Origin of the sequence: Streptomyces sp. NPDC048172 (genome assembly GCF_043202595.1) — a bacterium.
Taxonomy (GTDB): Bacteria; Actinomycetota; Actinomycetes; order Streptomycetales; family Streptomycetaceae; genus Streptomyces.
Map to the genome: position 1 here is coordinate 166,193 of NZ_JBIDAT010000007.1, position 112,496 is coordinate 278,688.

A 112,496-nucleotide genomic window follows, 5' to 3' on the forward strand; every position below is an offset into this window, starting at 1 on the left:
CGTCCTCAGCCCCCTGGAGAGCGTCAAGGACCCCAAGGAGCAGGACTACTTCTCGGTGATGCACCAGAACCTGACCGCTCTCCAGATCGCGCTGCGCGCGCAGTGAGGAAGGCCCCCATGGGTTCAGCCGGTTCCCCCCAGGACTCGGACCCCGCCATAACCCTGCGCGACGCGCACGCGGTGCTCGGCGCGCGTGAGGTGCTGCGCGGCGTCGACCTGACGGTGCGGCGCGGCGAGACCGTGGCGCTGCTCGGCGCCAACGGCTCGGGCAAGTCGACCACCATCCGGGCCGTGCTGGGCCAGGTGCCGCTGACGGACGGCACGCTGGAGCTGTTCGGCACGCCCTTCCGCCGCTTCCGCGACTGGAAGCGGCTCGGCTATGTGCCGCAGCGCTCGACGGCCGCCGCCGGCGTGCCCGCGACCGTGCGCGAGGTTGTCTCCTCCGGGCGGCTCGCGCGCCGTAAGCTCCGCCCGCTGGGCGCCGCCGACAAGGCCGCGGTCGAACGGGCGATGGAGCTGGTCGGCATGGCGGACCGCGCGAAGGACCCGGTCGACGCGCTCTCCGGCGGCCAGCACCAGCGCGTGCTGATCGCCCGCGCGCTGGCCGCCGAGCCCGAACTCCTGATCATGGACGAGCCGCTGGCGGGCGTGGACCTCGCGAGCCAGCAGGTGCTGGCGCGCACGCTGCGCGAGCAGGTCGGGAAGGGCAGCTCCGTCCTCCTCGTCCTGCACGAGCTGGGCCCGCTGGCGCCGCTGATCGACCGGGCCGTGGTGCTCAGGGACGGCAGGGTCGAACGCGTGGAGAACCCGGACCAGTTGCACGACCTGGCCTGCCACCCGCACGGCGACGAGCCCGCGGCGAGGGCCGAGACCGCGCCCAAGATCGAGACGGGGTCCCTCACATGACGGAGATGCTCGACTACGCGTTCATGCAGCGGGCGCTGCTCGCCGCGCTGCTGGTGGGCATCGCGGCCCCCGCCGTGGGGATCTACCTCGTCCAGCGCCGCCAGGCGATCATGGGCGACGGCATCGGCCATGTGGCGCTGACCGGCGTCGCGCTGGGCTTCCTGCTGAGCACCAACCCGGTGTGGATGGCCGTGCTCGTCTCCTCGCTGGGCGCGATCATCATGGAGCTGATCCGCTGGTACGGGAAGGCGCGCGGCGATCTCGCGCTCGCGATGCTCTTCTACGGGGGCATGGCGGGCGGCGTCATGATCATCAACCTCTCGCCGAACGGCTCGAACGCCAACCTGACCACGTACCTCTTCGGTTCGATCACGACCGTGGGCGACTCGGACATCGTCGCGATCGTCTGCCTCTCGGTCTTCGTGCTGGCGGTCTCGCTGGGCCTGCGGCGGCAGCTCTTCGCGATCTGCCAGGACGAGGAGTTCGCGCGGGTGACCGGGCTGCCGGTGCGGGTACTGAACCTGCTGCTCGCCGTGACGGCCGCGGTCACCGTGACCGTCGCGATGCGGGTGGTCGGACTGCTGCTGGTCAGCGCGCTGATGGTGATCCCGGTCGCCGCCGCGCAGCAGGCCACGCGCGGCTTCGCCGCGACGCTCGGCCTCTCGGTCGTCTTCGGGGTGCTGGTGACGCTGTCCGGCACCACGCTCTCGTACGAGGTCGACGTCCCGCCCGGCGCCAGCATCGTGGTGCTCGCCATCGCGCTGTTCGCCGTCGTGACGGCGCTGGCGACTCCATTGGCGCGGCGGAGGGCGAGGTCTGTCGCGAGGGGGGAGGAAGAGGGCACCCTGGAAGGCGGAGAGGGGACGGTTGGCGTGGAGGCCACCCGTCGCACCACCAGGGTGTAATGACCGCTCCGGGGGAGCGCCTGGCACAATGGCCCGACGCAGTGCGTGAGAACGCGACGCCCACGGAGCCGACGAACGAAGGAGCCAGCGCGTGACCACCGCAGGTCCCCCTGTACGCGGCCGGTCGACCCGGCAGCGCGCCGCCGTCTCGGCGGCTCTCGCCGAGGTCGAGGAGTTCCGCAGCGCGCAGGAACTGCACGACATGCTCAAGCACCGCGGCGACTCGGTCGGACTGACCACGGTCTACCGCACGCTTCAGTCCCTCGCCGACGCGGGCGAGGTCGACGTCCTGCGTACCGACGAGGGCGAGGCCGTCTACCGGCGCTGTCACAGCGACGATCACCACCATCACCTGGTGTGCCGCGTCTGCGGCAAGGCGGTCGAGGTCGAGGGCCCGGCGGTCGAGAAGTGGGCGGAGTCGATCGCTTCCGAGCACGGGTTCGTCGACGTGGGGCACACGATCGAGATCTTCGGCACGTGCGGAGAGTGCGCCGCCGCCGGAACCACCACCGGTACCCCCGCCGGAAAGTGACCGCGCGCCCCTGACGCACCCCCCTGCGCTCCGCGCCCCGGGTGCGTCAGGGCGCCCAGGGGCGCGTCAGAGAGTGCCGCGCTCCCCCTCTCCGGACTCTCCGGCTCCCCCGACTCCCCCGGCTTCCCCGCCCCTCTCCGCCATCAGTGCCTCGAAGCCGTCGAGGATCCGGGCCAGGCCGAACTCGAAGGTGGTGCCCTCCTCTTCGGTCTCGGCGCCGTCCTGGCCTCCCAACCCCCCACTCTCCAGCAGCTCCGTGATCGCCGGGAAGCGCTCGCGGTCCGTGAGCCTGTCCAGCAGCGTCCAGTACCTGCGTTCGACGTTCTCCCACGTCCCCCCGTCCTCCTCAGCCGCCAGCTTGATGTCCGTGCTGAGCGAGACCTGCTGGCGGACGTAGCCGCCGAGCAGCGTGAGGACGCCGAGCCGCTCCTCCGCCGAGAGGCCCGTACCGCGCAGATACGAGAGGGCCAGCTCCATCCACTCGACGCTGTGCGGTGACAGGGGCGGCGTGCTGATCGGGATGCGCATGACCCAGGGGTGCCGCTCGTAGGCGACGCGGATGCCGTGCGACCAGAACTCCAGCCCCGCGCGCCAGCCGTCCTCGACGGGCGGGCCCTGCGGGGGCGAGCCGATCGCCGCGTCCTCCATGAGGATCAGCAGGTCGTCCTTGCCCGCGACGTAGCGGTACAGCGCCATCGTCGAGACGCCGACACCCTTGGCGACGCGGCCCATCGAGACCGCGCCGAGCCCCTCCGCGTCCGCGACGGCGACCGCGGCCTCGACGATCCGCGGGACGTCCAGGCCGCGCGCCGGGCCCCGGGGCGTCCGCTCGCGCAGGCCCCAGGCCGTCTCGACCCCCGCCGGGAGCCCGGTCGCCCCCGCCTCCTCGTTCTTCGCCATCGCCGTCCTCCGCTCCGGATCCCTCTCGACATGTGTATAGCATACGCAGTAGCGTGTATGGCATACACGGTTTCGTGTACGGTCTACGCAGAAAGCACAGGCGACGAAGGGGGAAGAGGCCATGGACCCCACACCGGCGGGGAGTTGGGCCGTCGAGGCGCACGGCCTGGAGAAGAGTTACGGCGAGGTGCGGGTGCTCGCGGGGCTCGATCTGCGCGTGCGGCGCGGCAGCGTCTTCGCACTGCTCGGGCCGAACGGCGCGGGCAAGACCACGATCGTCCGCGTCCTCACCACGCTCACCCGCGCCGACGCGGGCCGGGCGCGGGTCGCGGGCCACGACGTGGTGGAGGAGCGCTCCCGCGTACGCCGCGCGATCAGCCTCACGGGGCAGTACGCGGCGCTGGACGAGGAGCAGACCGGCGAGGAGAACCTGCGGATGATGGGGCGGCTGCGCGGCCTCCCCCGCCGGGAGGCCGCCCGGCGCGCGGCGGAGCTGCTGGAGCGCTTCGCCCTGACCGAGGCGGGCGGGCGCCGCGTCTCCACGTACTCCGGCGGGATGCGCCGCCGTCTGGACATCGCGGCGGGGCTCACCAGCGACCCCGAGGTGGTCTTCCTGGACGAGCCGACGACGGGCCTCGACCCGCGCAGCCGCCGCACCATGTGGGAGGTCGTGGGCACGCTGGCACGGTCAGGGGTGACCGTCTTCCTCACCACGCAGTATCTGGAGGAGGCCGACCAGCTCGCCGACCGGGTCGCGCTGCTGGACCGGGGCCGGGTGATCGCCGAGGGCACGCCCGACGAGCTGAAGAAGCGGGTCGCGGCCCAGCGGCTGGACCTGACGATGACCGACCGGCACGCGTACGAGGCGATGGCGGCCCGGCTCGGCGGCACCGCCGTCCATCTCGCGCCCGAGGAGCTGCTGATCGGCATCGCGACCGACGGGAGCGCCCCGCACGTCCGCACCCTCCTCGACGAACTGGACCCCAGCCGGGTGGAGATCTCCCGCTTCGCCGTGCAGGGCGCCACCCTCGACGACGTCTTCCTGGAGCTGACCCATGAGTGACTACGCCGTGATGGCGGGCCGCAGCGTGCGGCTGAGCAGGCGCAACCTGGACGCGGTCATCACCTCGCTGGTGCTGCCCGTGCTGCTGATGCTCGTCTTCGTCTATTTCTTCGGCGGCGCGATCGAGACGAACACCGGGAAGTACGTGACGTACGTGGCGCCCGGCGTCCTCGTCCTCTGCGCGGGCTACGGGGCCTCGATGACGGCGACCAGTGTCACCAACGACATGACGACCGGCATCATCGACCGTTTCCGCTCCATGGACACCCGCGGCACGGCCGTACTGGCGGGCCATGTGGCCGCGAGCGCCGTGCGCAACGCGGTGGCGACCGCCGCCGTGCTCGCCGTCGCCTTCGCGATCGGCTTCCGTCCGCAGGCGGACGCGCTCGCCTGGCTCGCCGCGCTCGGCATCCTCCTCCTCTACATCGTCACGCTGACCTGGCTGGCGGCAGCGGCGGGCCTGCTGGCCAGGACCCCGGAGGCGGCGGGCGGCTTCACCTTCTTCGTGCTGTTCCTGCCCTACCCCAGCAGTGCGTTCGTGCCGATCGACACCATGCCGAGCTGGCTGCACGGCTTCGCCGAGAACCAGCCCGTCACGCCCGTCATCGAGTCGATGCGCGCGCTCCTGCTCGACCAGTCGGCGGGCGACAGCCCCTGGCAGGCGCTCGCCTGGTGCGTGGGGCTGCTGGTGGTCACCGTGCCGCTGTGCTCGGTGCTCTTCCGGAGGAGGACGCGCTAAGCCCCGGCCCATGCGTCCTCCAGCAGGGCGGGGAAGGACGCGGGCTCGCGGCCGGTCAGTCCGGCCAGCGTCGGGTCGGCGGCGGCGAACTCCCCGTCCCGCGCCGCCGCGAAGATGCTCAGCATCAGGTCGGCGACCGGGGCGGGGACGCCGCGCGCCAGGGACTGCTCGCGGAAGGCGTCGTCGGGGACGACGGTGCGGGTGAAGGGCCGCCCGGTGGCCCGGGCCGCGCTCTCGGCGACGGCGTCGAAGTCGAGCGCGGCCGGGCCGGTGAGCGGTGGGGTGGGCCCCTCGAAGCGGCCCTCGGCGGTGAGGATCGCCGCGGTGGCCTCGGCGAGGTCGTCGTGCCCGGTCCAGGCGACGGGGCCGTCGGCGGGGAGCGCGATGTCGCCGGAGCGGCGGGCGGGCTCCAGGAACCGCAGGGCACTGGCGGCATAGAACCCGTTGCGCAACGCGGTCCAGGGCAGACCGCTGGCGCGGAGCAGGTCCTCGGTCCTGGCGTGGTCGCGGCACGCCTGGAAGCGGGAGTCGTGGGCGGCGCCCGTCTGGCTGGTGTAGAGCACCCGGCCGACGTCCGCCTTCACGGCGGCGTCGATCGCGGTGCGGTGGCCGGTGACGCACTCCTCGCCGAGGCGGTCGAGGGAGACGAGGAGCACCTGCGCGGCGCCCTCGAACGCGTGCGCAAGCGAGGCAGGGTCGTCGAAGCTGCCCTGCCGGACGCGGACGCCGCGGTCGGCGAGGTCCTGGGCCCCTCGGGGGTCACGGACGCTGACGCCGACGCGGTCGGCGGGGACGCGCTCCAAGAGGCGCTCCACGACGCGACGGCCGAGCTTTCCGGTGGCTCCGGTCACGATGATCACAGTGCTCTCCCCACGGTACTCCCCCGTCGTTTCCAGTGGAATCATTTCCACGATAACACCGAAACTAACACTGGAATCAATATCGCGCTATCATCGATTCATGGCTACCCGTGAGACCACCGACAGCTCCCGCCGCCGCATCGTCGAATCGGCCGTCGAGCTGCTGGAGAGCGGCGGGCCCGACGCGGTGAGCACGCGCGCGGTCGCCGCGGCGGCCGGTGTGCAGCCACCGGCGATCTACCGCCACTTCGGCGACAAGGACGGCCTGCTGGAGGCCGTCGCCGAGCACGGCTACGCCCAGTTCCTGGAGGGCAAGCGCGCGCGGCTCGACCCCGCGCCGGAGGACCCGGTGGAGGAGCTGCGCCGCGGCTGGGACATGGTCGTGGACTTCGGCGTCTCGCGCCCCGAGCTGTTCGCGGTGATGAACGGGGCCACCGGCCGGGGCTCGGACTCGGCCCACCGCGCGGGCCTGGAGATCCTCCGCGGCCGGGTGCGCCGACTGGCGGCCGGGGGCTGGCTGCGGGTCGACGAGGAGCTGGCCGCCCAGATCATCCAGGCCACCGGTCAGGGCGCGGTCATCACCTGGCACTCCACCCCCGCGGAGCGCCACGATCCGGCGCTGCTGACCGTCCTGCGCGAGTCCATGATCGCCGCCGTCACCCGCGCCGAACCGGCGATCGCCGCCGAGGAGTCCGGCCCCGCCGCGGCGGCCCGCGCCCTGCGCGCCGCCCTCACCGCCGACGACGGCACCGATACCGCCACCGATACCGATGGCACCGACGCCGACGCCGACACCGACGTCCTGAGCGACGCCGAGCGGCACCTGCTGCGCGAGTGGCTCACCCGCCTGGCGACTCCGACATCCAGTGGCGGCGGCCCAGGCTGATCAGGCGGAGCTGGCGGCGGGCCGTACGGGCGACGTGCTCCTCGTCGGGGCCCTCGCCCTGGGCCGCCTCCAGGAAGGCGGAGGCCGTCATCACCATGTGGTCGACATAGGTCTCGCCGAGCATCCGCAGGTCGTCACGGGTCCAGCCGCGCGAGATCTCGTCCCGCTCCAGCACCCCCGCGACCTCCTCCGCGAAGCCGTCGAGCTGGGCCCCGATCGCCCGGCGCACGGGGGCCACGCCGCCGTGCCGCTCGCGGACGAGGAACCGTACGTGCTCGGGCTGGGCGCGGACATGGGCGGCGAGGGCGTCGACCGCGTGGTCGATCCGGTCGGCGTCCTCGCCGTACTGGGCCAGGCCCGCGCGGATCAGCTCGCGCAGCCCGTCGAGCGACTCCTCGACGAGCGCGACGCCGAGGTCGGCGACGTCGTGGAAGTGCCGGTAGAACGCCGTCGGAGAGACGCCGACTGCGCGCGCGATCTCGCGCAGGCCGAGGCTGCTGAGGCTCTGGTCCTCCAGCAGCGCGAGCCCCGCGTCCAGCAGGGCGCGGCGGGTCCTGGCCTTCTGCGCGGCGCGCTGCGAGGCCGCGGGCGGGGCTCCGGCGGGCGCTCCGACAGGTGTTCCGGAGGGCGCTCCAGTGGGCGTACTCATGCGACTCAGTTAACAGTTGTGCGCCGAAGCACGCAAGGGGTAGCCTCGACTCAGTGAACAGTTGTCATCACACTTGTTCACCGAGAAAGGAGAGGGGGCACCCATGCTCTTCCTTGTCGCCGCGTTCCTGCTGCTGGGCATCCTGGTCGGACCGCCCGCGCATCTGCCGCCGCCGGTCACCGCGACGGCGGGCGCGGCCATCGCCGCCTGGCTGCTCGTCTTCGCCGTCCGTGAACGCAACCGCCGTCACCGGCAGAGGAGCTGACGATGAGCACGCTCACGCACGACACCCGGCCCACCGGCCGTGCGGCGGCCGACGACATGGCCGTCGCGGCGTTCGTCATGGGGCTGGTGGGGCTGGTGGTCTTCAACCTGGTCCTCGGACCCTGCGCCCTGGTCCTCGGCGGGCTCGCGCTCGCCCGGCGCACCACCCGGCGCGGGCGCGCCGCGCTCGGGATGGCGCTGGGCGCCGCCGACCTCGTCGTCCTGGCCACGCTGGTCACCGCGAACGGGACCGTGGCCTGGAGCCTCGGCTGAACGCGAGAAGCTGAAGGCTCAAGCCTTCGCGGCGCCCTGCTCGTTGGGCTGGGCGCCGCCGAAGCGGCGGTCGCGCTGGGCGTACTCCAGGCAGGCCCGCCACAGGTCGCGGCGGTCGAAGTCCGGCCACAGCACGTCCTGGAAGACCATCTCGGCGTACGCGCTCTGCCAGATCAGGTAGTTGGAGGTGCGCTGCTCGCCGGAGGGGCGCAGGAAGAGGTCCACGTCCGGCATGTCGCGGTAGTACATGTACTTCGCGATGGTCTTCTCGTTCACCTTCGACGGGTCGAGCTTCCCCGCCTTCACGTCCTCCGCTATCACCTGCGCGGCGTCGGCGATCTCGGCACGGCCGCCGTAGTTCACGCAGAAGTACAGCGTCATCGCGTCGTTGTCCTTCGTCTGCTCCTGCGCGACCTGGAGCTCCTGGACGACGGACTTCCACAGCTTGGGCATCCGGCCGACCCAGCGGATACGGATGCCGAGCGCGTCCATCTCGTCACGGCGACGGCGGATCACGTCGCGGTTGAAGTTCATGAGGAAGCGCACCTCGTCCGGGGAGCGCTTCCAGTTCTCGGTGGAGAAGGCGTAGAGCGAGAGGTTCTTGACGCCCATCTCCAGGCACCCCTTGAGGACGTCCATGACGACGGCCTCCCCCACCTTGTGGCCCTCCGTGCGGGGCAGGCCGCGCTCCTTGGCCCACCGGCCGTTGCCGTCCATGACGACCGCCACGTGGCCGGGCACCAGCTCGCCGGGGATCTTCGGGGGGCGGGCGCCCGAAGGGTGCGGCTCGGGCTTGACGTACTCGCGCTGCTGCGACCAGGACAGCATTCCGCGGCGGGCCATCTCGCTTCTCATCTCCAGCGTGCTGTACGGGTGTGGGGAACCCGGCCGAGCCTAACCGTTCAGGCCCTGCCGGACGTACCTGAGTGAGCGCAGCCCGCGCTCCAGGTGCCAGTGCAGATAGGCCGAGACCAGCCCCGAGCCCTCACGGCAGTGCCGGGACTCCGCCGCGTCCGCCGTCGCCCAGTCCCCCGTCAGCAGCGCGCCCAGCAGCCGGAGCGCCTCCGGCGAGGGGACGACGCTGCCGGGGACGCGGCAGTCGGCACATATCACGCCGCCGGAGGCCACCGAGAAGAACCGGTTCGGGCCGGGCAGCCCGCACTTGGCGCAGTCGCCGAACGACGGGGCGTAACCGCCCATGGCGAGGGAGCGCAGCAGGAAGGCGTCCAGCACCAGGTTCGACCCGTGCTCGCCCGCGGCGAGGGTGCGCAGGCCGCCGACCAGCAGCAGATACTGCTGGACGTTCGGCTCGCCCTCGTGGTCCGTGAACCGCTCGGCGGTCTCCAGCATGGCCGTGCCCGCGGTGTAGCGGTCGTAGTCCGCGATGATGCCCTGGCCGTACGGCGCGATGGTCTCCGTCTGCGTGCAGAGCGGGAGGCCGCGGCCGATCAGCTCGCTGCCGCGCGCGAAGAACTGCACGTCGACATGGCTGAACGGCTCCAGCCGCGCCCCGAACTTCGACTTGGTGCGCCGCACGCCGCGCGCTACCGCGCGTACCCGACCGTGACCCCGTGTGAGCAACGTGATGATGCGGTCGGCTTCGCCCAGCTTCTGAGTGCGCAGCACGATGCCGTCGTCGCGGAACAGGGTCATGGGCTCATTCTCCCTTATTCCCGGGCCCGGCATCGGGGCCGCGCCCCTGACGGGGCTCCCTCACAGCGCCGTTCCCGGCGTCACCAGGCCCGATTCGTACGCCGCTATGACCAGTTGGGCCCTGTCCCGGACCGCGAGCTTGCCCATGATGCGGCTCACGTGGGTCTTGGCGGTGAGCGGGGAGAGGGTGAGGGACTCGGCGATCTCGGTGTTGTTCAGGCCGCGGGCCACGAGGGCGAGGACCTGGCACTCGCGGTCGGAGAGCATGTCGAGCGCCCCGGTGCCGCGCTCGCCGGGCTGCGGGGCCTCGGGGGAGCGCAGGACGCGGGCGATGAGCCGGGAGGTGGGGCCGGGCGAGAGGAGCGCGTCGCCCGCGGCGACCGTACGGATGCCCTCCAGCAGGTCGGCCGGTTTCGTGTCCTTGACCAGGAAGCCGGAGGCCCCGGCGCGCAGCGCCTCGACCACGTGCTCGTCGGTGTCGTACGTGGTGAGCACGAGGACCTTCACGCCGCTCAGCTCCTCGTCGGCGGCGATCAGGCGCGTGGCCTCGATGCCGTCGAGGTCGGGCATGCGGATGTCCATCACGACGAGGTCGGCGCGGGCCTCACGGACGAGCGCGTACGCCTCACGGCCGCTCGCGGCCTCCCCGACCACGGACATGCCGGGGGCCGAGGCGACGAGCATCGCGAACGCGGCGCGCACCAGGGTCTGGTCGTCGGCGAGGACGACACGGATCGGCGAGCCGGGCGGCCGGGCGGACGACGGCGGGACGGACGGCGGCAGGGCGGACGGCGGCGGTGTCATGCGGTGGCCTCTCGTCGGACTGCGGGGGCGAGCGGGAGATGGGCGGTCACCTGGAAGCCCGGGCCGTCGGACTCCGCCGGTCCGGCCTCCAAGGTGCCGCCCACGCTGCGGGCGCGCTCACGCATCCCGACGATGCCGAACCCGCCTTCCCCGGACGGCGTCTCCTGATCCTGACCTCGCGGTCCGCCCCCGTCGTCCCGTACGGAGACGCGCAGGCCGCCCTCGGCGGCCTCCACGACGGCCCGGATACGGACGGCGTCGCCCGCGTGCCGTACGGCGTTGGTGAACGCCTCCTGCACGATGCGGTACGCGGCGGCGCTCACCGCGGCGGGCGGCGAGGCGGCCGGGGCCGAGTCGTGGACGGTGAGTTCGACGTGCGCGCCCGCGCCCGTCGCGGCGCGGGCGAGGTCGGGCAGGCCGGAGAGGCCGGGCAGCGGGCCGTGGCCCTCCGCCTCGTCGGCGCGCAACACCTCCAGGGTGGTGCGCAGTTCGGCGCGCGCGTCGCGGCAGGTGTCGGAGATCCCGTCGAGGGCCTTGGCGACGGCCTCGCGGTCGAGCCGGTCGGGGTCGGCGACGAGGACGTGCGCGGCGACCGAGGTCTGCACGCCGATCAGGGTGATGCTGTGCGCGAGCAGGTCGTGCAGGTCGCGGGCGATGCGCAGCCGTTCCTGCGCTACGCGGCGCGCGGCCTCCTCCTCCCGGGTCCGCTCGGCGCGTTCGGCCCGTTCGACGATGGCGGCGACGTAGTTGCGGTGGATGCGCACGGACTCGCCCACGAGGACGCAGGCGACCAGCCAGCCGGAGACGCGCAGCATGTCGCCGATCGCCTTGACCTGGCCGGAGCTCAGCATGACGCAGACCTGGGCCCCGAGGATGAGGGCGATCCCGGCGAACGTACGCCGGGGCGGACCCGCCGCCGCGAAGCAGTAGAGCGCGAACAGGGAGGCGGGCACCACCCCGCTGTGCACGAAGTTCATGCCGTGGTACGGGAGGACGAGCCCGAGCATCGCGATCAGGCCCCACCCCGGGGCCCAGTGGCAGACGCCCACGAGCAGGGCGCTGGCGACGAGCAGCGACCAGCCGATCGGGTCGAGCGCACGCCCGTCGGCCGACGGCATGCTCGCCGCCACCGCCACCTGGACGGCCAGGATGCCGAGCGCGAGGAGGACTTGGCCCCGGGAGGGGCGCGCGAGACGCTCCCGGGGCCGGAACGTCCGGGCCAGGGCGGCGGCTAGGGGATCCTGTGACATCCGCACGCTCCCATCCTCGCTCAACAGTTCCCCTCGCAGTTCCCCTCCGGCCCGTCCTCGCTCAGCTTCCTCGCTCAGCTCTTCCCCGCTCCGGACTCCGTCCGGAACAGGCGCCCCGGCCACCACATCCACCGCTTCAGCAGCAGGCTGGCCGACGTCACGAGGTACGTGCGGACCAGGAAGGTGTCCAGGAGCACGCCGACCGCGATGACGAAGCCCATCTCGGCCATCATCACCATCGGCATCGAGGCGAGCACGCAGAACGTCGCCGCGAGCACGATGCCCGCCGAGGCGATCACCCCGCCCGTCGTCCGCAGCGCGGTCAGCGCGGCCTCCGGAACGGGCGCCCCGCGCAGGGACTCCTCGCGCATCCGATGCATCAGGAAGATCCCGTAGTCGACGCCGAGCGCGACGAGGAAGACGAACGTCAGCAGCGGTACGCCCGGATCGAGCCCCTCGAAGCCGAGCACGGGCCCGAAGACGAGCCCGCCGAGCCCCATCGCGGCGCCCCAGGACGCGACGACGGCGACGACGAGGATGAGCGGCGCCGTCAGGCTGCGCAGCAGCGCGATCAGGATGAGCAGCACGGCGCCGAGGACCAGCGGGATGACGGTACGGCGGTCGTCGGAGTTGGTCGCGGCGAGGTCGAGCTGTTCGGCGCTGGGGCCGCCGACGAGCGCCTCGGCCCCGTCGAGCGGGGCGAGTTCGGCGCGCAGCGCGCGGATCGTGTCCTTCTCCCCCGCCGACTCGGGCTTGTCGCGCGCGAAGACGCTCAGCTCGGTCCAGCCGCCGCCGCTGCGCCCGCGTTCGACGCGGGCGACGCCGTCGGTGGCGCGCGCGGTGCTCGCGGCACGGTCCGCCTCCGCCGTGCGCGCGAGCACGGTCACGGGCTGGCTGCTGCTCTCCGGGAAGGACTTCTCGACGGTCGTGAGCGCGGAGACCGACTCGGGGGTGCTGGTGAAGGTGTCCTCCTGCCGCAGGGTGCCGGGGAGCGCGGTCGTGCCGACGGCGAGCGCGCCGAGCAGCACGGCGCCGCTCAGCAGCACGGTGGCGGGACGGCGTCCGGCGGAGCTGCCCATGAAGGTGAACAGCGAGCGCCGCGCGGGCGGTTCGCTGCCGTACGCCGGGATCAGCGGCCAGAAGACGCGGCGCCCCAGCAGCACCAGCAGCGCGGGCAGCAGCGTCGTCATGGCCGCCAGCGCGCAGACGACGCCGACGGCGCCGACGGGACCGAGCGAGCTGCTGCTGTTGAGGTCGGCGGCGAGCAGGCACATCAGCCCGGCGGCGACCGTGCCCGAGGAGGCGAGGATGGCGGGCCCGCAGCCGCGCAGCGCGGCGCGCATGGCGTCGTACGGGCGTGCGTGGCGCCGGAGTTCCTCGCGGTAGCGGGCGACGAGCAGGAGCGCGTAGTCCGTTCCGGCGCCGAAGATCAGCACCGTCATCACGGAGGTGTTCATGGTGCTGACGTTCATGTCGAAGCCCTGCACGAGCCCGTAGACGACGGCCATCGCGACGAACGAGGAGACGCCGACGACCGCCAGCGGGACGAGCCACAGCACGGGGCTGCGGTAGGTCAGGATGAGCAGCACGGCGACGACGGCGGCCGTGCCCAGCATCAGCGTGCTGTCGGCCGACTCGAAGATCTCGTCCATGTCGGAGGCGAGGGCACCGGGCCCGCCGACCTCGACGCTCAGCCCTTGCTGCGCACCCTGCTGCGCCCCCTGGTGCGCCCCGTCGAGCCGTTCCCTGACGTCCCGTACGGCCTCACCCCTGGCGTCCTCGTCCAGTCCCGTGAGGGAGAGGGCCGTCAGCAGCGTCGTCCCGTCCTCGGCGGGGACGGTGCGCGGGGTGGCGGGGCCGCTGTGCGGGTAGGCGCCCGCGATCTCGCGGGCCTGCGTGGCCGCGAGCCGCTTGTCGGCGGCGGTGAGCCCGCCGTCGCGGTGGTGGACCAGCAGCAGATCGGTCGTGCCGCCGCCGGGCAGCTTGTCGACCAGCTCCTGGACGCGGGTCGAGTCGGCGCTGGCCGGGAGGTAGTCGGTGGGCTGGTCGCGGGTGACGTCCCCGAGCTTGCCGCTGAACGGCAGGGCGAGGGCGAGCGCGGCGATCCACAGTCCGATCACCGCCCAGGGCAGGAGTTTTCTACGGCTTTCCCGGCGTTTCTCCCCCGTGCGGGGCGGTGCGGCCCCGGGGGTCTCCGTGAGCACGGGCCCCATGCGCGTTCCCTTCTCCGTGGCGATGTCCGGTCGCCGACCAGCCTTCCGCCGGTACGGCGCCCGGTCCTCGCCCGCGGGAGCGAAGTCGGCGTTACGGCGCGGGACGGTACGAGGGCTGCGGTACTCCCCCGGGCGTAATCCCGGAGGAGACAGGAGAAGGGACCGGCGCCCGCGCTCAGTCCACGCCGCGGATGCGGCGGACCAGGACCGCGCCCGCGAGCCCGACCAGCGCGGCCGTCACGTACAGCACCGGGTAGCCGCCGAGGTGGGTGACGATGGGGGCGGCGAGGACGGGGGCCGCGACCTGGGGCAGGGAGTTGGCGATGTTGATGACGCCGAGGTCCTTGCCGCGGCTGGCGGCGGCGGGCAGCACGTCGGCCATCAGCGCGAAGTCGACGGAGGTGAAGACGCCGAAGCCGATGCCGAGCAGCGCGGCGGCGACGAGCACCCCGGTCCACGTCTGCCAGAACGCCATCATCCCGGTCGCGCCCGCCATCAGCACGCCCGCCCACAGCACGAAGGGCTTACGGCGTCCCACGCGGTCCGACCAGACGCCGCCGACCAGGACGGTCGCGAGCAGCAGCGCCGAGTAGAGCGCGGTCAGCAGCAGCACGCCGTTCTCGGGGTCCTCGGCGTGGAGGACGTCGCGCAGGAAGTAGAGCAGGTAGAGCAGCGCCAGGGAGTTGCCGAGGTTGACCAGGAAGCGGGTCAGCCAGGCCCAGCCGAAATCGGGGTTTGAACGGGGACTTATCCAGAAGCCCCGGGTGAATTCCCGCCATCCCAGGGGCGGCCGGAGCGCGGCGGGCAGCGGCGTGTCCTGCCGCAGCAGGACGTACGGCACGACGGCGAGCACCGTGAAGAGCGCGCAGGCCGCGTAGCCCATGGCGATGCCGCCCGCCGCCATGGCGAGCCCGGTGCCCAGGACGATGCCGAGGGTCTGGGAGACGCCGAGCCAGCCGCCGACCTCGCCGCGCTGCCCCGTCGGCACCCGGTCGGGCACGGCCGCGACGACCGCGGCGAACGTCGCGTTCAGCGCGAGCTGCACCAGACACCAGCCCAGCACCATCACGGCGACCCGGTCCGCCACGGCCAGCACGCCCAGTCCGGCGGCGCCCCCGAGGACGCCCGCGACGATCCAGGGGGTGCGCCGCCCGTAGCGGGAGACCGTACGGTCCGAGAGCGCGCCGAAGAGGGGGTTGGCGACGAGCGAGACGGCGGCGCCGACGCCGGTGACCCAGGCGAGGACGGACTCCTTGCTCCAGCCGTGCGGGGCGAGTTCGTCGGCCTGGAGGGCGAGCAGCACCTGGAGGGGCCCGTACCAGCCCACCCACACCGAGGCGTTGGCCAGGGAGAGCGCGGCCGTCCAGCGGGGCGCGACCCGGACGGTGGGCTCGGCGAGCGGGTCCGCCGCCGCGGCCTCGTCCCCCGCCTCGTCCCCCACGTGCCGGGGAACGGTCACCGCGCGCGCTGCGCGCGCAGGACGTCCCGCAGCCAGCGGTAGGAGTCCTTGGGCGTACGCTCCAGCGTCTCGTAGTCCACGTGGACGAGGCCGAAGCGCTGGCCGTTCCCCTCGGCCCACTCGAAGTTGTCCATCAGCGACCAGACGAAGTAGCCGCGGACGTCGGCACCCTCGTCCATCGCGGCGCGCAGCTCGCGCAGATGGCCGTCGAGGAAGTCGATGCGGCGCGCGTCCCCGGTCTTCTCGGGGTACGCGCAGCCGTTCTCGGTGATCATGACGGGCGGGAGCCGGTCGCCGTACCGCTCGCGGAAGAGGCGGAGCGTCTCGGAGAGCCCCTCGGGGACGACGGCCCAGTCGAAGCCGGTGCGCTCGCGCCCGGGTATCTCCCGTATCCCGAACGGCAGTTCGGCGGGCATGCCGATCCCGGCGAACTCCCCCGCCTGCCCCTCGGGGTCGGGGGCGCCGACCATGGTCGGCTGGTAGTAGTTGATCCCGTACCAGTCCAGCGGCTCGGCGATGATCTTGAGGTCGTCCTCGACGGGCCCCGGCAGCATCGCGGCGAGCCCCTCGTCGGGGTAGCGGCCCAGCAGCACGGGGTCGGCGAACATCCGGTTGGTGATCACGTCGTACAGCTCGGCGGCGCCCTTGTCCTCCTCGCTCCCCGAGCTGGGCCAGACGGGGCCGTGCGAGTTGGCGATGCCGATCGAACGGGCACCGCGCGCACGCAGCGCCTGGACGGCCAGGCCGTGGCCGAGGAGCTGGTGGTGGGCGACGGGCAGCGCGTCGAACAGGAGCCGCTTGCCGGGGGCGTGCTCGCCCAGCCCGTAGCCGAGGAGGGTGAGCTCGGCGGGCTCGTTGAGGGTGATCCAGTGGGCGACGCGGTCGCCGAGACGGGCCGCGACGGCGTCGGCGTACTCCGCGTACAGCCGCGCCGTGTCCCGCGCGAGCCAGCCGCCGCCCTCCTCCTCGACGGGGAGCGGGGTGTCCCAGTGGTAGAGCGTGACGACGGGCGCGATCCCGGCCTCGCCGAGGGCGTCGACGAGACGGTCGTAGAAGTCCAGCCCGGGGACGTTGAGTTCACCGCCCCCGGAGGGGAAGACGCGGGGCCAGGCAACCGAGAAACGGTACGCGTTCACCCCGAGGTCCCTCATCAGCGCGACGTCCTCACGCCAGCGGTGATAGTGCCCTGTGGCGGTACGCGCCGTCGTCCCGTCCTTGATCCGGCCCTGCTCGGCGGTGAACGCGTCCCAGGTCGCGGGCCCCCGCCCGTCCTCGTCGACGGCGCCCTCGATCTGGAAGGCAGAGGTGGAGACCCCCCAGACGAACCCCTCGGGAAACTCCGGCAACGTTGTCGGCCTCGTCATGAACGGGACTTCACCAGTGCGTTGAACGAGAGTCAATACCCGTGCGTAACCCCGCTTTTGCGGTGCTCCGGTGCCGGGGGCCGAGAAGGGGTTGCCCCTTGCGGTGCCATGCGGACTGCGGCTCACGCCGTGGCTTGGCGCGCAGTTCCCCGCGCCCCTTGAGGCCCCAGCGCGGAGCGCCCTTTCAGGGGCGCGGGGAACTGCGCGAGCGACCACAGCGAACGGGCAGTCCGCGACGCACGGCAGGGGCAGCCCCTGCCCGGCCCCGGAAAAAGCTCAAGGGGAGAAACGTCAGAAGGGCATGCGGGCCTCGGCCAGCAGCCGGTCGACGTCCTCGGCCCCGATCTCAAGGGCACGCCCAACAGCGGCGAGAACCTCGCGTTCAGCGGACTGGTACATGCCGTCCGCAAGAGCGATGCGCGCCCCCTGGAGGAGCAAGCTCTCACGGCCGGGCACGGCAAGGTGCGCGGCCAACGGCGTGAGCACCTCGTGGAGCTCGATCTCCATCGAGACCCGCCCCTCGGCGGAGAGCGCGGCGAGCAGCGTCGTCAGCTCCTCCTCGGTGCAGCCGGGGAATCCGGCACCCCGCACCGCGTCGACGGCGGCCTCGCGCGCGGAACGCGCGTCCGCGCCGCCGGCGACCAGCACCGCGAGCGCGACGCTGTGCACGGCGTCGCGGAGCATCGAGGACAGCCGGGTGGTGGTGGGGTGGTCGAGCGCGTCGGTCGTGAAGTGGCCCCGGCAGTCGACGCATTCGACGACGGGCGGTGCCGTGCCCCGGGGCATCAGGGGGACGCCGAGGAGGACGAAGCGCCGGTGGCCCGTACGGCGCCGGTAGCGGCGGTCGCCACCGCACTCCGCGCAGAAGAAGTCACCGTCGTCGACCGTGCGCCAGCTGGTGCGGACGCCCGCCAGACGGACACGGGCCGTACGTGCGTGCATGGCACCGCACCTCCATCACGATTCGGCAACGTCGCCGGGTGACGTGATGTTAACCACAGTTCGAGCGTGCCGTCAGCACTCCATACGCGCCGATCCCCACGAGCGCATGCCGAACCGGCGTCCCGCGCGCGGCCGTACGCCGTGCGGAACGCCCGGTGGACGCGGCAAAGGCCCGGGTCAGAGGCCCATGTCAGAGACCCGGGTCAGAGTCCGTGCCGCGCGGGGACGACGGTGGTCAGCCCGTCGTGCGGGTCCTCGAAGACATGTGCCTTCAGGCCGAAGCAGTCGTTCAGCAGTGCCGAGGTGACGACCTCGGCGGGGCTGCCCTCCGCGACCAGCCGCCCGTCCTTCAGCACCACGAGGTGGTCGCTGTAGCGGGCGGCGAGGCTGAGGTCGTGGAGGACCGTGACGATCGTCCGCCCGGTGTCGCGGCAGAGCGCGACGACGAGTTCGAGCACGTCGACGGCGTGCGCGAGGTCGAGGTGGGTGGTCGGCTCGTCCAGGAGCAGCACCTCCGTCTCCTGCGCGAGGGCCATGGCGACCCAGGCGCGCTGCCGCTGACCGCCCGAGAGTTCGTCGAGCGGGACGTGCTGGAGGTCCTCGACGCCGGTCGCGCGCATGGCGGAGGCGGCGATGCGGTCGTCCTCGGGGCTCCAGGCCCGGTACCAGGGCTGGTGCGGCTGCCGTCCGCGCGCGGCGAGTTCGCCGACGGTCATGCCCTCGGGCGCCGCCGGGCTCTGCGGCAGCATCGCGAGCCGCTGGGCGACCTCGCGGGGCCGGAGCGCGTCCAGGGGCCGTCCCTCCAGCGTCACCCGGCCCGCGGTCGGCGCCAGCAGGCGGCCCAGGACGCGCAGCAGGGTGGACTTGCCGCAGCCGTTGGCGCCGATGACGGTGGTGACCTTGCCGCGGGGGATCTCCAGCGACAGGTCCTCGATCACGGTCCGCTTCCCGTATCCCGCGCGGATGTGCTCGGCGCACAGAGGACTCACGGGGCTCGCGGGACTCGCAGGGCTCGCAGGGCTCGCAGGACTCACGGGGCTCGCGGGGCTCGTCGGCTCAGGCACTGGTTCTCCGCCGGTGGTGGTTCAACAGGAACAGGAGGTACGGGGCGCCGATGACGGCCGTCGGGATGCCGACGGGCAGTTCGGCGGGCAGCCACTGCGCGACGAGGTCGGCACCCAGCACCAGGAACGCGCCCGCGAGCCCGCCCGCCAGCGGGGGCGGCCCCGCCGTACGGAAGAGGCGCATCGCGGCCTGGGGCGCGACGAACGCCACGAACGCGATCGGGCCCGCGACCGCCGTGGCCCCCGCCACCAGCAGCACGGCGGTCAGCAGCGCCCACGCCTCGGTGCGCGCCGGGCGCGTGCCGAGCACGGGCGCGACGTCGCGGCCCAGCCGCAGCGCGCCCAGGTCGCGGGAGACGCGCAGGCAGGCCAGGATCCCGAGCAGCACGAGCGGCCCCATGAGCGCCACGTCCGGCATCCGTACGCCCGCGAGGGAGCCGGTGAGCCAGCGGGTGGCGACCTGGGCCTCCTCCAGTTCGGCCCGGGTCAGCAGCCAGGAGGTCCCGGCGAGCGCCAGCGCGTTGACGCTCAGCCCGACCAGGACCAGGCGCAGCCCGTCGAAGCCCGAGCGCCAGGAGAGCGCGAGGACGCAGCCGGTGGTGACGAGGCCGCCCAGCAGCGCGGCGGGCGCGAGCACCTCGGCGGCGGGCCCGTCCCCGACCCTGGAGGCCACCTCGGGCCGGGTCGCGAGCAGCACGGCGAAGAACCCGGCGCCCGAGGTGACGCCGAGGATGTCGGGGCTGGCGAGCGGATTGCGGGTGACGGACTGGGTGAGCCCGCCGGAGCAGCCGAGCGCGAAGCCGACGAGCACGGCCGCCAGGGTTCTGGAGAGCCGGTGGTCGATGACGACGAGGTTCTCGATCCGGGTGCCGCTCCCGGCGAGGGCCGCCAGGACGCGGTCCGCCGGCATCGCGAGGCTGCCGGTGAAGAGCCCGAGCGCGACCGCGCCGAGCAGCGCGGCGGTGAGGACGGCGGTGGCCGCCAACGCGCGGGGGCGGACGGCGAGTCCGACGGGCCCGAGCCGTATCCCGGCGGGAAGTCGCGTACGCGCGCTCACAGCGCCACCAGCTTCCTGCGCCGGGTGAGCGCGAGGAGGACGGGCGCTCCGACGACGGCCATGACGATGCCCGCCTGGAGTTCGCCGGGGCGGGCGCTGACGCGTCCCGCCGTGTCCGCGAGGAGCAGGACGACGGCGCCGCAGAGCCCGGCGAGCGGGACCAGCCAGCGCTGGTCGTGCCGGGCGAGGTAGCGGGCCGCGTGCGGGGCGACGAGCCCGAGGAAGGCGATGGGCCCGCACACGGCCGTCGCGGGCCCGGCGAGCAGGGTGATGGCGACGATGCCGGTGACGCGGCTGCGGCGTACGCGGGTGCCGAGCGAGGCGGCCACGTCGGCGCCCAGGCCGAGGGAGTTGAGCGAGAAGGCGTTGGCGAGCGCGAGCACGCAGCCGAGGGCGAGCAGCGGGACGACGAGCACGGCAAGCCCGTAGTCGCGGTCGGCGAGCGCGCCGACCTGCCAGAACCGCATGACGTCGAGCGTCCGCTTGTCGAGCAGCACCAGCGCGGTCGTCAGCGCGGTGAGCAGGGCGCTGAGCGCGGTCCCGGCGACGGCGAGCATGACGAGCGCGCCCCTGCTCAGCCCGCGCAGCCCGAACAGCGCGATGAGCGTGGCGACGGCTCCGGCGCCCAGCAGGGCGGCGGCGACGAGGGCGGTGTCGGACTCGACGCCGACGCCGTAGACGAGGCAGGCGACGGCGAAGGCCGCGCCCGCGTTGACCCCGAACAGGCCGGGGTCCGCGAGGGGGTTGCGGGTGTGGCCCTGCATCAGCGCGCCCGCCATGCCGAGCGCGAGGCCGACGGCGAGCCCGAGGAGCGTACGCGGCAGGCGCTGCGAGGTGATCACCGTCGCGTTGTCGGAGTCGACGTGCGCGAAGAGCGCGCCCCAGACCTCGCCGAACGGGATGGTGTTGCTGCCGAACGCGAGGCTGAGCAGCACCGCGAGCGCCAGCCCGGCCGTCAACAGCCCGGCGGCGAGGGGCGGTCGCAGCACCGGGGAAGCCCTTCTCGATCTCACGTAGGTTAGCCTAACCTAAGTCGTGATCGCATGGCACTCGCACCCCTTGCATCACCTGCATCACTTGGCACCACCTGAAGGAGACATCGTGAGGATCATCGGAGGTGGCGGAGGCGGCAGACGCACGGCGCTCGCCGCCGTCACAGCTGGCGCCCTGTTCGCCCTGGCGGGATGCGGCGGCTCGGACTCCGCCTCGGACTCCGGTTCGGGCTCCGGCTCCGGAGACGCCAAGTCCGGCGGCACGCGCACCGTGAAGGACACCCTGAACGGCACCGTGCAGGACGTACCGAAGAAGCCGAAGCGCGTCGTCGCGCTCTGGCGCACCGGCACCGAGCTGGCCGACATGGGCGTCCGCCCCGTGGCCGCCCTGGAGGGCGAATTCCTCAAGGAGGAGCTGGGCGGCAAGACCTTCGCGAAGGTGAAGAACGTGCCCACAGTCGGCACGTTCGAGGGCGTGGACGTCGAGAAGGTCATGGAGGCGAAGCCCGACCTGATCGTCGGGATGGACAACGGCGGCCTGAGCATCGACTACAAGGAGCTCCAGGACATCGCGCCCACCGTGATCTTCAAGATCAAGGAGCCGCCGGACGTCTGGAAGAACTACCCCAAGCTCGCCGACGTCCTCGGCAGGTCCACGGACTTCAACAAGCGGAACGCCGCGCTCGACAAGAGCCTCGCCGCCGTCGAACGCCGCTACGGCAAGAAGACGCGGGGCGCCAAGGCCGTCCACCTCAGCGCCTCGGCGGGCTCGACCTGGGTCTCCACCAAGAAGTCCCTCGCCTGGAAGCGCCTCGACGCGGCGGGCTTCGGCTACCTCGGCACCTACACCGACAAGCCCAAGCGCTACGTCGAGGAGCTGTCGAGCGAGAACATCCCCAAGCTCGCCGACGCCGACATGGTCTTCTACTCCGTCGACCTCTACGGGAAGACGACCCCCGACATGGACAAGGTCCTCGAATCGGAGTCGTTCAAACGGCTCCCGGCCGCGAAGGCGGGCAACGTCTTCCCCGTCACCGCCGGCACCATCTACACCTTCCCCGCGGGCGACCGCCAGGTCGAGGACCTCAAGAAGGCCGCGGAGAAGTACAAGCCCGCGGGAGGGAAGAGCTGATGGCCGGCCGCGAGAACAAGTCGTTCCCGATCGTCCTGCGCGAGCTGGAGGTCGCCGAGGCGTTCGACGTCACGCCCCTGATGCGCCGCGTCGTGCTCACCGGCGACCAGCTCGGCGCCTTCCGCAACAACGGCTACGAGATCGAACCGTTCCGCACCGAGAACGCCGACGACCACGTCAAGCTCGTCCTCCTCGACGGCGCCCCCGACGTGCCCGTCCCCGCCCAGAACGACGGCCACCTCGACTGGCACCCCGAGGCCCTCGGCCGCGCCCGCGACTACACCCCGCGCCGCTACGACCCCGAGGCCCGGCGCCTGGAGCTGGACTTCGTCCGGCACAGCGGCGGGCTCGCCGCCGACTGGGCCGAACGCGCCCTCCCCGGCGACCGGGTGCACGTCGCGGGTCCGCGCGGCACGACCGTCCTGCCGACGGACATCGACTGGTACTTCCTCGTCGGCGACGAGACCGCGCTGCCCGCCATCGCCCGCCGTATCGAGGAACTCCCGGCCGGGACCCCCGTGACGGCCGTCGTGACCGTCCCCTCCGCGTCCGAGGAACAGACCTTCGACCACGCCGCCGACCTCCACCTCACCTGGGTGCACCGCGACACCGCGGGCCCCGGCGCGCTCATGGCCGCGGTCGAGGCCGCACCGTGGCGCGACGGACAGGTGTACGCCTGGGCGGCGGGCGAGAGCGGGATGCTCCGCCCGCTGCGCCGCTGGCTCAAGCACGACAAGGAGGTCCCCGCCGGGCACACCGACATCGCGGGCTACTGGCGCGCCGGGCAGTCCCAGCGCGAGATGGGCCAGGCCCTGCACAAGCTGCGCCACCTCAGCGACCTGAGCGTCCCGTACGCGGTGCGCGCTGCGGTCTCCCTGGACCTCGCCGAACTGGTCACCGACGGACACACCACCGTCCCCGCGCTCGCCGCCGCCGCGGGCGCCGACCCCGGGGGCGTCCGCAGGCTGCTGCGCCTCCTGGCCCACGAGGAGCTGTTCGCCCTCGACGCCGACGACACCGTACGGGTGCTGCCCGCGGGCGCGATCCTCATGGAGGACCACGCCCACGAGCACCTCGACGAACGCGCGGGCCACGCGCGGCTGCACGGCGCCTGGCCGGGCCTGCTGCACGCCGTCCGCACGGGCGAGGCGGGCTTCCCGCACGCGCGCGGCCACACGTTCTGGGACGAGCTGGCGACGGACGAGCGCCTCGGCCGTACGTTCGACGCGGTGCTGGACCGCTGGGCTGCGCAGTGGACCCCGGCCGTCGTACGGCGGCTCGCGCTGAGCGACGAGCACGTCGTCGACGTGGGCGGCGGCACCGGCGCGTTCCTCGGGCGGCTCCTGGAGGCGTGCCCGGGCGTGCGGGGCACGCTCGTGGAATTGCCGACGACAGCGCGAACCGCTCAGGTTCAGTTCGCGGAACGCGGTGTCGCGGACCGGGTCCGCATCGCCTCGCAGAGCTTCTTCGAGGCGCTGCCGGACGACGGTGACGTCTATCTGCTGGCCCAGGTCCTGCACGACTGGCCCGACGCGGAGGCCACGGCGATCCTGCGGCGCGTCGCGGAGGCGGTGGGCGACCGCCGGGTCGTCCTGGTGGAACGGCTCGTCACGGCGGACCTCGACGACCACGAGGCGGCGTTCGACCTCCACATGTATGCCGTGTTCGGCAGCGGTGAGCGTACGAGGGAGGAGTACGCCTCCCTCGCCGCGTCCGCCGGTCTCCGGCTGGACCGCACGGTCCGCATCCGGGACGGCCTCCACATGCTGGAACTCCGCCGCGCCGCTGAGTAGGGGCTGCCCCTGCCCGTGCGTCGCAGGCTGCGGGTACGCGGTGGCTTGTCGCGCAGTTCCCCGCGCCCCTAGAGGTAAGGGGCGCTCCTCGGAGCGCCCCGTCAGGGGCGCGGGGAACTGCGCGAGCAACCACGACGCAGTCGCAGCCTGCGAAGGCGCCGGCAGGGGCAGCCCCTGATCAGCGCTAGCGCGAAGCGCGGTTCACGGCGGAGACGACCGCCTTCAGCGAGGCACGCGTCGTGTTGGGGTCGATCCCGATCCCCCACAGCACCTTGCCGTCGATCGCACACTCGATGTACGACGCGGCCTGCGCGGACGCGCCCTCGCTCATCGTGTGCTCCTGGTAGTCCAGGAGACGGGCGTCGATGCCGATGCCCTGCAGCGCGTGGAAGAACGCGGAGATCGGGCCGTTGCCCGAACCGGCCAGGGTGCGGGGCTCGCCGTCCACGTCGGCCTCGACGGTGAGCGTGTCGACGCCGTCCTTGTCCGTCGTCGTCTGGCCGTTCCGGACCTGGATGCGGCCCCAGGGGTTCTCCGGGTTGGGCAGGTACTCGTCCTGGAAGGCGGACCAGATGGCGGTCGGCGTGACCTCGCCGCCCTCGCTGTCCGTCTTCTCCTGGATGATCTTCGAGAACTCGACCTGCATCCGGCGCGGCAGGTCCAGGCTGTGCTCGCCCTTGAGGACGTAGGCGATGCCGCCCTTGCCGGACTGCGAGTTGACGCGGATGACGGCCTCGTACGAGCGGCCGACGTCCTTCGGGTCGATCGGCAGGTACGGAACGGCCCACTCGATCTCGTCCACGGTCTTCCCGGCCTCGGCCGCGCGGGCCTCCATCGCCTCGAAGCCCTTCTTGATGGCGTCCTGGTGGGAGCCGGAGAACGCCGTGTAGACCAGGTCGCCCGCGTAGGGGTGGCGGGGGTGGATCTCCATCTGGTTGCAGTACTCGGCGGTGCGGCGGATCTCGTCGATGTCCGAGAAGTCGATCTTCGGGTCGACGCCCTGGCTGAACAGGTTCATCCCCAGCGTGACCAGGTCCACGTTGCCCGTACGCTCGCCCTGGCCGAACAGGCAGCCCTCGACGCGGTCGGCGCCCGCCATCACGGCCAGCTCAGCGGCGGCCACGGCCGTGCCCCGGTCGTTGTGCGGGTGGACGGAGAGGCAGACGTGCTCGCGGCGCGACAGGTGGCGGCCCATCCACTCGAAGCGGTCGGCGTGGGTGGAGGGGGTCGAGCGCTCGACGGTGGCGGGCAGGTTCAGGATGATCTCCCGGCCCTCCTCCGGCTCCCACACGTCCATGACCGCCTCGCAGACCTCCAGGGCGAAGTCCAGCTCGGTGTCGGTGAAGATCTCCGGGCTGTACTGGTAGCCGAAGACGGTGCGGTCGTCGAGCAGCTTCTCCGCGTACTCCCGCACCAGCCGGGTGCCGTCCACGGCGATCTGCTTGACCTCGTCGCGGCTGCCCCGGAAGACGACCTCGCGGAAGACGGGCGCCGTCGCGTTGTACAGGTGGACGGTGGCGCGGTGGGCGCCGACCAGGGACTCGACGGTCCGCTCGATCAGCTCCTCGCGGGCCTGGGTCAGGACGGAGATCGTCACGTCCTCGGGGATCGCGCCCTCCTCGATGATCGAGCGCACGAAGTCGAAGTCGGTCTGGCCCGAGGAGGGGAAGCCGACCTCGATCTCCTTGAAGCCCATCCGCACCAGCAGGTCGAACATCTCGCGCTTGCGGGCGGGGGACATCGGGTCGATCAGCGCCTGGTTCCCGTCACGCAGATCGGTGGACAGCCACCGGGGTGCCTGGGTGATGCGCTTGCCGGGCCAGGTGCGGTCGGGGATGTCGACGGCCTCGTACCGCCCGTACTTGTGGATGGGCATGCCCGAGGGGCTCTGCCGTACGGAGGAGGCGGTGATGGGCGTGGCACGGCCGATGGAGGCATGGGACGTCATGATGCGTAGGGCTCCTGAGAGGTGGCGCGCGGTGGAACGCGCAGGGCTTCGAAGGGCCGACGGGGACAGCACCGCACTCCGCGGGGAGGGGGTCGGCCTTTCGGCTACAGACCCTCGCCGCGGCAGCTAAGAAGAAGCAGCCCGTAACGCATGGTCCGGCCAGCATAACCCTGCCCGTGCCGCACGCCAGTCCTGTATCACTATGCGATACGACGCATCGTCCGCCGGTCAGCACGCGGCCCGCCACGCCACACCTTCTTACGAATCATGGCAGCGGGCAGTGACATACCCATGACGTAGTGCCACATTGCGCGCTATGACCGCATACCGCGCACACGCCACCCACCCGGTTTTCTGCACGATCGTCCCGCCGCACGTGCTCGACCACGTCTCCCGGTCCGCCGACTCCGCCCTCGCGGACCCGGCACGCCGCACCCTGGAGCAGGACGCCGCCCAGCGCACCCGGCGCCGCATCACGACGGTGCGGATGGTGCACGCCACGCCGAGGGCGCTGGACGAGGCCGCCGAGAAGAAGCCGCAGCGGACGATCTACGACGTCAAGCACAGGGAGACCCTGCCCGGCAGGAAGGTCCGCGCCGAGGGCAGCAAGCCGGTCAAGGACGCCACGGTCAACCGCGCCTACGCGGGCCTGGGCGCCACCTTCGAGCTGTACCTGACCGTCTACAAGCGCTTCTCGATCGACGGCGTCGGCCTGCCGCTCGACGCCTCGGTCCACTACGGCGAGAACTACGGGAACGCCTTCTGGGACGGCGACCGCATGGTCTTCGGCGACGGGGACGGGGAGATCTTCCGCGACTTCACGCTGCCCGTCGACGTGATCGGCCACGAGCTCACGCACGGCGTCACGCAGTACACCGCCAACCTGGAGTACTTCGGCCAGTCCGGCGCGCTCAACGAGTCGCTGTCCGACGTCTTCGGCTCGCTCATCAAGCAGTACGGGCTCGGGCAGGACGCCGCGCAGGCCGACTGGCTGATCGGCGCCGGGCTCTTCACGGACCGCGTCGAGGGCGAGGCCCTGCGCTCGATGAAGGCGCCGGGGACGGCGTACGACGACGACGTGCTCGGCAAGGACCCGCAGCCCGCCACCATGGACGACTACGTCCACACGGGCCGCGACAACGGCGGAGTGCACATCAACTCCGGCATCCCCAACCACGCCTTCTACCAGCTCGCCACCGAGCTGGGCGGCCACGCCTGGGAGCGCGCGGGCCAGATCTGGTACGACACGCTCACCGGGGGCACCCTGAAGCCGGACTCGGACTTCGCCGCCTTCGCCCGCGCCACCCTCGACGCCGCCGCGTCCCGCTACGGCGAGAGCGGCGAGGAGACAGAGGCGGTACGCAAGTCCTGGTCCCAGGTGGGCGTGACGCCCACGGAGAAGGAGAGCTAAGGGGCGCGGGGAACTGCGCGACAAGCCACAGCGAACCGCGCGGCCTGCGACGGACGGAAAGGGGCACCCCGTCCCCAGCCCGGAGAAGAGGGCAACAGAGAGGATGCCTCGCATGAACATCACGGTCATTCGCACAGGCGGCTTCGGCGGGCTCACCCGCCGGGCCACTCTCGACACGGCGGGCCGCGCGGACGCCGCCGAGCTCGCCGCGCTGGCCCGCGACTCCCTGGTCCAGGGGCGGGGCCAGCGCCCGATGGGCGTGCCCGACGGCTTCCACTACGAGATCGTCGTGGACGGCAACACCGCCTACTGCGCCGATCCGCGGCTGACCGAGTCACAGTCGGCGCTGATCACCAAGGTGCTCAAGGAGGGTGATCAGGGCAGGTAGTACATGGGGTTCGGGAGCTTGACCTCGCGCTGGGCGTGGCCGCCCTTCAGATCGCTGTACTGGTCGCCGAAGTTGGCGAGGATGTCGTACCCCTGGGACTCGATGTGCGCACGGGTGCCCGACTTGTACTCGACGGTCGTGCAGTCGTCGCCGCACTCCAGGTACGGGGGCGGGTTCTTCTCGTCCTTCAGGTAGAAGTGCGACTTGTTGACGGGCACCTCGTAACCGGCCTTCTTGAGGTTCCGGACGCTCCAGTCGCGCTGGTACTCCTTGCGGCCCGTGAGGAAGAAGACCGTGATCCCCTCCTTGTGGGCCCAGTTGACCAGCTTCGTCATGCCGAAGACCGGGTCCATGTCGGTCGTCCGCAGGTACTCGTCCTGGGCCTTCGGGTCGAAGTCGTAGCCGATACGGCGCTCGAAGTTGTACGTGAGCAGGGTGGTGTCGTCGACGTCGAGGACGATCGCGGGCTTGCCGTGCGTCTTCGCGGACTTCCCCAGCCCCTTCTCCAGGTCGCGGCGCGCGTCCTTGGCGATGCCCCGGACCTGCTTGGCGTAGTTGCTCTTCGGCGAGGCGTAGTGCTCGCCGTCCTCGGTCTCGATGTCCCCGTAGTACGCCTCGATCTTCTCCTTGACCTGGTCGAGGTTGGGGATCTCCTTGTCGCTGCGGGGCACGGAGTGCTCGGCGGTGGCCTGGCCGATGCCGAAGAAGGCACTGCCGGCCACGGCGGCGACGGCGACGAGGGGGAGGGCGGTTCTCAGGGGGCGGCGCATGCGCGGCTCCTCGGTTGGCAGGGGCATGGCGGTCGCGGGGAACCTAACACCGGTGCCAACCCCCCATCTACGCGCGGAGATTCAACGTTCCGTAAAGGCCGACGGCGCCGGTAGCACCCTTGACCCGCACTCGTTCACCTCCATAACCTCCGTGCGTATACGTAAACGAGCGCTGAGAGCTGTGAGCCGGGAGCCGCCGCATGCGTACGTCCGCTACGTCTGCTACGTCCGCGAAGGACCTGACCATCACCGACGTACGGCTCACGCCCGTGCTCGTCGCCGACCCCCCGCTCCTCAACACCCAGGGCGTGCACCAGCCGTACACCCCGAGGCTGATCGTCGAGGTGGAGACGGCGGGCGGGCACACCGGCGTCGGGGAGACCTACGGCGACACCAAGTACCTGGAGCTGGCCCGCCCGTTCGCGGACGCCCTCCCCGGGCGCCGGGTCAGCGATCTGAACGGCCTCATGAAGCTGGCCGGTCAGGTCTCCGTGGACGCGGGGCGCGTCGAGACCGGGGTGGACGTCGGCGGGCTGCGGGGCGTGCAGACCGCGGAGAAGCTGCGGCTCTCCGTCGCCTCCGGCTTCGAGGTCGCCTGCCTGGACGCGCTCGGCAAGGCGACGGGGATGCCGGTGCACGCCCTGCTCGGCGGCAAGGTCCGCGACCGCGTGGACTTCAGCGCCTACCTCTTCTACCGCTGGGCGGAACACCCCGGCGGCGCGGGCGAGCCGGACGACTGGGAGGAGGCCACCGACCCGGCGGGCATCGTCCGGCAGGCGCGGCGCCTCGCGGACGAACACGGCTTCACCTCGTTCAAGCTCAAGGGCGGCGTCTACGAGCCGGAGCGCGAGGTCGAGGCGGTCCGCGCCCTCGCCGAGGCGTTCCCCGGCTGCCCGCTGCGGCTGGACCCCAACGGCGCCTGGTCGGTGCCGACCTCGCTCAAGGTCGCCGAGGCGCTGCGCGGCACGCTCCAGTACCTGGAGGACCCCGCGAGCGGCACCCCCGCGATGGCGGAGGTCGCCCGCGCCGCGGGGATCCCGCTCGCGACCAACATGTGCGTGACGACGTTCGGCGAGATACCGGAGGCCTTCTTCCAGGGGGCCGTCCAGGTCGTCCTCAGCGACCACCACTACTGGGGCGGCTTGCGCGCGACACGCGAACTGGCGGCCCTCTGCCGTACGTTCGGCGTCGGGCTGTCCATGCACTCCAACACCCACCTGGGCATCAGCCTGGCCGCGATGACGCACGTCGCGGCGACCGTCCCCAACCTCGACTACGCCTGCGACAGCCACTATCCCTGGCAGACCGAGGACGTCCTGACCACCCGCCTCACCTTCCACGACGGCCACGTCACGGTCTCCGACGCACCCGGCCTCGGCATCACCCTGGACCCCGACAGGCTCACGGTCCTGCACGAGCGCTGGCTGTCCGCCGAGTACGGTGCGATGCGGGACCGTGACGACGGGGCGGCGATGCGGGTCGCGGACCCGGACTGGGTCACGCCCCAGGTTCCACGCTGGTAAGAAGCCCTGCCCCTTGCGGCTCCGCCGCGTGGGCGCGCCCGGTTCAAGACTTCTGGGCTTGCCCCTCCAGGGGCGCGGGGAACTGCGCGCCAAGCCACGACGCACTCGCAGCCCGCGAACCACAGCCCGGGGCACCCCGAACCCGGCCCCGTTGCGCGGGGCACCCGGCGTGGGGGGGCTGCGCTTGCCAACCCTGCGCCTTGCGCAGACTTCCCAAGCACAGCGGAGGGAGAAGCGCAGATCCCCCAAGCTTCGCGGGAGGGAGGGGCAGACGTGCCCCGTTAGGGGCGCGGGGAACTGCGCGGCCAGCCACTTCGCAGCCGCAGCCCGCGAAGCACAGCGAGGGGCAGCCTCTGCCCGGCGGCCGAGCAGAGGGCAGTCGGAACAGCGGCCGTACCCGGATCAGTATCCGGCGTGCTCCAAGATGCGCCCGGCCACTGCTGGGGAGTCGACCAAGGGGTGGAGGGCGAGGGCCCGGAGGGCCGCTCGGTGGGAGCCGGAGAGGCCCGCTTCGACGGCGGCCAACTCGACCGCCTTGAGCTGGAGCATCAGGCCTAGCTCCGCCTCGCCCAGGGGCGCGACAGGGAGAGGGCGGGGCCCGGCCCCGTCGACGTCGCACACCGTCTCGACGATCGCGTCCGGCGCCAGCGAAGGGACCGTCGTCCCGTTGCGTACGTTCAGCACGAGCCGCGCCCGCTCCCCGCGGGCGATGGCCCGCATGAGGGCAAGGGCGACCTGGTCGTAGCCGCCGCCGTCGAGGTCGCAGGTGTCGCGCGACCAGCCCCCCGTGGCCTCACGGCTCTCCGCCATGTACGTCTCCTCGCGCTCCAGACGGGTGCGCTCCCACAGGGCGTACGCGTCCGAGGAACCGGCCGTCGCACGGGCGAAGAAGTCGCCCTGCTGCTGGTCGAGGAATTCCCCGCGCGTCGACTCCGCCGTACGGACCGCGGCAAGCGTCTCGCGCCGGAAGTAGTAGTAGTGCAGGTACTCGTTGGGCAGTTCGCCCAGCGCGCGCAGCCATTCGGCCCCGAAGAGCTTGCCCTCCTCAAAAGAGGTCAGCGCTTCCGTGTCGGCCAGGAGTCCCGGCAGCAGTTCGCGCCCCGTGGAGTCCCGCAGGGAGCGGAGCCAGCCCAGGTGGTTGAGGCCCGTGTAGTCGTACGACACGGTGTCCGGGTCGGCGCCCGCCGCGCGCGCGGCACGGCGCACCAGGCCGACCGGCGAGTCGCAGATGCCGATGACCCGCTCGCCCAGGACGCGGGCCATGGCCTCGGTCACCATCCCGGCGGGGTTCGTGAAGTTGATGACCCACGCGTCGGGGGCGAGCGCACGGACCCGTTCGGCGATACGGACGGCCACGGGGACCGTACGGAGCGCGTAGAGGACGCCGCCCGCGCCGACCGTCTCCTGGCCGAGCACGCCCTCGGAGAGCGGGATCCGCTCGTCCCGTACGCGTCCTGCCGTACCGCCCACGCGGATCGCGGAGAAGACGAAGTCCGTACCGCGCAGCGCGTCGTCCAGATCGTCGGCGATCCGTACGGTCGGCGCGTCCGGCACGCCCTCGGCCTGTGCGGACAGTACGGACGCGATCACGGCCAGCCGGTCACGGTCCGTGTCGTGCAGGACGAGTTCCGTGCAGCGCCCGGGAGTTCCGGCGCGGGCCTCGGCCAGCAGCGAGCGGTGGACCAGGGGAACGCGGAACCCGCCCCCGCCGAGAATCGTCAGCCTCATACGGCGGAACGTACCTCACGGGGAGACCGGATTCCCGAGGGGCTCGGGCCCACGACCGACTATGGTCGGCCGTACCGCTGGAGTGGCACCGACCTCGCGGCGACCTCGCGGTACGGCCCGCACCCCGACAGGGAGAGCACGTTGAGTACGCGCAAGACCCCCAGCTCAAGAGCCCCCCGCAAGCACCACGAGCAGCGGTTCGACCCGCTGGCGCAGCTCCGCGCGCCCGGTGACCCCCGGTGGGACGTCTACCTGACGGGCACGGTCTTCCTGGACATCATCTTCACCGGGCTCGACTCGGCCCCCGTGCGCGGCACGGAGTCCTGGGCCCGGGGCATGGGATCGAGCCCGGGCGGCATCGCGAACATGGCGACGGCCCTGGCCCGCCTCGGCCTGCACACCTCCCTCGCTGCGGCCTTCGGCGACGACATGTACGGCGACTACTGCCACGACGCGCTGGAGCACGGCGAGGGCATCGACCTGTCGCTCTCGCACACCGTGCCGGGCTGGCACTCCCCCGTCACCGTCTCGATGGCGTACGAGGGCGAGCGCACGATGATCTCCCACGGCCACGAGGCGCCCGCCAAGGACGCGGCGGCGTACGACCCGGAGGCCCCGGAGTGCCCGCCCGCCGCGCGCGCCTGCGTCTCCTCCCTCGTCCCGGGCCGCCCGCAGGAGTGGATCGCGGCGGCGGCCCGGCGCGGCAGCCGCATCTTCGCCGACGTGGGCTGGGACGAGACGGGCCGCTGGGACCTGTCCTCCCTCGCCGAGCTGGGCGACTGCGAGGCCTTCCTCCCGAACGCCGTCGAGGCCATGCGCTACACCGGCACCGACTGCCCCCGCTCCGCCGCGCACGTGCTCACCGAGTACGTGCCGCTGGCCGTCGTCACCATGGGCTCCGAGGGCGCCTACGCGGTCGACGGGCGTACGGGCGAGACCGCCGACGTCCCCGCGATCGCCGTCGAGGCGCTGGACACGACGGGCGCGGGCGACGTCTTCGTGGCGGGCTTCGTGACCGGCAGCCTCGCGGGCTGGCCGCTGGCCGACCGCCTCGCCTTCGCGGGCCTCACGGCCTCGCTCTCGGTCCAGGAGTTCGGCGGCTCGCTCTCGGCCCCGAGCTGGGCGGAGATCGCCGAGTGGTGGCACGGAGCGCGTGCCGCGCGCCCCACCGGTCCCGCCGGTACGGGCTCCCCGTACGCCTTCCTGGACACCCTCCTCACCGGCTGCGACCCGGCCCCGCCGCCCCGCCGCGCCGTCCCCACGCTGGGCTTCCGCGCGGGCTAGAACGTCAGGAGGGGCGACCATGTGGCTGCTGGTGCTGTGTCTGCTCACGGGCCCCGTCATCATCGCGGTCGGCATCCGCGAGGAGGCGCACCAGCGCCGCCTGCGGCGCGAGGGGGTCACCACCGAGGGCCGGGTGGTCCGCCACCGCGTCTCGCGCCACCAGGGGAGCAACAGCTACTTCGCGGTGGTCGGCTTCACCGACGCCCAGGGCATCCGGCACGAGTTCGAGGCGAAGGTGTCCGGGGTCGCGGGCCTGCCCGTGGGAGGACGCGCCCCGGTCCGCTACCTCCCCGGCGCCCCGAAGACGGCACGGATCGACGGCTCCCGGCAACGCCTCTGGGGCCTCGCGCTCCCCCTCCTCGTCGGCACCGCCTTCACGGCCGCCGGACTCTGGGGCGTCCTCACCGGCCTGCCCCGTTGAGTCCGCCCCACAGCTCGCCGGGCCCCGGCCGTACGCCCCGCCCGTAGACGAAGAGCAGCACGAGCAGTCCCCAGGCGCTCAGCGCGTACGGCTGTACGACCGACGGCAGGCCCAGCAGGGCGATCCCGGCGCCGCCCCCGCCGATCAGCAGGACGGCGAGGGCCAGCCGCACCAGCTCGTACGAGCGCACGGGCTCGACGTCCCTCAGCTCCTCCTCGTCCAGCAGCGCCCCCACCCGCCCGTCGGCGTACCGCTCGGCCACCGTGAGCAGCAGCTCCCCCAGCTCCCTGAGCGCGGCGTGCGGCTCGCTGTCGAGCCGGGCCTCCGCCCTGCGCAGTACGGCCACCACGCGCCCGGCGTGCCGCTTCAGCTCGGCCCTCCGGTGCGAGCGCATCGACACCGCGCCGCGTTTCCAGTGCGCCCGCGCCAGGGTCCGCGCCACGCCCTGCATCTGGTCGCCCACCTTGCGCCGCGCCTTCAAGTGCCGCTCGCCGCCCACGCGATGCGCCTCCGCGCACGCCTCCACCGCGCGGGCGAACACGAGCACGGGCAGGGCGCGGGACACCGGGTGGATGGACCTCGTGTCCATCGCCGGTACGCCGTAGAGCGTCAGCAGAGGAACGACGAGCATCCCGACGGCGATGAAGACGAGGGCGAAGGCCACCGCCAGCGACACGGCAAGCAGCACCAGCAGCACCGCGATCGCGAGGCCCCTGGGCAGCCGGTCGACGGCGTCGAGCAGCTGCTCCGTGGACGAGGGCGGCCCCTCGTCCGCGTTCTGCCGGTCGTCGAACGTCGACAGCGCCAGCTGGAGCAGGACCCCGAGCACGACCCACGCCTGGAACAGCAGGATCGTCCGCCCCCACTCGGCGCGGCGCCGGTGCCGGGCCCAGATCCGGAGCTGTACGCGCACGCGCCGGGGCACCGGCCGCGTGACCCCGAGCCGGATCAACGCCCCCTCGAACCGCTCTATCTCCCGATCCCCGTGCTTGGTGACCCGCACTCCCACGCGCCATCCGGTACGCCAGAACGTCAACGGCATAGCCGTGAGCATGTCACGACAGCCCACACCGTCTTCCCGGGTCCGTCCCGCTCGTCCACGCCCCAGCTCTCCGCGAGCGCGTCCACGAGAGCCAGCCCGTACCCGTCCTCGCCCCGTACGGGCAGCGCCGGATGGGTGTCCGAGACCTCGATCCGTACGCCCCCGCCGTCATCCTCTTGTGTCAGCACCACCTCGAAGTCCCGCCCCGGCACGTGCCCGTGCAGCACGGCGTTGGCGGCGAGTTCGGCCACGACGAGCGCGAGCTTCTCCGACAGCTCGCTGCCGAACGGCACTCCCCACTCGTCGAGCTGGCAGGCCGCCAGTCTGCGCGCGAGCCGTGCCCCGCGCCGGGTCGCGGAGAACCGCTGGACGAACACACGGACGGTGACGGGCTCATCGGCCCGTGGTGCTGACATGAGGCCAACCTTCGCGAGCGGACCTCCGCCTCTCCAGGCACAGCACCCATACAACTCACACTGGGTGGGTTGACTCTCTGGACTGGGTGAGTAACCACCCGTAACGATGGTCGCGTTGGGGAACGGCGCGAAAGGCAGACTCAATGGCGAGTGAACCCGAACTCTCGGACAGCCTCAAGACCTTCGGCGTGGTCCTCAAAGCACTCCGCGAAGAGGCGCACCTCACCCAGGAGGAGTTCGCCCCACGGGTGCGCTACTCCCCCGGCTACGTAGCCAAGATCGAACAGGGCAAGCGGTTCCCTCCGGGGGTTCTGCCGGAACGGGCGGCGCTGGTACTTGGCCCGCTGGCCGGAAAGGTCCTCCACGTCGCCCTTCGGAGCCTCACCCGGAAGGCGGGCCTGGCCTCGTGGTTCCACGAGTGGGCGACGATCGAGGAGGAGGCGGTCTCGCTCTACGCGTACGAGTGCCGGGTGATTCCTGGGCTGTTGCAGCCCGAGCCGTATATTCGGGCGATCTTCGAGAGGCGGCTGCCCCCCGTTTCGGACGAACAGATCCAACGTGAGGTCACAGCCCGGCTCGCGCGTCAGGAGCTTCTGGAACGACGCTCCGGGACAGCGTTCAGCTTCGTACTGGAGCAGTGCCTGCTGGAGCGCAACATGGGAGGCTCCGAGGTCACCCGTTGCGTGATCGACCACCTGTTGGAGGTCGGCAGTCGGAACCACGTCGAGATCCAGATCATGCCGCTGCGCAACGAGGATCACGCGGGCCACGACGGGCAGTTGTACCTCGCCGAGAGCCCGAACAACCAGTGGTTCGGCTACACCGAAGGGCATCGGTCGAGCTACCTGATCACGGACCCTAAAGACGTGAGCGTGCTGCAGCAGCGCTACGGAAGGCTGCGTTCCCAAGCACTGGACTGCCGGGCTACGGTGAGCCTGCTGGAACAGTTGCGAGGAGCGCTATGAGCACCAGTAGAGGGCTGTCCTGGTTCAAGAGCAGCTACAGCGGGAGCGAGGGCGACAACTGCGTCGAGGTCGCAGTCGCCCCCCGGGCCGTCCACGTGCGGGACTCGAAGGACAAGGGGATCAGCCCTCTCACGGCCTCCCCGGAGTCGTGGACGGCATTCATCGTGACCGTCCGGTCACGCACCGCACGCGGCCGGTAATTCCATGAGGGCTGTCGGTGCCCCGTCGTACTCTTGAGGTCCAGAGAAGGCTCGCGCGACGAGGGAGATGAGCTGGCCCCAGAGGCCGCCCATGGCACAGACAACCCAGAATCAGAACGGATCCGGGCGGGGAAACACCCCTGAGACGACCGCCCGCTTCACCGTTCCCGCCAAGCACCCGATGGTGACGGTGCTGGGCTCCGGTGACTCCCTGCTGCGCGTGATCGAGAGCGCGTTCCCGAAGGCGGACATCCATGTCCGGGGGAACGAGATCAGCGCCACTGGCGATGCCCGCGAAGTGGCGCTGGTCCAGCGCCTGTTCGACGAGATGATGCTCGTGCTGCGCACCGGCCAGCCGATGACGGAGGACGCGGTGGAGCGCTCCATCGCGATGCTCCGCGAGCAGGAGAACGGCACGGGCGCCCCGGAGACGCCCGCCGAGGTCCTCACGCAGAACATCCTGTCGAACCGTGGCCGCACGATCCGCCCCAAGACGCTCAACCAGAAGCGTTACGTGGACGCGATCGACAAGCACACGGTCGTCTTCGGCATCGGCCCGGCCGGCACCGGCAAGACGTATCTCGCCATGGCCAAGGCCGTGCAGGCGCTCCAGGCGAAGCAGGTCACGCGGATCATCCTGACGCGTCCGGCGGTGGAGGCGGGCGAGCGGCTCGGCTTCCTGCCCGGGACGCTCTACGAGAAGATCGACCCGTATCTGCGCCCGCTCTACGACGCGCTGCACGACATGCTGGACCCGGACTCGATCCCGAGGCTGATGGCCGCCGGGACGATCGAGGTGGCGCCCCTCGCATACATGAGGGGTCGCACCCTTAATGACGCGTTCATCATTCTCGACGAGGCGCAGAACACGAATCCCGAGCAGATGAAGATGTTCCTGACGCGGCTCGGCTTCGAGTCGAAGATCGTCGTGACGGGTGACGTCACTCAGGTGGATCTTCCCGGCGGGACGAAGAGCGGGCTGCGGCAGGTCAAGGAGATCCTTGAGGGGGTCGAGGACGTGCATTTCTCGCAGCTCGACAGCACGGATGTCGTCCGGCACAAGCTGGTCGGCCGTATCGTCGACGCGTACGACCGTTACGACAACGGCCACGATCACAGGAAGTAACCCACCCGCACCATGTCGATCGACGTCAACAACGAATCCGGCCGTACGGTCGACGAGGAGTCCCTCCTCGACATCGCCCGTTACGCGCTGGCACGGATGCGCATCCACCCGCTCTCGGAGCTGTCGGTGATCGTTGTCGACGCCGACACGATGGAGCGGCTGCACATCCAGTGGATGGACCTGCCGGGTCCCACCGACGTGATGTCCTTCCCGATGGACGAGCTCCGGCCGCCGTCGCGGGACGAGGAGGAGCCTCCGCAGGGCCTCCTCGGGGACATCGTGCTCTGCCCCGACGTGGCGGAGAAGCAGGGCGCCGAGGCGCCGACGCAGCACTCCATGGACGAGGAGATGCAGCTCCTCACCGTCCACGGGGTGCTGCACCTGCTGGGGTACGACCACGAGGAGCCCGCGGAGAAGGCCGAGATGTTCGGCCTCCAGGCCGCGATCGTCGACGGATGGCGCGCCGAGCGCGGCATGGAGGGGCCTTCCCCGGCCCCGACCACGACCTCGTGAGCGCGGCGTCATGAGCTCGGTGACCGCCCAGCTCGTCGCCTCGGGGGTGCTGCTCGTCGTCGTGGCGTGGCTCGCCGCCTGCGCGGAGGCGGGCCTCGCCCGGACGACGAGCTACCGCGCGGAGGAGGCCGTACGGCAGGGGCGGCGCGGCAGCGCCAAGCTGGCCGCCGTCGCGGCCGACCCGACGCGCTATCTGAACCTCGCGCTGCTGCTGCGCGTCGCCGCCGAGGTCGCGGCGGGGTCCCTGGTGACGTACGCGTGTCTGCGGGCGTTCAAGGAGAACTGGGAGGCGCTGACCGTCGCGATCGTCGTGATGGTCCTCGTCTCGTACGTCGCGATCGGCGTCTCGCCCCGCACCATCGGCCGCCAGCACCCGCTGAACACGGCGACGGCCGCGGCGTACGTCCTGGTGCCGCTGGCCCGCATCCTGGGCCCGGTCCCCCAGCTCCTGATCCTGCTGGGCAACGCGCTGACGCCCGGCAAGGGCTTCCGCAAGGGCCCGTTCGCGAGCGAGGCCGAGCTGCGCGCGATGGTGGACCTCGCCGAGCGCGAGTCGCTGATCGAGGCCGAGGAACGGAAGATGGTCCACTCCGTCTTCCAGCTCGGCGACCGTCTGGTGCGCGAGGTGATGGTGCCGCGCACGGACCTGATCACCATCGAGCGGTTCAAGACCATCCGCCAGGGCCTGACGCTGGCACTGCGCTCCGGCTTCTCCCGCATCCCGGTGGTGGGGGAGAACGAGGACGACGTCGTCGGCATCGTCTACCTCAAGGACCTGGCGCGGAAGGTCCACATCAACCGCGACACCGAGACCGAGCTCGTCTCGACCGCGATGCGCCCCGCGACCTTCGTCCCCGACACCAAGAACGCGGGCGACCTGCTGCGCGAGATGCAGCAGGACCGTATCCACGTCGCGGTCGTCATCGACGAGTACGGCGGCACGGCCGGGATCGTCACGATCGAGGACATCCTGGAGGAGATCGTCGGCGAGATCACCGACGAGTACGACCGCGAGCTGCCGCCCGTCGAGGACCTGGGCGAGGACCGCTACCGCGTCACGGCCCGCCTCGACATCGGCGACCTCGGCGAGCTGTACGGGCTGACGGGGCTGGACGACGAGGACGTCGAGACGGTCGGCGGCCTCCTCGCGAAGTCCCTGGGCCGGGTCCCCATCGCGGGCGCGGCGACGACGGTGGACGTGACCGAGGACCGCCTCGACCCCAGCCTGACCGCGCTGCGGCTGACCGCGGAGGCCCCGGCGGGGCGGCGGAACAGGATCGTGACGGTGCTCGTCGAGCCGGTGCGCTCCGAGCCCACGGACGACGAGGAGAGCTGAGGTGAGGGCCCCGTGACCCCGGACGAGTTGAAGGCGTACTGCCTCGGCCTGAACGGGGCGTGGGAGGACTTCCCCTTCCCCCGTAACGCGGAGCTGTGCACGTTCAAGGTGCAGGCCAAGATCTTCGCCTTCACCGCGCTCGACACCGACCCCCTGCGGGTCAGCCTGAAGTGCGAGCCCGAGCTCGCCGTCCAGCTGCGCGAGGCCCACGCGGCGATCGCCCCGGGCTGGCACCTGAACAAGCGCCACTGGAACACGGTCACCCTCGACGGCTCCCTCCCCGACGGGATGGTCCGCGATCTGATCGAGGATTCGTACGATTTGGTCGTCGCCGGGCTCCCGCGCGCGGAGCGGCTCCGTCTGGACCGTCCGTAGACCGACCGGCCCTCGTCGGCTCGCGGGCGTACGCCGGTGCTGGTGGGCTGGCGCCATGTCCCGCGCCCTTGCTCTCCGTACGCCCGCCGCCCTCGCCGTCCTCGCCCTCGCACTGACCGCCGGGTGCGGGGACGGGTCCTCGTCGTCCGGCGACTCCAGTTCGTCCAGCCCCTCGCCCTCTTCTTCCCCCTCTTCGAGCGCACTCAGCAAGACGGAGCTGAAGAAGGCGCTGCTCACCAAGGAGGACTTCCCGTCCGGCTGGTCCGCGACCGATCTGGGCGCGAGCGACAAGGCGGGCGGCCTCGGCGCGGACAACAAGGAGTGTCAGGGGCTGCTCGACACCCTCTCCGGGGACAAGGCGCACGCGGAGGCCGACCGGGACTTCCAGAAGTCGGACTCGGGCCCGTTCGTCTCGAACGGCGTCGCCTCTTATGAGAAGGGCGGCGCGAAGAAGGCCCTGCGCGACTTCAAGCGGCTCAGCTCGCGGTGCGAGGGCTTCACCTCGAAGGACGGCGGCGGCTCGGTGACGTTCACCGTCGCCCCCATGACACTGCCCGCCTTCGGCGACGAGAGCGGGGCCCTGCGCCTCACCGGCAAGGCCAAGGGCGGCCCCGCCGACGGGCTGAGCATCAGCATGGACCTCGCCCTGGCACGCGTCGGGCCGAGCACGACAGGTGTGGCCCACATGTCGGTGCTCGGCCCGGACAGCAAGATCACCCCAAAACTGATGCGGAAGTCTGTGGAGCGGCTGCGTGAAAGTGCCCCGTAAGGGGCGCGGGGAACTGCGCGACCGGCCAAGGAGCACCCGCGGCCCGCTACGAACGGGCAGGGGCACCCTCTGAACGGATGTTGTTCCGGCGCAGGGCGAAGAAGACCAGGACGCCGATGACCGTGACGGCGATGGCGTCGACGCCAAGCCCCAGTTTGATGCCGCTCAGAGCGGCATCAGCGGCGGGCGTACCGCCATCACGCAGCGCGCCGGACCAGCTGACCGAGAGCGCGCTCAGCAGCGGGATGCCGAGGGCCATGCCGAGCTGCATCGCGCTGGTGACCAGCGACGTCGCACGGCCCTGGTCCTCGTCGGCGAGACCGGAGGTGGCGGTCACGCCGTAGGTGACGACGGCCACCAGGTGCATGCCGCTGGCCAGCGAGAGGCCGACGACCACCAGCCACAGGCCGGAGTCCACGCCGATGCCCAGCAGCGTCGCCGTCAGCACGCCCTGGCCGACGAGGCCGAACGCGAGGGTGCGCGGGGCGCCGACACGGCGGGCGATACGGGGCGCGACGGCGCCGCCGACGATCGAGGCCACGCCCTGCACGCCGAAGACGAGCCCGGAGACGAGCGGCGAGACGCCGAGGGTGTCCTGAAGGTAGAGGGTGAGGAGGAAGACGGCGGCGGTCATCATCGAGACGCTGGCGAGCCCGCCCAGGTTGCCGAACGCGACGGTCGGGCGGCGCAGCATCCACAGCGGGAGCAGCGGCTCGGGGCTGCGGGCCTCGATCCGGATGAACAGGCCGAGCAGTACGAGGCCGCCGACCAGCGCCGTGAGGACGTCGGGGCGGGTGAAGCCCTCCTCGGCGGCGGTGGAGAGGGCGTAGACGACACCGAGGAGTCCGCCGGTGACGGTGAGGGCGCCGGGGATGTCGAGCCGGGCGCGCTCGCCCCGGCTCTCGGCGAGCATGCGCGGCGCGACGAGCAGCACGGCCGTGCCGCCGACGCCGAGCAGGCCCATGGTGGAGCGCCAGCCGAGGGTGTCGGTGAGGACGCCGCCGACGACCATGCCGACGGTGAAGCCGAGCGCCATCAGCGAGCCGTTGATGCTGAGCGCCTTGGTCCGCTTGGGGCCCTCGGCGAAGGAGGTGGTGATCAGCGCCATGCCGGTGGGTACGAGCGCGGCGGCGCCGAGTCCCTGGAGCGCGCGGCCGGTGAGGAAGAGCGCCGCGTTGGGCGCGAGCGCTGCCAGCACGGAGGCGGCCGTGAAGAGGGCCAGGCCGGTCAGGAACGTACGGCGGCGGCCGAGCTGGTCGCCGAGGCGGCCGAAGAGGAGCAGGAAGCTGCCGGTCGGGAGGGCGAAGGCGGTGACGGCCCACTGCAGCCCGGCCTCGCCGAGGCCCAGGTCGGGGCCGAGGACGGGAAGGGCGACGTTGAGGACGGAGAAGTCGAGGGCGACCAGGAACTGGGAGGCGCAGAGCACGACCAGGACCAGCTTCTCGCGGGCGCTGAAGCGCGCGGCCTCGGGCGCGGGCGCGGCGGGGGGTGACGGCGTGGCCTTAGCCGTGTCCACGGCGGTCTCGTAGGGGTCCCGGGGTGCGGTCTTGGTTGGCATGCGCAAGATCCTGCTGCGGCGGAACAGACCGTAGGGAGACGCTGTTTATGGTGGTGGTACGACCACCAGCCAGGGAGGGGACCGACAGGTGGCAGTCGGCGAGAGCACACCGCCCGCGAGGGCGACCAGCGAGAAGACGCGGCGCGGCGCGGAGCTGCGCGAGTTCCTGCGGTCGCGTCGGGCGCGTGTCAGCCCCACCGAGGCGGGGCTGCCCGACGGCGGGGCCAGGCGCCGCACGCCGGGGCTGCGCCGCGAGGAGGTGGCGGTGCTCGCCGGGGTCGGCGCGTCCTGGTACCAGTGGCTGGAGCAGGGGCGGGACATCACCGTCTCGCCGCAGGTGCTGGACGCGGTCTCGCGCGTGCTGCGGATGAGCCCCACGGAGCGCCGCCATCTGTACATGCTGGCGGGGCTCAATCCCCCGCTCCCCCAGTCCGACTTCGACCGGGACCATCTGTGCGCGGGCATGCAGCGGCTGCTGGACGGCTGGCTGCCGAACCCGGCGGTGATCCTGGACCCGTACTGGAACGCGGTGGCGCTGAACGAGACCGCGCGGCACACCTTCGGCATCCGCGAGCAGGACAACTGCATCCTGGACTTCTTCCTCAACCCGCACTACCGGGTGCGCGCCAGCAGCTGGGAGCAGAACGCGCCGCACGTCGTCTCGCAGCTGCGCGCCTCGCTCGCCGAGTGGCCGCAGGACGAGGGCTTCCAGGAGCTGTTCGAGCGGCTCCGGAGCGAGAGCGAGCCCTTCGTGGAGCTGTGGGCGCAGGCCGACGTGAGCCTGCCGGGCCAGCTCCTCAAGGAGGTCGAGCACCCGGCGGTCGGCACGCTGCGCTTCGAGTCGACCACGCTCCAGGTGCCCGCGCGCCCTGACCTGAAGGTCGTGCTGCACAACCCGGTGCCGGGGTCGGGCACGGCCGAGCGGCTGGAGCGGCTGCTGCGGCCGGAGGTGCTGCGTTCGGCGATCCGCCCGGTCCCCCCGGTTCCGCCGGTTCCCCCGGTCCCGCCGGTCCGCCCCGTCGCGAGCTGAGCCCTCGCCCCGCATATCCTCGCTCTCATGACCGACCAGGAACTGGACCCCGAAGACCGCAAGATCCTCACCCTGGCGCGCAGCGCCCGCGCCCGTAACTCCGTGCCGGAGGGCGCGGCCGTACGCGACGAGACGGGGCGTACGTACGTCGCGGGCACCGTCGCGCTGCCCTCACTCCGGCTCTCCGCGCTGCGCACGGCGGTGGCCATGGCCGTCGCCTCGGGCGCGACCTCGCTGGAGGCCGCGGCCGTCGTCGCGGAAGCGGAGGCCGTGCCGGACGAGGACCTGGCGGCCGTACGCGACCTGGGCGGCTCCGCCACGCCCGTACTGCTCGCTGGCCCGGACGGGACCCTGCGCGCGACCGTCACGGCGGGCTGACGCCGGTCGCTGGGAGGTCTGTCGGGGCCGGGCGCGGCATCGGGGACAATGGTCGTCATGAACGCATCCTCCGCCGCCCCCTCCGAGGTCTCCGAAGCCGCCGGTGAGCCGCACCGCTCGGGCTTCGCCTGCTTCGTCGGCCGCCCGAACGCGGGCAAGTCGACGCTGACCAACGCGCTGGTGGGCACGAAGGTCGCGATCACCTCCAACCGCCCGCAGACCACCCGGCACACGGTGCGCGGCATCGTGCACCGCCCGGAGGCGCAGCTCGTCCTCGTCGACACCCCGGGCCTGCACAAGCCGCGCACGCTGCTCGGCGAGCGGCTCAACGACGTCGTGCGGACGACGTGGGCCGAGGTCGACGTCATCGGCTTCTGCCTGCCGGCCGACCAGAAGATCGGGCCCGGCGACCGTTTCATCGCCGCCGAGCTGGCGGCGATGAAGAAGACGCCCAAGGTCGCGATCGTCACCAAGACCGACCTGGTCGAGAACGACGCGCTGGCGGAGCAGCTCATCGCCGTCGACCAGCTCGGCAAGGAGCTGGGCCTCGAATGGGCCGAGATCGTCCCCGTCTCGGCGACCGCCGACAAGCAGGTCGGACTGCTGGCCGACCTCCTGGTCCCCCTCCTGCCCGAGGGCCCCGCGCTCTACCCGGACGGCGACCTCACGGACGAGCCCGAACAGGTCATGGTCGCCGAGCTGATCCGGGAGGCCGCGCTGGAGGGCGTACGGGACGAGCTCCCGCACTCGATCGCCGTGGTCGTCGAGGAGATGCTGCCGCGTGAGGGGCGCCCGGCGGAGAAGCCCCTGCTGGACATCCACGCCAACATCTTCATCGAGCGGCCCAGCCAGAAGGGCATCGTGATCGGACCGAAGGGCCAGCGCCTGAAGGATGTCGGGACGACGTCCCGCCGCCACATCGAGGCTCTCCTCGGCACGCCGGTCTACCTCGACCTTCACGTCAAGGTCGCCAAGGACTGGCAACGAGACCCGAAGCAACTCCGCCGCCTCGGCTTCTGACCCGGGCTGCCGCCACTTCTCCGGCCGGCGCCTGACGCGGTTCGCCTACGGGGCTGCCCCTACTGCTCCCTCCACCCCACTGGGCTTGGGAAGTCTGCGCAAGGCGCAGGGTTGGCAAGCGCAGCCCCCTTCGCCGGGTGCCCCGCGTACAGGGCCGGGTTCGGGGTGCCCCGGGCTGTGCTTCGCGGGGCGCGCCCGCGTCGTGGCTGGTCGCGCAGTTCCCCGCGCCCCTAAGGGAACAGGGGCAAGCCCCGATGCGTCGTGACCGGTCGCGCCCCGCGGCGGAGCCGCAAATCAAACACAGCCCCGCGCACCTGAGGGAGAAGGGGCAAGCCCAAAAGTCTTGGGCCCGGCGCGCCCCGCGGCGGAGGCGCACATCAAACACAGGCCCGCGCGGACGAACCCACAAGCTCCTGGATGCCGTTGAGTACGCAGGTGAGGCCGAAGGCGAGGGGGTCGGCGCCGGTGGGGGTGAAGGCGCCCGCGGCGATGGCCCGGGTGAGGGCGGGGTAGCGGTCGGCGTGCGCGGTGAGCTGGTCGGTGGTGAGGCGGTCCCACTCCCGGTCACCTCGTTCGTCGCGGTCGAGCGCCTCCTGGGTGAGGTTGCGCACCAGGCTCAGGACGAGGATCGCGGCGTCGTGACGTTGGCGGGCGGTGAGTCCGGTCTCCTCCAGGGAGGCCAGGGCGGTATCGAGCCAGGCCACTTGGTGCGGGCCCATGGCGTGGCGGCGGAGCCCCGTAGCGGTCAGGATCCAGGGGTGGGCGCGGTAGACGTCCCAGCAGGCGCGGGCCCAGGCTTCGAGGCGGGGGCGCCAGCCGCCCCGTACGCGGGTGAGGTCGGGCGGATCGCTGAGCACTGTGTCGACCATCAGGTCGATGAGGTCGGGCTTGCCCGGGACGTAGCGGTACAGGGCCATCGTGGTGACCCCGAGCAGCTCGGCCACCCGCTGCATGGACAGGGCATCGAGCCCTTCGGCGTCGGCGATCTCGACGCCGCGGCGGGCCACTTGGGCGGGCGTGAACTTCGGTTTGGGCCCGCGCCGCGGACGGCCGTCGCCGGCTCCCCACAGCAGCGCGAGGCTGGCGCCCGGGTCGCGGTCGCTCTCCTTGTTCGCCGGCACACCGGCCTCCTCTCCGTCAGCGGGCTTGCGCCTCCTTCAATCAACCGTGTATAAGATACACAGTTATTAACCGTGTATCACATACACAGTTTCTGGGTTCGCATCCCCTGGAGGACGTCATGCTCGCTACCGTCATCACCACGGCCGCCTGCGCCACCGTCGCCGCCCCTGCCGTCGGCCTTCTCGGGCGCCGCGCGCTCGTCCGCTCCGCCGGTGCCCGGCGGCTGCGCATCACCGGCAGCCGCGGCATCGACGAGCAGTACTTCGCCACGTTCGGCGGCCTCGACCAGTGGCTCCACATCCGCGGCGAGGACCGCGACAACCCGGTACTCGTGGAACTGCACGGCGGCCCCGGCTCGTCCAACTCGATCCTGGCCAACGTCTCCCGCGACTGGGAGCGCCACGTCACCCTGGTGCGCTGGGACATGCGCGGCACCGGCAAGACCCTGCGTCGCTCCGGGCCGGACGGCCAGGGCGAGTTGTCCTTCGAGCGGCTGCTGCGGGACGCCGTGGAGGTCGTGGAGCACGTCCGCGAGCGCCTCGGCGTGCAGCGGGTCATCCTGCTGGGCTGCTCCTTCGGCAGCGCCATCGCGATGCGCCTCGCACGCAGCCACCCGCACCTCGTCAGCGCGTACATCGGCACCGATCAGAAGATCTTCGACGGCGGCCGGGACACCACCGACTACTACGCCGCCCTGGACCGGCTCGCCCAGGCGGGCAAGCGGAAGGAACTGGCCGCCGTCCGCGAGATGGGCCCCGACCAGCGGAGCTGGAGCGCCGAGCAGTTCAGCCACTTCAACCGCTTCGCCTCCGCCACCGACCCCCACACGTTCGCCGCGATGAAGTCCTTGGTGATGAAGTCGCTGTGGTACTCGCCCCTGCACTCGCTGCGCGAGATCGTCACCTTCTTCAAGAGCTTCATGGTCTCGGCCGCCGTGCTGCCGGACACCGCCGCCTTCGACGACTGGGCCGACGGCACCCGCTTCGACGTCCCGTTCTTCCTCGTCCAAGGCGCCTGCGACTTGGTGAACACACCCGCCCGCGCCCGCGCCTACTTCGACGACGTCCAGGCACCGGTCAAGGAATTCACCCTCATCGAGGACGCCGGCCACTTCGCCCTCTACAAACGCCCCGAGGTCTTCCTCGATCTCCTCCGGACCCGCATCCTGCTCACCCTCCCCGCCACCCGATGAAGCACCCGGCCCCCGCGCCCCTGTCAGCTCCTTCGCTTCGGGACCGGCACCCTCGTCAGGTCCTCGGCCACCGTCAGCTCGCCCTCGAAGCCCGCGGAACGCGCTTCGCGCGCAAACGCCCCCGCGTCGGAGTAGCGCTGCGAGAAGTGGGTGAGGACGAGATGGCGTACACCCGCCTCCGCGGCGACGGCACCCGCCTGGCGGGCAGTCAGGTGCCCCGACTCAGAAGCCAGCGCAGCGTCCTCGTGGAGGAAGGTCGACTCGATCACCAGCAGGTCGCAGCCCTCGGCGAGCGCGTGGACGCCGTCGCAGAGGCGGGTGTCCATGATGAAGGCGAAGTGCTGGCCGGGACGCGGTTCGCTGACGTCCTCCAGGCGTACGCCCCGGAGCTCGCCCTCGCGCTGGATACGGCCAATGTCCGGCCCCGCGATGCCGTGCGCGGCGAGCCGTGCGGGGTCCATGCGGCGGGAGTCCGGTTCGGAGAGGCGGTAGCCGAACGCGGGGACGCGGTGCGACAGTTCGCGCGCGGTGAGAGTGAACGGCAGTTCGCCGGGGGCGGTGAGGTCCCCGGGGCCGTGCACGGGGGCCTCGCGGAGGTCCGCCGTCTCGTGGTACGGCGTGGCGTACCGGAGGCGGTCGAACCAGCGCTGCCCGCTCGCCGGGTAGTGCGCGGTGACCGGGTGCGGCACCCGGTCGAGGCTGAGGTGCTGGACGACGCCGGGCAGGCCGAGGCAGTGGTCGCCGTGGAAGTGCGTCAGGCAGATCCGGGTGAGGTCGTGCGCGGCGACGCCCATGCGCGTCATCTGACGCTGCGTGCCCTCGCCGGGGTCGAAGAGGAGGCCCTCGCCGTCCCAGAGGAGCACGTACCCGTTGTGGTTGCGGTGCCGCGTCGGCACCTGGCTGGCGGTGCCGAGCACGACCAGTTCTCGCGCGGACAATCTCCGTACGCTCCGGTCCGGTCCGTCAGCCGGGGGGCCATTCGAGGCCGCGGCCCCCGAGGACGTGCGCGTGGACGTGGAAGACCGTCTGGCCCGCGCCCGCGCCGGTGTTGAAGACCACCCGGTAGCCGGTGCCGGGGCCGCCCTCGCGTACGGCGATCTTCTCCTGCGCGGCCACCTCGCCCGCCTCGCGCAGCACGTCCGCCATGAGCTGCGGGGACGCGGCGGCGAGCGCGGCGGCGTCCTGGTGGTGCTCCTTGGGGATCACCAGGACGTGCGTGGGCGCCTGCGGGTTGATGTCCCGGAACGCGACGGTCGTCTCGGTCTCCCGGACGACGGTCGCCGGGACCTCGCCCGCGACGATCTTGCAGAACAGGCAGTCCGCCACATCAGGTTCTCCAGCCATGGAACGGGATGCTACCTGTCGGCGCCCGCGGGCTCGTGCTCAGGCGTGGGGTCGCCCCCGTTCCCGTCCTCGTCGCAGCCGCAGGTGGGGCTCGACGTCGGGGTGGGCTTCCCGGTGACGGTCACGGTGACGGGCGGCTTCTCGGTGGGCTCGCTCGGTGTCGGCGTCGAGGTCGGCGGCGGATCCACCGTCTCGGTGACCGTGGGCCGGTCGGTCGGTTCCGTAGGCCGGTCCGTCGGGCGCGTGGTGGTCGGCCTCGGCGGCGCCGTCGTCGTACCGCTCGGCTTCGCGTCGCAGTCGCCCAGCACGCTGGCGCGGAAGAGCGTGCGGTCGCCCGAGGTGGCGACGAGGTCGCCACGTACGCAGCGTCCGCCCTGCTCCTCGGTGACCCGGCCCTTGATGGCCAGCTTCTTACGGTTGGTGGTCTCGCCCTCGCACTCGACCCTGGCGACCTCGTTGCCCTTCGCGGAGCGCGTCGCCGTGGCCGTACCCGTGCCGGGGCGGGTGCCCATGTGGGCCGTGCAGCTCATCCACTGCACCTTGATCCCCGCGTGCTCCAGCGCAGCCGTGCCCGCCTGGTCGGTGGCGAGCGCGACGGAGGCGGTGCTGAGCCCGCCCGCGTCGCCGGGCTCGCAGGCGGCGGTCCCGAGGACCACCGCGGTGACGGCGCCCGCGGCGCCCGCTAATCGCCAGATCCTTCTTGCTCTCAGTTCCCGTCGTACAGCACCCATGCACGGCAGCCTGCCACCGGCCGCGTCCGCCCGGAAGGCTCCCCACGGCCTTTCGACTCCCTTCGGCCGTCTTCCCCGAACGGGTGACGCGGGAGCAAGCCACAGGTCCGCGCCCGGACCGGGCGGAAGGATCGGCTCCGTGTTCACGACCACGCTCACTCTCTTCGTGACCCTCGCGTCACTCACCCTCTTCGGCATAGCCTCGCTCACCCTCTGGTGGCAGATGTACGCCTGGCGGACCCCCGAGACGTACGCGGCCACCCACTTCGCCCCTCCCGACGGGGACCGCGGGCTCTCCTTCTCGCTCCTCCTCCCGGCCCGCCACGAGCAGGACGTACTGGCCGCGACCGTCCGGCAGTTGCTGCGCACGGAGCATCTGCACTACGAGGTGCTGGTGATCGTCGGACACGACGACCCCGGGACCCGCGCCGTCGCCGAACTCCTCGCCGCCGAGGCCCCGGACCGGGTCCGGGTGATCGTCGACCGGCACGAGGTCAAGAACAAGCCGCGCGCGCTCAACACCGCGCTGCCGCACTGCCGGGGCGCGGTCGTCGGCGTGATCGACGCCGAGGACCAGGTCGACCCCCGGCTGCTCACCCACGTCGACCACACGTTCCGCACCACCGGCGCCGACGTCGTGCAGGGCGGCGTGCAGCTCATGAACTTCCAGTCGAGCTGGTACAGCCTGCGCAACTGCCTGGAGTACTTCTTCTGGTTCCGCAGCCGCCTCCACCTGCAGGCCGCCAAGGGCTTCATCCCGCTCGGCGGCAACACCGTGTTCGTCCGCACGCCGCTGCTGCGCGACGCGGGCGGCTGGGACCCCGACTGCCTGGCCGAGGACTGCGACCTGGGCGTCCGGCTCTCCAGCGGCGGCGCCCGTACGGTCGTGGCGTACGACCCGATGCTCGTGACCCGCGAGGAGTCGCCGGGCTCGCTCGTCGCGCTGCTCAAGCAGCGCACCCGCTGGAACCAGGGGTTCCTCCAGGTCTACCGGAAGCACGACTGGGCCGAACTGCCCACGTTCTCGCAGCGGATGCTGGCGCGCTACACGCTGGCGACGCCGTTCTTCCAGGCGTTCACGGGGCTGCTCGTCCCGGTGAACCTCGCGGTCGCGCTCTGGGCGCAGGTGCATCTCGGCGTCACCGCGCTGAGCTTCCTGCCCGCGCTGACCTCCGTGATGACGCTCGTCTTCGAGGGCGTGGCGCTGCACGACTTCGGACGGCAGTACGAGTCCTACGTCCGGCCGTCCGACTACGTGAAGCTGGTGCTGGGCGGGCCCGCATACCAGCTGCTGCTGGCCGCGGCGGCGCTGCGCGCGGTCTGGCGCGAGTGCCTCGGCCGCTCGGACTGGGAGCTGACGCCCCACACGGGCGCCCACCTCCCGCCGGAGGAGACCGCGCCGCCCGTACCCGTACAGCCCCGGCCGCTCCCCTCGTCCGTACCGCTGCCCGTGACGATCCCGGGGCCGCGGAGCGACGCGCCCGACGCGTCGCACGGCAAGCCGCACGGCAAGGTGCGTGAGGGGGCGCTTCCGTGACCGGAGTGACCTCCGTCTCCGCCCCGCCCCCGCCCTCGTCCTCGCCCGCGCCCCCGCCGACCGCCGGGGGCGCGGCACCGTCCGGCGGGGGGCGCGTACGGCGCCGGGTGCGCCACCCCGACCTGCTGCTCTGCGGGGGCCTGCTCCTCGTCCACCTCGTGGTGCACGGCGCCAACCTGACGGGCTTCCCCGAACTCGCCGACGACGAGGGCACGTACCTCGCGCAGGCGTGGGCCGTGCAGCACGGCGAGGGTCTGGCGCACTACACGTACTGGTACGACCACCCGCCGCTCGGCTGGATCCAGCTCGCGTTCCTCACCTGGCTGCCCGCCGCGATCTCCCCCGAGTCCCTCACCGTCGCCCCCTGCCGCGCCGCGCTGGTCGTCGTCGGCGGGGTGAGCGCCGTGCTGCTGTACGTCCTGGCGCGCAGGCTCCAACTGCCGCGCTGGGCCGCCGCGCTGGCGATGGCGCTCTACGGGCTCTCGCCGCTCTCGGTGGAGCTGCTGCGGAAGATCTTCCTGGACAACATCGCGGTCCCCTGGATGCTGCTGGCGTTCATCCTCGCCGCCTCGCCCAGCCGCCACCTGTGGCACCACTTCGCCGCCGGTCTGGCCGCCGCCGTCTCGGTCCTGTCCAAGGAAACGATGCTCCTGGTGCTGCCCGCGCTGCTGGTGACGATGTGGACGCACAGCCACCGCGACACCCGGAAGTTCGCGGTGACCGGCGCGATCACCGCCTGCGTGCTGCTGGGCCTCTCGTATCCGCTCTACGCGCTGCTGCACGGCGAACTGCTGCCCGCCGACGACCGGGTGTCGCTGACCGACGCGCTCGCCTTCCAGCTCACCCGGCCCGGCTCGGGCAGCATGCTCGACCCGGAGTCGGCCGCGCGCCGCACCGTGGGCGCCTGGCTGCAGTACGACCGTGTGCTGCCCCTGGCGGGCGGGGTCGCGGCGGTGGCGCTCGTCGAGACCGCGCGCTGGTCGCGCGCGGCGCGGGCGCTGGCCGGTCCCGCGCTCGCCGTGCTGCTGCTCGCCGCGTCCGTCACGCTGCGCCCGTCCGGCTACATCCCGGCCATGTTCGTCATCCAGGCCCTGCCCTTCCTCGCCCTCTCGCTCGCCGGTACGGCGGCCGTGCTGGCGAAGGCCGTGCTGCGCGCCGGACGGCACCGGATGGAACACGTGTCCGTCACGGTCATCCGGTGGACGCTGGTGGGGGTCCTGGCAGCGGCGGCGTTCTGGTCCGCGGCGCCGCGGTGGGCCGCCGCCGACCGGGACGCCCTCACGACCGACGCGAACGGCCCGTACCGGCAGGCCGCCGCCTGGATGGCCACGTACGCCGAACACCCGCGCTCCGCCCGCGTCCTGGTCGACGACCGGCTGTGGCTCGATCTCGTGCACGAGGGATTCCGGCCGCGCACGGGCGCCATCTGGTTCTACAAGGCGGACCTCGACCCGGCCGTCGCCCGCTCCCTGCGGCACGGCTGGCGCTCCGTCGACTACGTCGTCTCCAGCCACTCGCTCCGTACGGACGCGCCCCGGCTGCCCACCGTCAGCACGGCGCTCGCCGGTTCGACGCGGCTCGCGGTCTTCGGCTCCGGGCCGAAGCGGGTCGAGATCCGCGAGGTGGACCCCGACGCGTTCACGAAGGCCGGGCGCGGCTGGGCCCGGCTCGGCGTGCCCTTCAGCCCCAGCGTCCGGTCCGGGCCAACAGCACCGCCACGGCGGCCGTCCCCGCGGTAGAGGTCCGCAGCACGGTCGGGCCCAGCTTGTACGGCACGGCGCCCGCCGCCTCGAAGGCCCGCAGCTCCTCGGGCGAGACGCCGCCCTCGGGGCCCACGACCAGCACGAGGTCGCCGTCCACGGGGAGTGGGGCGGTGGCCAGCGGCACCTCGCCCGACTCGTGCAGCACCCCGGCGAAGGCGGCGCCCTCCAGGAGCCGCGCCACCTCGCGCGTGGAGGCCGGTTCGGCGACCTCCGGGAACCGCACCCGGCGCGACTGCTTGCCCGCCTCGCGCGCCGTCGCCCGCCACTTGCCCAGCGACTTCAGGCCGCGCTCGCCCTTCCACTGCGTCACGCAGCGCGACGCCGTCCAGGGCACGACCGCGTCGACCCCGGTCTCGGTCATGGTCTCCACGGCCAGCTCGCCCCGGTCCCCCTTGGGCAGCGCCTGTACGACCGTGATCCGGGGACGGGGCTCGGGCGCCGACCGTACGGTCACGACGGTCACGTCCATCCGGTCCTTGCCGGAGACGGCAGCGACGGTGCCGGTGGCGCCCGTACCGGCGCCGTCGGTGAGCACGACCTCCTCGCCCGCGCGCAGCCGCCGTACGGACACCGCGTGCCGCCCCTCGGGGCCCTCCAGCACGAAGGTGTCGCCGGGGGCGAGGGCGTCGAGCCTGCCGGGGTCCGTGACGAAGACGGGCGCGGTCACTCGTGCACACTCCCGCCGCCGGTGCCGCCACCGGTGCCGGTGCCGGTGCCGGTGCCGCCACCGGTGCCGGTGCCGGTGCCGGTGCCGGTGCCGGTGCCGGTGCCGCCACCGCGGACCGCCGACAGCGCGTCGCGCGCGACGGACAGCTCCGCCGCCAGCACCTCCACGAGCTGCCCCGCGGGCAGCGCGCGGGCGAGCCGGTGCCCCTGGCCCGCCCACAGGTTCATGGCCTGCGGATCGCCCGCCTTCGCCGCGGCCTTGCGGATCTCGGCCGTGAGGTAGTGCACCTGCGGATAGGCGGCGGGCGCGTAGGGCCCGTGCTCCCGCATGAACCGGTTCACCAGGCCGCGCGCGGGCCGCCCGGAGAAGGCCCGGGTCAGCTCGGTGCGGGTGAAGAGCGGATCGGTCATCGCCTGCTTGTGCAGCTCGTGCGCGCCGGACTCCTCGCAGACGAGGAACGCGGTGCCGAGCTGCGCCGCGCTCGCGCCCGCCGCCAGCACGGCCGCGACCTGGCCGCCGCGCATCAGCCCGCCCGCCGCCACTATCGGGAGCTGCACGGACTCCTTGACCTGCGTCACGAGCGACAGCAGCCCCAGGCCGCCGCCGGAACCGTCCGACTGCGGATCGTCCTTGTGCGTGCTCTGGTGGCCGCCCGCCTCCACGCCCTGCACGCTGACGGCGTGCGCGCCCGCGTCCTGCGCCGCCTGCGCCTCGGCGACGTTCGTCACGGTGACGACCGTGTACGTGCCGAGCTTGCCGAACCGCTCCAGCACCCGCCGCTGCGGGCAGCCGAACGCGAACGAGACCACGGGGACCGGGTCGTCGAAGAGGATCGCGAGCTTCGCCTCGTACGCGTCGTCCGTGCCGCGGTCGGTGTCGCCCAGCTCTGTCTCGTACCAGGTCGCCTCGCCCGCGAGCTGCTCCCTGTACACCTCCACGGCCGCCGGGTCGGCGGTCGGGGGCTGCGGCATGAAGAGGTTGACCCCGAAGGCCCGGTCGGTCAGCCGACGGACCTGCCGGATCTCCTCGTACATCGCCTCCGGCGTCTTGTACCCGGCGGCGAGGAAACCGAGCCCGCCCGCCTCGCTCACCGCGGCGGCGAGCGACGGGCAGGACGCGCCCCCGGCCATGGGCGCCTGGACGAGAGGATGCTCGGTCAGCTCGGAGAGCGAGGGCAACGCGGTGGACATGCGCTCATCCTGTCACGCGGTGCCGCCCACCGAAGCACCCGTCACCGCGCCCCGCCCCTTACCGCTCAGCGCCGCCTGTTGCAGGCGTCAGCGACCGTTGAACGCGTCCTTCAGACGGGAGAACAAGCCCTGCTGCCCCGGCTGACTCCATCCCCCGGGGGCCACCCCCGGACCCCCGGCCGGAGCCACGCACGCGCACCGCCTCAGCGACCGTTGAAGGCGTCCTTCAAGCGGGAGAACAGCCCCTGCTGTCCGGGCTGGAACTGGCCAGTAGGTCGTTCCTCGCCGCGCAGCTTCGCGAGACGGCGGAGGAGTTCCTCCTGCTCGGGCTCCAGCTTGGTCGGGGTCGTGACCTCGACGTGGACGATCAGCTGGCCACGGCCGCCGCCGCGCAGATGCGTGACGCCGCGCTCGTGCAGCGGGATCGACTGCCCCGACTGGGTGCCGGGCCGGATGTCGATCTCCTCCACCCCGTCGAGCGTCTCCAGCGGCACCTTCGTGCCGAGCGAGGCCGCCGTCATCGGGATGGTGACCGTGCAGTGCAGGTCGTCGCCGCGGCGCTGGAAGGTCGGGTGGGGGTTCTCGTGGATCTCGACGTAGAGATCACCGGCGGGGCCGCCGCCGGGGCCGACCTCGCCCTCGCCCGCGAGCTGGATCCGCGTCCCGTTGTCGACACCGGCCGGGATCTTGACCGTCAGGCTGCGCCGCGAACGGACCCGGCCGTCGCCCGCGCACTCGGGACACGGGGTCGGTACGACCGTGCCGAAGCCCTGGCACTGCGGGCAGGGCCGCGAGGTCATGACCTGGCCGAGGAACGAGCGGGTCACCTGGGAGACCTCGCCGCGGCCGCGGCACATGTCGCAGGTCTGCGCCGAGGTGCCGGGCGCCGCGCCCTCGCCGCTGCACGTGGTGCAGACGACGGCGGTGTCGACCTGGATCTCCTTGGTGGTGCCGAACGCCGCCTCTTCGAGGTCGATGTCCAGCCGGATCATGGCGTCCTGGCCACGGCGCGTACGCGAGCGCGGACCGCGCTGCGAGGCCGTGCCGAAGAAGGCGTCCATGATGTCGCTGAAGTTGCCGAATCCGGCGCCGAAGCCGCCCGCTCCACCGGCCGCCGCACCCGAGGTCGGGTCGCCGCCGAGGTCGTAGACCTGCTTCTTCTGCGGGTCCGAGAGCACCTCGTAAGCGGTGTTGATCTCCTTGAACCGCTCCTGGGTCTTCGGATCCGGGTTCACGTCCGGGTGCAGCTCGCGGGCGAGCCTGCGGAAGGCCTTCTTGATCTCGTCCTGCGAGGCGTCGCGCTGCACGCCGAGGACCGCGTAGTAGTCCGTCGCCACTTACGACTCCGCGAGGATCTGTCCGACGTACCGTGCCACTGCGCGTACAGCTCCCATCGTTCCGGGGTAGTCCATGCGGGTCGGTCCGACCACGCCGAGCTTGGCGACTGCTTCGTCGCCCGAACCGTAGCCGACCGAGACGACCGATGTGGAACTCAGTCCTTCATGGTGGTTCTCATGTCCGATTCGTACGGTCATGCCCGAGTCCTTGGCCTCGCCGAGCAGTTTGAGCAGCACGACCTGCTCCTCCAGCGCCTCCAGGACGGGCCGGATGGTGAGCGGGAAGTCGTGCCCGAAGCGGGTGAGATTGGCGGTACCGCCGATCATCAACCGCTCCTCCGTCTCCTCGACCAGGGTCTCCAGCAGAGTCGCCAGCACCGCGGAAATGGTTCCCCGGTCGTCGGCGTCGAATGCCTCGGGGAGGTCCTGGACCAGAGACGGCACCTCGGTGAAGCGCTGGCCGACCACCCGGCTGTTCAGCCGGGCACGCAGGTCCGCCAGAACCGATTCGCCGATCGGCGCCGGGCAGTCGATCAGGCGCTGCTCGACCCGGCCCGTGTCGGTGATCAGCACCAGCATCAGCCGCGCGGGCGCGAGCGCCAGCAGCTCGACATGGCGCACCGTCGAACGGGTCAGCGAGGGGTACTGCACGACGGCGACCTGGCGGGTGAGCTGGGCCAGCAGCCGCACCGTGCGCCCCACGACGTCGTCTAGGTCGACGGCACCGTCGAGGAAGTTCTGAATCGCGCGCCGCTCCGGGGAGGACAGCGGCTTGACGCCCGCGAGCTTGTCGACGAAGAGGCGGTACCCCTTGTCGGTGGGGATGCGGCCCGCGCTGGTGTGGGGCTGGGCGATGAAGCCCTCGTCCTCCAGCGCCGCCATGTCGTTACGCACAGTGGCCGGGGAGACCTGCAGATTGTGCCGCTCGGTGAGCGCCTTGGAGCCGACGGGCTCCTCCGTGCCGACGTAGTCCTGGACGATGGCGCGGAGCACCTCAAGTCTGCGCTCGCTGAGCATGGCGCACACCTCCCGTCCGGCCGCTCTTCTCGTGTTCCTTCGTGCCACCCCTGGCACTCGCCGCAGAGGAGTGCCAGCTTCCCTGTGCCAGTGTACGGCCGGTCACCACAGCCAGGGCAAGGGCCGCCTGATCGCGTGCGCCGACGCTACCGCGCTCCTCGCCGCACGCGGGCGTGGCTGCCCACGTGCGGTTAGCGTCGTCGTATGACGGCGCATTGGGAAGAGCGGGCGCAGGAACCGGGACGCGGCGACGGCACGCCCGGCAGTACGGTCGGGGAGCGCTGGGAGCGTGTCGCGCCCGGTGTGGCGCGGCGCAGGCTGCCGCGCTGGGACGCCACCGTGGGGGCCGTGACCGGGGACGACGGGGTGCTGGTGATCGACACCGGCTCCTCCCTGCGGGAGGGTGCAGCGCTCCGCGCGGACGTGCGTGCCCTCTGGGGCCGCGCTGTGACGCATATCGCGCTGACGCACCCGCACTTCGACCACGTGCTCGGCACGGCGGCGTTCGCGGGGGTACAGGTGTACGGCGCGGTCGGCATCAGCGAACTCCTCGCGCGCTCCCGGGACTCGCTCCGTGAGGACGCCGTCCGGCAGGGGCTGCCGGAGGACGAGGCGGCGGAGGCCGCGGACGTCCTCGTACGGCCGCACCACCCCGTCTCCGGCGACATGACCGTCTCCCTGGGCGGCGGGCGCGAGGTGCTGCTCGCCAACCTCGGCCCCGCGCACTCGGGCCACGACCTGGTGGTCCTCGTGCCCGGCACGCCGGACGTCGTCTTCTGCGGCGACCTCGTCGAGGAGTCGGGCGAGCCCCAGGCCGGGCACGACGCACACCCCGCCCGCTGGCCCGCGGCCCTGGACCGGCTGCTGGCGCTGGGCGGCGAGGAGGCGGTGTACGTACCGGGGCACGGGGCGCTGGTGGACGCGGCCTTCGTCCGGCGGCAACGGGACGAGCTCGCCAGGAGGTTCGGCGAGGCGTGACGCTCCGCGCGACGTAGCAGAATGACCCCATGCGCAACGACCGCTACAGCAGCCTCAACCTGACACCCCCCTGGAAACGGCAGAAGCCCGTGCCCGAGGTGCCCGCCGAGGTGGATCTCGTGGTGGAGGAGGTCACCACCGGGTTCTGCGGTGCGGTGATCCGCTGGGAGAAGACGGCCCAGGGGCCGACGGTCACGCTGGAGGACCGCTTCGGCAAGCACCGGGTCTTCCCGATGGAGCCCCGCGGCTTCCTGCTGGAGGGCAAGGTCGTGACGCTGGTGCGGCCGGCCGCCTCGCCGGAACCCTCGGGTCCGAAGCTGACCGCCTCCGGCTCGCTCGCCGTCCCCGGCGCGCGGGCGCGGGTGGCGCGGGCCGGGCGGATCTACGTCGAGGGGCGGCACGACGCGGAGCTGGTCGAGAAGGTGTGGGGCGACGACCTGCGGATCGAGGGCGTCGTCGTGGAGTACCTGGAGGGCGTGGACGACCTCCCCGCGATCGTCGAGGCCTTCTCCCCCGGCCCCGACGCCCGCCTCGGCATCCTGGTCGACCACCTGGTGCCGGGCTCGAAGGAGTCCCGCATCGCGGCCGGGGTCACCGGCGACGACGTCCTGGTCGTCGGCCACCCGTACATCGACGTCTGGGAGGCCGTGAAGCCCTGCTCCCTCGGCATCCAGGCCTGGCCCCGCGTGCCGAAGGGCCAGGACTGGAAGACGGGCGTCTGCCGCGCCCTGGGCTGGCCGGAAAACACGGGCGCGGCCTGGAAGCGCATCCTCGGCTCGGTCAGCTCCTACAAGGACCTGGAGCCCGCCCTCCTGGGCCGCGTGGAGGAGCTGATCGACTTCGTCACGGCACCTGCTTCGTGACGGGGAGGGTCTGGAACTCCTCGGTCTCCAGCTTCACCCCGAGCAGATCGAGCGGCACCGACTCCCCGAACGGAGTCCTGCGCTCCACCCGGTAGTCGGCCTGCTCGCCCTTTCCTGACGGCTCGGTCAGCAGGACGCACTCGGCCTTGAAGGGATCGATGATCAGGTATCCGGGAACGCCGCCCGCCGCGTAGAGCGCCCGCTTGGTGACGTGGTCCCGGTGCACGCTGGTCCTGGACACGACCTCCATGAGGAGGGTGACCTCCTCATGGGGCATCAGCCGCCCCGACTGCGGACCCGCGTCACGCGGCAGCACGACGAGATCCGGCTGGGGCTCGCTCGTCTGCGCGAGGAGGGCGACGTCCTGCGTCTGGAGCCGCTTCCACCGGCTCCGGGGAATCTGGTCGACCACAGACTCGACGATCTCGTTGTGGACCAGGTCCGGCCCCGCCATCAGCACGATGTCCCCCCACAGCAGCTCGGCCTTGAATCCCTCCGGTACGTCGAGTTCCTCGAAGGCGTCTATCGCGTGGGAGTGAGCCATCGGGACATCCATTCGTTCGGCTACGGCGGTCATTGCCGGCCCCCTCGCGTGCGCTGCGATCACGTGCGTACTCAGCGTAGCCAGCCGGTGTGACAACGCGCATGCGGACAACGGGCGCGCGGGTGGTGCAATGGAGAGCATGCCCTCCGCACTTCCCGACGGCGAGCCCGTGCCCGGTGACGGGTCGCTCCCGCCCCACGCCCTCGACGGCGCCGCCGACCGTCCGCTCGGCTTCTACCTGCACGTTCCGTACTGCGCGACGCGCTGCGGGTACTGCGACTTCAACACCTACACCGCCTCCGAGCTGGGCGGCACCTCGCGGGACGACTACGCGGCGACCGTCGTGGAGGAGGTCCGGCTGGCGCGGAAGGTACTGGGGGACGACCCCCGGCCCGTCGAGACCGTGTTCGTCGGGGGCGGGACGCCGACGCTGCTGGACCCCGCCGACCTGGGGCGGATGCTGGGCGCGATCCGTGACGAGTTCGGGCTCGCCGACGGGGCCGAGGTGACGACCGAGGCGAACCCGGAGTCCGTAGGGCCCGCCTCGCTCGCGGCGCTGCGGGAGGCGGGGTTCAACCGGATCTCGTTCGGGATGCAGAGCGCCCGGCAGCACGTGCTGCGGGTGCTGGACCGTACGCACACGCCGGGGCGCCCGGAGGCGTGCGTGGCGGAGGCGCGGGAGGCCGGGTTCCGGCATGTGAACCTCGACCTGATCTACGGGACGCCCGGCGAGAGCGACGACGACTGGCGGGCCTCGCTCGACGCCGCGCTCGGTGCGGGCCCCGACCACGTCTCGGCGTACGCGCTGATCGTCGAGGAGGGCACCCAGCTCGCGCGCCGTATCCGCCGGGGCGAGGTGCCCATGACGGACGACGACGTGCACGCGGACCGCTATCTGCTGGCCGAGGAGCGCCTGTCGGCGGCGGGCATGGAGTGGTACGAGGTGTCCAACTGGGCCACCGCGGGCGACGCCGCCGCCCCCTGCAGGCACAACGAGCTGTACTGGACGGGCGCCGACTGGTGGGGCGCCGGACCCGGCGCGCACAGCCACGTGGGGGGCGTGCGGTGGTGGAACGTCAAGCACCCGGCCACCTATGCGCGGGCCCTGGCCGAGGGACGCTCCCCGGGCGCGGGGCGCGAGGTCCTCACGGACGAGGACCGGCGCGTGGAACGCGTCCTGCTGGAGCTGCGGCTCTCGCAGGGCTGCCCGCTCTCCCTGCTGGCCCCTGCGGGCGCCGAGGCCGCACGCCGGGCCCGGGACGAGGGGCTGCTGGAGCCGGAGCCGTACGAGCGGGGACGTGCCGTCCTCACGCTGCGGGGCCGGCTGCTGGCCGACGCGGTGGTCCGCGACCTGGTGGACTAGGGCGTGTCCGGCGGTTCATGGTTGCCCTCTTCTCAGGGCTGGGCAGGGGCTGCCCCACCTGTCCCTCGCAGACCGCGGGTTGTGGACGGTTGCGCGCGCAGTTCCCCGCGCCCCTAGAGGTACGCGGCGCTCCTCGGAGCGCCCTTTAGGGGCGCGGGGAACTACGCGACCGGCCACCGCGCGAGCCGCAGCCCGCCAAGCACAGGCAGGGGCACCCCGGGCCCGGCACCGGCACCGGGCGTGACCGGAGAGCGCCGGGCACGCCCTGTCAGGCCGGGGCCTTCAGCACCAACAGGGCGAGGTCGTCCGTCGGCCTGCCGGGGGCGAAGTCGTGCACCGCGCGGCGCACGCGCTCGGCCGTGCCCGCCGCGTCCAGGTCCTCGCAGCCGCCGAGGACGGTCGCGAGCCCGTCGCCGTCGTCGAACAGCCGCCTGCCGGAACGCCGTTCGGTCACGCCGTCCGTGACGCACAGCATCGTGTCGCCGGGGTGGAGGGTGAAGGACTGGCAGTCGTAGGCGACGTCCGGCATCACGCCGAGCAGGATCTGCGGCAGCGCGGCCACCCGGACTCCCCCGGCGACGTCCCGGATCAGCGGCAGCGGGTGGCCCGCGCAGACCGCGGAGCAGTCGACGCCGCCCTCGTCCTCGGGGCGGAAGGAGAGCTCTCCGTAGAGGAGCGAGAGGAAGCGTGCCTGCTCGCCGATCTCCCGGTTGAGCCGGTCCATGGTCTCGGTGACGGTGAAGCCCTCGCGCGCGAGGAGCCGCAGCACGGGGCGGGCGAGGCCGGTGACCACGGCCGCCTCAGGCCCGTTGCCCTGCACGTCGCCGAGGGCGAAGCGCCAGCGGCCGTCGGGGAGTTCGAGCAGGTCGTAGAAGTCGCCCCCGGCCCAGGCGCCCTCGCCCGAGGGCTCGTAGACGACCGCCGTGTCGAGGCCCGGGATCGCCGCCTCCCCGCTCGGCAGCAGGCCGCGCTGGAGGATCTGGCTGATGGTGGCCTGGCGCGTGTAGCGGCGCGCGGAGAGCACGGCGAGCGCCACCCGGCGCGCGAAGTCCTCGACCAGGCCCATGACCTCGTCCGGGATGCGCAGCAGCCCGGAGCGGCCGATGAGGAGCGTGCCGACGACCCGCCCGCCGACCACCAGGCGGCACGCGGCGGAGGCGCCGCCCGGCGCGGTCGAGGCGGCGCCGGTGGGCCACCGCCAGGGCAGGGCCTGGCCGGGCAGGGAGCGGGTGGTCAGCGCCGGAGGGTCCTTCTGGAGCTCGGCGCGCAGCTCCTCGATACGGTCCTCCTGCGCGTGCCAGACCCGGGCCAGCCGGGGCACGGCGCCCTCGTCCGGGTCCTCCAGCCAGACCGCGCACCAGTCGGCGAACCGGGGCACCATCAACTGGCCCGCCAGGGAGGCCACCTTGTCCTCGTCGGTGTGCCCGGCGAGCAGGTCGGACGCCTCGGCGAGGAACGAGAGCGCGCCGTGGCTGGTCCACTCCGCCGCGGCGTACGGCCGCGTGAGGCGCGGCGCCCGGTGCTCCCCCGGCGCGTACGGCCCGTGCCCCGGCGCGAGGCACGCGCCGTGCCCCGTCTCCGCCCCTGTTCCCGTACCCATCCCCGTACCCGTACCGGCGTCCTCGTCCGCGTGGTACGTGTGCGGGTTCCGCCCCGCCGGCCCCAGCCGGAACCAGACGGTCTTGCGGTCCCTGCGGTAGCTGATCCCCCACTCCTTGGCGAGCGCCGAGATCAACCGCAGGCCGTAGCCGTGCCCCTCGTCGGCGCGCGCGAGGACGGTGCGCGCCGGGTGGCGGTCGGAGACCTCGGCGACGATTATCCCGTTCGCCTGGCGGCACTCCAGGTCGACGGCGGTGCCCGCGTGCACGACGGCGTTCGTCACCAGCTCGCTGACGAGCAGGACCGCGTCGTCCACCAGCATGCCGCGCAGCCCCCACTCGCGGAGCGCGGCCTCGACGAAGCTGCGCGCGGCGGCGGCCGCCAGCGCGTTGCCCGGCAGTTCCGTGCGCGCGCCGCGGACGGTGCCGTCCGGCTCGCGTGCTCCCGGAACGCGTGATTCCCCCTGGAACGCGGAGTCGCCCGGCCCCCCGGCCCGACTGTCCTCTCCGCGCCTCCTGGCTCCCATCCCCACCGTTGCTCCCCAAAGTTCTGCCATTGCGCTCAGCGCAGTAGGGCAAGAGTGACAGACTGGGCGCGCTCATACGCACCGAGTAACGGAAGTGGTGGGAATTGAGCCATGTCTGCCCTGCCTTCCGAGTCTTCCGGACCATCCGTCCCGTCCATCCCCTCCGCGCCGTCCGCCCCGTCCGCGCGGCTTGTCCATCCCGTGCTGACCACTCTGCGGTCGCTGTGCGAGGGGGACTTCCGCGCGCGCGTCGTAGCGGACGACGTATCGCACAGCGCCGTGGAGCCGGACGGTGTCACGGTGGACCACGCGACGGACCACGCGAGGGACCGGGAGACCGGTCAGGAAAGTGTCGATCTCGGCCAGGAACGGGCGCTGGCCGACGCCGTGAACTGTCTCGCGGCCCGGCTCCAGCACCTCGCCTCCGAACTGGTGCGCGTGAAGCTGGAGGTGACCCGGCACGGGCGGCTGGACGAGCGGATCACCGCCAGCCCCGGGCCCGGCATGTGGGCGGACAGCGTGGGCGCGGCCAACGCGCTGCTCGACGCGGTCACCTACCCCATCGCCGAGGCCACCCGGGTGCTCACGGCCGTGGCGGAGGGCGACCTCTCGCAGCGCATCGAGCAGTACGACGGCCACCGTCCCGTCCGCGGCGAACTCCGCCGCCTGGGCCGCACCGTGAACCGCGTCACCGGCCAACTCGCGCTCTTCACCAGCGAGGTGACGCGCGCCGGACGCGAGGAGGACACCGAGAGCGAACGCCCGCCGCAGCCGCACACCTCGCTGCGCGGTCTCTCGGGCAGCTGGCGCGACGCCGCGGAGGCGGTCAACCAGATGGTGTCCGACCTGCGCGAGACGACCCGGGCGAAGGAGTGGCTGGAGTCCAACCTGACGCGGCTCGCGGCGCTGATGCAGGGCCGCCGCGACATCAGGGACGTCGCCGAGCTCATCATGCGGGAACTTCCGCCGCTGGTCAGCGCGGAGTACGGGGCGCTGTTCCTCTCCGGCGACATCACCCCGGGGCTCACGGACCTGCCGGACGGCACGGGGCCCGGCAGCCGTAGAGGGAGAGCGGACGCCCGCCCCGGCGGCGGCACGGCCGCGGCGGGCCCCCGCACGGCGGGCGGGGCCGTGGGCGAGCACGTACCGGCGCAGCGGCAGGAGCAGGGCGGCCCGCCCCGGCTCTCGTACGTCGCGGGGTACGGGACCTCGGCGTTCGAGCAGGACGCGCGGCTGGTGCCCGGCACTCCGGGGCAGGGGCTGGTGGCGCAGGTCGCGGCGCAGAAGCGGCGGCTGCTGCTGACGGACGTGCCGACCGGCTATCTGCCCATCGCCTCGGGCCTGGGCTCGGCGCCCCCGGCGTGCGTGGTGATCCTGCCGCTGATGTACCAGGACCGGGTGCTGGGGGTGCTCGAACTTGCCTCCTTCAGTCCGTTCAGCGACATCCATCTGGCCTTCTTCGACCAGTTCATGCACACGATGGGCGTGGCGCTGCACACCATCCGCGCGAACACCGAACTGTCGGAGAAGGCGGCGCTGCTGGCGGCCTCGTCCGAGTACAAGACGCAGTTCCTCGCGAACATGTCGCACGAGCTGCGCACCCCGCTCAACTCGCTGCTGGTCCTGGCCCGTCTGCTGGCCGACAACGAGTCGGGCAACCTCTCGGAGGAGGAGGTCCGCTTCGCGCAGACCATCCACCGCTCCGGCACCGACCTGCTCCAGCTCATCAGCGACGTGCTGGACCTCTCGACCGTCGAGGCGGGCCGGATGGAGGTACGGCCGCAGCGGCTGGCGCTGCTCAAGCTGCTGACGTACGTCCACGACACCGCGCGCCCCCTCGCGCTCAGCCGGGGGCTCGGCTTCACGGTGGACGTGGCGGACACCGTTCCGCGCCGACTGCACAGCGACGAGCGGCGGATCCAGCAGGTGCTGCGCAACCTGCTCTCCAACGCCTTCAAGTTCACGGCCGAGGGCAAGGTCGAACTCCGGGTCACCGCCGCCGAGGTGGCCGGGCAGAGCGCGGTGGCCTTCACCGTCAGCGACACCGGCATCGGGATCGCGCCCGAGCGGCTGGCCCGGATCTTCGAGGCGTTCCAGCAGGGCGACCGCTCCACTCACCGTACGTACGGGGGCACGGGTCTCGGGCTCTCCATCAGCCAGGAGATCGCCACCCTGCTGGGCGGCAGGATCACCGTGGAGAGCGCCCAGGGCGAGGGCAGCAGCTTCACGTTCACCGTCCCCGCGGCCTCGCCCGAGGGGGCCGTCGGCGGAGCGCCGGACCCGGTGGTGAGCGGCGTCCTGGGCAGAGCCCTACGGGACGGGGACGGCGAGAGCGACGGGACAGCCGAGGCCGACGAAGCCGCCTCCTCCGATTCCGCGCAGCCCGCCGTCGCGAGTCTCGCGCGCTGGCAACAGGGGCGGCCCTCCGAGGTACTGTCGGGGGTACGGGTGCTCGTCGTGGACGACGACATCCGCAACGTCTTCGCGCTCACGCACGCGCTGGGCCGCGTCGGCATGTCCGTGCGCTACGCGGAGAACGGCCGCGAGGGCATCGAGACCCTGGCGGCCGACCCCGCCGTCGATCTCGTGCTGATGGACATCATGATGCCGGAGCTGGACGGCTACGAGGCGATCCGTACGCTCCGCGCCGATCCGCGCTTCACGCGGCTGCCCGTCGTCGCCCTCACCGCACAGGCCATGCCGGGCGACGACGAACAGTCCCTGACCGCAGGGGCGTCCGCGTACGTACCCAAGCCTGTTGACATCGACCGGCTGCTGGGTACGGTGCTCGCCCTGCTCGATCCTCACTCCTCCACGGAGAGGCGATGACCACCGGTATCACCGGCCGTACGGCCCCCCGCGACCTGGACGCCAGCATCCTGCTGGTCGACGACATGGAGGACAATCTCGTCGCGCTGGAGGCGGTGCTGGCCGCGCTCCAGGTGCCTCTGGTGCGCGCGGAGTCGGGCGAGGAGGCGATGAAGGCGCTGCTGCGCCAGGACTTCGCCGTCGTCCTGCTGGACGTCCTGATGCCGGGGATGAACGGCTTCGAGACCGCCTCGCACATCAAGCGGCTCGACCAGACCAAGGACATCCCGATCATCTTCCTCACGGGTGCCGAGACGGCGACCGACCCGGGCTACGCCTTCCGGGGGTACGCGACGGGCGCGGTGGACTACCTCACCAAGCCCTTCGACCCGTGGGTGCTGCGCACCAAGGTCGCGGTCTTCCTCGAACTGCACCGCAAGAACCGCCAGCTGCAGGAGCTGCTCGACGACGAGCAGCTCCGGCTGAACGATTTCGCGCACCGCCTGGAGGACGTCGAGCGGCAGCTCGCGGAGGGCGCGGAGACCGCGGCCCTCGCCGGGAGCGTCGCCGAACTGGCCGACGCGCTGCACGAACTGAGGGGCGAGGACCGCTGAGGGGATCGCGGCTCCGGGCCCCTCAGCGGTTCTGCCGCTACTTCTCGCGCGCCCCCTCGTACATCTCCTCGATCAGACCGGCGAACTCCCGTTCCACCACGGGCCGCTTGAGCTTGAGGCTCGGCGTCAGCTCGCCGTGCTCGATGTCGAGGTCGCGCGGCAGGACGCGGAACTTCTTGATGGTCTGCCACCGCTGGAGCCCGCCGTTCAGCTCCTCGACGTAGCCGTCGATGAGCTGCCGCACCTCCTCCGAGACCACGACCTCCGCGTAGGGCTTGCCCTTGAGCGACTCCTGCTGCTCGGCCCAGCCCATCAGGGACACCTCGTCGAGGGCGATGAGCGCGGAGCAGTAGTTCCGGTCGGCGCCGTGGACGAGGATGTTGGAGACGTACGGACAGATCGCCTTGAACTGCCCCTCGACCTCGGTGGGCGCGATGTACTTGCCGCCGGAGGTCTTGATCAGGTCCTTCTTGCGGTCGGTGATCTTGAGGTAGCCGTCGTCGGACAGTTCGCCGATGTCGCCGGTGTGGAACCAGCCGTCCTCCTCCAGGACCTCGGCGGTCTTCTCCGGCAGGCCGTGGTAGCCCTGCATGATGCTGGCGCCGCGCAGCAGGATCTCGCCGTCGTCCGCGATGCGCACCTCGACGCCGGGGAACGGCTTGCCGACCGTGCCCGTGCGGTACGTGTCGTGACGGTTGGCGAAGCTGGCGGCGGAGCTCTCGGTGAGCCCGTACGCCTCCAGCACGGGGACGCCCGCGCCGGCGAAGAAGTAGCCGAGGTCGGGCGCGAGCGCGGCGGAGCCGGAGATGCAGCCGACCATCCTGCCGCCGAACGCCTCGCGCAGCTTGCTGTAGACCAGCCGGTCGGCGACGGCGTGCTTCATCTTCAGCCCGGTCGGCGCCACGGCCTCGCCGGTGCGGCGCTGGTTGTCCTGGACGGTCTTCGCGTACTCGCGGGCGACCTCGGCGGCCCACTGGAAGATCTTGTACTTCGCGTTGCCCCCGGCGCGGGCCTTCTGCGCGACGCCGTTGTAGACCTTCTCGAAGATCCGCGGGACGCCGCACATCTTGGTCGGCTGGACGACCGGAAGATTCTCGATGATCTTGTCGATCCGGCCGTCGACGGCCATGACGTGGCCGACCTCGATGTGCGCGGAGATCAGCACCTTGCCGAAGACGTGCGCCAGCGGCAGCCACAGGTACTGCACGTCCTCCGGCCCGATCAGCTCGGTCTGCCGGATCGACTTGGCCATGAACGACCAGGCGTCGTGCGGCAGCCGTACGCCCTTGGGCTTGCCGGTGGTGCCCGAGGTGTAGATGAGGGTTGCGAGCTGGTCGGCGCGGAGCCCGCGGCAGGTGTCGCGGACGGCGTCCGGGCTCTTCTCCAGGTACGCCGCGCCGCGCCGCTCCAGCTCGGCGAGGCTGAGCGCCCAGCCGTCCCGCGCGTCCTCCTCCGGGACCTCGCCGTCGATCAGCACGACGTGGGCCAGGCCGGGAAGCTCCTCGCGGTGCGCGCGCACCTTGGCGAGCTGCGCCTCGTTCTCCGCGAGCAGCACCCGGCTCTCGGAGTCGGAGAGGATGAAGACGGTCTCGTCCTCGTTGGTGCTCGGGTAGACGGTCGTGGTCGCCGCGCCCGCGCACAGGATGCCGAGGTCGCACAGGATCCACTCGACGCGCGTGGCGCAGGCGATGCCGACCCGCTCCTCGGGCCGTACGCCCAGGTCCATCAGCCCCGCCGAGATCGCGAACACGCGCTCGGCGGCCTGGCTCCAGGAGTACGAGCGCCACTCGTCGGGCCCCTCCCCGGCGGCCGGGGGCACGGGGTACCGGAAGGACTCGGCGTCGGGGGTGGCCTCGACGCGTTCCAGGAAGAGCGTCGCCACGGAGGGCGGCCGGTTCTCGATCAGGGACTGTGTGTCGCTCACGCCATCCTCCGGGTCCCGCGTCCTGCTCGCGTCCTGCTTGTCGGCTCACACTAATTGACTCACGAGTAACTAGTGAGCAGTGATCAGACTAAAGGCCGCAGCCCCCGTACGTAAGGGGCTGCGGCCGGGTCTGTGAAGGGGGTGCCGAACGAGGCGACTGCTTCGCCGCCTGCTTCCCCGCCTCCTTCTCCCCTACTTCTTCGCCTTCGCCTCGCCGGCGCTGTCGTCGGACGACAGCGCCGCGATGAACGCCTCCTGGGGCACCTCCACGCGCCCCACGACCTTCATCCGCTTCTTGCCTTCCTTCTGCTTCTCCAGCAGCTTCCGCTTACGGGAGATGTCACCGCCGTAGCACTTGGCGAGGACGTCCTTGCGGATGGCGCGGATGGTCTCGCGGGCGATGATGCGGGCCCCGATGGCGGCCTGGATGGGCACCTCGAACTGCTGCCGGGGGATCAGCTCCCGCAGCTTGTTCGCCATCCGCGTGCCGTACGCGTACGCCTTCTCCTTGTGGACGATCGCGGAGAACGCGTCGACCTTGTCGCCCTGGAGCAGGATGTCGACCTTGACGAGGTCGGCGCTCTGCTCGCCCGTCGGCTCGTAGTCCAGCGAGGCGTAGCCGCGGGTCTTGGACTTCAGCGCGTCGAAGAAGTCGAAGACGATCTCCGCGAGCGGCAGCGTGTACCGCAGCTCGACGCGGTCCTCGGAGAGGTAGTCCATCCCCAGCAGGCTGCCGCGCCGCCCCTGGCACAGCTCCATGATCGCGCCGATGAACTCGCTGGGCGCGATGAGCGTGGCCTTCACGACCGGCTCGTGCACCTTGTCGATCTTGCCGGTCGGGAACTCGCTCGGATTGGTGACGACGTGCTCGCTGCCGTCCTCCATGTCCACCCGGTAGATCACGTTCGGCGCGGTCGCGATCAGGTCGAGCCCGAACTCGCGCTCCAGCCGCTCCCGGATGACCTCCAGGTGCAGCAGGCCGAGGAAGCCCACGCGGAAGCCGAAGCCGAGCGCCGCCGAGGTCTCCGGCTCGTACGTCAGCGCCGCGTCGTTCAGCAGCAGCTTGTCGAGCGCGTCGCGCAGTTCCGGGTAGTCCGAGCCGTCGAGCGGATAGAGGCCCGAGAAGACCATCGGCTTCGGGTCCTTGTACCCCGGCAGCGCCTCCTCGGCGCCCTTGGAGAGCTGGGTGATCGTGTCACCCACCTTGGACTGGCGGACGTCCTTCACGCCTGTGATCAGATAGCCGACCTCGCCCACGCCCAGGCCGTCGGCCGGGGTCATCTCCGGCGAGTTCGTGCCGATCTCCAGCAGCTCGTGGGTGGCACCCGTCGACATCATGCGGATGCGCTCGCGCTTGCTGAGCTTGCCGTCGACGACCTTCACGTAGGTGACCACGCCCCGGTACGCGTCGTAGACCGAGTCGAAGATCATCGCGCGCGCCGGGGCGTCCGCGACGCCGACCGGCGGGGTGACCTGGCGCACGACCTCGTCGAGCAGCTCCTCGACGCCCTCGCCCGTCTTCGCGGAGACCTTCAGCACGTCCTCGGGCTCGCAGCCGATGAGGTGCGCCAGCTCGGCGGCGAACTTCTCGGGCTGCGCGGCCGGAAGATCGATCTTGTTGAGCACCGGGATGATCGTGAGGTCGTGCTCCATCGCCAGATAGAGGTTGGCGAGGGTCTGCGCCTCGATGCCCTGCGCCGCGTCGACCAGCAGGATGCAGCCCTCGCAGGCCGCGAGGGAGCGGGAGACCTCGTAGGTGAAGTCGACGTGGCCCGGGGTGTCGATCATGTTGAGGATGTGCGGCTTCCCCGCGTCCTCGGTCGGCGCCCAGGGCATCCGCACCGCCTGGGACTTGATCGTGATGCCGCGCTCACGCTCGATGTCCATCCGGTCGAGGTACTGCGCGCGCATCTGCCGCTTGTCCACGACGCCGGTGAGCTGGAGCATCCGGTCGGCAAGCGTCGACTTTCCGTGGTCGATGTGCGCGATGATGCAGAAATTACGGATCAGCGCCGGGTCTGTACGGCTCGGCTCCGGCGCGTTCGAAGGGGTCGCGGGCACGCAGTGTCCTGTCGGGTCTGGTCTGTCGGGTCGGGGCGGTGGTGCTGCATGGTGCTGCATAGAGCTGTATGTCGCCCCTCCATGGTCCCATGAGCGCGGGGCGCGGAGCGGATTGGGAGGGCGCTGGCGCTGCTGGTAGCCTGGGCGACTGTGCCTTCTGGCACTGAGACGAAGAATCCCGAACCGTAAAGGCTCATTCGTGGCGAACATCAAGTCCCAGATCAAGCGGATCAAGACCAACGAGAAGGCGCGTCAGCGCAACAAGGCGGTCAAGTCCGAGCTGAAGACCGCGATCCGTCGCACCCGCGAGGCCGTCGCCGCCGGTGACGCGGCCAAGGCCGCCGAGGCGCAGCAGGTCGCGGCGAAGAAGCTCGACAAGGCCGCCAGCAAGGGTGTGCTGCACAAGAACAACGCGGCCAACAAGAAGGCTGCGCTCGCCAAGCACGTCGCCACGCTCAACGGCTGACCTTCCGCTTGCCGCTCCGGCACTCCACGGCGGGCCCTCTCTCATCCGCCCTGTGCCAGAGCTCGTGATCGACACGACGCCGCACGCGGCCTGCGTTCGCCACGCGGGTGCGGTGTCCACAGCGTGACCCGAGACCCCGTCTCCGCCCTTTCCCCAGGGCTGGAGGCGGGGTCTCGGGCATGCCTGGGTACGTTTACTGGCATGTCGCATCCGGGGGAGCATCCGCAATCCGGGCAACCGAGCCGGTCCGATGGACAGAGCCGGGCTGAGGGACAGGGCTGGGCCGCTGAGGGGCAGGGGCGGGCCGAGGGACAGGGCCAGGCCGCTGAGGGGCAGGGGTGGGCCGAGGGGCCAGGGCAGGCCGGTGGACCGGGCAGTCAGGCCGGGGGGCCAGCGGCCTCGGGCGAGCCGAGCTATCTGGGGCCGCCGCTCCAGCCAGGGCAGCCGGGGCAGACCGGGGCCTCGGGATTTCCGGGGCAGCCCGGCCAGCCCGGCCAGCCCGGCCGGACGGGACAATCTGGCCAGTCGGGACAACCCGGCCAGTCGGGACAGTCGGGCTGGGCCGGTGGGCCGGAGTCGTCGGGGCAGCCGAGCTATCTCGGGCCGCCCCTGCAGCAGGGGACGACGGGGCAGCAGGCGCAGCCGGACCCGGGGAACCCCTATACGCAGCCGCTGGGCCAGCGTGTGCCCGCGCCGGGCGGGCCGCACGGAGCGCCACCGGGCCCCTACGACCCGGTCACCGGCGCCCAGGCTCAGGCCGCGTACGGACAGGGCACGCCCGGGACGGTGCCGCTGACGGCGGTCCGGTCGCCCCGCAGGACGCCGGGCTGGCTCTGGGCACTCGGCGGCGCGCTGCTCGCCTCGGCGGTGTGGGCCGGGTCCCTGCTGGCGACCGGCGGCTTCGAGAAGGGTGGCGACACCGGGGGCGGCAAGGCCGACCTCGCCGGATACACCGTTCCCTCCGACATGTGCGAGCCCTTCGACCGCTCGGCCCTCGCCGCGCGCTACTCGGAGGAGAGCGGCGACCCCACCTCGTACGGCTCGAAGGACCCGGCGCTCTCCTCGGCGTACTGCAGCGTCACGATGAAGTCCTCGGGCTCCGACTACGCGCGCACCTATGTGAGCTTCACCGGCGACTGGCACAAGAAGTCCGACCCCGAGCCGGAGTTCGCACCCCGCATGAAAGCGTACACGGAGCGCAGCGACGACACCTCGACCTACCGGGTCCGGCAGATCGGCGGGATCGGCGAGGAGGCGTTCCTGATCCTGGACAAGTCGCAGGGCGGCGACACCGTGCGCTGGGCCCGCCTCGCCGTACGGGACGGCTGGTTCGAGGGCACCCTGGAGTGGAGCAACTACGGGACGGGTCCCAATGACGGAGAGTCGCTCTCCGAGACGGAGCTGCGGAAGATGATGACCTCCGACATGAAGGCGACGCTGGAAGCCCTCAAGAAGTGACCCCGCCCGGCGGCACGCGCCACGGGCCGCCCGTGCCCCCGGCATGACCGGCGCCACCGGCACGACCGGCGCCGCAGCGCCCCGGCTCAGCGTGAGCGGGCCGCGCCCGCAATGGTGACGACCGCCCGCTCCAGCGCGTACTCGGGGTCGCTCGCGGCGCCCTTCACCGCGGCGTCGGCCTCGGCCACGGCGCGCAGCGCCGTCGCCACCCCGTCCGCCGACCAGCCCCGCATCTGCTGCCGGACCCGGTCGATCTTCCAGGGCGGCATGCCCAGCTCCCGCGCGAGGTCGCCGGGGCGGGCCCCACGCGGGGCCGAGGCGAGCTTGCCGATGGAGCGGACCCCCTGCGCGAGGGCGCTGGTGATCAGCACCGGCGCGACCCCCGTCGCGAGAGCCCAGCGCAGCGTCTCCAGCGCCTCGGCGGCACGGCCCTCCACCGCACGGTCGGCCACGGTGAAGCTGGAGGCCTCGGCCCTTCCCGTGTAGTACCGCCCGACGACCGCGTCGTCGATCGTGCCCTCGACATCGGCCGTGAGCTGCGCACAGGCGGAGGCCAGCTCGCGCAGATCGCTGCCGATCGAGTCGACCAGCGCCTGGCACGCCTCCGGCGTCGCCGACCGGCCCAGCGTCCGGAACTCGCCCCGCACGAACGCCAGCCTGTCCGCCGGCTTGGTCATCTTCGGGCACTCGACCTCGCGTGCCCCCGCCTTGCGGGCGGCGTCCAGGAGAGCCTTGCCCTTGGCCCCTCCCGCGTGCACCAGGACCAGGGTGATCTCCTCGGCCGGGGCCCCGAGATACGCCTTCACGTCCTTGACCGTGTCCGCCGACAGGTCCTGTGCGGCGCGCACGACGACGACCTTCCGCTCCGAGAAGAGCGAGGGACTGGTCAGCTCGGCCAGGGTGCCGGGCTGGAGCTCGCCGGACGCGAGGTCCCGCACATCCGTGTCCGCGTCGGCGGCACGGGCCGCGGCGACGACCTGCTGCACGGCACGGTCGATCAGCAGCTCCTCCTGCCCCACAGCCAGGGTCACGGGAGCGAGCGGGTCCTCTGTCGTCTTCTTTCGCGCAGCCATCGCGGTCAAGCATCCCACGCCCCACCGACAGCCCCGCCCGGAACGGGCAGGGCCAGAGCCGCCCCTCCGGCCCGGCGCGGCCCTGCGAGAATGCCCGGGTGAGCGACGTACGACATGTGCTGGTGCTGCCCGACCGGGACGCGGCGGAAGAGGTGGCGGAGGAGCTGGAGGACCTTCTCGGGCTGACGGAGGAGCCGCAGCTCGTACGGGAGGCGCTGGCCGGCGAGGACGACGCGGAGGACGCGCAGTGGCTCGTCGTCCTGGAGGACCCCCACGGCACGTACGACCCCGGGAAGCTCGACGCCCTCGCCGCCACGCACGACGGCTGGCTCGAACGGGACTGACCAGAACGGGACCGGCCCGAGCAGGATCGGCCCAAGCAGGACTGACACGCCCCGGACGCGCTCCGGTCACGCGCCGGGCACGCCCCGTCGACGCCCGGGCGACCTGGCGGCGAACATCCGCCGACAGCACGGGATTTCCGGCCCGCCGTCCCTGACCGGCTCGTACCTTGACATCCCCCGGACCGGTCATTCGTGCGAGGCCCACCATGGACTGGCTCAGCCCCGAGAACGTGCTGGCGGCGCTCGGCGTGCTCGCCACCTTCGGGGTGCTCTGGTACGAGCGGCTCATGCCGGGCCAGAAGCGGATCGGCTACCGCGTCCAGATGGACACGCTCATCGACAACGACTCCTCCAACGGGCGCGGCGCCCAGCGCCTCAGTCTCCTGGACGCCACGTCCGACATGACCGGTGCCTCGCTGGTCCTGCTGCGGATCGAGAACGACGGCCTCCGCACCGTCGACAACGGGGACTACTTCACCACCCCCGAGGGCGAACACGCGGGCCTCACGGCCACCTTCCCCGACCGCACCGTCCGCGACGTCGCCGTCACCGAGCCCAGCCCCCACGACCTCGTCAACCACCTCAACCCGCCCCGGAACGGCGACGGTCCCCCGCCCGACAGCGACGAGCCCGAAGGCCCCGGCCTGCGCTACACCGGCAACCAGATCGCCATCCCCAAGGTCCCCCTCAACCGCGGCGAGCACTTCAAGCTGCTCGTCCTCCTCACAGGGCCCGGCGTCCGCCGCAAGCCCGAGGTGAGCGGGCGCATCAAGGAGGGGAAGGTCCGGGAGAACCAGAAGAACCCCCGGCCCAGCAACCGCGTCCTCGGTCTCGTCCTGGGCCTCGTGCTCCTCCTCGTCTTCGAACCCATCGGCATCCGCATCTGGGGCGACTCCCCTCCCCCGCCACGCGGCTGCGCCCAGGGCGCGCTGACGGTCCTGGGCTCCACCGCCTTCGCCCCCGTCATGAAGGACCTCTCCGACGCCTACGAGAAGGAGTGCCCCGGCGCCCGGATCACCGTGGACGCGCAGGGCAGCGGCGCCGGGATCCGCGAGCTCCAGCAGGCGGGCGAGGACGCGAAGGACGGCTTCCCCGCGCGCCTCGCGCTCTCCGACGGCCCCAAGCCGGACGGCTACCCGAAGCTCAAGGAGCACAGGGCCGCGCTTTCCGTCTTCACTCTCGTCGTCAACGAACGGGTCAGCCCTCGCCCGCTGAGCCTCAGCCGCGCCGACGTCCGCCGCCTCTACGAGGGCAGGATCACCAACTGGAAGCAGCTCGGCGGCCCGCCCCTCCCCGTCCGCCTGGTCAGCAGGAACGCGGGCTCCGGCACCCGCGGGGTCTTCCAGAGCCGCGTGCTGGAACGGCTTGAGCCCGCCTACTCCTCGCGCGACTGCCGCGGGAAGGACTCGCCTGAGGCCCGCGTCATCCGCTGCGAACTGGACAGCACCGCCCAGGTGCTGCGCACCGTCCGCCAGATCCCGGGCGCCATCGGCTACGCCGAACTGCGCTCGGCCTCCCGCGCCGACGGCATCCGCCTCGCCGGACTCGACGGGCACCAGCCTTCCCCGGACGCGGTCCGCAAGGGCGCGTACCCCTTCTGGGAGCCGGAGCACGCCTACACCTACGGATCGCCGCCCGCCAGCTCCCTCACCTCGAAGTTTCTCGACTACATGAACGGCGACACGGGCCGCAACCTCATGGAGAAACACGGACACCTCCCTTGCGCACCTCTGGAGAACCAACGCGTCTGCCAACGAACCCCGTGAGGCCCCGAACCGACGACGGGGCCCGGCGGGCCACGACCGTCAGGGCCCTCTCGCCCACGGACCCCCACCCGGGCCGCCACCCGGGCCGATGCGCGAACTGCCCCGCTCCGTGACGACCGCCGGGGAACCGTCGTCCCGCCGGACCAGCGCCAGCGCCCCGTTCTCATCCGTCCGCGCGACCGCCGCGCCCGCTCCCCACAGCGCCCGCAACGTCTGCGGCGCCGGATGCCCGTACGGGTTGTCCGCGCCCGCCGATACGAGCGCCACCCGGGGCCGCAGCCTGTCGAGCAGCGCCGGGTCCTGGTACCGCGAACCGTGGTGCGCCACCTTGAGCACATCGACGGACGGCATCCCCGGCCATGCGGCCAGCAGCCGCTGCTGCGCGGCCGGTTCGAGATCACCGGCCAGCAGCAGCGTGATCCCCGCCGTCCGCACGAGGAGCGTGACGCTGGCGTCGTTCGCCCCCTCACCCGCCTCACCGGCGGCCCCGGGCATGCCCTGGGGCCGCGGCGGCCACAGCACCTCCCACCGCAGGTCTCCCGCCCGGCGCCGCTCCCCCGCCGCCGCGGTGACCACGGGAACCCGCGCGCGCCGCGCCGTCTCCCGCACGAACCCGGCCTGCCCGGCGGGCTCTTCGAGCGTGGTCGTCTGGATCGCCCCGACCGCCCGGCCCCGCAGCACACCGGACAGTCCGGCAACATGATCCGCGTGGAAGTGCGTCAGGACGAGCAACGGGATCTCCCTGACGCCCAGTTCGCGCAGACAGCGGTCCGCGGCGGCCGGATCGGGCCCCGCGTCGACCACCACGGCACCGCCTCCCCCGCCCTCCTTCCCGTCCACCGCCAGCGCGAGGGCGTCGCCCTGCCCGACATCGCACACCACCAGGCGCCAGCCCGGCGGCGGCCACCCCGTGAGCGGCCGGACGAGGGGCGCGGGGCGGGCCACGGCCAGCACCAGCAGCAGGGCGCACGCGGCGCACAGCCATGGCCGGTGCGGCAGCCTCAGCCGTGCCGCCACCCCCAGCAGCACGACGGTGAGCAGCGCCAGCAGTCCCGCCCCCGCCCAGGAGCCCGGCCAGTCGATCTCCGCGCCGGGCAGCCGCGCGCCGGTACGCGCGAGGGCGGCGATCGCCTCCACCGGCCAGCTCGCCAGCCAGGCCAGCACCTTGGCGAGCGGCATCGCGAACGGCGCGGCACCCAGCGCCGCGAACCCCAGCACCGTCGCGGGCGCCACCGCGAACTCGGCCAGCAGATTGCAGGGGACGGCCACGAGGCTGACGTGCGCCGCCAGCACCGCCACCACCGGAGCGCACGCCGTCTGCGCCGCGGCAGCCGCCGCCAACGCCTCCGCCAGCCGTCCCGGAACTCCCCTGCGACGCAGCGCCGCGCTCCACCGCGGCGCCACCGTCAGCAGCGAACCGGTGGCCAGCACCGACAGCAGGAACCCGAAGTCCCGCGCGAGCCACGGATCGTAGAGCACCAGCGCGAGCACGGCCCCGGCGAGTGCGGGCAGCAGCGACCGCCGTCTTCCCGTGGCGAGCGCGAGAACGGTGATCAGCCCGCAGGCCGCCGCGCGCAGCACACTGGGCTCCGGACGGCACACGACCACGAAGGCCAGCGTGAGCAGCACGCCCAGCACGGCCGTGCTCCGCAGCGGGATCCCCAGCCGGGGCGCCAGCCCGCGCCGCTCGACCCGGTGCGCGAGCCCCGGCGGACCGATGACCAGAACCAGCAGGATCGTGAGGTTGGCGCCGCTGACCGCGAGCAGATGCGTCATGTCCGTGGCCCGGAACGCCTCGCCCAGCTCCGTCGGCATCCGCGAGGTGTCCCCGACGACGAGCCCCGGCAGCAGTCCCCGCGCGTCGGCACCGAGTCCTCCGCTCGCGGTGCGCAGCCCGGCCCGCAGCTCTCCGGCGAGCGCCTGCGCCGCGCTGGGCCCGGCGAGGACGTGCGGCGCCCCCTCGCCCCGGACGCGGAGCACGGCCGCGATGTCCTGTCCGCCCGGACCGTCCCGCGCGGGCGGCGCCAGGCGGGCCTCGACCCTGATCCGGGTGGACGGGAGGAGCCGCATCCACGCGCCCCGCCCCTTGGCCGCGTCCGTGCCTCCTTGGGCGTGCGCGGTGCCCGTGACGAGGAGCAGCACCGGTGTGCGCTGCACCGTCCGCACCCCGTCCCCCGTCTCCGTACGGACCGCTTCGGCGGGGATCACGACAAGGCGCTCGGCCTGCTGGGCCCCGCGCACCCGGGGACGGGAGAGCCGGGGATCGCCGGTGACCTCGACCTCGGCGGTGGCCTGCCCGAATCGCTCCGCCTGCCGCGGCAGCGGCCCTCTGCGCAGATCCGCCGCGTGCAACCCCGCCGCTGCGCCACCGGCGGCGGCGCACAGCAGCGTCACCGCCGCGCCCACCAGCACCGCTCCGTGCCGTCCGCCCTGTCCCCCGGCGCCCCGTGCGGCCACGACGAGCAGCGGCACCGCCGTCGCACAGCACAGGGCCGCTCCTACGGCCGTCACGGTGCCGGAGACGCTGAGCGCGACGGCCGCCGCGCCCCACGCGGCGAGCGCGGGCGGGACGAGGCGCAGGTCCCTGGGGCCGCTCTGCCGGGGGTCGGCGGCCCCCAGCGGGTGCGGTGCCGCCGCGTGCACGGTCGCCCGGCCCCTCCTCGGCGGCCCCGGAGACGCGGGGCTCGCCGGAGTCACGGGGTCACCTGGGGCTTCATGTCGGCGAAGCGCTTCTCGCCGATCCCGTTGACCTCGCGGAGCTGGTCGATGGAGGTGAATCCGCCGTGCTCCGTGCGGAACTCGATGATGTGCTGGGCCAGCACCGGGCCGACGCCGGGCAGGGTCTCCAACTGCTCGGGCGTCGCGGAGTTCAGACTCACCGGGGTGCCGGACGCCGCGCCGCTCGCGTCCGCGCTCCCGGTGCCGCCGGGTGCCGTGGGAGGAGCTCCGGGGCTCGGGGCAGGCACCGCCGCGGCGCCGCCCTTGCCGCGTCCCGCGACCACGATCTGCTCGCCGTCGACGAGGAGCCGGGCGCGGTTCAGCGTGCCGGTGTCCGCTCCCTTGCGCAGACCGCCCGCCGCGTGGAGGGCATCGGCGACCCGGGAACCCGACGGCAGCCTGTGCACCCCGGGCTCGCGCACCTTCCCCGCCACGTCGATCACCAGACGGCGCCCGGGGGCGGCCCCGGCCCCGGCCTTGGCGGCCAGGTCCGGCGGGTCCTCTCCGGCGGCCGGGGCCACGGGCGCCTGCCGGGACCGTTCAGGCGCCGCGACGCTCTGCGGACGTCCCACCCAGAAGTGGTGCACCGCGAAGCCGACGGCGATCAGGAGCACGAGCCCCAGCGCCACCAGCGTCCTGAGCTCCATCCCGCATCTCAACTGGAGCCACACCGGGAGCCGTTCCCGCATGGCCAGCCGGGCGCGCTCGCGGGCGGGGAGCCCGGCGCCGGACTCGGCCTCAGGCGCCTCCTCGGGCTCGGGCCTCCGCTCAGGCTCCCTCGCCCAGCCCTGCTCTCCCTCCCGCTCGCCCTCCCGGCGCAGCCTGCTCTGCCGGACCGCCTCCCGGGCTGCTGCGATGGCCTCCGCGCGCGGCATGACCTCGGGCGGAGGCGGACCGAGCGAAGGCGGCCCGGCGAGGAGGGAAGCGGCCCTCTCCCCGGGGCCTCCGGGCGGGGCCTCTGCCCGATCGCGCCGGGACAGGCGGCGGTGCCGGGCGCCCAGCCGCCCCGGACCGGGATGGGCGCGCGGTCCGCCCGGAGGGCGCGAGGGCGGGCTCCGCCTCGGTCGCGAGGGCGTCCGGGGAACGGGCTCCGTGGCCATGTCAGGGGCATCGGACTGTGCACGGTGATGTGATCGCGTACTCATGCGACAGACGCTACGGACGCCCCGCACCCCTCAGTGATGTTGCTCAATTCCCGGGGAAAACCCCGCAGTTGTGGATAACTCCATCACCCGTGCGAGTGATTCAGCGCCCCTACCGCCGCGAGACCACAGCCCCCAGCAGTCCCGGCCCCGTGTGCGCCCCGATCACCGCGCCGACCTCGCTCACATGCAGTTCGCGCAGGTCCGGCACCCTTTCCCGGAGCCGCTCAGCGAGCTGCTCCGCCCGCTCGGGAGCGGCGAGATGGTGCACGGCGATGTCCACGGTGGCGTCCCCCGCGTGCTCGACCACGATCTCCTCGAGCCGCGCGATGGCCTTCGAGGCCGTGCGCACCTTCTCCATCAGCCCGATGCGGCCCTCGTCCAGTTCGAGCAGCGGCTTGACCGCGAGCGCGGAGCCGAGGAGTGCCTGGGCCGCGCCGATCCTGCCGCCCCGGCGCAGATAGTCGAGCGTGTCCACGTAGAAGTAGGCCGAGGTGCCCTCGGCGCGCTTCTCGGCCGCCGCCACGGCGTCCTCCAGCGAGCCGCCCGCCTCCGCCGCCTCCGCCGCGGCGAGGGCGCAGAAGCCGAGCGCCATCGCGACCACGCCCGTGTCCACGACCCGCACCGGCACGGGCGCCTCACGCGCGGCCAGCACCGCCGCGTCGTACGTCCCCGAGAACTCGGCCGACAGGTGCAGCGAGACGATCCCGTCCGCGCCGCCCTCCGCCGCCGCGCGATACGCCCGCGCGAAGGTCTCCGGGCTGGGCCGCGACGTGGTCACCGGGCGCCGCTCCCGCAGGGCCGCCGCCAGGGACCGCGCCGAGATCTCGGTGCCCTCCTCCAGCGCCTCGTCGCCCATCACCACGGTCAGCGGAACGGCGTCGATACGGTGCCGCTCCCGCTCCGCGAGCGGGAGATACGCCGTGGAATCGGTGACGATCGCGACATGGCGGGACACAGGACGGGACATGGGCGTGAGCGTATCCGTGGACTTGCGGCTCAGGGGGCGCTCCGGGGGTGACGCTTCTCGAAGCCGGGCAGCGGGCGCTTCGGCTCGTCCGGCAGCTGCAACGGCTCGACGCCCTCGCCCACGGCCCGCTCCCCCTCACCCTTGGCGGGCGGCTCGGCAGGCTCCCAGTGGCGTAGCGCTCCCGACTCGATCTCGATCTGCTCGCGCAGCGAGGCCAGCTCCTCCGGGGAGGAACGGCGGGCGCGGTCCTGCGCGGCGAACCGGAGCGAGTCCGCCGACTCCTTGATCGCCGTCATCCGCTCCCGGGCGTCCGGCAGCCGCTCGGCGACGCGGGCGCGGTCCGGCTCGCGCTCCATCAGGACACGCAGCTCGCCGTCGAGCTGGCGCGCGTGGTCGTGGAGCCTGTCCAGCAGGCCGACCGCCTCCTGGAGCGAGGGGTCGTCGGAGGCGGCGGTCTCCAGGGCGCGGCGGGTGCTGTCGATGGACGAGCGCAGTTCGAGCCGGACCCGGGCGACCTCGCCGACGGGTCCTGGCTGCATGCTGCGGGCCTTGAGACTGGTCTCCTCGACCGTGTTCCTGACCTGGGTGCCCGTGCGCTCCACGCCGCGCTTCACCGCGCGGACGGCCCGTACCGTGACGACCGCTCCGAGCACGACGAAGAGCACGAAGAGCACGGCCACCAGGCCGATGACGAATTCCACGGCCGCTCCTTGTCCGTCCGCGCCGGTCGACGGCCCCGCTGTACGTCGATTCCGTCGATGCCGTCGTTCCCGTCCAGCGTAAACGGGCGGGGGCGGCACAGGGTTCCTCGGAACCCCGACCGCCCCCGCAATCGCCCCGTAAGGGACGCCGAAAGCGTCAGGCACCAGGTACCGGCGCCTGATGTCGAGCGTCAGGCCGGTACGACGTTCACCAGCTTGGGCGCGCGCACGATGACCTTGCGGATCCCCGCGCCGCCCAGCGCCGCGACGACCGCCGGCTCGGCCAGCGCCTGGGCCTCCAGGTCGGCGTCCGAGATCGACGGGGAGACCTCCAGGCGGGCCTTGACCTTGCCCTTGATCTGGACGACGCAGGTCACGGTCTCGTCGACCACGTAGGCCGGGTCGGCGGCCGGGAAGTCCGCGTAGACCACCGAACTGTCGTGGCCCAGCCTGCGCCACAGCTCCTCGGCGATGTGCGGGGCCAGCGGCGCGATCAGCAGCACCATGCGCTCGGCCACCGAACGCGGCACCTCGCGCACCTTGGTCACATGATTGTTCAGCTCGGTGATCTTGGCGATGGCCGTGTTGAAGCGCATCGCCTCCATGTCCTGCTGAACGCCGTCGATCGCCTTGTGCAGCGCGCGCAGCGTGTCCTCGTCGGGCTCCGCGTCGACGACGGTGACCTCGCCGCTCGCCTCGTCGATCACGTTCCGCCACAGGCGCTGCAGCAGCCGGTACTGGCCGACCACGGCGCGCGTGTCCCAGGGGCGCGAGACGTCCAGCGGGCCCATGGCCATCTCGTACAGCCGCAGGGTGTCCGCGCCGTACTCGGCGGCGATCTCGTCCGGAGTGACCGCGTTCTTCAGGGACTTGCCCATCTTGCCCAGCAGACGGCTGACCTGCTCGCCCTGGTAGAAGTAGGCGCCGTCGCGCTCCTCGACCTCGGCGGCCGGTACGGCGATGCCCCGGGCGTCACGGTAGACGTACGCCTGGATCATGCCCTGGTTGTACAGCTTGTGGAACGGCTCGGCCGACGAGATGTGGCCCAGGTCGAACAGCACCTTGGACCAGAAACGGGCGTACAGCAGGTGCAGCACGGCGTGCTCGGCACCGCCGACGTACAGGTCCACGCCGCCGGTGGGCTGGCCCTCGCGCGGCCCCATCCAGTACCGCTCGACCTCCGGGTCGACCAGCCGCTCGCTGTTGTGCGGGTCCAGATAACGCAGCTCGTACCAGCACGAACCCGCCCAGTTGGGCATGGTGTTGGTCTCCCGGCGGAAGCGCCGCGGGCCCCTGCCGTCACCCAGGTCCAGGGTGACGTGGACCCACTCCTCGTTCCGGGACAGCGGGGTCTCCGGCTCGGTGTCGGCGTCGTCCGGGTCGAAGGTGCGCGGGGAGTAGTCCTCGACCTCCGGCAGCTCCAGGGGCAGCATCGACTCGGGCAGGGAGTGCGCGATGCCGTCCTCGTCGTAGACGATCGGGAAGGGCTCGCCCCAGTAGCGCTGACGGCTGAACAGCCAGTCGCGCAGCCGGAAGTTGACCGTGCCCTCGCCGATCCCGCGCTCCTCCAGCCACCGGGTGACGCGCTCCTTGGCGTCCGTCACGTTCAGGCCGTCCAGGGAGACGTTGTGGTCGCTGGAATTGACGATCCTGGCCTCGTACGACACGAAGGCGTCGTCCCACGTGGACGGGTCCTGACCGCGCTCGTCGGACGGCTCGACCACGCAGCGCATGGGCAGCTCGAAGGCACGCGCGAAGGCGAAGTCACGGGAGTCGTGCGCGGGGACGGCCATGATGGCGCCCGTGCCGTACCCCATCAGGACGTAGTCGGCGATGAAGACGGGCACCCGCTCCTCGCTGACCGGGTTCAGCGCGTACGCACCGGTGAAGACGCCGGTCTTGTCCTTGGCCTCCGCCTGGCGCTCGACGTCCGACTTGGCGGCGGCCTGCGCGCGGTACGCGGAGACGGCCTCGGCCGGGGTCGCGTGGCCGCCCGTCCACACCTCGTGCGTGCCCTCCGGCCAGGCGTCCGGCAGGATGCTGTCGACCAGCGGGTGCTCGGGGGCCAGCACCATGTAGGTGGCGCCGAACAGGGTGTCCTGGCGGGTGGTGAAGACCTCGACCGCCTCGTCCCCCAGGGGGAAGCGGACGCGGGCGCCCTCGCTCCTCCCGATCCAGTTGCGCTGCTGCAGCTTGATGGCCTCGGGCCAGTCCAGCGCGTCCAGGTCGGTCAGCAGGCGGTCGGCGTAGGCCGTGATGCGCATGTTCCACTGGCGCAGCTTGGCCTTGAAGACCGGGAAGTTCCCGCGCTCCGAACGGCCGTCGGCGGTGACCTCCTCGTTGGCCAGCACGGTGCCCAGGCCCGGGCTCCAGTTGACCGGCGCGTCCGAGGCGTAGGCCAGGCGGTACTCACCCAGCAGGTCGGCCTTCCCGCGCTCGTCCAGCTCGCTCCAGGGGGCCGTGCCGTTCGGCGTCTCGCGCTCCCCCGACTCGAACTGCTTGACCAGCTCGTCGATCGGACGGGCCCTGTCGGCCTCCGTGTCGTACCAGGAGTTGAAGATCTGCAGGAAGATCCACTGCGTCCACCGGTAGTACTCCGGGTCGATGGTCGCGAAGGACCTGCGCTGGTCGTGACCCAGGCCCAGGCGGCGCAGCTGCGCCTTCATCTGGATCATGTTGGCCTCTGTAGAGGCACGCGGGTGGGTGCCCGTCTGGACGGCGTACTGCTCGGCGGGCAGGCCGAACGCGTCGAAGCCCAGGGTGTGCAAGACGTTGTGCCCCGTCATCCGGTGGAAGCGGGCGAAGGCGTCCGTCGCGATGTACCCCAGCGGGTGGCCCACGTGCAGCCCGGCCCCGGACGGGTACGGGAACATGTCCATCACGAACTTCTTGGGCTTCGCCGCCTGCTCGGGGTCGCCGCCCAGCTCCCCCTCGCCGGGGTTCGGCGCCTCGTAGGTGCCGTGCTTCTCCCAGAAGTCCTGCCAGCGTGCCTCGATGTCGGCGGCCAGGGCCGCCGTATAGCGATGGGGGGCCGCGGTCTCGGCGGCGGTGGTCTTCTCGCTCATCGTCCTCAAAGCTCCATCGGTCGTCTCTGCCCAGCGGTCGCCAGCGCTCAGGCGTAGCACTCGAAACGAAAAAACCCCTCGCACAGGAGGGGAAGCCGCGCCGATTCCGACCCCGGTGACGGGGGGTCGGGATTGATCAGCGCGGCTCGCTAAGCAGAAGGCGTACAGCACGCATGCGGTCAGGGTACCGCAAGGCACAGGAGGGGCCTCACGCCGTCCACAGAACGACAGAGGGCGACCCATCCAGACCAAAAGAGGCCAGCCCACTCAGAACAACAGGGGGCACCCCACCAGATCGACAGAGGGCACCCCACCCAGGGGGTGCGGGTGGCGAAGCCCCCGCACCGCGCGGCGAAGCCGCGCAAAAACGACGAGGGCGACCCGGTCTGCGTTCCCCGCAGACACAGCTCGCCCTCGTACTCGTGGAGCTAAGGAGAATCGAACTCCTGACCTCTTGCATGCCATGCAAGCGCTCTACCAACTGAGCTATAGCCCCGGGATCTGGCCCGCCGGGGGCTTCCCCGCGGCGGCTTCGCCAACCTTACACGCCTCCACCCATGGGACGCCAAATCCCTTTTCCCTCGCCCTCTCGCCCCCTCTTCATCATTCGCTATACATCTCGCGTATACACCGCGTGTATAGTGTCCGGCCGTGCACACCCTCACTCAGAGCGCCGAAGGCAAGTGGACACCGACGGTCCGGGTGGCCCGGGCGGTCCGGGCGAAGCTGCTCACGTGGCCGTACACCATCGCCCTCGTGGCCTGCGCGCTCTCCTTCGCGGCCTTCTGGCTGGCCCAGCGCGCCTCCGGCGTCTCGATGATCGACCTCATGGTCTACCGGGCCGAGGGCTGGACCGTGCGCAACGGGGACGACCTGTACGCGATGCGGGCCACCGACTCGGACCTCCCGATGACGTACCCGCCGTTCGCGGCGCTGCTCTTCCTTCCGCTGACCATGGTCGGCGTCCCCGACATGCGCGCCCTGGCCACCCTTGCGAACCTCGTGCTCCTGGTGGCTCTGATCCATCTGTCACTACGGCTGGCAGGACGCCCCCTCCGCGTCCCCCGCCCCGCGGCCGCCCTGTTCCTGGCCTCCTTCGCCGTCTGGTGCGAGCCGGTGTGGACGACCCTGCGGTACGGCCAGATCAATCTGCTCCTCGCCGTGCTCGTCCTGTGGGACCTGTCACGCAGCCGCGACCACCGCTGGGCCGGGGTGGGCATCGGGATCGCCGCGGGCATCAAGCTCACACCCGCGCTCTTCGTGGTCCTCCTCGCCATATGCGGCTCCGTACGGAGCTGGCGACACGTACGGCACGTACAGCACGTACGGCACACAGGCAGGGGCGCCACAACCGTCAGGGCCGTCAGGGCCGCGGACCTGTGGAACCCGTGGCTGCGACAGGCAGCCGTCGCCACGGCGGCCTTTCTGGCCACCGTTCTGCTCGCCGCGCTGGTGCTGCCCCGGGACTCGCTCCATTTCTGGACGGAGACGCTTTTCGAGTCCGGACGGGTGGGCCGCACGGAGAACTCCGCCAATCAGTCCCTGAGCGGTGTGGTGGCCCGTCTGCTGCACACGCCGGAACCGGGCGGGCTCTGGGCCGTCCTCGCCGCGCTCGTCGTCGTCCTCGGCCTGGCGGTGGCCGTCGCGGCCGCGCTGGCCGGGCCGCGGCGGCTCCCTCACGCGCCCGCCTGGGCCGCCATGGCGTGCGCGGTCACGGCGCTGCTGGTCAGCCCCGTCTCCTGGTCGCACCACTGGGTGTGGTGCGTGCCGATGGTGGTACTGCTCGGGGCCGAGGCGCACCGGCGGTCCAGCGCGCGCTGGTGGGCCGGTACGGCGGTCACGGGGCTGGTGTTCCTGTCGTACGCCCCCTGGCTGGTGCCCCAGGCTCCCGCGGCCCCCTTGTCCGTATCGCCCGAACTCCACCAGAACGGCGGTCAGATGCTTCTTTCGGCCATCTATCCGCTCGCGGGCGCCGTATTTCTGACCGTGGCGGCCGTGCTCTCCGTACGGGCGCTCCGTACGGACACTCCGCGGCCCGCACCGCACGAAACCGGACGAACAGGGCCCCAGGAGCGGCGGGCTGAAGCCGCGTCAGAGTGCCTGGCCAGGAGGGGTGCGGTCAGGCTGTGGCGAACGAATAGAAGCGCTTGAGCGTGCAGTGGGCGTCCAGGAGGCGGCCGTAGATCGGCTCTCCGTCGAGCTCCCGGTACGTCTCGATGGGATCGCCCTTTATGATCAGCGCCCGTGCGCAGTCCTCGCACCAGTACTGGTACGAGGGATTGACCGGCTCCATGTCGCGCACGATCGGTGTGCCGCTGCCGCACCAGTCGCACTTTCTGCTGTGTGCGCCCATCGCTCACTCAGCTCCAGATGTGGCCACAAGCCGTGCACACGTAGGAAACTCCTCCATTGTCACCGAGCACTTGGGCGACATTCGATGAACCGCAGGACGGGCACTCCAGGGCGTCCGGGCGGGCCGTCGGGTGTTCCGGCAGGAGTGCGGCCTCCGTGGCGTCCTCGTCGAGGACTCTCGTCGACATCGCACTCGTCCCTCCCCTCTGGCCTTCCCCCTTCCAGCCGTCACGATTCTGCCACGTTCTTCCCCGTGTCCTAAGCCCCGGTCAACGATCCGCCCGAGCTGCTCACAGGTCCGCGCGGCGCCGCGTGAGCGCCCTCACGACGCCCCCGAGGCACCCTGCCACGGCCGCCGCCGCCATCGCGCCACAGGTGAGCGCCATCGCGTGCGCGGAGGCCGACAGCCCGGTCCCCGACTCCGCGTGGCCGAGGAACGCCGCCCCGAAGACCGCGACTCCGACGAGCAGCCCCAGCTGCGCCGTCGTCACCAGGAGACCGCTGGCGTCCGCCGCGTCCTCCTGCCGTACGCGCGCCACGGCACCGGCCAGCACGGGGTTGTACGCCAGGGACATCCCCAGGCCCTCCGTCGCCATCAGGACGTACACCAGCGGGCCGCCGTCCCCACCGCCCGCGTAGAGCGCGCCGATGCCGGTGAGGGAGGCCGCGCCCAGCAGGAAGCCGCCCGGGGACAGCAGGGGGTGCCAGCGCTCGGGGAGCCGCCGCCAGCCCAGCCCGGCCACCGAGAACGCGGCACAGGTCGGCACCACTGTCAGTCCCGCACGCAACGCGCTCTGCCCGAGGCCGCCCTGAAGGTGCAGCATCAGGACGAAGGTGAAGCCTCCGTTGACGGCCATCATGGTGAGGATCCGGAAGACGGCGAGGGGCACGCCCGGAGCGCGCAGCACCCGGGGCGACAGCAGCGGACTGCCGCCCCTGCGCGACAGCCGCGTCTCGTACAGCACGAACACGGCGAAGACCACCGCGCACAGCAGCAGCGACACCCAGCCCCACAGCGGCCAGTCCAGCTCCTGCCCCAGCACGACGGGGACGGTGAAGAGCAGCACGGCGGCGGCGAGCAGGAAGAGCCCGGGCAGGTCGAGCGCCCGTGAGGACGCGCGGCCCCCGTCGGCCCCGTCGGCCCCGTCCGCCCCAGCGGTCCCAGCGGTCCCAGCGGTCCCGCCGGCGCCGCGGCCGCCCAGGACCCGCGCCCCGGCCGCGAGCAGCAGCACGCCGATCGGCACGTTGATCAGGAAGACGGGACGCCAGCCGGAACCGAAGAGGTCGGCGCTGACCAGTCCCCCGCCGAGCATCTGCCCCGCGGCGGCTCCCACGCCCAGCACCGCGGCGTACGCGCCCAGCGCCCGGGTGCGCGACGTCCCGGTGAACGTGTGCTGGATCAGGCTGAGGACCTGCGGCAGCATCAGCCCGGCGCCCGTGCCCTGCGCCAGCCGGAACGCGATCAACTGCCCGGACCCCTGGGCGAGTCCGCACGCCAGCGAGGCGACGGTGAACAGCGCGAGCCCGCCCAGGAACATCCGCCCGTGCCCCACCCGGGCCCCGAGCCGCGCCCCGGTGATCAGCAGCACCGAGTACGCGATCGAGTAACCGGCGACGACGAGTTGGAGGACGGCGCCCGAGGTGTGGAGGTCGGCGCGCAGATCCGGCGCGGCGACGTTGACGATGAAGGCGTCGAGGACGCCCATGAACTGGCCCGTGAGAACGATCGCCAGGAGCCGCCCGGGCCGCGACCGGGAGCGGGCACGAGAACGGGCACGAGAACGGGGCGTGACCGCCGGGGCGCCCGGATTGTCAGTGGTGTGGGCTCTACTCGATGCAGGGATGTCCGATGTCACGGAGGGGGTCGAGGTCATGCCGAAGAGCCTGGGACCGCGCCGGTACGGGTAACGAGAGCCCCCGGATGCTGGTACTGACAGCACCTGGCACCGTCCCGCCGCTGCCCGCACCATGAAGGACGTGAGCACCATCACCCGCACCCCCGCCAAAGCGCCGGGCGCCAGGGGCCGTTCGGACCGGCGTCGCCGCACCGAGCTGACCGCGTTCCTGCGCAGCCGCCGCGCCCGGGTCACCCCCGAGGACGTCGGCATGCCCGGCGGCCTCCGCCGCCGCACCCCGGGGCTGCGCCGCGAGGAGGTCGCCCAGCTCTCCGGCGTCGGCGTGACCTGGTACACGTGGCTGGAGCAGGGCCGCCCGATCAACGCGAGCGTGCAGGTCCTGGACGCCGTGGCCCGCACCCTCCGGCTCGACACCACCGAGCGCGAGCACCTGTACCACCTGGCCGAGGTGCCCTACGTGCCCCCGCGCCAGGCCGACCCGCAGCACATCGGCCCCGAGGTCGAGTCGATCATCCACACCCTGGACCCCCTCCCCGCGGCGGTCTACAACGCGAAGTTCGACATCCTCGCCGCCAACACCGCCTACACCCACGTGCTCCCGGGCGCCGACCACCCCGACCCGGCCGAACGGAACATGCTGTGGCGGCTGTTCGGCTCCGTGCCCCTCTGCTGCTGCGCGATGGTCAACCCCCGGGACGAGCTGGCGACGGCGGTCGCCACCCTGCGCGGTGGCTACGGGCGCCACATCGGGGACCCCGCGTGGGAGAGCTTCATCCAGCGCCTGTCGGACGCGAGCGAGGACTTCAAGGAGCTGTGGGCGAGCTGCGACGTCGCCCCGCCGGGGGCAAACCTCAAGATGATGTGGCACGCGGAGGTCGGCGAGCTGTGGCTGACGTCGACCTCGCTGGAGATCAGCAATGTGCCGGAGGCCCGCATCGTGGTCTACACCCCGCACAGCGAGCGCACCGAGGCCCTCCTCGCCAAGCTCCGCACCATAGAGGACCCGATCGTCGGCTGCCCCGAGCACGCCCGCCCGCTCTCCGAGATCCGCGCCGAGCGCCGCCGGACAACGAAAGACCCCGCTCCCTGAGGAGGCAGCACAGAACCGTTCCGCTCCCGCCCCAGCGCCAGGGGGTGCGGGTGGCGAAGCCCCCGCCACGCGCGGCGAAGCCGCGCAAAAAGACGAGGGCGACATGGTCTGCGTTTTCCGCAGACACACATCGCCCTCGCGCTCGTGGAGCTAAGGAGAATCGAACTCCTGACCTCTTGCATGCCATGCAAGCGCTCTACCAACTGAGCTATAGCCCCAGGTCGGGCGCCGGAGCGCCGCGAACGAGAAGAAGCTTACCCGGTGACCAGGCGAAAGAGGAAATCAGTCGTCGTCGCCGAGCACGGGCTCCGGGAGGCTGCCCGCGTTGTGCTCCAGCAGCCGCCAGCCGCGCATCGTCTCGCCCAGGACCGACCAGGAGCAGTTGGACAGACCGCCCAGCGCCTCCCAGGTGTGCGGCGCGAGACCGATCAGCCGGCCGATGGTGGTGCGGATGGTGCCGCCATGGCTGACGACGACCAGGGTGCCGCCGTCGGGCAGCTTCTCGACGTTCCGCTCGACGACCGGCGCCGCCCTGTCGGCGACCTCGGTCTCCAGTTCGCCGCCGCCCCTGCGGACCGGCTCGCCGCGCTTCCACGCCGCGTACTGCTCGCCGAAGCGCTCGACGATCTCCTCGTGCGTCAGCCCCTGCCAGGCGCCCGCGTACGTCTCCCGCAGCGCCTCGTCGTGCGTGACCTCCAGCCCCGTGAGGGCCGCCAGCTCCGCCGCCGTGGCCGCCGTGCGCTTGAGGTCGGAGGCGATGATCGCGTCGGGCCGGAGCGCGGCCAGCAGCCGGGCCGCGCGGCGCGCCTGCCCGATGCCCTCCTCGGTCAGCTCGATGTCGGTGGATCCCTGGAAGCGGCGCTCCAGGTTCCACGCCGTCTGTCCGTGCCGCCAGAGGACGATCTTGCGGCCCCGGATCTCGCCCGGGGCCCCCGTCTGCCCGTTCAGCTCAGCTCTCCGTCCAGCTCGCCCGCGTGCTCCGCGCCCTTGCCCCGGGTCGCCTTGGCCTCCTCGGGGAGGTCGATCTCGGGGCAGTCCTTCCACAGCCGCTCCAGCGCGTAGAAGACGCGCTCCTCGCTGTGCTGGACGTGCACGACGATGTCGACGAAGTCCAGCAGCACCCAGCGGCCGTCGCGCTCGCCCTCGCGGCGCGCGGGCTTGGCGCCCAGCTCCTTCTGCAGCCGCTCCTCGATCTCGTCGACGATGCCCTTGACCTGGCGGTCGTTGGGCGCGGAGGCGAGCAGGAAGGCGTCGGTGATGGCGAGCACGTCGCTGACGTCGTAGGCGACGATGTCGTGCGCGAGCTTGTCGGCCGCGGCCTGGGCGGCGGCGTTGATCAGCTCGAGGGAACGGTCCGTGGCGGTCACAGGCAAGCTTTCGGGTCGGGAGCGGGTCCGCGCCCGGGGCGGCGGAGCAACGGATCAGTGGATCCGCTGATCGGCCGGGGACGCGGTCAGCGTGTACGTATCAGGTTCCAGGGTCTCACGCGCCGGGGACACCGCCCTCAGCCTTTGTAGTCCCGGCCGAGCACCACGCTCACGTCGGCGTTCGCCGCGCCCTTGGCCTGGCGCACGGTGGTACGGACGCCGAGCGTCTTGGCCACCTCCTCGGCCTTCGCCTTCTGCTCCGGCTTGGCGTACGTCACCTGCGTACGGGCGCTCACGGCACCGGCCGCACCGCCCTTCACGACCGAGTAGCCGCCGTTGACCAGCGCGACCGAGGCCGCGTCGTCCGCGCCGCGGTCGCCGCTCCCGTTCTTCACGCTCACGCGCAGTGCGGCGCCCGGGTCGGAGTTCTTGACGGTGCCGCCCAGGACGTTCTTGACCATGCCGTCGCTGACCTGCTGGCTGAGCGTGCCGTTCGCCCGTACGGGCAGCACCTGGGTGCGGTACTTCCCGCCCTTCGCGCGGTCGGCCAGCTTGGCCAGGGACGCGCCCAGCTCGGACTCGGAGAGCGAGGGGTCGGGGATCTGGCCCAGGGACTCGACGGTCTTGGTGGCGCCCTTCGGGTCGCTGGAGAGCTTCTTCAGGGCCGCCTGCATGACCTGCCCGAACCGCGCGAGCTGCTTGCTCTGCGGCTCGGCCGTGCCTCGGTACGTCGCGTATGCCACAGCGGCCTTGCCGTCGAGGTCCTGCGCCTTGCCCGCGCGGACGAGCGGCTTGTCGCCCTTCTTCTTGCCCGGCACGGTCGCGTCCGTGTCGAGGGCGATGCCGCCGACCAGCTCGACCATGTTCTCCAGGAAGGGCGTGTCCAGCCGCCAGGTGCCCTGGATGTGCGAGCCCAGCAGGGTGTCCAGCGCGTCCCGCGTCGGGGAAGCGCCCTCGTCCTCGACGGACTTGCCGAGCGTGGTGGTCGTGCCGTCCTCGGTCGAGACGGCCAGGGAGTTCGGCAGCAGCACGGTGTTGCCCTGGCCCGCGCCCTCGTTGTCGACGAGTAGGGCCGTGGAGCTGCCGTCGTTGTCCGTGGAGCGCAGGTGGACGACGATGACGTCCCGCTTCTGCCCCGCCGCGGCGCCCTTGTCGTCCTTGGCCCCGTCCAGTCCGGGCAGCATGCCCGCGTACCAGAGGTAGCCGACGCCGCCCACGACGACCAGGACGAGCGCCACGACGAGCGCCACTCCCCGGTTACGGCCGCGCCGCTTGGCCTCCTCGCGCCGCTCGGTGCGGCTCTCGGAGAACTTCAGCCAGTCGATGACGTCCTCGGAGTCCTCGTCCGGCTCCTCGATGAACGAGAACTGCGCGGTGTGGTACTCCCGGTCGTCCCCGTCCCCCCGCTGCCCCGGCACCTGCGCCTCGGGCCCGGGCGTCGGCCCGGAGGGCGCCTGCGCGGGCATCTGCATCTGCCCCGTCGCGGGACCCGCCGGGCCCTGGTCCGCCCCCCACTGCTCCTGCTGCGGCGCCTGGGCCTGCTGCGGGAACCACTCCTGCTGCTGCACCTCTTGCGGATACTGCTGCGGCTGGGGCTGCTGGGGCTGCTGAGCCGACTGGCCGTACGGGTCGTAGCCGTACGCCTGCTGCTGATCGGAGTAGCCCGCGTAAGGGTCGTACGCCTGAGGCGCCTGAGGCGCTTGCGGCACCTGCTGGGAGTGGGGCTGAGGCTGCTGCTGCCCGTACGGGTCGTACGCACCGTCATAGGTGCCCTCGTACGAGCCGTACGTGGCGGGGTCCTGCCGGTAGACCGGGCGGCCGTACTCGTCGTAGCCGACGATCTCGGGCTGCTGGCCGTACGGGTCGTATCCGTAGCCGTCGTTCACGCCTGCGGGTCCTCCTCCCGATACAGGGCCCGCTTGCTGATGTAGCGCACGACGCCGTCGGGCACCAGGTACCAGACCGGGTCGCCGCGTTCCACACGGGCGCGGCAGTCGGTCGAGGAGATCGCCAGCGCGGGGACCTCCACCAGCGAGACGCCGCCGTCGGGCAGGCCGGGGTCGGCCAGCGCGTGGCCGGGGCGCGTGACGCCGATGAAGTGGGCGAGCGAGAAGAGCTCTTCCGTGTTGCGCCAGCTCAGGATCTGGCCCAGCGCGTCGGCCCCGGTGATGAAGAAGAGGTCCGTGTCGGGGTTGAGCGCGGCCAGTTCACGCAGGGTGTCGATCGTGTACGTCTTGCCGCCGCGGTCGATGTCGATCCTGCTCACCGAGAACTGCGGGTTCGACGCGGTCGCGATGACCGTCATCAGATAGCGGTCCTCGGCGGGCGACACCTTCTGGTGGCTCTTCTGCCACGGCTGCCCGGCCGGGACGAAGACCACCTCGTCGAGGTGGAAGCGCGCGGCGACCTCGCTCGCGGCCACCAGGTGGCCGTGGTGGATGGGGTCGAAGGTCCCACCCATCACGCCGAGCCGCCGCTTGTCGGTGCCGGGCGCCTCGCTCCCGCCGTACTCTCCCATGCGTGCCGACCTTATCCTCTGTCCGGTCCTGTCCGGGCGGACCGACGGCCCGACGGGCGTACGGCCCGCCGCAGCGGGCTCAGCGGTCGCGGTTGAAGCGGGTGGTGATCCACAGCAGCAGGAACAGCGCGAGCAGTGCGCCGCCGCCGGTCAGCAGGGGGTTGAGGCTCTCGTGCGCGCCCTCGCCGCCGTGCTCGCCGCCGGAGGCGAGGGACATCAGGGCGTGGTGGGCGGTGCCAGTGCTGGGCAGAGTCATCGTCGGCGGAACCTATCCCGTGTGAGGCGGACAGTGGGCGGTACGGCACGGGCCGCCTCAGGCGGCGCGGACCGTACGTGCACAGACCGTGCGGACACACAGTTGCGCAGGCACATCGTAAGCGTGCGCCCCCTCAGCGCTCACGCCGACTCAGCCCAGAAGGACCTCAGGGGAACGTCAGGGGCCCCGGGGGGAACGTCAGGGGCCCGTAAGGCGTCCACCATCTAGGCTGGACAGTCACGTCAAGGAGGGGAACACCATGACAGACGGCACAGGGGGCACCGAGCGGCTTCCGGGCCGCGACAGGCGGCGCTTTCCGGGAATCTCGTCCCGTGCGTACGAGCACCCCGCGGACCGTTCCGCACTGGTCGCGCTGCGCAAGCTGAGCGGGTTCGACACGGTCTTCAAGGCACTGAGCGGGCTGCTCCCCGAGCGCAGCCTGCGACTGCTCTTCCTCTCCGACTCGGTGCGGGTCAGCGATCAGCAGTTCGCGCATCTCAACGCCATGCTGCGCGACGCCTGTTACATCCTGGACCTGGAGAAGGTCCCGCCGATGTACGTCAACCAGGACCCGCAGCCCAACGCGATGTGCATCGGTCTCGACGAGCCGATCATCGTGGTCACCACCGGGCTCGTGGAGCTGCTGGACGAGGAGGAGATGCGCGCCGTCGTCGGCCACGAGGTCGGCCACGCGCTCTCGGGTCACGCGGTCTACCGCACGATCCTGCTCTTCCTCACGAACCTCGCGCTGAAGGTCGCGTGGATCCCGCTGGGCAATGTCGCGATCATGGCGATCGTGACGGCGCTGCGCGAGTGGTTCCGCAAGTCGGAGCTCTCGGCCGACCGCGCGGGGCTGCTGGTGGGCCAGGACCTCCAGGCGTCCATGCGCGGCCTGATGAAGCTGGCGGGCGGCAATCACCTGCACGAGATGAACGTCGACTCGTTCCTGGCCCAGGCCGAGGAGTACGAGTCGGGGGGCGATCTGCGCGACTCCGTCCTCAAGATCATGAACGTGCTGCCGCGTACCCACCCCTTCACCACGGTGCGGGCCGCCGAGCTGAAGAAGTGGGAGGCCAGCCGCGACTACCAGCGGATCATGGACGGCCACTACGCCAAGCGGGAGAACGACAAGGAGACCTCGGTCTCCGACTCGTTCCGCGAGTCCGCGAGCCACTACGCGGACACGGTGAAGAACAGCAAGGACCCCCTGATGGGCCTGGTCCGCGACATCGCGGGCGGCGCCGGGGACATCGGCGGCAAGCTGCGGGACACCTTCGCGGGCGGCCGGGGCGGCTCGGGCGGATCAGACTCCGGCGGATCAGGCTCGGGCGGGACCGGCGGGACCGGCGGGCCGGGCGGCGGGAGCGCTAACGGGAAGGACGATCCGGGCTCGGCTGAGCGCTAGCCGCCATCACGCCGCACATCGAGGCCATCGACCGGCCCCTGGCGTAGGGGTCGGTCCCGGCCGGACCGTCGTCCTTGGCGCGCTCGCCCGCGAGCAGCGGCTTGAGCGCGTCCGAGGGGTCCGCTGAGCAGGCCATGGGGCCGGCGCGCATGGAGACCTGCCGCACGCTGAGCTGGTGGGTGCGCAGGTCGTCGCGCTCGAAGCGGAAGCGGACCTCGCGGCGCACGGTGAAGAGCGAGGCGTCCCGCTGGGCGTGCTTGCCCTTGCCCGCGTCGGTGGGCCGTACCGCGTAGACGAAGACGTGGTCGGCGGTGACCTCCAGCGCGTTGGCCCCCGCCTCGTGGACGGACAGGGTGCCGTTGACGCGGACCTTCGGGTCCGCCAGGGCGGTCTTGGCGGGGTCGAAACGGACCATCCAGCCGGTCGCCAGGTGCCGCCCGTCGTTGCGCGGGCTGTCGAGGCTCCGGTCGAACTGACGCTGCTGTCCGGGCGTCAGCAGGATCCGTACGGGACGGACCGCGCCGCCGGTGAGCACGTCGGGGTCGAGGGAACTCTCGACCACGTAGTCCTTGGCGCCCGTGAGGGCCGCGAGGACCTGGCTCTCGGAGAAGTGTTTGCTGCGCCGCGCGGGCGGCAGGGTGACCCCTTCGGCGCCCGTACGGAACTGGGCCGCCGGACTGTGCTCGTACAGGTCGGCCGGGGTGGCGCCGGGGACGGCGCCGCGGGGGGCGAGCGGGAGCAGGTCGAGCCGCATGGGCTCGGCCGAGGGCTTGGGCGCGGACTGGTAGGGGTTCCGTATCCCCATGTAGATCGCCGTGCCGAAGGCTATGGCGATCAGCAGCACCAGCACGATGCCCTGGCGGGAGAAGCCGAAGCCGCTCTTGCCGGTGCCGGAGCCGGAGTCCGGACCGGACGGGGGACGGCTGCGTACGGCCGCGTGCTCCTCGTCGTCCATCCGCTCCTGCGCGGAGAACTCCTGGAGGCGCGCAGCCTTGATGAACGATTCATCGAACACCAGAGATCGGTATTCTTCCTCGCCGCCTCCGGGACCGCCCTCGGGCTGCCCCTCCGGAGGATCCACTCGCCCGGCCATAGGAACAGGGTAGGACCGCCGGGGCGATCGTAAACGCCCTGGTTCGGGACAACTTCCATGATTGTTACCTGTCCGCGTCCCGGCCTCCACGGGGCGGGCGCACGCCGACAGGGGGCCCGATGCGGGAACCGGGACAGGTGCCGGGGCCTTACGCCGTCAGAGGGGCCGTCGTCAGGCCGCCGTCGCGCCGTCGTCAGCCCGGGGGCGGTTCCGCCGAGGCCGTCGGGGCCCCGGTGTCCGCGGAGACCGAGGGCAGCGCGTCGGGCACGCTCGCGCCCGGGGCCCCGGAGGGCTCCACGCCCGTCGTCGCAGGCGGCGGCGAGGGGTCCTGGCGCTGGCTGGCCGCGCCGCGGTAGACGGCGGTGAAGGCGAGGGCCACCATGCCGATGCCCATCACCACGGCCAGCACCCAGGCGATGGGGCGCTGCCAGGTGCCGTGCCCGCGGTACGGGCGGAGGGCGCCGCCGTGCGTGCCGTAGGGCCCGCCGAAGCGGCCGCCCCGGGAGCGCCCGTAGGCTCCGTACGTCCCGTGCCCGTATCCGTAGTCGCTGCCGTGCTCGTACGCGGGGTCGAGCTCCGGCGGGTATCCCGGGGTGCCCGGGCCGTACGCCGGGTCGTATCCACCGGGGGCCGAGGGCGGGGGCGTGAAGCGGCCGTCGCGCCCGGTGTCGTACTCCGGGAAGTCCGCCGTGTAGTCGGAGCGGTCGAAGCGGCCCTCGTCACCGTAGGCGTCGTCGGGGTCGTCCGGGTCGGCTTCGCGGTCGAACTCGTCCCCGCGTCCGTAGCCGTATCCCTCTTCCCATATGCGGGGCAGCTCACTCTCCGCGTGAGACTGCGCCGCCGCGAGTATGCGCTCGGTGGCGGTGGGCTCATGGACCTCCGCGGCCCTTACGAAGTCCTCGTCGAGCACCACGGAGGCGAACTCGTCGTCCGCTGCCCCGTGGTCGCGGCTGTCGGGCTCCTCACCGTCCTGGAACGGCTGGCCCCCCACATCGTCCGGCACGGGTCCAGCGTAGACCTATGCGGTCAATTTGGGCAGGGAGAGCGGGAATTCACTCACGGATGTGACCGTCACCTGTGACGACGTACTTCGTGGACGTCAGCTCCGGCAGCCCCATGGGACCGCGCGCGTGGAGCTTCTGGGTGGAGATCCCGATCTCGGCGCCGAAGCCGAACTGGCCGCCGTCCGTGAAGCGCGTGGAGGCGTTGACCATGACCGCCGTCGAGTCGACGAGGGCGGTGAAGCGGCGGGCCGCGGCCGTGTCGCGGGTGACGATCGCCTCGGTGTGCCCGGAGGTCCACTCGCGGATGTGCGCGACGGCGTCCTCCAAAGAGGGCACGACCGCGGCGGCGATGTCGTACGAGAGGTACTCGGTGCCCCAGTCCTCGTCCGTGGCCGGGACGACGTCGGCGCTCGCGGCCTGCCACGCCGCGTCGCCGTGCACGGTGACGCCCGCCTCGCGCAGGGCCTCGACCGCGCGCGGAAGGAACGCGTCCGCGATCCCGGCGTGCACGAGGACCGTCTCGGCGGCGTTGCAGACGCTGGGGCGCTGGGCCTTGGAGTTGACGAGGATCGCGAGCGCCGTGCCGATGTCCGCCCGCTCGTCCACGTACACATGGCAGTTGCCCGTGCCCGTCTCGATGACGGGGACGGTGGACTCCTCGACCACGGTCCTGATGAGCGAGGCGCCGCCGCGCGGGATCAGCACGTCGACCAGGCCGCGCGCCCGCATCAGCTCCTTGACGCTCTCACGGCTCTCTCCCGGCACCAACTGCACCGCGTCGGCCGGGAGTCCGGCCTCCTCCACCGCGTCCCGCAGAACGGCGACCAGGGCCGTGTTCGAGGCGTACGCGGACGAGGAGCCGCGCAGCAGTACGGCGTTGCCCGACTTGAGACAGAGCGCGGCGGCGTCCACCGTGACGTTCGGCCGGGCCTCGTAGATGATCCCGATCACGCCGAGCGGGACGCGGACCTGGCGCAGCTCCAGCCCGTTGGGCAGCGTCGAGCCGCGCAGCACCTCGCCGACGGGGTCGGGCAGCGCGACCACGTCGCGCACGTCGGCCGCGATGGCCGCGATCCGCTCGGGGGTGAGCGTGAGCCGGTCCACGATCGCCTCGGGCGTGCCCTCGGCGCGGGCCTTCGCGACGTCCCGCGCGTTGGCCTCCGTGATCTCGGCCGTACGCGCGGTGAGCGCGTCCGCGATCGCGTGCAGCGCCGCGTCCCGCGCGGTGCGCGGGAGAGGGGCCAGCGTCGCCGCGGCCTTCCTGGCGCGGCGGGCCGCCTCGGTGACGGGGGACTGCGGGGACGTGGCGTCGCTCATGCCGGGAAGCCTAGCGGCGTCCCGGGGGCGCGCCGTCCCCTGTTCGCATGCTGAACGCGCCGGGGCCCGGGGAGGGCGCTCAGAAGGGGTGCACGCCCACCGGGGTCGCCGGGGGCGGGCCGTAGCCCTCCGCGATGCGCTGGTGGTACGTCTCGCGCCCGATCACCTCAAGGCCCACGATCTCCCAGGGCGGCAGCTTCGCCGAGGCCCGGTGCTCGCCCCACAGCCGCAGCGCGACGGCCGCGGCGTCGTGCAGGTCACGGGCCTCTTCCCAGTAGCGGATCTCCGCGTGGTCGTTCGCGTACCGGCTGGTCAGCAGAAAGGGGTGGTCGTGGGCGAGCTGCTCCAGCCCCCGGCGGACCTCCTTGAGCGGTGCCTCGTCGCCCGCCACGCTGAGGGTGATGTGCCAGAGCCTGGACTCCGCTCCGCCGTCGGGCTGGGGGAGAGACCCCATGTCGACGCTGGCCAGTCGTCTCACCGGTGGCCTCCTGAGTGGTGCTGGTGTCGTGCTCGCGTGCCGCTGGTCCCGCGCTGCCGCGGCGCAGGGGGAGATGGCCGCTGCGACAGCCGCTGCAACAAAGTTGACCAGCCCGAGGACGCGCGCGTGGCGGTTTTCAGGAACGTGTCCGTGGAAAGGCTGGTCTTTTTCCGATCTCACCCGCGCATGACGACCGTCAGGAACACGGGACGAGGTCAATCTCAGGCGCGCGGCCGACGCCACCCCCGGACGCGCGGCCGACGCCCCCGTCAGGCGCGCGGCCAGCACCGCCGTCAGGGGCGCAGCAGCACCAGGTCGTCCCGGTGCACGACCTCCCGCTCGTACGCCGGGCCCAGCTCGCGCGCCAGCTCGTGCGTCGTACGCCCCAGCAGCCGCGGCAGCTCCTTCGCGTCGAAGTTGACGAGCCCCCGCGCGACCGCGCGGCCGTCCTCGTCCCGCAGCTCCACGGGGTCGCCCGCCGTGAACTCGCCCTCGACATGGGCGATCCCCGCGGGCAGCAGCGAGGTGCGCCGCTCCACGACGGCCCGGACGGCGCCCGCGTCCAGGACGAGCGCCCCCAGCGGCGTGGACGCGTGCGCGAGCCAGAGCAGCCGCCCGGCGGCACGCCGTCCCGTCGGATGGAAGTACGTGCCCGTCGTACGGCCCGCGAGCGCGTCGGCCGCGTGCACGGCGGAGGTCAGCACCACGGGGATGCCCGCGCCCGCCGCGATCCCGGCGGCCTCGACCTTGGTCGCCATGCCGCCCGTGCCGACCCCGGCGCCGCCCGCGCTGCCGATGTCGATCCCCTCCAGTTCGGCGGGGCCGCGCACCTCCTCGACGCGGGTGGTGCCGGGGGTGGCCGGGTTGCCGTCGTAGAGGCCGTCCACGTCGGAGAGGAGGACGAGCAGGTCCGCGCGGACCAGATGGGCGACGAGGGCGGCGAGACGGTCGTTGTCGCCGAAGCGGATCTCGTCCGTGGCGACCGTGTCGTTCTCGTTGACGACCGGGACCGTGCCCATGGCCAGCAGCTGGTCCAGGGTGCGGTACGCGTTGCGGTAGTGGGCGCGGCGGCTGGTGTCGTCGCTGGTGAGGAGGACCTGTCCGACGCGCCGCCCGTACCGCGCGAACGACGCCGTGTAGCGCGCCACCAGCAGCCCCTGGCCGACGCTCGCCGCCGCCTGCTGGCGGGCCAGGTCGCGGGGGCGCTTGGCGAGGCCGAGCGGGGCGAGCCCGGCGGCGATGGCGCCCGAGGAGACGAGCACGATCTCGCGCTCGTCCCGCTCGGCGTGCTTGGCGAGGACGTCGACCAGCGCGTCCACCCGGTCCGCGTCCAGGCCCCCCGCCGCGGTGGTGAGGGAGGAGGAGCCGACCTTGACGACGATCCTGCGGGCCCTGACCACCGCCGGTCGTCCGCCCCTGCCGTTCGCCGTCGCGCCCACGTCCGTGCCCACCGTCTTCCTTGCCCCTGTCACGCTCCGCAATGTACGACAGCGCCGCCGCGGGACGCTCGGCGGTTCCGCGCTGTGGACACGCGAGGACACGTGAGGACACGTGAGGATGGTTACCTTTGCCCCCGTACGGCCGGTCTGGTCCAGCTGAAGATTGTCACTTGGCCCGCCCGCGTCATACGGTCAGTGGTCGACCTGGCCACCCCCACAGGCCACCCCCATGTGAACACTTCGACTCTCCATGCCAGGAGCCCAGCCCGTGCCCTCTGCCGGACTATCCTCTCGACGCGCCGTCCAGCTGGCGGCGCTGCTCGCGCTGCTGGTGTTCTACACCGCGCAGCTCGCGGGCGCGCTGCTGCCGAACGTGCCCGTCTTCGTCGGCGCCTCCCTGGCGGGACTCGCGCTCGACATCTATCTCACGCACCAGCAGCCGCGGCTGCTCACCCTGCTGGGCAAGGTGCGGTTCGACGTGACGACCCGGCAGTTGCTGCGCGACATGCTCATCGTCATCGGACTCGTGCGTATCCCCGACGTCCCGCCGGACATCGAGCGTCCCCTCACTCTGCTGCTGCTCGTGGCCTACGCCGCGCACTTCCTCTGCCAGGCAGTGGCCCAGCTCGTCCGGCGCACCCGCACCCTGCCCGTGGTCACGCGGAACGTGGACACCTCGGGCCTGCGGCTCACCAAGGCCCCGCCGCGGCTGCTGGCCCGCCAGCCCAGCCGCCGCCTGCTGCGCTTCTCCGTGCCCGGCACGGTCGGGCTGATGCTCTGCGCGAGCCTCTCCCAGGCGGAGTGGGGCATCCTCGGCGTCACCGTGACGCTGGTGCTCTCCCTGGCCGGCGCGTTCTACCTGGGCACCTGGCTGCTCCCGAAGAACCGCAGGTCGAACGATCAGCGCGTGCTGGAGTGGCTCGACGGCTGGCTGGCCGACTACCGGCCGACCGTCGGCATGTACTTCTCCGGCGGCACCACCTCGGCGTACCAGGCGAACATGTGGCTCTCCACCCTCGCCCAGCTGGACGGCAAGCCGCTGATCGTGCTGCGTGAGCGGTTCATGGTGCAGAAGATCGACGCGACGGACATCCCGATCGTCTGCATCCCGAAGGTCGCCGACCTGATGCACCTGGAGCACTCCACGCTGCGGCTCCTGCTGCACCCGGCGAACTCCGGCAAGACCTCGCAGATCCTGCGCATCCCCAGCATCAAGCACGCCTTCACCAACCACGGCGAGAGCGACAAGCTCTCCTCCTGCAACCCGTACGCCAAGGCGTACGACCAGGTGTGGGTCGCCGGTCCCGCCGCCCGCGAGCGCTACCAGCTCGCCGAGGTCGGCGTCGACGACCGCGACGTGGTCGAGGTCGGCCGCCCCCAGCTCACCCCGATCCGCCCGTACGAGGGCGCGCCCACCGGCCGCTTCACGACGGTCCTGTACGCGCCCACGTGGGAGGGCTGGGACGGCAACCCGGGCAACACCTCCGTCGTACTGGCGGGCGAGAACATCGCGCGCGCCCTCCTCGACGACCCGGGCGTCCGCCTCCTCTACAAGCCGCACCCGATGACCGGCTCGGTCGACCCCCGCGCGGGCGAGGCCGACCGGCGCATCCGCGCCATGATCGCCGAGGCGAACGCGGCACGGACCGGTGACCGGCCCGGGGCCGAGGCCACCGCCGAACTGGAGCGCCGCGCCGCCGAACTGGACCTGGCGACCACCACCGCCTTCCGCAAGGGCGCGGACGAGATGGAGCGCATGAAGCTCCAGGTCACCCCCGAGCCGGGGCGCGCGCAGCGCGTGGAGGAGGCACTCGTGGCCTGGGAGGACGCCTACTGGGCGGCGTTCCCGGAGTGGGAGCACCAGATCGTCACAGGGCCGCGCCCGGCGATCTTCACCTGCTTCAACCAGGCCGACCTGCTGATCTCCGACGTCTCCTCGGTCGTCTCGGACTACCTGACGAGCGAGAAGCCGTACGCCGTGGGCAACACCAGCGGCATGAGCGAGGAGCAGTTCAAGGAGACCTTCCCGACGGTCCGCGCGGGCATGGTGCTCTCGCCGGACGCGGCGCAGATCCCGGCCCTCCTGGAGTCGGTCCGCCACCCGGAGAAGGACACCCTGGTCCAGGCCCGCAAGGAGCTGAAGACCCACCTCCTCGGCCCCTCGGACCCGCCGTCCCTGGTCCGCTTCAACGAGGCGGCCCTGAGCCTCGCCGCCGAGGCCGAAGCCCGCAACGAGCGCGTCGCCCGCCGCACGGCCGAAATCCCGGGCCAGCGCGAGGCGGACGACGCCGCGGAGGAGACCGAGCTGGACCCCACCGCGGCCGACCCGGAGGACGCGGTCACGGCCTGACGACCGGTTTCGCCCCCGGCCCCCGTCGCTCCCGTCGCGGAGAGGCGGGGGCCGTTCTCGTCCCCGGACCCCTCACGTGCCGCACACGTCGCCCGAGAAGCCGCCCTCCGGCATGAGCCTGCGCTCCCCTGTGGTGAGACCCCGGCCTGCCAGGTCGCACAGGCGCTCCCGCCAGGCGTCCTCCCTCAGGGGCACCAACCGGGCGTCCGAGCCGTCTATCAGGGCCATCGTCGTCCCCCTGGCGTCGAGGTCCGCCGACGGCGCGAAGCCCAGGGTGAAGCGGTAGAGCTGCTCGCCGCCCCGCATGTCCCAGGCGGTGAACTCGTTGTTGATGCTCTGCGCGACCAGCCGCCCCTGTCCCGCGAAGGCGCCCACGTACTGCACTCCGTTGTAGGCCAGCGCCCTGCGCCACTTCTTCCGCTCCATGTCCCAGACCCGCAGTCCGCCGTTCTGAGCCGTGATGGCCAGCATGCGCCCCTCCAGGTCGAAGGCGAGGTTCCGCACGACCGTGTTGGACGGCGTCTCGATCGTGGCGGTCTTCCTGCCCCGCGCGAAATCCCAGATGACGATCTTCCCGCCACCGGTCAGTACCGCGGCCTGCCGGTGTCCCGGCCGCGCGACTCCGTACTGGTGGGCCGCTTGGTACAGCTGTGCGTTCCGGTCGTCCGTCGCGGGCGGCCGGTACGTCGTGCCGGTCACCCGGCCGGTGCGCAGGTCCCAGCGGGAGACGTAGGAGGCCGCCGAGATCACCGCGGTGTCCGGTGTGTCGAAGCCCATGACCGTCAGGCTCGGTCTCAGGCCCGTGCGCGGGTCCTGACGGCCGGGGTCGATTCCCCGAGGGACGGGGAGATCGAGCCGCCCCAGCTCGCGCAGTCCGGGCAGCGACCAGACCAGGACGGCACGGCCGTCCGCCGTAGCGGTCAGCAGGCGCTTCCCGTCCGGTGAGAACGCCGCGTACTGCCGCTGGAGCGGTGCGGACGGCCGTTTCGCGGCGAGCTGCCGATGCGACTTGAGGTCCCACAGCCGCAGCCCCTTGCCGCCCTGGTCCACACTCGCGACCCGCCGGTGGTCGGCGTCGGCCGTGCGGAGCATGCTGTTGAGCATGGCCGAGTCGAAGGCGGCGGGCCGCGGGACGCGGGCCACCACGACCGAACCGCCGACGCCGACGGCCACGCGCATCCTCTCCGGTGGCCCGGCCACCGACAGCGCGGGAGGCGGCGGCGCCTTGCCCCCGGAGGTGAGCAGCGCGTCCCGTACGGCGGGCGCGGGCAGTTCGACACGGCTGCGGTGTCCGGTGCGCAGATCGAGCACGACGAGGGGGAAGAGACCCAGCTTCGGCCCGTAGCGCGCGGCGGGGACGAAGGCGTACCGGCCCGTGGCGTCGACCCGCACCACGCTCGTCGCGCATGGCTGCTCGACCTGCCGGGCGGTGTACCGCTTCTGGAGCCGGGGCTTGCCGGGCCGACGCGACAGATCCCAGCTCTCCAGGGTGTTGTCCGGTGTGCAGCGCACCAGAGTCGTGCCGTCGGCGCTGACGGTGGCCTTGGGCGTGTCCGTCCCCTTGCTGCCGCCGGGCTTCAGCATGAGCTTTCCGCTGTCCAGGTGCCACATGGCCAGCCGCGACGTCTCCTGCCCGCTGTCGCCCTCGTCGCTCTTGCCGTCCCCGCCGTCGCTCTTCTCGACGCGCCCGACGACGGTGCCTCCGGCCCCGAACCACGCCTCCCGTACGGTCCAGCCGCCGGGCGGGCGCATCGTCTTGCCGACACGGCGCGCGCTCCCGACGTCCCATGCCTGCGCGCCCTCCCCCGGAACCGCCGCGACGAGCCGCTCCCCGGGCTCGTCGAAACGGAGGCTGGACGCGGCACGCGCGTTGTCCTCGGCGTCCTCGACGGAACGCAGCACCACGCCGTCCCGGTTCTGGTCGTTGCGGACGCTGATCGTTCCCCCGTCCGTGGTCAGCGCGGACCATTCACCGTCCGCCGACATGGCCATGCCGTCCGAAACGGACCTGCTCAGGTTGCGCGGAGCGGAGGCGCCACGGGTGCCCCGAACGGCCACGATGGCGCCGTGGTCCAACTGGGCGTTCAGATACGAGCCGTCCTCGCTGAGCGCGACGTCCTCGATCTGCCCCTCCCCTTCCAACGCGATGCGCTCCACGTTCCGTAACCGTTCGTGCTGCTGCATGAGCGCGCTGCGGGACTCCTCGCCCGCGTCGGTGCGGTGCGCGGCCGCCGTCAGCAGCGCCGAGGTGGTGAGCGAGTTGTCGTCGATCCGTTCGGCCTCGGCGGCGAGTTGGGCCGCTGCCACGCGACGCAACTGCGCGTCGAGCCGTGAGTTGGTGTCGTCCAGGTCGACGGCCACCCAGGTCGCCGCGGCCGTCGCCGCCGCCAGGAGCACGGCCAGCCCCCGCACCGCCCGGTCGCGGATCCGCAGGGCCCGGCGCCGGGCGTCCCTGCGCCGCACGCTCTCCTCGACGAAGGCCCGGTCCGCCGCCGACACGTCCGCCGCGCGCTCACGCAGCCACTCCTCGGCCTTCTCCAGTGCGGATTCCGTGAGGTACTTCTCGCGGGCCCGGTCCTGGCCCACCTCCGTGCGCCACTCCTGGAAGTCGCGGTCGGACTCCACCCATTGGCGCAGCCTCTCCCACTCGGCGATCAGCGCCTCGTGGGCGACCTCGACGCTCTCCCCGCCGGCCTGGTCGTCCGCCTCCTCGCCGCGCTCGCCATGCCCGTCACGCCCGAGCACCAGCAGCCGCTCCCCGGCGAACACCCGCGCGAGCGGCCACTCCCCCTCCCCCAGCTCCGTGCGCGGCACGACCCGACGCGTGGCCTGACGCCGGTCGAGCGGCACCCGCACCAGCCGTGTGAAGAGCCGCTGGGCCGACATGGCCGTCTCCGGCCGTACGTGGGTGCGCCAGGCCGCCTCCGCACGCTCCGCCAACGCGCCCCGCACGCCGCCCAGTTCCTCGTACGCACCGTGGGTGAGCAACCCGCCGCGCCGCCGCTGCCACAGCTCCTGGAGCGTGAACTCCAGCAGAGGCAGCACGCCCCGCTGGCCCGCCACATCGCTCAGGAGACGCCGTTCCAGGCCCTCCTCGTAGCCGATCGAGGGGATGGCGGCCAACGGATCGCTGATCACCTGCCGCAACTGCCCCTCGTCCATGGGCAGCAGCAGCCAGCGCTCCCCCCGAAGCGCCCGCTTGAGCACCGGGTGTTCGGAGACGGCGCCCAGGAAGTCCACGCGGAGCGTGGAGACGACGCGCAGCCGCGAGGGCAGCGGGCAGCCGGGCCCCTCGGGGAAGAGCACCCGGACCCCCTCCTCCGTCTCTCCCGCCCTCGCGCCCGGCGCCGTGAGCAGCTCCTCCAGCTGATCGACCACGACCACGAGTCCGGTCACGCCGTCGCGGCCCAGCACCTCGGCGACGAGATCGGCGGGCCCGTGCTCGCGCAGCTCGTCCTTCACCCGGCGGGCCTCGGCACGCTGCTCGGCGCCTTCGAGTCCGGGCCGCGTCAGCCGGGTCAGCTCCCGCGCGAGAGCGCCCAGCAGCCCCGCCGGGTCCCCGGCCCGTACGGTGACTGCGGCGTACCCGTACCGCCGCAGCAGCGGCAGCACACCGGCCTTCACGACGGACGACTTGCCGCACCCGGACGTCCCGTACACGGTCGTGACGGGCTCCTCGCGCACGAGCGACGCCAGTGTCCGGCTCTCCTCCACACGCCCGTGGAAGCAGCCGCTGTCCGCCTCCTCGAACGCCTTCAGCCCCCGGAACGGCGAGGCCGGCCGGACCAGCGGAGCGAGTGACGGCACCACCTCGGCGAGCCGCTGCGCCGGGATCATCGCGCTCTGCCGCACCTCGGCGGTCCCGTCCGTGGCCACGACCATGCCGACGACCTGGCCCAGTTCGGCATCCCATACGGGCCCGCCGCTGAACCCTCCTTCGACGGGGCTGCCGTGTCCCTCCGCCTGGACGAACTGCACCCACCCCTCGGCGGTCCGGTCCAGCAGCCGCCCCGTGTACCAGGTCCCGCCCGGCCAGCCGTCGGGAAATCCGATCACTCGCGCCTCGTGCCCCCACAAACCACGCGCTTCGAGGAAGCTCAGCGGTCGCGCGCCCTCCAGCGCGTTCTCCAGCCGCAGCAGCGCGACGTCCGCGTCCCGCACCCAGGTGACGACGCGTGCCGCCACCCTGGCCCCGCCGCGTAACGGCAGATCGACGCAGATGCTCTCGCCGACGTCGACTGTCGCGTGGGGCTCGCGCCCCAGCGCGTCCGAGACGACGTGCGCGGCGGTGACGGCCAGCTCCGGCTCGACGAGAAATCCGGCGCCCGCCACCGCCCCGTTCCCCGGCATCCGGACGCGGAGCACGGCCGGATGGAGCTCATCCTCATGGCTGCGGGTGGCGCCCCCGTTCGGCATGGTTACGCAGTATGGCGCGCGGGTTGCCCTCCGTCACTCCTGTGCCATGTGAGAGATACGGAAAAGTTCGCCTCCGCCGCCGAGTTGGCGACGACGAGGTCCGCCTGCGCGGAGAGGGTGACGCCGAAGTCGACGGTCATCTCGTCGGGCGGGTCCGGCAGCTCCCGGAACCGCTCGACGAAGCTCTGCGCCACGGGCGCGACGGTGCCGAGCATCGCCCCGAGCGAGCGCGAAGCGCGAGCGGCCACCCGCTCCCCACCCCGCCCGACGGGCACGGGCCCGCCCTTGCCGGTGTCCCGGATCTCGACCCGTACGACGTCGCCCCCGTCTCCCCCTTCGAGGGGGATCTCAACGACGTGCATCGCGGATGAACGCCTCGAAGGCTGATGCGGGGAAGGTGAGATGAGGGCCCTGCGGATTCTTTGAGTCGCGGACGGCTACGCGGGGTCGTATTGCTGCGACCTCGACGCAATCACCGCTCTTGTCCGCGCTGTAGCTCGACTTACGCCAGCGGATGCGTGTTTCTCCCCGGATGGTGTCCATAGCGTTCCTCCCTCACGCGGGCGATCAGCTCCGCCGAGTCCTCCAGCGAGAGGGCGGAGGCCCGCAGGAGATCGTAACGATGGGCGTGTTCCTCGACCTCGTGAGGATCGGCGGTCTCGACCACCCTCCCGTACGTCTCGGCGTACGCGGTAGTGGGCTGCCTCTCGTACGTGTAGAGGTTGAACGCGCCGATCATGCCCGCGTGTGCCCCTGCCCGGAACGGCAGCACCTGGATGAACACGCGTTCGCTGTGGCGGTAACTCAACAGACGCGACAGTTGAGTTCGCATGGTGGCTCGGCCGCCCATCTCCTGGTACAGCACGCCCTCCCCCAGGACCAGCCACAGCTTGGGGGCGTCCTCCCAGGCCAGCAGGCGCTGCCGCGCCATTCGTGCTGCCACGTCGTCGTCCAGTCGGCTGCGGTCGATGACGCCGAGCACCGCACGCGCGTAACCCTCTGTCTGCAACAGGCCGTAGACCACCTGCGGCTGAAAGGCACGGATCGTCTTGGACGTCGATTCGATCTCGGCAATCTTGCGCAGCCGTCGGGGCAGCGGATGGCGCCGGGCCATCTCCCAGGCTCGCACCAGCGCGCCGCTTGCTCCGACGGCCGCGTCAAGGCGTGGGATGTGCTCGTCTTTGGGCCGCTTCACGGCCGTCTCGTACTGGCCGATCTGCGAACCGGTGAGGAAGACCTTCGTCCCCAAACCGGCCAGTGTCAGTCCAGCGCGCTCTCTCCAGAAGCGCAGCTCGGCACCGAAGAAGTGCAGGGGCGACTCGCCGGGATCGAGCCTCTTGATGTTGGCCATGGAAGCCACCTCGTTCAACCAATCCAACTCCGTGCCGAGTTGAATTCAAGCCATAGCCCAGCGTAGTCACGCGACCACAGAATCGCCCCGTGAACATCGAAGGCAGTCCTCCACAGCAGTTCCGCCATCAGTTCCAAGTCGGCGCACACTCCCCGCACTTCATGCGCAGGGCGGCACGCGTCTACCTGGACGTATGGGGCCTGCCCCACCTCGTCGAGCCGGTGACGCTCGCGCTGACCGAACTGCTGACGAACGTCCACCGGCACGTGCCGGACCAGTGGTGCACGTCGACCGTGATCCGCACGCTCGACGGCGTACGGATCGAGGTCTACGACCGGAGCTTGGACCTCCCGGTACGGCCGTACGGGGCGGACCTGTGGTCCGAGTCGGGCAGAGGGCTCGCGATGGTCGAGCTGGTGACGGACAAGTGGGACGTCGTCGCTCATGAGGAGGGCAAGACGGTGTGGTGCGAGCTACGGGCGTAGGGCCCGTCGGCCGACCGCCGTGAGGTCGATGTCGACGAGGACGTCCGGCTCCGGCGCCTGCCGCTTGGCGAGCTTCACGGTCATCTGGCGATCGGCGCGGAGCTCGGCGGGGGCCTGGCTGTCGAGCTCCGCGGCCAGGAGGCTGGTGACGCGGCTGTGCCACTTGCCTCGCTGGGCGGCGAAGACCAGGGCACCGTCGATGAGTTCGGTGCGTGGGGGCACGCCGACGAGCCGTAGGAAGCCTTCGGCGGTGAACCCTCCCGGGGGTGGGATCGCCCAAGAGGGCAACGGCTCGTCGGGCATGGGGCGGGGTCAGCCCTCGAAGGGGTCGAAGTCCCGGTACTCGCCGAGGGCCTCGTCGCGTTCCGCCTCGCGGTCGCGGCGGCGGAGTTCCGCCGGGCGGACCGCTTCCATGCGGTGGTCCTCGCCGCGGCGCCCCAGCATTTCGGCGCCGGTGATCATCGTGGGCTCCCAGTCGAAGACCACCGCGTTGTCCTCGGGGCCGATCGCGACGCCGTCGCCCTCGCGGGCGCCCGCCTTGAGGAGCTCGTCCTCGACGCCGAGACGGTTGAGGCGGTCGGCGAGGTAGCCGACGGCCTCGTCGTTGTTGAAGTCGGTCTGGCGGACCCAGCGTTCGGGCTTCTCGCCCCGGACGCGGAAGAGGTTGTCCTCTTCGCGCGTGACCGTGAAGCCCGCCTCGTTGACGGCCTTGGGGCGGATGACGACGCGGGTCGTCTCCTCCGCCGGGCGGGCCGCGCGGGCCTCGTCGACCAGGCGGGCGAGGGCGTAGGAGAGGTCCTTGAGGCCCTGGCGGGAGACCGCCGAGACCTCGAAGACGGGGAAGCCCCGCTCCTCCAGGTCGGGCCGGATGATGTCGGCGAGGTCCTTGCCTTCGGGGATGTCCGTCTTGTTGAGGACGACGAGGCGCGGGCGGTCGTCGAGGCCGCCGTACTGCTTCAGCTCGTCCTCGATGACGTCCAGGTCGGAGACCGGGTCGCGGTCCGTCTCCAGCGTCGCGCAGTCCAGGACGTGGACGAGGACCGAGCAGCGCTCGACGTGGCGCAGGAACTCCAGGCCCAGGCCCTTGCCCTCGCTGGCGCCGGGGATGAGGCCGGGGACGTCCGCGATCGTGTAGACCGAGCCGCCCGCCGTGACGACGCCCAGGTTCGGGACGAGGGTGGTGAAGGGGTAGTCGGCGATCTTCGGCTTCGCGGCGGAGAGGACCGAGATCAGCGACGACTTGCCCGCGCTCGGGTAGCCGACGAGAGCCACGTCGGCGACCGTCTTGAGCTCCAGGACCACGTCCCGCGCCTCGCCGGGCTCGCCCAGCAGCGCGAAGCCGGGCGCCTTGCGGCGGGCCGAGGCCAGCGCGGCGTTGCCGAGGCCGCCGCGGCCGCCCTGGCCCGCGATGAAGGTGGTGCCCGCGCCGACCATGTCGGCCAGGACCTCACCCTTGGAGTCGAGGACGACCGTGCCGTCCGGGACGGGGAGGACGAGGTCCTTGCCGTCCTGGCCCGAGCGGTTGCCGCCCTCGCCGGGGCGGCCGTTGGTGGCCTTGCGCTGGGGACCGTGGTGGTAGTCGAGCAGGGTCGTGACGTCGGGGTCGACGACGAAGATCACGTCACCGCCACGGCCGCCGTTGCCCCCGTCGGGGCCGCCCAGCGGCTTGAACTTCTCGCGGTGGACGGAGGCGCAGCCGTGGCCCCCGTTGCCCGCGGCGACGTGCAGTTCGACGCGGTCCACGAAGGTGGTCATGACGTGTGCCTCCTGGGTGCCTGTGCTTCTTGCGGTCTCTCGCGTACGTGCGTACGTGCGTACGTGCGTACGTCCGTCACTCGCGTACGCCCGTACTTGCGTAACGCACCGAGGGCGGACCCGCATCCCCGCCATCAGGAGGGAATGCGGCCGTCCGCCCTCGGAATGTGTCTGTCCGGCTGCTTACTCAGCGGCCGGGACGACGTTCACGACCTTGCGGCCGCGGTGGGTGCCGAACTGCACCGCACCGGCGGACAGCGCGAACAGCGTGTCGTCGCCGCCACGGCCGACGCCCGCGCCCGGGTGGAAGTGGGTGCCGCGCTGGCGGACGAGGATCTCGCCGGCGCTGACGACCTGGCCGCCGAAGCGCTTGACGCCGAGGTACTGCGGGTTCGAGTCGCGCCCGTTCCGAGTGGACGATGCGCCCTTCTTGTGTGCCATCTCTCCTCAGTCCTTACTTCTTGGCCGGGGCGGGGATGTCGGTGACCTTCAGCGCGGTGTGCAGCTGACGGTGGCCGATGCGCTTCTTGTAACCGGTCTTGTTCTTGTACTTCTGGATCCGGATCTTGTCGCCCTTGTGGTGGTCAACCACCTCGGCCTGAACCTTCACGCCCGCCAGGACCCACGGGTCGCTGGTGACGGCGTCGCCGTCGACGACGAGCAGGGTCGAGAGCTCGACGCTGTCGCCGACCTTGCTCTCCGACAGACGGTCAACCTCGATGACGTCGCCGACAGACACCTTCTGCTGGCGCCCGCCGGTGCGCACGATCGCGTACACGCGGAACTCTCTCTCACTCGATTCGGAGCCCCTGATGCCAGCCGCTCGCCGCGGGGGCGCGAGCCGACCCACGAACTGACCCATGAGGATTGAGCGGCCTCTCCCCGGCCGCGAGGCCCGGGAGGGAGTTGCTCAGGAGCGGACGCGTCTTCGACGACACGCCGACGGTCAAGGTTACGGGGACCTTGACACGCTGGTCAAACCGGGACGGGCCCGGGGATTGCGAAGTCCCCGGGCCCGTCCCCGCGGCCTCAGTCCTCGGCCGGTGCCGACGCCGAAGCGGTGACGCCCGACAGCTGCTGCTGCTCGGCCGCGGCGGTCTTCTTGGCGGCCGCCTTCTTCGTCGTCTTCGCCGCCGTCTTCTTGACGGTCGTCTTCTTGGCCGCGGCCTTCTTCGCCGTGGTCTTCTTCGCGGCCGTCTTCTTGGCGGCGGCCTTCTTCGCCGTCGCCTTCTTGGCCGTCTTCTTCGCCGGAGCGGGAGCCTCCGCGTCCGCGTCGGCCTCCGCCTCGGTGCCGGTGGCCGTGACCGCCGCGTCCTCGGAGGACGTCGCGGGCGACCCCGCCGGCGCCGTGACCTTGCGCGTCACCCGGCGGCGGGTACGCGCGGGCGCGGCCTCCGCCTCGGGCTGGGCCTCGGGCTCCGCCTCGACGGCCGGGGCAGCCTCAGCGACAGGCTTCGGCTCGGCCTCGGCGGCCGTGACCACCGTGACCGCCGCGTCGTCGGACGTCGCGGGCGACCCGGCGGGTGCCGTGACCTTGCGCGTCGCCCGGCGACGACGACGCGCGGGCGCGGCCTCCGCCTCGGGCTGAGCCTCGGGCTCGGCGGCCGGGGCGACCTCAGCCACGGGCTCCGGCTCCGGCGCCGCCTCGGGCTCGGGCTCCGGCGCGGGAGTCTCCGCCTCGGCGCCCTTCGGCGACCCGGCGGGCGCACTCGCCTTGCGGCTGCCGCGGCGGCGCGACCGACCGCCCCGCGCGGCGGCGGCCTCCGCCTCGGCGGCGCTGCTGTACAGCTCCTCGTCCGGGACGAACTCCACGGGCTCCGCGGACTCGGCGGGCTCGGCGGACTCGGTCGTCGCGGCGGCCACGGCCTCGGCAGGGGCCTCGGACGCCTTCTCCGACTCCTTCTCCTGAGCCTGCGGCTGACCCTGGGCCTGGGTGCCGCCCTTGCCCTTCTTCTTGCTCTTCTTGCCGCCGCCCGACGCGGCCGCGGCCTGGTCCATGTGGACGATCACGCCGCGCCCGTTGCAGTGCACGCAGGGCTCGGAGAAGGCTTCGAGCAGCCCCTGGCCGACCCGCTTACGGGTCATCTGCACGAGGCCCAGCGAGGTGACCTCGGCCACCTGGTGCTTCGTACGGTCGCGGCCCAGGCACTCCAGCAGGCGGCGCAGCACCAGGTCGCGGTTGGACTCCAGGACCATGTCGATGAAGTCGATCACGATGATGCCGCCGAGGTCGCGCAGCCTCAGCTGGCGCACGATCTCCTCGGCCGCCTCCAGGTTGTTCCTGGTGACCGTCTCCTCCAGGTTGCCGCCCTGGCCGGTGAACTTGCCGGTGTTGACGTCGACGACGATCATCGCCTCGGTCCGGTCGATCACCAGCGAGCCGCCGCTCGGCAGCCACACCTTGCGGTCCAGGGCCTTCATGAGCTGCTCGTCGATGCGGTACGTCGCGAAGACGTCCACGTCCGAGGTCCACTTCTGGAGCCGGTCGGACAGGTCGGGCGCGACGTGCGAGACGTAGCTGTGGATGGTGTCCCAGGCGCCGTCACCGCTGACGATGACCTTGGAGAAGTCCTCGTTGAAGATGTCCCGGACGACGCGGACGGTCATGTCCGGCTCGCCGTAGAGCAGCGTCGGCGCGTTGCCCTTCTGGGCCTTCTTCTGGATGTCCTCCCACTGCGCCTGGAGGCGCTCGACGTCGCGGCGCAGCTCGTCCTCGCTGGCGCCCTCCGCGGCCGTACGGACGATGACGCCCGCGTCCTCGGGGACGACCTTCTTCAGGATCTGCTTCAGGCGCGAGCGCTCGGTGTCGGGCAGCTTGCGGCTGATGCCGGTCATGGAGCCCTCGGGCACGTAGACCAGGTAGCGGCCGGGGAGCGAGACCTGACTGGTCAGGCGGGCGCCCTTGTGGCCGATCGGGTCCTTGGTGACCTGGACGAGCACGGACTGGCCGGACTTGAGCGCGGTCTCGATACGGCGCGGCCCGTTGGCCATGCCGAGCGCCTCGAAGTTGACCTCGCCCGCGTACAGCACGGCGTTGCGGCCCTTGCCGATGTCGACGAAGGCGGCCTCCATCGACGGCAGCACGTTCTGCACCTTGCCGAGGTAGACGTTGCCGACGTACGAGGTCGACTGCTCCTTGTTGACGAAGTGCTCGACGAGCACGTCGTCCTCAAGGATGCC

Annotated in this window: 103 protein-coding genes, 2 tRNA genes and 1 pseudogene (2 of these 106 running past the window's edge); 44 read left to right on the forward strand and 62 right to left on the reverse strand. The window is 72.1% G+C overall.

Annotated elements, in window-relative coordinates; all coding sequences use genetic code 11:
- From ACGF3A_RS30210 to ACGF3A_RS30225, 4 genes are all read left to right on the forward strand, one after another.
- On the forward strand, positions 1-106 hold the 3' portion of the coding sequence (locus tag ACGF3A_RS30210) for a metal ABC transporter substrate-binding protein (protein ID WP_393733552.1). It extends 878 nt beyond the left edge of the window; 106 of the gene's 984 nt are visible here — the last part of the coding sequence; its start codon lies off the left edge, out of view; the stop codon is at positions 104-106.
- An 11-nt stretch (positions 107-117) separates the two neighbouring features.
- Entirely contained in the window at positions 118-906 is a 789-nt protein-coding gene (locus ACGF3A_RS30215; protein ID WP_393733553.1) for a metal ABC transporter ATP-binding protein, read from the forward strand.
- The gene (locus ACGF3A_RS30220; RefSeq protein WP_393733554.1) at positions 903-1,811 is read left to right on the forward strand and encodes a metal ABC transporter permease; all 909 of its coding nucleotides are present in this window, start codon (positions 903-905) and stop codon (positions 1,809-1,811) included. Before ACGF3A_RS30215 ends, ACGF3A_RS30220 begins: the two co-directional genes overlap by 4 nt.
- A gap of 91 nt (positions 1,812-1,902) precedes the next feature.
- Positions 1,903-2,343, forward strand: a complete 441-nt coding sequence (locus ACGF3A_RS30225; protein WP_393733555.1) for a Fur family transcriptional regulator — start codon at positions 1,903-1,905, stop codon at positions 2,341-2,343.
- Positions 2,344-2,409: 66 nt separating this feature from the next.
- Here the strand turns inward: ACGF3A_RS30225 and ACGF3A_RS30230 are convergent, their stop codons facing one another.
- A complete protein-coding gene (locus ACGF3A_RS30230) occupies positions 2,410-3,243 on the reverse strand; it encodes a TetR/AcrR family transcriptional regulator C-terminal domain-containing protein (protein ID WP_393733556.1) in 834 nt (277 codons plus the stop codon).
- A gap of 121 nt (positions 3,244-3,364) precedes the next feature.
- Here ACGF3A_RS30230 and ACGF3A_RS30235 point away from each other — a divergent pair, with 121 nt between their 5' ends.
- Positions 3,365-4,306 (forward strand): ATP-binding cassette domain-containing protein, encoded by a 942-nt coding sequence (locus ACGF3A_RS30235; protein ID WP_393733557.1) that lies wholly within the window; start codon positions 3,365-3,367, stop codon positions 4,304-4,306.
- Positions 4,299-5,045: an ABC transporter permease gene (locus ACGF3A_RS30240; protein WP_393733558.1), complete on the forward strand. Its 747-nt coding sequence runs from the start codon at positions 4,299-4,301 to the stop codon at positions 5,043-5,045. Before ACGF3A_RS30235 ends, ACGF3A_RS30240 begins: the two co-directional genes overlap by 8 nt.
- Here ACGF3A_RS30240 and ACGF3A_RS30245 read toward each other — a convergent pair.
- Entirely contained in the window at positions 5,042-5,905 is an 864-nt protein-coding gene (locus tag ACGF3A_RS30245) for an SDR family oxidoreductase (protein ID WP_393733559.1), read from the reverse strand. The two genes, ACGF3A_RS30240 and ACGF3A_RS30245, sit on opposite strands and share 4 nt — an antisense overlap.
- 100 nt (positions 5,906-6,005) lie before the next feature.
- Here ACGF3A_RS30245 and ACGF3A_RS30250 point away from each other — a divergent pair, with 100 nt between their 5' ends.
- Positions 6,006-6,791 (forward strand): TetR/AcrR family transcriptional regulator, encoded by a 786-nt coding sequence (locus tag ACGF3A_RS30250; RefSeq protein WP_393733560.1) that lies wholly within the window; start codon positions 6,006-6,008, stop codon positions 6,789-6,791.
- Here the strand turns inward: ACGF3A_RS30250 and ACGF3A_RS30255 are convergent.
- The gene (locus ACGF3A_RS30255) at positions 6,745-7,440 is read right to left on the reverse strand and encodes a TetR family transcriptional regulator (protein ID WP_393733561.1); all 696 of its coding nucleotides are present in this window, start codon (positions 7,438-7,440) and stop codon (positions 6,745-6,747) included. The two genes, ACGF3A_RS30250 and ACGF3A_RS30255, sit on opposite strands and share 47 nt — an antisense overlap.
- 103 nt (positions 7,441-7,543) lie before the next feature.
- Here ACGF3A_RS30255 and ACGF3A_RS30260 point away from each other — a divergent pair, with 103 nt between their 5' ends.
- Complete coding sequence (locus ACGF3A_RS30260; RefSeq protein ID WP_393733562.1) at positions 7,544-7,705, forward strand: hypothetical protein; 162 nt, start codon at positions 7,544-7,546, stop codon at positions 7,703-7,705.
- Positions 7,706-7,707: 2 nt separating this feature from the next.
- Positions 7,708-7,977, forward strand: a complete 270-nt coding sequence (locus ACGF3A_RS30265; protein WP_393733563.1) for a DUF4190 domain-containing protein — start codon at positions 7,708-7,710, stop codon at positions 7,975-7,977.
- An 18-nt stretch (positions 7,978-7,995) separates the two neighbouring features.
- Here ACGF3A_RS30265 and ACGF3A_RS30270 read toward each other — a convergent pair whose 3' ends face one another.
- The 11 genes from ACGF3A_RS30270 to ACGF3A_RS30320 all read right to left on the reverse strand — a co-directional run bounded on the left by ACGF3A_RS30270 (position 7,996) and on the right by ACGF3A_RS30320 (position 20,772).
- Positions 7,996-8,820: an isoprenyl transferase gene (locus ACGF3A_RS30270; RefSeq protein WP_393733564.1), complete on the reverse strand. Its 825-nt coding sequence runs from the start codon at positions 8,818-8,820 to the stop codon at positions 7,996-7,998.
- A 51-nt stretch (positions 8,821-8,871) separates the two neighbouring features.
- Positions 8,872-9,630 carry a DNA repair protein RecO gene (gene recO / locus ACGF3A_RS30275; protein ID WP_393733565.1) on the reverse strand — a complete coding sequence of 253 codons (759 nt, stop codon included), beginning with the start codon at positions 9,628-9,630 and terminating at the stop codon, positions 8,872-8,874.
- A gap of 60 nt (positions 9,631-9,690) precedes the next feature.
- Entirely contained in the window at positions 9,691-10,434 is a 744-nt protein-coding gene (locus tag ACGF3A_RS30280; protein ID WP_393733566.1) for a response regulator, read from the reverse strand.
- Positions 10,431-11,684: a sensor histidine kinase gene (locus tag ACGF3A_RS30285; RefSeq protein ID WP_393733567.1), complete on the reverse strand. Its 1,254-nt coding sequence runs from the start codon at positions 11,682-11,684 to the stop codon at positions 10,431-10,433. Before ACGF3A_RS30285 ends, ACGF3A_RS30280 begins: the two co-directional genes overlap by 4 nt.
- 74 nt (positions 11,685-11,758) lie before the next feature.
- Positions 11,759-13,897 carry an MMPL family transporter gene (locus tag ACGF3A_RS30290; protein ID WP_393733568.1) on the reverse strand — a complete coding sequence of 713 codons (2,139 nt, stop codon included), beginning with the start codon at positions 13,895-13,897 and terminating at the stop codon, positions 11,759-11,761.
- Between the two features lie 175 nt (positions 13,898-14,072).
- A complete protein-coding gene (locus ACGF3A_RS30295) occupies positions 14,073-15,356 on the reverse strand; it encodes an MFS transporter (RefSeq protein ID WP_393733569.1) in 1,284 nt (427 codons plus the stop codon).
- Positions 15,353-16,720, reverse strand: a complete 1,368-nt coding sequence (locus ACGF3A_RS30300) for a GH1 family beta-glucosidase (protein ID WP_393733570.1) — start codon at positions 16,718-16,720, stop codon at positions 15,353-15,355. Before ACGF3A_RS30300 ends, ACGF3A_RS30295 begins: the two co-directional genes overlap by 4 nt.
- A gap of 291 nt (positions 16,721-17,011) precedes the next feature.
- The gene (locus ACGF3A_RS30305; RefSeq protein WP_393733571.1) at positions 17,012-17,662 is read right to left on the reverse strand and encodes a TerB family tellurite resistance protein; all 651 of its coding nucleotides are present in this window, start codon (positions 17,660-17,662) and stop codon (positions 17,012-17,014) included.
- A 203-nt stretch (positions 17,663-17,865) separates the two neighbouring features.
- Complete coding sequence (locus ACGF3A_RS30310; protein ID WP_393733572.1) at positions 17,866-18,651, reverse strand: ABC transporter ATP-binding protein; 786 nt, start codon at positions 18,649-18,651, stop codon at positions 17,866-17,868.
- A gap of 67 nt (positions 18,652-18,718) precedes the next feature.
- Entirely contained in the window at positions 18,719-19,783 is a 1,065-nt protein-coding gene (locus tag ACGF3A_RS30315) for a FecCD family ABC transporter permease (RefSeq protein WP_393733573.1), read from the reverse strand.
- The gene (locus ACGF3A_RS30320) at positions 19,780-20,772 is read right to left on the reverse strand and encodes a FecCD family ABC transporter permease (RefSeq protein ID WP_393733574.1); all 993 of its coding nucleotides are present in this window, start codon (positions 20,770-20,772) and stop codon (positions 19,780-19,782) included. Before ACGF3A_RS30320 ends, ACGF3A_RS30315 begins: the two co-directional genes overlap by 4 nt.
- Before the next feature lie 112 nt (positions 20,773-20,884).
- Here ACGF3A_RS30320 and ACGF3A_RS30325 point away from each other — a divergent pair, with 112 nt between their 5' ends.
- Complete coding sequence (locus ACGF3A_RS30325; protein WP_393733575.1) at positions 20,885-21,907, forward strand: ABC transporter substrate-binding protein; 1,023 nt, start codon at positions 20,885-20,887, stop codon at positions 21,905-21,907.
- Positions 21,907-23,700, forward strand: coding sequence for an SIP domain-containing protein (locus ACGF3A_RS30330; RefSeq protein ID WP_393733576.1), 1,794 nt, complete (start codon positions 21,907-21,909; stop codon positions 23,698-23,700). Before ACGF3A_RS30325 ends, ACGF3A_RS30330 begins: the two co-directional genes overlap by 1 nt.
- A gap of 184 nt (positions 23,701-23,884) precedes the next feature.
- Here ACGF3A_RS30330 and leuA read toward each other — a convergent pair whose 3' ends face one another.
- The gene (gene leuA, locus ACGF3A_RS30335; RefSeq protein WP_393733577.1) at positions 23,885-25,648 is read right to left on the reverse strand and encodes a 2-isopropylmalate synthase; all 1,764 of its coding nucleotides are present in this window, start codon (positions 25,646-25,648) and stop codon (positions 23,885-23,887) included.
- Positions 25,649-25,964: 316 nt separating this feature from the next.
- On the opposite strand from leuA, the gene ACGF3A_RS30340 reads away from it, so the two are divergent.
- Positions 25,965-27,059, forward strand: coding sequence for a M4 family metallopeptidase (locus tag ACGF3A_RS30340; RefSeq protein ID WP_393733578.1), 1,095 nt, complete (start codon positions 25,965-25,967; stop codon positions 27,057-27,059).
- 112 nt (positions 27,060-27,171) lie between these two features.
- Positions 27,172-27,447 (forward strand): protealysin inhibitor emfourin, encoded by a 276-nt coding sequence (locus ACGF3A_RS30345; RefSeq protein ID WP_393733579.1) that lies wholly within the window; start codon positions 27,172-27,174, stop codon positions 27,445-27,447.
- On the opposite strand, the gene ACGF3A_RS30350 is transcribed toward ACGF3A_RS30345, so the two are convergent.
- Complete coding sequence (locus tag ACGF3A_RS30350; RefSeq protein ID WP_393733580.1) at positions 27,435-28,217, reverse strand: HAD family acid phosphatase; 783 nt, start codon at positions 28,215-28,217, stop codon at positions 27,435-27,437. The genes ACGF3A_RS30345 and ACGF3A_RS30350 overlap by 13 nt on opposite strands.
- A gap of 200 nt (positions 28,218-28,417) precedes the next feature.
- Between ACGF3A_RS30350 and ACGF3A_RS30355 the strand changes: the two genes are divergently transcribed.
- On the forward strand, positions 28,418-29,740 hold the full coding sequence (locus ACGF3A_RS30355; RefSeq protein ID WP_393733581.1) for a glucarate dehydratase family protein: 1,323 nt from the start codon (positions 28,418-28,420) through the stop codon (positions 29,738-29,740).
- 402 nt (positions 29,741-30,142) lie between these two features.
- On the opposite strand, the gene ACGF3A_RS30360 is transcribed toward ACGF3A_RS30355, so the two are convergent.
- Positions 30,143-31,468, reverse strand: coding sequence for a 6-phospho-beta-glucosidase (locus tag ACGF3A_RS30360; RefSeq protein ID WP_393733582.1), 1,326 nt, complete (start codon positions 31,466-31,468; stop codon positions 30,143-30,145).
- Between the two features lie 141 nt (positions 31,469-31,609).
- Between ACGF3A_RS30360 and ACGF3A_RS30365 the strand changes: the two genes are divergently transcribed.
- Positions 31,610-32,752, forward strand: a complete 1,143-nt coding sequence (locus tag ACGF3A_RS30365) for a carbohydrate kinase family protein (protein ID WP_393733583.1) — start codon at positions 31,610-31,612, stop codon at positions 32,750-32,752.
- Between the two features lie 19 nt (positions 32,753-32,771).
- Complete coding sequence (locus ACGF3A_RS30370; protein WP_393733584.1) at positions 32,772-33,173, forward strand: DUF3592 domain-containing protein; 402 nt, start codon at positions 32,772-32,774, stop codon at positions 33,171-33,173.
- Here the strand turns inward: ACGF3A_RS30370 and ACGF3A_RS30375 are convergent.
- Positions 33,154-34,215, reverse strand: a complete 1,062-nt coding sequence (locus ACGF3A_RS30375) for a hypothetical protein (RefSeq protein ID WP_393733585.1) — start codon at positions 34,213-34,215, stop codon at positions 33,154-33,156. The genes ACGF3A_RS30370 and ACGF3A_RS30375 overlap by 20 nt on opposite strands.
- Positions 34,206-34,631, reverse strand: a complete 426-nt coding sequence (locus ACGF3A_RS30380) for an ATP-binding protein (RefSeq protein ID WP_393733586.1) — start codon at positions 34,629-34,631, stop codon at positions 34,206-34,208. The genes ACGF3A_RS30375 and ACGF3A_RS30380 overlap by 10 nt, the downstream gene beginning before the upstream one ends.
- A 143-nt stretch (positions 34,632-34,774) precedes the next feature.
- Here ACGF3A_RS30380 and ACGF3A_RS30385 point away from each other — a divergent pair, with 143 nt between their 5' ends.
- The 7 genes from ACGF3A_RS30385 to ACGF3A_RS30415 all read left to right on the forward strand — a co-directional run bounded on the left by ACGF3A_RS30385 (position 34,775) and on the right by ACGF3A_RS30415 (position 39,915).
- A complete protein-coding gene (locus ACGF3A_RS30385; RefSeq protein ID WP_393733587.1) occupies positions 34,775-35,596 on the forward strand; it encodes a helix-turn-helix domain-containing protein in 822 nt (273 codons plus the stop codon).
- The gene (locus ACGF3A_RS30390) at positions 35,593-35,796 is read left to right on the forward strand and encodes a DUF397 domain-containing protein (protein ID WP_393733588.1); all 204 of its coding nucleotides are present in this window, start codon (positions 35,593-35,595) and stop codon (positions 35,794-35,796) included. The genes ACGF3A_RS30385 and ACGF3A_RS30390 overlap by 4 nt, the downstream gene beginning before the upstream one ends.
- A 91-nt stretch (positions 35,797-35,887) precedes the next feature.
- Complete coding sequence (locus ACGF3A_RS30395) at positions 35,888-36,922, forward strand: PhoH family protein (RefSeq protein ID WP_393733589.1); 1,035 nt, start codon at positions 35,888-35,890, stop codon at positions 36,920-36,922.
- Between the two features lie 12 nt (positions 36,923-36,934).
- On the forward strand, positions 36,935-37,435 hold the full coding sequence (gene ybeY / locus ACGF3A_RS30400; RefSeq protein ID WP_393733590.1) for an rRNA maturation RNase YbeY: 501 nt from the start codon (positions 36,935-36,937) through the stop codon (positions 37,433-37,435).
- A gap of 19 nt (positions 37,436-37,454) precedes the next feature.
- Positions 37,455-38,771, forward strand: a complete 1,317-nt coding sequence (locus ACGF3A_RS30405) for a hemolysin family protein (RefSeq protein ID WP_393733845.1) — start codon at positions 37,455-37,457, stop codon at positions 38,769-38,771.
- Between the two features lie 12 nt (positions 38,772-38,783).
- The gene (locus ACGF3A_RS30410; protein ID WP_393733591.1) at positions 38,784-39,146 is read left to right on the forward strand and encodes an MmcQ/YjbR family DNA-binding protein; all 363 of its coding nucleotides are present in this window, start codon (positions 38,784-38,786) and stop codon (positions 39,144-39,146) included.
- Between the two features lie 55 nt (positions 39,147-39,201).
- Positions 39,202-39,915, forward strand: a complete 714-nt coding sequence (locus tag ACGF3A_RS30415) for a hypothetical protein (protein WP_393733592.1) — start codon at positions 39,202-39,204, stop codon at positions 39,913-39,915.
- 46 nt (positions 39,916-39,961) lie between these two features.
- Here ACGF3A_RS30415 and ACGF3A_RS30420 read toward each other — a convergent pair whose 3' ends face one another.
- Positions 39,962-41,473: an MFS transporter gene (locus ACGF3A_RS30420; RefSeq protein ID WP_393733593.1), complete on the reverse strand. Its 1,512-nt coding sequence runs from the start codon at positions 41,471-41,473 to the stop codon at positions 39,962-39,964.
- Positions 41,474-41,561: 88 nt separating this feature from the next.
- On the opposite strand from ACGF3A_RS30420, the gene ACGF3A_RS30425 reads away from it, so the two are divergent.
- Genes ACGF3A_RS30425 through era form a run of 3 tightly spaced genes read left to right on the forward strand, consistent with a single transcriptional unit; the run spans position 41,562 to position 43,901 of the window.
- Positions 41,562-42,503: a helix-turn-helix transcriptional regulator gene (locus tag ACGF3A_RS30425; RefSeq protein ID WP_393733594.1), complete on the forward strand. Its 942-nt coding sequence runs from the start codon at positions 41,562-41,564 to the stop codon at positions 42,501-42,503.
- Between the two features lie 27 nt (positions 42,504-42,530).
- Positions 42,531-42,881 carry a cytidine deaminase gene (locus tag ACGF3A_RS30430; protein ID WP_393733595.1) on the forward strand — a complete coding sequence of 117 codons (351 nt, stop codon included), beginning with the start codon at positions 42,531-42,533 and terminating at the stop codon, positions 42,879-42,881.
- Positions 42,882-42,938: 57 nt separating this feature from the next.
- Complete coding sequence (gene era, locus ACGF3A_RS30435; RefSeq protein ID WP_393733596.1) at positions 42,939-43,901, forward strand: GTPase Era; 963 nt, start codon at positions 42,939-42,941, stop codon at positions 43,899-43,901.
- A 377-nt stretch (positions 43,902-44,278) separates the two neighbouring features.
- On the opposite strand, the gene ACGF3A_RS30440 is transcribed toward era, so the two are convergent.
- Positions 44,279-45,022: a TetR/AcrR family transcriptional regulator gene (locus ACGF3A_RS30440; RefSeq protein WP_393733597.1), complete on the reverse strand. Its 744-nt coding sequence runs from the start codon at positions 45,020-45,022 to the stop codon at positions 44,279-44,281.
- 119 nt (positions 45,023-45,141) lie between these two features.
- On the opposite strand from ACGF3A_RS30440, the gene ACGF3A_RS30445 reads away from it, so the two are divergent.
- A complete protein-coding gene (locus ACGF3A_RS30445) occupies positions 45,142-46,215 on the forward strand; it encodes an alpha/beta fold hydrolase (RefSeq protein ID WP_393733598.1) in 1,074 nt (357 codons plus the stop codon).
- Between the two features lie 23 nt (positions 46,216-46,238).
- On the opposite strand, the gene ACGF3A_RS30450 is transcribed toward ACGF3A_RS30445, so the two are convergent.
- The 3 genes from ACGF3A_RS30450 to ACGF3A_RS30460 are packed head-to-tail and all read right to left on the reverse strand — an operon-like array spanning position 46,239 to position 48,290.
- A complete protein-coding gene (locus tag ACGF3A_RS30450) occupies positions 46,239-47,153 on the reverse strand; it encodes a ribonuclease Z (RefSeq protein ID WP_393733599.1) in 915 nt (304 codons plus the stop codon).
- A gap of 25 nt (positions 47,154-47,178) precedes the next feature.
- Positions 47,179-47,559: a histidine triad nucleotide-binding protein gene (locus ACGF3A_RS30455; RefSeq protein ID WP_393733600.1), complete on the reverse strand. Its 381-nt coding sequence runs from the start codon at positions 47,557-47,559 to the stop codon at positions 47,179-47,181.
- A gap of 11 nt (positions 47,560-47,570) precedes the next feature.
- Positions 47,571-48,290: a hypothetical protein gene (locus ACGF3A_RS30460; protein ID WP_393733601.1), complete on the reverse strand. Its 720-nt coding sequence runs from the start codon at positions 48,288-48,290 to the stop codon at positions 47,571-47,573.
- Positions 48,291-48,429: 139 nt separating this feature from the next.
- Here ACGF3A_RS30460 and ACGF3A_RS30465 point away from each other — a divergent pair, with 139 nt between their 5' ends.
- Both ACGF3A_RS30465 and ACGF3A_RS30470 read left to right on the forward strand, forming a co-directional pair.
- The gene (locus ACGF3A_RS30465; protein WP_393733602.1) at positions 48,430-49,827 is read left to right on the forward strand and encodes a glycosyltransferase; all 1,398 of its coding nucleotides are present in this window, start codon (positions 48,430-48,432) and stop codon (positions 49,825-49,827) included.
- Entirely contained in the window at positions 49,824-51,566 is a 1,743-nt protein-coding gene (locus ACGF3A_RS30470) for an ArnT family glycosyltransferase (RefSeq protein ID WP_393733603.1), read from the forward strand. Before ACGF3A_RS30465 ends, ACGF3A_RS30470 begins: the two co-directional genes overlap by 4 nt.
- On the opposite strand, the gene ACGF3A_RS30475 is transcribed toward ACGF3A_RS30470, so the two are convergent.
- The 4 genes from ACGF3A_RS30475 to hrcA all read right to left on the reverse strand — a co-directional run bounded on the left by ACGF3A_RS30475 (position 51,508) and on the right by hrcA (position 55,801).
- Positions 51,508-52,257, reverse strand: coding sequence for a 16S rRNA (uracil(1498)-N(3))-methyltransferase (locus tag ACGF3A_RS30475; RefSeq protein ID WP_393733605.1), 750 nt, complete (start codon positions 52,255-52,257; stop codon positions 51,508-51,510). The genes ACGF3A_RS30470 and ACGF3A_RS30475 overlap by 59 nt on opposite strands.
- Positions 52,254-53,447 carry a nitronate monooxygenase gene (locus tag ACGF3A_RS30480; RefSeq protein ID WP_393733606.1) on the reverse strand — a complete coding sequence of 398 codons (1,194 nt, stop codon included), beginning with the start codon at positions 53,445-53,447 and terminating at the stop codon, positions 52,254-52,256. The genes ACGF3A_RS30475 and ACGF3A_RS30480 overlap by 4 nt, the downstream gene beginning before the upstream one ends.
- Before the next feature lie 203 nt (positions 53,448-53,650).
- Positions 53,651-54,784 (reverse strand): molecular chaperone DnaJ, encoded by a 1,134-nt coding sequence (dnaJ, locus tag ACGF3A_RS30485; protein ID WP_393733607.1) that lies wholly within the window; start codon positions 54,782-54,784, stop codon positions 53,651-53,653.
- The gene (gene hrcA, locus ACGF3A_RS30490) at positions 54,785-55,801 is read right to left on the reverse strand and encodes a heat-inducible transcriptional repressor HrcA (protein ID WP_393733609.1); all 1,017 of its coding nucleotides are present in this window, start codon (positions 55,799-55,801) and stop codon (positions 54,785-54,787) included.
- A gap of 204 nt (positions 55,802-56,005) precedes the next feature.
- Between hrcA and ACGF3A_RS30495 the strand changes: the two genes are divergently transcribed.
- The gene (locus ACGF3A_RS30495) at positions 56,006-56,779 is read left to right on the forward strand and encodes an MBL fold metallo-hydrolase (RefSeq protein WP_393733611.1); all 774 of its coding nucleotides are present in this window, start codon (positions 56,006-56,008) and stop codon (positions 56,777-56,779) included.
- A gap of 29 nt (positions 56,780-56,808) precedes the next feature.
- Complete coding sequence (locus ACGF3A_RS30500; protein WP_393733612.1) at positions 56,809-57,642, forward strand: DUF3097 domain-containing protein; 834 nt, start codon at positions 56,809-56,811, stop codon at positions 57,640-57,642.
- On the opposite strand, the gene ACGF3A_RS30505 is transcribed toward ACGF3A_RS30500, so the two are convergent.
- The gene (locus ACGF3A_RS30505; RefSeq protein WP_393733613.1) at positions 57,623-58,186 is read right to left on the reverse strand and encodes a Uma2 family endonuclease; all 564 of its coding nucleotides are present in this window, start codon (positions 58,184-58,186) and stop codon (positions 57,623-57,625) included. The two genes, ACGF3A_RS30500 and ACGF3A_RS30505, sit on opposite strands and share 20 nt — an antisense overlap.
- 139 nt (positions 58,187-58,325) lie before the next feature.
- On the opposite strand from ACGF3A_RS30505, the gene hemW reads away from it, so the two are divergent.
- Complete coding sequence (hemW, locus tag ACGF3A_RS30510; protein WP_393733614.1) at positions 58,326-59,549, forward strand: radical SAM family heme chaperone HemW; 1,224 nt, start codon at positions 58,326-58,328, stop codon at positions 59,547-59,549.
- 268 nt (positions 59,550-59,817) lie between these two features.
- Here hemW and ACGF3A_RS30515 read toward each other — a convergent pair whose 3' ends face one another.
- Positions 59,818-61,674 carry a SpoIIE family protein phosphatase gene (locus ACGF3A_RS30515; RefSeq protein WP_393733615.1) on the reverse strand — a complete coding sequence of 619 codons (1,857 nt, stop codon included), beginning with the start codon at positions 61,672-61,674 and terminating at the stop codon, positions 59,818-59,820.
- Between the two features lie 504 nt (positions 61,675-62,178).
- Between ACGF3A_RS30515 and ACGF3A_RS30520 the strand changes: the two are divergent.
- From ACGF3A_RS30520 to ACGF3A_RS30530, 3 genes and pseudogenes are all read left to right on the forward strand, one after another.
- Positions 62,179-62,292: pseudogene (locus ACGF3A_RS30520) on the forward strand (hypothetical protein); the annotation flags it as partial.
- 291 nt (positions 62,293-62,583) lie between these two features.
- Positions 62,584-64,503, forward strand: a complete 1,920-nt coding sequence (locus ACGF3A_RS30525; protein ID WP_393733846.1) for a hybrid sensor histidine kinase/response regulator — start codon at positions 62,584-62,586, stop codon at positions 64,501-64,503.
- Positions 64,500-65,096 (forward strand): two-component system response regulator, encoded by a 597-nt coding sequence (locus tag ACGF3A_RS30530; protein WP_393733616.1) that lies wholly within the window; start codon positions 64,500-64,502, stop codon positions 65,094-65,096. Before ACGF3A_RS30525 ends, ACGF3A_RS30530 begins: the two co-directional genes overlap by 4 nt.
- A gap of 37 nt (positions 65,097-65,133) precedes the next feature.
- On the opposite strand, the gene ACGF3A_RS30535 is transcribed toward ACGF3A_RS30530, so the two are convergent.
- A complete protein-coding gene (locus ACGF3A_RS30535) occupies positions 65,134-67,020 on the reverse strand; it encodes an AMP-dependent synthetase/ligase (RefSeq protein WP_393733617.1) in 1,887 nt (628 codons plus the stop codon).
- 192 nt (positions 67,021-67,212) lie between these two features.
- The gene (lepA, locus tag ACGF3A_RS30540; protein WP_393733618.1) at positions 67,213-69,081 is read right to left on the reverse strand and encodes a translation elongation factor 4; all 1,869 of its coding nucleotides are present in this window, start codon (positions 69,079-69,081) and stop codon (positions 67,213-67,215) included.
- A 199-nt stretch (positions 69,082-69,280) separates the two neighbouring features.
- Between lepA and rpsT the strand changes: the two genes are divergently transcribed.
- Together rpsT and ACGF3A_RS30550 are read left to right on the forward strand one after the other, a co-directional pair.
- Positions 69,281-69,547: a 30S ribosomal protein S20 gene (rpsT, locus tag ACGF3A_RS30545; RefSeq protein ID WP_393733619.1), complete on the forward strand. Its 267-nt coding sequence runs from the start codon at positions 69,281-69,283 to the stop codon at positions 69,545-69,547.
- Between the two features lie 684 nt (positions 69,548-70,231).
- Positions 70,232-71,005 carry a hypothetical protein gene (locus ACGF3A_RS30550; protein ID WP_393733620.1) on the forward strand — a complete coding sequence of 258 codons (774 nt, stop codon included), beginning with the start codon at positions 70,232-70,234 and terminating at the stop codon, positions 71,003-71,005.
- A gap of 86 nt (positions 71,006-71,091) precedes the next feature.
- Here ACGF3A_RS30550 and holA read toward each other — a convergent pair whose 3' ends face one another.
- Positions 71,092-72,078 (reverse strand): DNA polymerase III subunit delta, encoded by a 987-nt coding sequence (holA, locus tag ACGF3A_RS30555; protein ID WP_393733621.1) that lies wholly within the window; start codon positions 72,076-72,078, stop codon positions 71,092-71,094.
- Between the two features lie 98 nt (positions 72,079-72,176).
- On the opposite strand from holA, the gene ACGF3A_RS30560 reads away from it, so the two are divergent.
- Together ACGF3A_RS30560 and ACGF3A_RS30565 are read left to right on the forward strand one after the other, a co-directional pair.
- Complete coding sequence (locus ACGF3A_RS30560) at positions 72,177-72,422, forward strand: hypothetical protein (protein ID WP_393733622.1); 246 nt, start codon at positions 72,177-72,179, stop codon at positions 72,420-72,422.
- 206 nt (positions 72,423-72,628) lie between these two features.
- Positions 72,629-74,188 (forward strand): substrate-binding domain-containing protein, encoded by a 1,560-nt coding sequence (locus ACGF3A_RS30565; RefSeq protein WP_393733623.1) that lies wholly within the window; start codon positions 72,629-72,631, stop codon positions 74,186-74,188.
- Between the two features lie 39 nt (positions 74,189-74,227).
- Here ACGF3A_RS30565 and ACGF3A_RS30570 read toward each other — a convergent pair whose 3' ends face one another.
- From ACGF3A_RS30570 to ACGF3A_RS30595, 6 genes are all read right to left on the reverse strand, one after another.
- Positions 74,228-76,831 carry a ComEC/Rec2 family competence protein gene (locus ACGF3A_RS30570; protein ID WP_393733624.1) on the reverse strand — a complete coding sequence of 868 codons (2,604 nt, stop codon included), beginning with the start codon at positions 76,829-76,831 and terminating at the stop codon, positions 74,228-74,230.
- A 50-nt stretch (positions 76,832-76,881) separates the two neighbouring features.
- Positions 76,882-77,781 carry a helix-hairpin-helix domain-containing protein gene (locus ACGF3A_RS30575; protein WP_393733625.1) on the reverse strand — a complete coding sequence of 300 codons (900 nt, stop codon included), beginning with the start codon at positions 77,779-77,781 and terminating at the stop codon, positions 76,882-76,884.
- Between the two features lie 379 nt (positions 77,782-78,160).
- Entirely contained in the window at positions 78,161-79,006 is an 846-nt protein-coding gene (locus ACGF3A_RS30580; RefSeq protein ID WP_393733847.1) for a DegV family protein, read from the reverse strand.
- Between the two features lie 41 nt (positions 79,007-79,047).
- On the reverse strand, positions 79,048-79,719 hold the full coding sequence (locus tag ACGF3A_RS30585) for a hypothetical protein (protein WP_393733626.1): 672 nt from the start codon (positions 79,717-79,719) through the stop codon (positions 79,048-79,050).
- 191 nt (positions 79,720-79,910) lie between these two features.
- Entirely contained in the window at positions 79,911-82,784 is a 2,874-nt protein-coding gene (gene leuS, locus ACGF3A_RS30590) for a leucine--tRNA ligase (protein ID WP_393733627.1), read from the reverse strand.
- 423 nt (positions 82,785-83,207) lie between these two features.
- A tRNA-Ala gene (locus ACGF3A_RS30595) sits at positions 83,208-83,280 on the reverse strand.
- Between the two features lie 206 nt (positions 83,281-83,486).
- On the opposite strand from ACGF3A_RS30595, the gene ACGF3A_RS30600 reads away from it, so the two are divergent.
- Positions 83,487-84,935 (forward strand): glycosyltransferase 87 family protein, encoded by a 1,449-nt coding sequence (locus tag ACGF3A_RS30600; RefSeq protein WP_393733848.1) that lies wholly within the window; start codon positions 83,487-83,489, stop codon positions 84,933-84,935.
- Here ACGF3A_RS30600 and ACGF3A_RS30605 read toward each other — a convergent pair.
- The 3 genes from ACGF3A_RS30605 to ACGF3A_RS30615 all read right to left on the reverse strand — a co-directional run bounded on the left by ACGF3A_RS30605 (position 84,904) and on the right by ACGF3A_RS30615 (position 87,010).
- Complete coding sequence (locus tag ACGF3A_RS30605) at positions 84,904-85,137, reverse strand: hypothetical protein (protein WP_173869806.1); 234 nt, start codon at positions 85,135-85,137, stop codon at positions 84,904-84,906. The two genes, ACGF3A_RS30600 and ACGF3A_RS30605, sit on opposite strands and share 32 nt — an antisense overlap.
- A 7-nt stretch (positions 85,138-85,144) precedes the next feature.
- Positions 85,145-85,324, reverse strand: a complete 180-nt coding sequence (locus ACGF3A_RS30610; RefSeq protein ID WP_393733628.1) for a hypothetical protein — start codon at positions 85,322-85,324, stop codon at positions 85,145-85,147.
- A 102-nt stretch (positions 85,325-85,426) separates the two neighbouring features.
- Complete coding sequence (locus ACGF3A_RS30615) at positions 85,427-87,010, reverse strand: MFS transporter (protein ID WP_393733629.1); 1,584 nt, start codon at positions 87,008-87,010, stop codon at positions 85,427-85,429.
- A 94-nt stretch (positions 87,011-87,104) separates the two neighbouring features.
- On the opposite strand from ACGF3A_RS30615, the gene ACGF3A_RS30620 reads away from it, so the two are divergent.
- The gene (locus ACGF3A_RS30620; RefSeq protein ID WP_393733630.1) at positions 87,105-88,082 is read left to right on the forward strand and encodes a helix-turn-helix transcriptional regulator; all 978 of its coding nucleotides are present in this window, start codon (positions 87,105-87,107) and stop codon (positions 88,080-88,082) included.
- A 145-nt stretch (positions 88,083-88,227) separates the two neighbouring features.
- On the opposite strand, the gene ACGF3A_RS30625 is transcribed toward ACGF3A_RS30620, so the two are convergent.
- The 6 genes from ACGF3A_RS30625 to ACGF3A_RS30650 all read right to left on the reverse strand — a co-directional run bounded on the left by ACGF3A_RS30625 (position 88,228) and on the right by ACGF3A_RS30650 (position 92,223).
- Positions 88,228-88,300, reverse strand: a tRNA-Ala gene (locus tag ACGF3A_RS30625).
- Positions 88,301-88,364: 64 nt separating this feature from the next.
- Positions 88,365-89,000: a histidine phosphatase family protein gene (locus tag ACGF3A_RS30630; RefSeq protein WP_393733849.1), complete on the reverse strand. Its 636-nt coding sequence runs from the start codon at positions 88,998-89,000 to the stop codon at positions 88,365-88,367.
- Between the two features lie 26 nt (positions 89,001-89,026).
- Positions 89,027-89,449 (reverse strand): ribosome silencing factor, encoded by a 423-nt coding sequence (gene rsfS / locus ACGF3A_RS30635; RefSeq protein ID WP_393733631.1) that lies wholly within the window; start codon positions 89,447-89,449, stop codon positions 89,027-89,029.
- Between the two features lie 137 nt (positions 89,450-89,586).
- On the reverse strand, positions 89,587-91,335 hold the full coding sequence (locus tag ACGF3A_RS30640; protein ID WP_393733632.1) for an LCP family protein: 1,749 nt from the start codon (positions 91,333-91,335) through the stop codon (positions 89,587-89,589).
- Positions 91,332-91,967, reverse strand: a complete 636-nt coding sequence (nadD, locus tag ACGF3A_RS30645) for a nicotinate-nucleotide adenylyltransferase (protein ID WP_393733633.1) — start codon at positions 91,965-91,967, stop codon at positions 91,332-91,334. Before nadD ends, ACGF3A_RS30640 begins: the two co-directional genes overlap by 4 nt.
- A gap of 79 nt (positions 91,968-92,046) precedes the next feature.
- Entirely contained in the window at positions 92,047-92,223 is a 177-nt protein-coding gene (locus tag ACGF3A_RS30650; protein ID WP_344531796.1) for a hypothetical protein, read from the reverse strand.
- Positions 92,224-92,482: 259 nt separating this feature from the next.
- Here ACGF3A_RS30650 and ACGF3A_RS30655 point away from each other — a divergent pair, with 259 nt between their 5' ends.
- Entirely contained in the window at positions 92,483-93,628 is a 1,146-nt protein-coding gene (locus ACGF3A_RS30655) for a M48 family metallopeptidase (protein ID WP_393733634.1), read from the forward strand.
- Here the strand turns inward: ACGF3A_RS30655 and ACGF3A_RS30660 are convergent.
- The 5 genes from ACGF3A_RS30660 to proB form a co-directional block, all read right to left on the reverse strand.
- Positions 93,591-94,721: a hypothetical protein gene (locus ACGF3A_RS30660; protein WP_393733635.1), complete on the reverse strand. Its 1,131-nt coding sequence runs from the start codon at positions 94,719-94,721 to the stop codon at positions 93,591-93,593. The two genes, ACGF3A_RS30655 and ACGF3A_RS30660, sit on opposite strands and share 38 nt — an antisense overlap.
- Positions 94,722-94,914: 193 nt before the next feature.
- Positions 94,915-95,724: a hypothetical protein gene (locus tag ACGF3A_RS30665; protein WP_393733636.1), complete on the reverse strand. Its 810-nt coding sequence runs from the start codon at positions 95,722-95,724 to the stop codon at positions 94,915-94,917.
- A gap of 49 nt (positions 95,725-95,773) precedes the next feature.
- Entirely contained in the window at positions 95,774-97,042 is a 1,269-nt protein-coding gene (locus tag ACGF3A_RS30670; RefSeq protein ID WP_393733637.1) for a glutamate-5-semialdehyde dehydrogenase, read from the reverse strand.
- Between the two features lie 79 nt (positions 97,043-97,121).
- A complete protein-coding gene (locus ACGF3A_RS30675) occupies positions 97,122-97,496 on the reverse strand; it encodes a hypothetical protein (protein WP_393733850.1) in 375 nt (124 codons plus the stop codon).
- A gap of 317 nt (positions 97,497-97,813) precedes the next feature.
- Positions 97,814-98,959 (reverse strand): glutamate 5-kinase, encoded by a 1,146-nt coding sequence (gene proB / locus ACGF3A_RS30680; RefSeq protein ID WP_393733851.1) that lies wholly within the window; start codon positions 98,957-98,959, stop codon positions 97,814-97,816.
- 268 nt (positions 98,960-99,227) lie between these two features.
- Here proB and ACGF3A_RS30685 point away from each other — a divergent pair, with 268 nt between their 5' ends.
- Complete coding sequence (locus ACGF3A_RS30685; RefSeq protein WP_393733638.1) at positions 99,228-101,309, forward strand: hypothetical protein; 2,082 nt, start codon at positions 99,228-99,230, stop codon at positions 101,307-101,309.
- A gap of 72 nt (positions 101,310-101,381) precedes the next feature.
- On the opposite strand, the gene ACGF3A_RS30690 is transcribed toward ACGF3A_RS30685, so the two are convergent.
- The 4 genes from ACGF3A_RS30690 to ACGF3A_RS30705 are packed head-to-tail and all read right to left on the reverse strand — an operon-like array spanning position 101,382 to position 107,076.
- Positions 101,382-105,725 (reverse strand): trypsin-like peptidase domain-containing protein, encoded by a 4,344-nt coding sequence (locus ACGF3A_RS30690; RefSeq protein WP_393733639.1) that lies wholly within the window; start codon positions 105,723-105,725, stop codon positions 101,382-101,384.
- A gap of 2 nt (positions 105,726-105,727) precedes the next feature.
- Complete coding sequence (locus tag ACGF3A_RS30695; RefSeq protein WP_393733640.1) at positions 105,728-106,087, reverse strand: CU044_2847 family protein; 360 nt, start codon at positions 106,085-106,087, stop codon at positions 105,728-105,730.
- On the reverse strand, positions 106,074-106,268 hold the full coding sequence (locus ACGF3A_RS30700) for a DUF397 domain-containing protein (protein WP_393733641.1): 195 nt from the start codon (positions 106,266-106,268) through the stop codon (positions 106,074-106,076). The genes ACGF3A_RS30695 and ACGF3A_RS30700 overlap by 14 nt, the downstream gene beginning before the upstream one ends.
- Entirely contained in the window at positions 106,228-107,076 is an 849-nt protein-coding gene (locus ACGF3A_RS30705) for a helix-turn-helix domain-containing protein (protein ID WP_393733642.1), read from the reverse strand. Before ACGF3A_RS30705 ends, ACGF3A_RS30700 begins: the two co-directional genes overlap by 41 nt.
- A gap of 89 nt (positions 107,077-107,165) precedes the next feature.
- Between ACGF3A_RS30705 and ACGF3A_RS30710 the strand changes: the two genes are divergently transcribed.
- Positions 107,166-107,561, forward strand: a complete 396-nt coding sequence (locus ACGF3A_RS30710) for an ATP-binding protein (protein WP_393733643.1) — start codon at positions 107,166-107,168, stop codon at positions 107,559-107,561.
- On the opposite strand, the gene ACGF3A_RS30715 is transcribed toward ACGF3A_RS30710, so the two are convergent.
- The 5 genes from ACGF3A_RS30715 to ACGF3A_RS30735 form a co-directional block, all read right to left on the reverse strand.
- Positions 107,550-107,783: a Uma2 family endonuclease gene (locus tag ACGF3A_RS30715; RefSeq protein WP_393733644.1), complete on the reverse strand. Its 234-nt coding sequence runs from the start codon at positions 107,781-107,783 to the stop codon at positions 107,550-107,552. The two genes, ACGF3A_RS30710 and ACGF3A_RS30715, sit on opposite strands and share 12 nt — an antisense overlap.
- A gap of 90 nt (positions 107,784-107,873) precedes the next feature.
- Positions 107,874-109,316, reverse strand: a complete 1,443-nt coding sequence (gene obgE / locus ACGF3A_RS30720; RefSeq protein ID WP_393733645.1) for a GTPase ObgE — start codon at positions 109,314-109,316, stop codon at positions 107,874-107,876.
- Between the two features lie 183 nt (positions 109,317-109,499).
- Complete coding sequence (gene rpmA / locus ACGF3A_RS30725; RefSeq protein WP_344531804.1) at positions 109,500-109,757, reverse strand: 50S ribosomal protein L27; 258 nt, start codon at positions 109,755-109,757, stop codon at positions 109,500-109,502.
- A gap of 13 nt (positions 109,758-109,770) precedes the next feature.
- Positions 109,771-110,094, reverse strand: a complete 324-nt coding sequence (gene rplU / locus ACGF3A_RS30730; protein WP_344531805.1) for a 50S ribosomal protein L21 — start codon at positions 110,092-110,094, stop codon at positions 109,771-109,773.
- Between the two features lie 251 nt (positions 110,095-110,345).
- Positions 110,346-112,496: the 3' portion of a ribonuclease E/G gene (locus ACGF3A_RS30735; RefSeq protein ID WP_393733646.1), read on the reverse strand. The gene runs 1,782 nt beyond the window's last position; the window shows 2,151 of its 3,933 coding nt (coding positions 1,783-3,933); its start codon lies off the right edge, out of view — the gene reads right to left on this strand; its stop codon occupies positions 110,346-110,348.

What these genes read in the sequence shown, in the direction of transcription:
- ACGF3A_RS30395 (WP_393733589.1), top strand. Translation starts at nt 35,888, where the DNA reads ATGGCACAGACAACCCAGAATCAGAACGGATCCGGGCGGGGAAACACC.
- ACGF3A_RS30565 (WP_393733623.1), top strand. Translation starts at nt 72,629, where the DNA reads ATGGACTGGCTCAGCCCCGAGAACGTGCTGGCGGCGCTCGGCGTGCTC.
- ACGF3A_RS30380 (WP_393733586.1), bottom strand. Translation starts at nt 34,631, where the DNA reads ATGTCAGCACCACGGGCCGATGAGCCCGTCACCGTCCGTGTGTTCGTC.
- ybeY (WP_393733590.1), top strand. Translation starts at nt 36,935, where the DNA reads ATGTCGATCGACGTCAACAACGAATCCGGCCGTACGGTCGACGAGGAG.
- ACGF3A_RS30235 (WP_393733557.1), top strand. Translation starts at nt 3,365, where the DNA reads ATGGACCCCACACCGGCGGGGAGTTGGGCCGTCGAGGCGCACGGCCTG.
- ACGF3A_RS30445 (WP_393733598.1), top strand. Translation starts at nt 45,142, where the DNA reads ATGCTCGCTACCGTCATCACCACGGCCGCCTGCGCCACCGTCGCCGCC.
- ACGF3A_RS30575 (WP_393733625.1), bottom strand. Translation starts at nt 77,781, where the DNA reads ATGCCGCGCGCGGAGGCCATCGCAGCAGCCCGGGAGGCGGTCCGGCAG.
- ACGF3A_RS30605 (WP_173869806.1), bottom strand. Translation starts at nt 85,137, where the DNA reads ATGGGCGCACACAGCAGAAAGTGCGACTGGTGCGGCAGCGGCACACCG.
- ACGF3A_RS30330 (WP_393733576.1), top strand. Translation starts at nt 21,907, where the DNA reads ATGGCCGGCCGCGAGAACAAGTCGTTCCCGATCGTCCTGCGCGAGCTG.
- ACGF3A_RS30460 (WP_393733601.1), bottom strand. Translation starts at nt 48,290, where the DNA reads ATGGGTGCTGTACGACGGGAACTGAGAGCAAGAAGGATCTGGCGATTA.
- ACGF3A_RS30495 (WP_393733611.1), top strand. Translation starts at nt 56,006, where the DNA reads ATGACGGCGCATTGGGAAGAGCGGGCGCAGGAACCGGGACGCGGCGAC.
- ACGF3A_RS30280 (WP_393733566.1), bottom strand. Translation starts at nt 10,434, where the DNA reads ATGACACCGCCGCCGTCCGCCCTGCCGCCGTCCGTCCCGCCGTCGTCC.
- ACGF3A_RS30675 (WP_393733850.1), bottom strand. Translation starts at nt 97,496, where the DNA reads ATGGGGTCTCTCCCCCAGCCCGACGGCGGAGCGGAGTCCAGGCTCTGG.
- ACGF3A_RS30690 (WP_393733639.1), bottom strand. Translation starts at nt 105,725, where the DNA reads ATGCCGAACGGGGGCGCCACCCGCAGCCATGAGGATGAGCTCCATCCG.
- ACGF3A_RS30305 (WP_393733571.1), bottom strand. Translation starts at nt 17,662, where the DNA reads ATGCACGCACGTACGGCCCGTGTCCGTCTGGCGGGCGTCCGCACCAGC.
- hemW (WP_393733614.1), top strand. Translation starts at nt 58,326, where the DNA reads ATGCCCTCCGCACTTCCCGACGGCGAGCCCGTGCCCGGTGACGGGTCG.
- ACGF3A_RS30480 (WP_393733606.1), bottom strand. Translation starts at nt 53,447, where the DNA reads ATGTCCACCGCGTTGCCCTCGCTCTCCGAGCTGACCGAGCATCCTCTC.
- ACGF3A_RS30220 (WP_393733554.1), top strand. Translation starts at nt 903, where the DNA reads ATGACGGAGATGCTCGACTACGCGTTCATGCAGCGGGCGCTGCTCGCC.
- ACGF3A_RS30650 (WP_344531796.1), bottom strand. Translation starts at nt 92,223, where the DNA reads ATGACTCTGCCCAGCACTGGCACCGCCCACCACGCCCTGATGTCCCTC.
- ACGF3A_RS30515 (WP_393733615.1), bottom strand. Translation starts at nt 61,674, where the DNA reads ATGGGAGCCAGGAGGCGCGGAGAGGACAGTCGGGCCGGGGGGCCGGGC.
- ACGF3A_RS30350 (WP_393733580.1), bottom strand. Translation starts at nt 28,217, where the DNA reads ATGCGCCGCCCCCTGAGAACCGCCCTCCCCCTCGTCGCCGTCGCCGCC.
- leuA (WP_393733577.1), bottom strand. Translation starts at nt 25,648, where the DNA reads ATGACGTCCCATGCCTCCATCGGCCGTGCCACGCCCATCACCGCCTCC.
- nadD (WP_393733633.1), bottom strand. Translation starts at nt 91,967, where the DNA reads ATGGGAGAGTACGGCGGGAGCGAGGCGCCCGGCACCGACAAGCGGCGG.
- ACGF3A_RS30670 (WP_393733637.1), bottom strand. Translation starts at nt 97,042, where the DNA reads ATGAGCGACGCCACGTCCCCGCAGTCCCCCGTCACCGAGGCGGCCCGC.
- ACGF3A_RS30265 (WP_393733563.1), top strand. Translation starts at nt 7,708, where the DNA reads ATGAGCACGCTCACGCACGACACCCGGCCCACCGGCCGTGCGGCGGCC.
- ACGF3A_RS30340 (WP_393733578.1), top strand. Translation starts at nt 25,965, where the DNA reads ATGACCGCATACCGCGCACACGCCACCCACCCGGTTTTCTGCACGATC.
- ACGF3A_RS30375 (WP_393733585.1), bottom strand. Translation starts at nt 34,215, where the DNA reads ATGCCGTTGACGTTCTGGCGTACCGGATGGCGCGTGGGAGTGCGGGTC.
- ACGF3A_RS30290 (WP_393733568.1), bottom strand. Translation starts at nt 13,897, where the DNA reads ATGGGGCCCGTGCTCACGGAGACCCCCGGGGCCGCACCGCCCCGCACG.
- obgE (WP_393733645.1), bottom strand. Translation starts at nt 109,316, where the DNA reads ATGACCACCTTCGTGGACCGCGTCGAACTGCACGTCGCCGCGGGCAAC.
- ACGF3A_RS30300 (WP_393733570.1), bottom strand. Translation starts at nt 16,720, where the DNA reads ATGACGAGGCCGACAACGTTGCCGGAGTTTCCCGAGGGGTTCGTCTGG.
- ACGF3A_RS30370 (WP_393733584.1), top strand. Translation starts at nt 32,772, where the DNA reads ATGTGGCTGCTGGTGCTGTGTCTGCTCACGGGCCCCGTCATCATCGCG.
- ACGF3A_RS30500 (WP_393733612.1), top strand. Translation starts at nt 56,809, where the DNA reads ATGCGCAACGACCGCTACAGCAGCCTCAACCTGACACCCCCCTGGAAA.
- ACGF3A_RS30530 (WP_393733616.1), top strand. Translation starts at nt 64,500, where the DNA reads ATGACCACCGGTATCACCGGCCGTACGGCCCCCCGCGACCTGGACGCC.
- ACGF3A_RS30270 (WP_393733564.1), bottom strand. Translation starts at nt 8,820, where the DNA reads ATGGCCCGCCGCGGAATGCTGTCCTGGTCGCAGCAGCGCGAGTACGTC.
- ACGF3A_RS30355 (WP_393733581.1), top strand. Translation starts at nt 28,418, where the DNA reads ATGCGTACGTCCGCTACGTCTGCTACGTCCGCGAAGGACCTGACCATC.
- ACGF3A_RS30700 (WP_393733641.1), bottom strand. Translation starts at nt 106,268, where the DNA reads ATGGACACCATCCGGGGAGAAACACGCATCCGCTGGCGTAAGTCGAGC.
- leuS (WP_393733627.1), bottom strand. Translation starts at nt 82,784, where the DNA reads ATGAGCGAGAAGACCACCGCCGCCGAGACCGCGGCCCCCCATCGCTAT.
- ACGF3A_RS30655 (WP_393733634.1), top strand. Translation starts at nt 92,483, where the DNA reads ATGACAGACGGCACAGGGGGCACCGAGCGGCTTCCGGGCCGCGACAGG.
- ACGF3A_RS30415 (WP_393733592.1), top strand. Translation starts at nt 39,202, where the DNA reads ATGTCCCGCGCCCTTGCTCTCCGTACGCCCGCCGCCCTCGCCGTCCTC.
- ACGF3A_RS30255 (WP_393733561.1), bottom strand. Translation starts at nt 7,440, where the DNA reads ATGAGTACGCCCACTGGAGCGCCCTCCGGAACACCTGTCGGAGCGCCC.
- ACGF3A_RS30240 (WP_393733558.1), top strand. Translation starts at nt 4,299, where the DNA reads ATGAGTGACTACGCCGTGATGGCGGGCCGCAGCGTGCGGCTGAGCAGG.
- ACGF3A_RS30505 (WP_393733613.1), bottom strand. Translation starts at nt 58,186, where the DNA reads ATGGCTCACTCCCACGCGATAGACGCCTTCGAGGAACTCGACGTACCG.
- ACGF3A_RS30215 (WP_393733553.1), top strand. Translation starts at nt 118, where the DNA reads ATGGGTTCAGCCGGTTCCCCCCAGGACTCGGACCCCGCCATAACCCTG.
- ACGF3A_RS30610 (WP_393733628.1), bottom strand. Translation starts at nt 85,324, where the DNA reads ATGTCGACGAGAGTCCTCGACGAGGACGCCACGGAGGCCGCACTCCTG.
- ACGF3A_RS30285 (WP_393733567.1), bottom strand. Translation starts at nt 11,684, where the DNA reads ATGTCACAGGATCCCCTAGCCGCCGCCCTGGCCCGGACGTTCCGGCCC.
- ACGF3A_RS30660 (WP_393733635.1), bottom strand. Translation starts at nt 94,721, where the DNA reads ATGGCCGGGCGAGTGGATCCTCCGGAGGGGCAGCCCGAGGGCGGTCCC.
- ACGF3A_RS30705 (WP_393733642.1), bottom strand. Translation starts at nt 107,076, where the DNA reads ATGGCCAACATCAAGAGGCTCGATCCCGGCGAGTCGCCCCTGCACTTC.
- ACGF3A_RS30695 (WP_393733640.1), bottom strand. Translation starts at nt 106,087, where the DNA reads ATGCACGTCGTTGAGATCCCCCTCGAAGGGGGAGACGGGGGCGACGTC.
- ACGF3A_RS30385 (WP_393733587.1), top strand. Translation starts at nt 34,775, where the DNA reads ATGGCGAGTGAACCCGAACTCTCGGACAGCCTCAAGACCTTCGGCGTG.
- hrcA (WP_393733609.1), bottom strand. Translation starts at nt 55,801, where the DNA reads ATGCTCAGCGAGCGCAGACTTGAGGTGCTCCGCGCCATCGTCCAGGAC.
- ACGF3A_RS30430 (WP_393733595.1), top strand. Translation starts at nt 42,531, where the DNA reads ATGACCGACCAGGAACTGGACCCCGAAGACCGCAAGATCCTCACCCTG.
- ACGF3A_RS30360 (WP_393733582.1), bottom strand. Translation starts at nt 31,468, where the DNA reads ATGAGGCTGACGATTCTCGGCGGGGGCGGGTTCCGCGTTCCCCTGGTC.
- ACGF3A_RS30260 (WP_393733562.1), top strand. Translation starts at nt 7,544, where the DNA reads ATGCTCTTCCTTGTCGCCGCGTTCCTGCTGCTGGGCATCCTGGTCGGA.
- ACGF3A_RS30420 (WP_393733593.1), bottom strand. Translation starts at nt 41,473, where the DNA reads ATGCCAACCAAGACCGCACCCCGGGACCCCTACGAGACCGCCGTGGAC.
- ACGF3A_RS30230 (WP_393733556.1), bottom strand. Translation starts at nt 3,243, where the DNA reads ATGGCGAAGAACGAGGAGGCGGGGGCGACCGGGCTCCCGGCGGGGGTC.
- ACGF3A_RS30620 (WP_393733630.1), top strand. Translation starts at nt 87,105, where the DNA reads ATGAAGGACGTGAGCACCATCACCCGCACCCCCGCCAAAGCGCCGGGC.
- holA (WP_393733621.1), bottom strand. Translation starts at nt 72,078, where the DNA reads ATGGCTGCGCGAAAGAAGACGACAGAGGACCCGCTCGCTCCCGTGACC.
- ACGF3A_RS30390 (WP_393733588.1), top strand. Translation starts at nt 35,593, where the DNA reads ATGAGCACCAGTAGAGGGCTGTCCTGGTTCAAGAGCAGCTACAGCGGG.
- ACGF3A_RS30250 (WP_393733560.1), top strand. Translation starts at nt 6,006, where the DNA reads ATGGCTACCCGTGAGACCACCGACAGCTCCCGCCGCCGCATCGTCGAA.
- ACGF3A_RS30525 (WP_393733846.1), top strand. Translation starts at nt 62,584, where the DNA reads ATGCAGGGCCGCCGCGACATCAGGGACGTCGCCGAGCTCATCATGCGG.
- ACGF3A_RS30615 (WP_393733629.1), bottom strand. Translation starts at nt 87,010, where the DNA reads ATGACCTCGACCCCCTCCGTGACATCGGACATCCCTGCATCGAGTAGA.
- rpmA (WP_344531804.1), bottom strand. Translation starts at nt 109,757, where the DNA reads ATGGCACACAAGAAGGGCGCATCGTCCACTCGGAACGGGCGCGACTCG.
- recO (WP_393733565.1), bottom strand. Translation starts at nt 9,630, where the DNA reads ATGACCCTGTTCCGCGACGACGGCATCGTGCTGCGCACTCAGAAGCTG.
- era (WP_393733596.1), top strand. Translation starts at nt 42,939, where the DNA reads ATGAACGCATCCTCCGCCGCCCCCTCCGAGGTCTCCGAAGCCGCCGGT.
- ACGF3A_RS30455 (WP_393733600.1), bottom strand. Translation starts at nt 47,559, where the DNA reads ATGGCTGGAGAACCTGATGTGGCGGACTGCCTGTTCTGCAAGATCGTC.
- ACGF3A_RS30345 (WP_393733579.1), top strand. Translation starts at nt 27,172, where the DNA reads ATGAACATCACGGTCATTCGCACAGGCGGCTTCGGCGGGCTCACCCGC.